We start from the raw sequence: 115,343 nt of genomic DNA on the forward strand, positions 1-115,343 counted from the left end.
TCCAGGTGCCGATGTGTGCCTGATACCCCCGGCTCGGAGGCCGGGGACCTGGTCCGTACCTGATACGGCGGGCCGGGAGCCGGCTCTGTGGAAGACCTCCGACGATCACCAGGAGCCATTTAATGGCACGCGTTTCCGGTGTTGACATCCCGCGCGACAAGCGCGTGGAAGTCGCCCTCACCTACGTGTTCGGCATCGGCCGGACCCTCTCGCAAGAGACGCTGGCTGCGACCGGCATCAACCCCGACACCCGCGTCCGCGACCTGAGCGAAGAGCAGCTCGTCGCGATCCGCGAGTACGTGGACGCCAACATCAAGACCGAGGGTGACCTCCGTCGCGAGGTCCAGGCCGACATCCGCCGCAAGGTCGAGATCGGCTGCTACCAGGGTCTGCGCCACCGCCGTGGCCTGCCCGTCCGCGGTCAGCGCACCAGCACGAACGCCCGCACCCGCAAGGGCCCGCGTCGCGCCATCGCCGGCAAGAAGAAGCCGGGCAAGAAGTAGTCCGCAGCGGACTTCGCTTCACCAGCGGTCTTCGCTGTAGGACCGACCACCTCCCCGTAGGAGTTTGTAGATGCCCCCCAAGGGTCGTCAGGGCGCTGCCAAGAAGGTGCGCCGCAAGGAAAAGAAGAATGTCGCGCACGGCCAGGCGCACATCAAGAGCACGTTCAACAACACGATCGTGTCCATCACGGACCCGGCCGGCAACGTGATCTCGTGGGCCTCCGCCGGGCACGTCGGCTTCAAGGGCTCCCGCAAGTCCACGCCGTTCGCCGCGCAGATGGCCGCCGAGTCGGCCGCCCGTCGCGCGCAGGAGCACGGCATGCGCAAGGTCGACGTCTTCGTCAAGGGCCCGGGCGCCGGTCGTGAGACCGCGATCCGTTCCCTCCAGGCCACTGGCCTCGAGGTCGGCTCCATCCAGGACGTCACGCCCACCCCGCACAACGGGTGCCGTCCGCCCAAGCGCCGCCGCGTCTGACGCAGGCTGCTTGGTCTGAGGTTTTCGGGCGGTACGGCTCTGTAAAAGGGTCGTATCGCCCGTACCCTTGTAACAGCAACACATGGGGCTCCGCCCCGGGCAAGGGCGTCAAATAGTGGGCGCCCATGACTGAAGGACTCATCACATGCTGATCGCTCAGCGTCCCTCGTTGACCGAAGAGGTCGTCGACGAGTTCCGCTCCCGGTTCGTCATCGAGCCGCTGGAGCCGGGCTTCGGCTACACCCTCGGCAACTCCCTCCGCCGTACGCTCCTCTCCTCGATCCCCGGTGCCGCTGTCACCAGCATCCGGATCGACGGTGTCCTGCACGAGTTCACCACCGTGCCGGGCGTCAAGGAGGACGTCACCGACCTGATCCTCAACATCAAGCAGCTGGTCGTCTCCTCGGAGCACGACGAGCCGGTCGTGATGTACCTGCGCAAGCAGGGCCCGGGTCTGGTCACCGCCGCCGACATCGCGCCTCCGGCCGGTGTCGAGGTGCACAACCCCGACCTCGTCCTCGCCACGCTCAACGGCAAGGGCAAGCTGGAGATGGAGCTGACGGTCGAGCGTGGCCGTGGTTACGTCTCCGCCGTCCAGAACAAGCAGGTCGGTCAGGAGATCGGGCGTATCCCGGTCGACTCGATCTACTCGCCGGTTCTCAAGGTCACGTACAAGGTCGAGGCGACTCGTGTCGAGCAGCGCACCGACTTCGACAAGCTGATCGTCGACGTCGAGACGAAGCAGGCGATGCGTCCGCGTGACGCGATGGCCTCCGCCGGTAAGACGCTGGTCGAGCTGTTCGGGCTCGCCCGTGAGCTGAACATCGACGCCGAGGGCATCGACATGGGGCCGTCCCCCACGGACGCCGCTCTCGCCGCGGATCTGGCGCTGCCGATCGAGGAGCTTGAGCTCACCGTTCGGTCGTACAACTGCCTCAAGCGTGAGGGCATCCACTCTGTGGGTGAGCTGGTTGCGCGCTCCGAGGCCGACCTCCTGGACATTCGTAACTTCGGTGCGAAGTCCATCGACGAGGTCAAGGCCAAGCTCGCGGGTATGGGGCTTGCGCTGAAGGACTCGCCTCCCGGGTTCGACCCGACCGCCGCGGCGGACGCGTTCGGCGCGGACGACGACGCGGATGCCGGGTTCGTGGAGACCGAGCAGTACTAAGAGCTCGGGCCTTCTGGTCCGTACTTGGGTGCGGGTGCGCTGTGCTTGATCGCGCAGTTCCCCGCGCCCCTGACTCCGAGCTTCGCTCGGATCTCTGACAGGCGACCGTCTGCTCAGATACTGACCCCGGTACCTCGTACGGCCGGGGCAGACACCTCAGGAGAATGAAATGCCCAAGCCCACCAAGGGTGCTCGTCTCGGTGGTTCCGCCGCGCACGAGAAGCTGCTGCTCGCGAACCTCGCGAAGAGCCTTTTCGAGCACGGTCGGATCACCACGACCGAGGCGAAGGCGCGTCGGCTGCGGCCGTACGCCGAGCGGCTGGTGACCAAGGCGAAGAAGGGTGACCTTCACAACCGTCGCCAGGTGCTTCAGGTCATCACGGACAAGAGCATCGTGCACACGCTCTTCACCGAGATCGGCCCGCGCTACGAGAACCGTCCCGGTGGTTACACCCGTATCACCAAGATCGGTAACCGTCGTGGCGACAACGCGCCCATGGCTGTCATCGAGCTGGTCGAGGCGCTGACGGTCGCGCAGCAGGCGACGGGTGAGGCCGAGGCCGCGACGAAGCGTGCGGTCAAGGAAGCCGACGAGGCGGCTGCGACCAAGGTCGAGGAGACCGAGGTTGTTGCTGAGGCGCCGGCCGAGGAGTCGAAGGACGCGTAAGCGTCTGCCGGGGACTGTTGTCGGGCGGCTGCGGCTTCGTCGTGGTTGTTCGCGCAGTTCCCCGCGCCCCTAGGTAAGTCAGGTGGGCCTGTTCCTATTAGGAGCAGGCCCGCTTTTGTTTGGCTGAGAGGAACTTTCCGTGAGTGATGACGTGCAGCCTGGATTCGTACGGGTTCGGCTCGACCTTTCCTACGACGGCACCGATTTCCATGGGTGGGCCAAGCAAGCCGGGGGGAAGCGGACTGTTCAGGGGGAGGTCGAGGATGCGCTCAGGACTGTTACGCGGTCGGGGGAGACCTCGTACGACCTCACCGTCGCCGGGCGGACCGATGCCGGGGTGCATGCTCGGGGGCAGGTCGCGCATGTGGATCTGCCGGAGGCGGTGTGGGGGGAGCATCGGGAGAAGTTGCTCAAGCGGCTCGCCGGGCGGCTGCCGAAGGATGTGCGGGTGTGGGGGGTCGCTGAGGCCGCGCCCGGGTTCAATGCGCGGTTCGCCGCGTTGTGGCGGCGGTATGTGTATCGGGTGGGGGATCAGGCCGGTGGGGTCGATCCGTTGCTGCGGAGTCATGTGCTGTGGCACGACTGGCCGTTGGATGTCGCCGTGATGGATGCCGCCGCCAAGTCGCTTGTCGGGGAGCATGACTTCGCCGCCTATGCCAAGAAGCGGGAGGGGGCTTCCACCGTGCGGGAGATCTTTGATTTCGGGGTGCGGCGGCGGGAGGACGGGGTTGTGGAGGTCGAGGTGCGGGCCGACGCGTTCTGTCACAACCAGGTGCGGTCGATGGTGGGGGCGTTGCTGTTCGTGGGGGACGGGCATCGGGACGGGGGGTGGCCTCGGCGGGTGCTGGACGCCGGGGTGCGTGACAGCGCCGTACATGTCGTGCGGCCGAACGGGCTGACGTTGGAGGAAGTCGCGTACCCGGCGGACGAGTTGCTGGCGGAGCGGCAGGTGCAGGCGCGCCGGGTGCGGGGGGTGGTGCACGTCAGCCGGCGAGGAGCTTCCTGAAGGCCGGTTCGAGGAACGGGGTGAGGGACTCGGCGTAGGTGCCGGTCATGTGGCTGTAGTCGAAGTAGACGACGCGGCCCCCGATGACGGCGGGGCAGTGGCCGTCGGCGCAGAACGCCGGAGTCGTGTCGATGACCTCGGCGCCGTGGGCCTCGGCGGCCTCGCGTTCCATGGCGCGCAGGGCGGGGTGGTCGAGGGCCTGTGAGGTGCTGGGGGTGCAGGAGGCGAGGGCGTCGGACTTCTCGGCGAGGCAGTCGGGGACGCTGAAGCCGGGGTAGGGGGTGTCGGTGAGGTAGACGAGGCGGGCGCCGGTGGCGCGGAGGGCGGCGAAGGTCCGGTCGGCGCCCGCGCGGGTGGCGGTGGGCTGGACGCGGTCGGCGACGACGATGACGTCCGGCCTCGTCTCCTTGAGGTGGGCCAGCGCGGACTTTCGCCAGCTCGCGCACTCGGTGTAGGCGCGGCCGAGGTCGTCACGGGTGATGTCGTACGCCTCGGGGGAGCAGCCGCCCTTGGCGAGGGTGATCACCTTGGCGTCGAGGTTCCGGCCGAGCCGGTCGAAGGCGTTGCCCCACTGCCAGGCGTGGGAGTCGCCGAGGACGGCGATGGTCTTCGCGCCGTCGGGGGAGCCCATGGCGCAGTCGTCCCGCATGACGAACGCGGTGACGTCGAGGTTGTCGATGCAGCCGTGCCGGGTCTGGTCGTCGGGGGCGTCGAGCAGGACGCTCTCGCTGACCTTCGGGGCGTTCCTGGCGGCGACGGCCTGGGCGACGGAGGCGGGGCCCTGATAGCCGGTCGCGGGGGTGTTCGCGGTCGTCGCGGTGGCCAGGTTGAGCGGGACCACGTGCAGGGCGAGGGCCATCACGCCGGCGGTGGAGGCGGTGAAGGCGCTGCCGGTGAGGACGCCCCGCCAGGGCCGGACGACGAGGTTGACGTTGTCGCGGAACTTCTTCTCGACGGCGTAGTGGGTGGCGACGGCGAGGAGGAAGGACAGGACGGCGACCCGGTAGCGGTCGGAGGTGGTGAACTCCCAGCCGATGATGTGCGGCCACAGGATCAGCAGCGGCCAGTGCCACAGATACCAGCCGTAGCTGACCTTGCCGATGAAGTCGAGGACCGGGTTGTCGAGGAGCTTCTCGGCGCCGAGGGCCGGGTTCGCGCAGCCGCCCGCGATGATCAGGGCCGCGCCGAGGACGGGGCCCGCGACCGCGTAGCCCGGCAGCGGGGTGTGCTCGGTGATGAGCAGGCCGGTGACGACGACCGTGCCGAGGCCGAGCCAGGAGACGGCCGCCGCGAGGCCCCGGGGGGTGCGGGAGAGGAAGGGTGCCCACAGGGCGACCAGGACGCCGAGGGCCAGCTCCCAGATCCGGGTGTGGGTGCCGAAGTAGGCGAGGGGCTGGTTCGGCGTCGTCGTGGTGTAGCCGAGCCAGAACGAGCCGCCGACCACCGCGAGGAGGAACACGCCGACCAGGACCCGGTTGCGCAGGACGAGCCGGCTCAGCCAGGCCGCGGTCACCAGCAGCAGCGGGGCCACCAGATAGAACTGCTCCTCGATGCCGAGCGACCAGAAGTGCTGGTACGGCGACTGGGAGCCGTCGTTCGCGAAGTAGTCGGTGCCGTTCTCGGCGAGCCGCCAGTTGATGAGGGAGACGGACGCGGCGAGGCCGTCGTCCATGTACGCGCGGAACTTGAAGGGGCTCGCGTACAGCCACGACAGCACGCCCACGGCGACGATCACGAACGCGGCCCCCGGCGCCAGCCTGCGGAAGCGCCGCGCCCAGAACTTCGTCAGCGACACCCTCCCCGTCCGGTCGATCTCCGCGAGGAGCTGGCTGCCGATGAGGAAGCCGCTGAGGACGAAGCTGACGTCCACGCCGCCGTGGATGTCGAGGATGCCGCAGTGCATCGAGACGACCATGAGGATCGCGACGGCGCGCAGGCCCTGGATGTCGGGGCGGTACTTGCGCAGGCGGTCAGGGGCCGAGCGGTGGCGGGTCACTGTTCTCCCGTGACTCGGTGGGCCGTGAGGCAGGCGGTGGCGGTGCCGGTGACGCGGACGCCGCCGGCGGGGATGCGGATACCGCAGGCCAGACGGAGCTGCGGGGGAAGTTCGTTGTGCGCGCCGATGTGGGAGTGGCAGCCCACGACGGTCTCGCGGAGGGTCGACCCGGCGCCGATGACGGAGTCGTGGTCGACGACCGACTCGTGGATGCCCACGCCGGGCTCGACGGTGACCCGCTCGCCCACGATCGAGCGGTGGACGACGCTGCCGGCGCCGATCACCGCGTACGGACCGACCGTCGAACCGCCGGTGACCTGGGCCGACGCGTGGACCGTCGCCGTCGGGTGGACCAGCGCCTCGGCCGGGGGGCCGACGAGCGGCGAGGTCGCCGTGCCGGTGATGAGGTCGGCGGAGCCGTGGACGAAGGCCAGCGGCGTGCCGAGGTCGCGCCAGTAGTCGTCCGTGGTGTGGCCGTACACCAGGCCGCCCCCGGCGACGAGGGCCGGGAACGTCTCCTGCTCGACGGAGACCTCACGGTCGTCCGGGATCGCGTCCAGCACCGACCGCCGGAAGACGTAGCACCCGGCGTTGATCTGGTCCGTCACGCACTCCGCGGCCGTCTTCGGCTTCTCCAGGAACGCGCGGACCCGGCCGCCCTCGGCGGTCGGGACCAGCCCGAACGCGCGGGGGTCCGCGACCCGGGTGAGGTGCAGCGTCACGTCCGCGCCGCGCGCCTCGTGGCGGCGTACGACGTCCCGGAGGTCGACGCCGGACAGGATGTCGCCGTTCAGGATCAGCACCGGGTCGTCGGGGCCGCCGCGCAGGAGCTTGCCCGCGTTGCGGATCGCGCCGCCCGTGCCGAGGGGGACCTCCTCGACGGCGTACGAGATCTCCAGGCCCGCGAAGTCGCGGAACTCGTCCTGGAAGAGGGCGGCGAGGTAGGAGGTGGCGAAGACCAGGTGGTCGACGCCCGCGTCCATCAGCTTGGCGACCTGGTGGCGGATGAAGGAGGTGCCGGCGACGCCGAGGAGGGGTTTCGGGGTGTGGTTCGTGAGGGGGCGCAGGCGGGTTCCCTTGCCGCCCACGAGGATGATGGCTTCTCGCATGGGGTGACTGCCTCGCTGGTCAGTTGGCGGGGGTTCCCGGGCCGGCGTAGGCCGAGGAGAAACAGGTCTTGATCGCGCGTTCGGTGAGGGGGCGGCCCGCGAAGTCCAGCCGGGAGGCGTGCCTGTCGTCCGGCGGGGTGTTCGGGTCGTCGTCGAAGTGGATCGACCACCAGTAGACGCCGCTCATCCGGCGCTCCCGGACGACCTGGCAGACGGCCGTGTACCAGGTCGCCTGGACCTCCGGGTTCACCGCCCGACGCGCGTAGAAGTCGCCGGGCGCGTGGTAGGCGCCGTCCATCGCGCCGATGCCCGCCTCGGCGACGGTGATCTTCGGGAGGGGGCCGGTGGACTTGCGGTCGAGCCAGGTGTTCCAGCCGTCGACGAGGGTCCGCACGGACGCCGTGTCGGGGACCTTGACCGGGAAGTAGGCGTCCACGCCGAGGTGGCTCACCGGCATGTCGATGCGGCCGGAGACGTAGTTGTCCCAGTTCGCGTCGTACGAGATCTCGCCCTTGTACGTCTTCTCGGCGGCCGTGACGAGCTTCTCCCAGCCCGGCTTGCCCTCCATGGAGTTCAGCTCGGTCGCGACGACGAAGGTGTTCGCCTTCTCCGCCTGGGCGACCGCGAGGTAGGGGGCGAGGAACTTCCCGTACGAGGTGAACCAGGCGGAGTTCGAGGCGGGGGTGATGTTGCCGCGCCAGTCGTCCGTCCTGATCAGGGCCCGCTCGTCCATGACGGGGCGGACCGTCGTACGGAAGCCCGCCTTCTGGAAGACGTGCAGGACCGTGCGGAGGCGTTCGGGGGAGGGGGTCTTGGCCTCGGCGGTCAGGGTGTTCGAGGTGGGGCTCTTCGTGAAGAAGGGGAAGGAGATCGAGACCGAGTTCGCGCCCAGGCCGACCAGGTATTTCGCCTGCTTCTCGGCCTGTTTCTCGATGAAGTCGGAGGAACGTTTCTGCGGTTCCTCCTCCCAGTAGATCTGCACGCCCCACTGAGGCATGCCGGGCTTCCAGGGCTCGGTGACCCGGAGGGTGGTGGGCGCGGGGGCGGCGGCCTTGGGGGACGCCGGGGAGGGCGAGCTGTCCGACGACGTGTCCAGGACCAGCTTCGGCAGGGCCGAACCGCCCTCCCAGCGGACCGGGTGGTCGCCGAGGAGGAACGGGGTGCCCAGGACGACGCTGAGGACCGTCACCGGGAAGATGGCGAGCAGGGGCAGGCGTGAGCGCATGATGTTCGGTTCCCGGGGGTCGTCAGGCAGGTTTGGCGATCACGACGAACTTGTTCTCCTCGCGCCTGGCGAACTTGATGAAGCCGCGCAGGCCACCGAGCCCCTCCAGCACCGAGAACACGGGGATCAGGGCGACCACGGCGATCGGCTCCCACCACTTGCGCCGCCCGCTGAGCGAGGCCAGCGCGTTCAGCCGCAGCCCCTCCCAGTAGGTCCAGATCACGTAGGCGAAGTTCAGGGCCCACAGCAGGACGACCGACTGGGTCACCGGCGAGGTGTTCATGTCGTTGACCAGCCAGCCGATCAGCAGGACCGCGCCGATGTGCTGGAGCGGGCCGAGAATCCAGGTCGCCACGCACACCGACAGGAACCAGCGGTAGCGCAGCGGCACCTTCCGGTTGACGCAGAGCGCGACCAGACCCCAGGCCCAGCGCTCGCGCTGCTTCACGAAGTCCTTGGCGTTCGCCGGGGAGGCTCCGTAGCAGCGGCCGTTGAACCAGTCGCTGCGGCCGGGGTAGCGGCGGCAGAAGGTCAGCGCGAGCCGGGCGTCCTCGACGATCTCCTTGGGCCCGAAGTCCCAGCCGATCTCCGCCTCGATCGAGGCCCGCAGCACCAGCAGCTCGCCGTGCACCCCGGCGGCCGGGGTCCCCATCCCGGTCAGCGCCCGGAACCGGGCGATGTCGTCGGCGGGGCGGACGGCGTCGGCGAGCCAGGTGAAGAGCGACACGGCGTTCTCGCGCGGGTAGGTCAGGATGCCCTGCGCCATGTGCTTCGCCTCGTCGGGGTGGGCGCGGCGCTGGCGGTTGACGAACTGGGCGAGGGCGGTCGCGGTGTCGGGGCCGACACCGGTGTCGTCGTCCATGTGCAGGACCCAGACGTAGTCCAGGGCCTCGCCCTCGGCGATGCGCAGCTCGTGGGCGTAGTGGTTGGCGCGGGCCTTGAAGCGGGTGCCGTTCGCCGGGACGTAGTCCTTCGGGACGGTGATCACCCGGATCAGGGGGTGGGAGGCGGCGAGCCGGTCGATCCTCTCGGCGGCCTCGCAGCCCTCCTCGGTGAGGATGTCGACGCGCAGGTAGGGGAACCAGTCGGGGAGGTGCTCGACGTACGACAGGACCGAGCGCTCCAGCGCCGGGTAGGTGTCGTGGCGGCCGATCGTCGGGCACAGGGCGATCAGGAAGTCCTGGTCGGCCGGGGCCGGCGGGGTCATCCGATCGCTGAGGCGGACCCGGCGGCGGATCAGCAGGGCGCCCTGGACGCCGACGAGGACACCGGCGACGGGCAGCGACCAGACGACGGTGAGTATCCAGCTCATCACCGAGTGGCTGGTCTGGTAGCTCCACAGGCCGAAGACGGCCAGCAACACGAACGGGATCAGGAACGGCAGGACGCCCGGCTTCCAGTCGGCCGTCCGCCTCGCGAGCTTCGCGCCGTGGCGGGAGAACGACGGGTCGCCCTCGACCAGAGTCGATGTCATGACAGGTACTCAGGCTTCCCGTGAGACAAGCGGTTGTTTTCAGCCGCTTCCCCCCACGGGATTCGGCCAGACAGCCGCACGATACTCGCACAGGTATTTCACATGTGAAAATTTCATGAGCACGATTCTGTGAACGGAAACGCGAAAGCCGCCGTGGCCAAGGGAGTTGGCCACGGCGGCTCGGAATGAGGATTTACGATGCTTCGGCCGCCGCCGACGCCTGGGTCTCGCCACGGCGGTTGATCTGCTGGAACGCGAACTCCGCGAGGGCGTCGCCCGCCGTGAAGACGGCCGTGTCGGTCTTCGTGACGTTCTTGCCGTCGGTGAAGCCCGAGACCGTGAAGTAGGCGTACCGGCCGTAGGAGTTGGTCGTCGAACGGCAGATCGCGCCGTTGCAGAAGGAATTGATGCCGTTGCCGGTCAGCGGCTTCACGAAGCTCTTGTCGTCCGCGTCCTTCTTCGCCTTCAGCGCCTGCGCCTCGGTGTCGAAGACGGCCACGCCGACCGTCGTCGCGATGCCGTCCTTGACGTACGTCACACGCATCAGACGGGTGCAGCCGTTGTCCTTGAGGACCTTCGGCAGGGTGCCCTGGGAGGCGGTGTCGCAGGCGGTCGCGTCCGAGGACGGGCCCTTGCGGTACAGGCTGCCGTCGAGGGTGACCTGGGTGCCCGGGAAGAGGAGGTGCGGGCCGTTGGGCGCCGTGTCCTTCGCCTTGTCCGAGATGAACTCCTTCGGGTTCAGCGGCGGCGGGGCCGTCGTCGGCGCGAAGGAGGGGGCGCTGGAGGCGCTCGGCAGCGCGCCCGCGGGCAGCGAGGAGGTCGGCTTGTTCGCCGCCGTGCTCCCGCCGTTCGCCGAGACCACGGCCATCGCCACGGCCGTGCCCACGGCCAGCGTCGCCGCCGCGCCGCCGCCGATCAGGAAGATCCGCTTGCGCTTGTTACGGCTCTCCGACGCCTCCGCGAGCGCGGCCCAGTCGGGGCCGGTGCCGCTGCCGCCGCCGATGCCGCTCTCGCCGTTCCACGGCTGCTGGGAGTTCGGTTTCCACGGGTCCCACTGGGACTGGGGTCCCCCTTGCCCATAGCTCATGCGCCGCATCCTAGACGGGGCGACACACCGGTGGGGCGGCCTCGGCAAGCTTTGAAACCCGCTCGCCCGCAGATGTCGTGTTTGGGTGTGAGGCAGTTCCCAGCGGGCCGTCGCCGGTCGCCCGGGGAGGATCGTTTTGACCCGTCCGTGGGGCGGCGGGTACTCTGCCTAGTCGTTGTGTATCGGCTTCCTGGTGTCTATGTGGGAGGCCCTTACCTAGGTTCCCTGGAGCAGTTACCAGTGGGCGGCATACGGGCCTCGGTCCCGGCATATTTGCCGTCCCCAGCTGCACGATCGCTTCAGTGATGCCATGTGTCAGCACCCATCTCTGAAGAAGAAGGCTGAGAAGTGCGTACGTACAGCCCCAAGCCCGGCGATGTGACTCGCCAGTGGCACGTCATCGACGCTCAGGACGTTGTCCTGGGCCGTCTCGCCAGCACCGCCGCCTCCATCCTGCGCGGCAAGCACAAGCCGATCTACGCGCCCCACGTCGACACCGGTGACTTCGTCATCATCATCAACGCCGACAAGGTGCACCTCTCCGGCAACAAGCGGACCCAGAAGATGGCGTACCGCCACAGCGGTTACCCGGGTGGTCTGCGCTCCGTCCGCTACGACGAGCTGCTGGACAAGAACCCGGAGAAGGCCATCGAGAAGGCCGTCAAGGGGATGCTCCCGAAGAACACGCTGGGCCGTCAGATGCTCTCGAAGCTGAAGGTCTACAAGGGTGACCAGCACCCGCACGGCGCGCAGCAGCCGCAGCCGTTCGAGATCACCCAGGTCGCGCAGTAATCCCGGCCGCCTGACCTTTCACGTTCAAGAGAATCTGAGGAAACACCGTGGCTGAGACCACTGCCGAGCAGCCGCTCGACGACAACGACGTCGACATCGAGAACGTCGACATCGAGAGCTACACCACCGAGTCCGAGGTTCCGCTGGAGGGTGAGTACACCTCCGAGTCCCTCGCCGGCCGCTTCGGCGACCCCCAGCCGGCCGCCGGTCTGGGCCGTCGCAAGAACGCCATCGCCCGTGTCCGGATCGTCCCGGGCACCGGCAAGTGGAAGATCAACGGTCGCACCCTTGAGGACTACTTCCCCAACAAGGTGCACCAGCAGGAAGTCAACGAGCCCTTCAAGGTCCTTGAGCTCGAAGGCCGTTACGACGTCATCGCCCGTATCGCCGGTGGCGGTGTCTCCGGCCAGGCCGGTGCGCTGCGTCTCGGTGTCGCCCGTGCGCTGAACGAGGCCGACGTCGACAACAACCGCGGTGCGCTCAAGAAGGCGGGCTTCCTCCGCCGCGACGACCGCGCCGTCGAGCGCAAGAAGGCCGGTCTCAAGAAGGCCCGCAAGGCCCCGCAGTACAGCAAGCGCTAAAGCTCCGCTGGGGGCGCCGAATTCGTCTGCCGGTCCGTTGTGGCTGGTCGCGCTCGCGCGGCGGAAGCCGCAGATCGAATACAGTCCCGCGCCCCTGGAGGGTGGCAGCTTCGCTGCCTACCCTTCGCGCTTGTCCGAATGCCCCGGCGGCACGCCCGTGCTGTCGGGGCATTCGTTTATCGCTGCCTTGGGCGTATAACGGCACAAGACGCTCATAGGCTCATGTGATCGGATGATCTCCGTAAGTGACGCTTCCTCAGGAGGACAAGTGGGACGACTCTTCGGCACCGACGGCGTGCGTGGGGTGGCCAACGCGGATCTGACGGCCGAGATGGCGCTCGGTCTGTCGGTCGCGGCCGCTCATGTGCTCGCCGAGGCGGGTACGTTCGAGGGGCATCGGCCCACCGCCGTCGTCGGGCGGGACCCGCGGGCGTCCGGGGAGTTCCTTGAGGCCGCGGTCGTCGCGGGGCTCGCGAGTGCCGGGGTCGACGTGCTGAAGGTGGGCGTCCTGCCGACGCCCGCCGTGGCCTACCTCACGGGCGTTCTCGGCGCCGACCTCGGGGTCATGCTCTCCGCCAGCCACAACGCCATGCCCGACAACGGGGTCAAGTTCTTCGCCCGCGGCGGCCACAAGCTCGCGGACGATCTTGAGGACCGGATCGAGGCGGTGTACGAGTCCCACCGGCACGGGGAGCCCTGGGAGCGGCCCACCGGTGACGGGGTCGGGCGGGTGCGGTCGTACGACGAGGGGTTCGACCGGTACGTCGCCCATCTGATCGGCGTGCTGCCCAACCGGCTCGACGGGCTGAAGATCGTGCTGGACGAGGCGCACGGGGCCGCTGCGCGGGTGTCGCCGGAGGCGTTCTCGCGGGCCGGGGCCGAGGTCGTGACCATCGGTGCCGAGCCGGATGGGCTCAACATCAACGACGGGTACGGGTCGACGCACCTGTCCAAGATCAAGGCGGCGGTGCTCGCGCACGGGGCCGATTTCGGGATCGCGCACGACGGGGACGCGGACCGGTGCCTGGCCGTCGATCACACCGGGGAGGAGATCGACGGGGACCAGATTCTCGCCGTCCTCGCGCTGGACATGCGGGAGCGGGGCGTGCTGCGGGCCGACACCGTTGTCGCGACCGTCATGTCCAACCTGGGCTTCAAGCTGGCGCTGGAGCGGGAGGGGCTGTCCCTCGTGCAGACCGCCGTGGGGGACCGGTACGTGCTGGAGTCCATGAAGGAGCACGGGTACGCGCTCGGGGGGGAGCAGTCCGGGCACGTCATCATCCTCGACCACGCGACGACCGGGGACGGGACGCTCACCGGGCTCATGCTCGCCGCTCGCGTCGTCTCCAGCGGCAAGTCCCTGCGGGACCTCGCGGGTGTCATGCAGCGTCTGCCGCAGGTCCTGATCAACGTGCCCGACGTCGACCGGTCCCGGGTCTCCACCTCCGCGGAGCTGGCCGCCGCCGTCACCGAGGCGGAACGCGAACTGGGGGCCACGGGGAGGGTCCTCCTCCGCCCCTCCGGCACGGAACCGCTGGTCCGGGTGATGGTCGAGGCAGCGGATCAGGGGCAGGCCCAGTCTGTGGCGTCGCGGTTGGCCGACGCCGTGAAGTCCGCGCTGGGCTAAGCGCCGGGCGGTTCGGGGTGGGGGGGGTCTGCCGTGTTCGGGCCGCGGGCACGTCGTGGCTTGTCGCGCAGTTCCCCGCGCCCCTGAAGGACTGGGTGCTGTGTGGCTTTCGGCTGCGGGTTGTCGCGCTCGCGCGGTGGTAGCCGCCGCATATCGAGTACGGTCCCGCGTCCCTGAAGGACGGGGTGCTGCGCGGTTTTCGGCTGCGGGTTGTCGCGCCTGCGCGGTGGTAGCTGCATATCGAGTGCGGTCCCGCGTCCCTGAGGAGATGGGGTGCTGCGCGGCTTTTGGATGTGGGTTGTTGCGTCCGCACTTAACCACCGGGCAGTACCAAGTTTTTCAGGGGCGCGGGGAACTGCGCGAACGGCCACGGCGTGCCCGCAGGGGACTACTTTCCTGTGCTCACCCTTTGTCTTCTCCACAGCCACTTCTGTGCCAGCAGTGTTGCGACGCCGGCCAGGACGATGCCCAGGAGGTTGAGGAGGAGTTGGAGGGTGGAGCCCCAGGTTTGGCTGAGGTCGCCGTAGATGAGGGCTACTGCGGCGTTCGCGGCTGCGGGGACTGTGGTGACCGAGATGGCTACGCCGACCAGGGCGCCGGATTTCGCCGAGGTGAGGGAGAGGGTGCCGGCGGCTCCTGCGAGGAGGGCGACCACGAAGGAGAAGGCGTCCGGAGCGTAGACGAAGGCCGTGTTGGGGCGGGTGCCTTCGAGGTCGGACCGGTGGAAGAGGCCGGCCGCGTTCATGAGCCAGCTGAAGGCGACCGTCAGGATCATGGCCACGGCGAAGCCGACGAGGAGTGCGGTCAGGGCCCGGAGGGCCAGGCGGGGGACCTTGCGGACGATCGAGGTGGAGAGGGCGGCCAGCGGGCCGAACTCCGGGCCCACCGCCATCGCGCCCACGATCAGGATCGCGTTGTCGAGGACGACCCCGCAGGCCGCGATCATCGTCGCCAGCGTGAGGAAGGCGACGTAGGTCAGGGAGAGGGTCGACTCCTCGTGGGTCGCGTCGGTGAGGTGTTCCCACAGGACCGCGTCCGCGCCCTCGCCGGGGGCTTCGGCTTCCGCCTTGTCCGCGCGCAGGGACAGGGACAGGTCGATGTTCTCCACCGCGATCGAGCCCGTGCGGTCCAGGCCGAGCGCCTGGAGCGCCGTGAGGAGTTCGTCGCCGGCCTCGCGGGCGACGTCGCACATGACGACGTCGCCGGAGGGGTTGCGGGCGGCGCCGGGGAGGACGACGAGGTGGGTCGTGCCGACCGTCTTCTCGATGAGGCGGACGGCGTCCTCGGTCGTGTCCGGCGGGGTGATCAGGCGCAGGTGCAGCATGCGGGGCTTTCAGAGTTTGCGCAGATGGAGGCGTTGGACCTTGTGGTCGGGGCCCTTGCGGACGATCAGGGTCGCACGGCCCCGGGTGGGGGCGATGTTCTCCAGGAGGTTCGGCTTGTTGATCGTGCGCCACAGGGTGCGGGCGTAGTCGAGGGCCTCGGACTCCGACACCTGCGTGTACTTGCGGAAGTAGGAGTCCGGGTCCTGGAAGGCCGTCGCCCGGAGCTTGCGGAACCGGTTCAGGTACCAGCGCTCGATGTCGTCCGCGCCGGCGTCGACGTACACACTGAAGTCGAAGTAGTCCGCGAGACCGACCCGTGTACGGCCGTCCGTGCCGGGCAGGGCCGGCTGGAGGACGTTGAGGCCCTCGACGATGAGGATGTCGGGGCGGCGGACGCTGAGCTTCTCACCGGGGACGATGTCGTAGATGAGGTGGGAGTAGACGGGGGCCGTCACCTCGTCCTTGCCCGCCTTGATGTCCGCGACGAAACGGGTCAGCGCGCGGCGGTCGTACGACTCGGGGAAGCCCTTGCGGGACATCAGGCCCCGGGCCTCCAGCTCGCGGGTCGGCAGCAGGAAGCCGTCCGTCGTCACCAGCTCCACCCGGGGGTGCTCCGGCCAGCGGGACAGGAGGGCCTGGAGGAGCCGGGCGACCGTGGACTTGCCGACGGCGACCGAACCGGCGACCCCTATGACGAACGGCGTCCCGGACTGTGAGCCCCGTTCGCCGAGGAACGTGTTGAGGGCGCCGCGCAGGCCGTCCGTGGCGCCGACGTAGAGGTTGAGCAGGCGGGAGAGCGGGAGGTAGACGTCCCGCACCTCGTCCAGGTCGATGACGTCGCCGAGACCGCGCAGCTTCTCGACCTCCTCCGCCGTCAGGGGGAGGGGGGTCTTGTCGCGCAGGGCGCTCCACTCGGCGCGGGTGAGGTCGACGTAGGGAGTCGCCTCCGGCCTGTGCCGGTGGGCGCTCCGGGGGATCGGGGAGACCGGAGAGATCACAGTCCATTGTTAACGGAGTTTGAACGCGGCGGTTGGTGGGGTCCGTCACTCCGGTCCGTCACTCCGGTCCGCCACCCCGGTCCGGCACCCCGGGGTTTCCGGCGTACAACCCTTCCTGTGTGTCGGCTGTCCAACGGGTCACCTTCGGGCCTTATGGGAGATGAGGGGGCGCGTTATGCGTGGCGGGTCGGGAGTGGTGAGAGGGTGCGCGGTGGCGGCCGTGGCGTTGCTGGTGGGGGCCGCGGGGGTGACGGCGGCCGGTGCGCAGACGGCGTCGCCCTCGCCGTCCGTGTCGCCGCCCGCGCGGGCCGCCGTCGCGCCCGTGGACGTGCGGATGGCGATCGGTTTCCCGCCGGGGGACGTCGCTCCGGGGAGCCGGGTCTTCCTCACGGTGAAGGCGGCGATCGTCGGCGGGGCGCCGGAGAAGCTGACGGCGGTCGTCAAGGTGCCGGCCGGGATGCAGTACGTCTCCACCATGCTGGACCCGAACGAGACCAAGGAGTGCGCGAGCTCCGCGGACAAGCGGACCGTGACCTGTACGTCGCAGTACACGCCGGCGCGGGAGCTGTCGTACCGGTTGCAGATGATCGTCGACGAATCCCTGAAGCCGGGCACCGACCTCCCGCTCACCGCCACCGCGAGCACCGGTGACGAGCCGGACGCGACCCCGGCGGACAACACGGCCTCGACGGTCCTCCAGGTGCGTACCGGCGCCGACTTCGGCGTGAAGTGGTACACGCCGAAGACGTCCGTGAAGCCGGGGGAGTCGGTCACGACGAAGCTGGTCGTCACCAACCACTCCGACCGGACCTCGCGGGGGCCCGGGGGTGTCCTGATGAGGACCCTCACCAACGGCGTCTGGCCCTACGAGTACCCCGGCGATCCGTGCTGGGCCGAGAGCAACCAGTGGGTCTGCGAGTGGGAGGCGTTCGCCCCGGGGGAGAGCCGCACGTACGTCATGAAGTGGCGCGTCCCGAAGGAGTTCACCGCCGGGATGACGCTGCGGGCGTCGGCCGGGACCCTCTTCAGTGACCGCGACGACCCGGTTCCCGGCAACGACAAGGACGTGCTGGTCCTCAAGGTCGTCAAGGGGTCCGGCGGCACCGGGCCGACGCCGACGCCTACGCCTACGTCGACCGCGACGCCGACTCCGACGCCCACCGTCTCCGACTCCGCCTCGGCCTCCGCTCCCGCCCCCGTGCCGTCCGTGAACGGCGGTGGCGGGAACCTCGCGGCCACCGGTGCCGGGGTCGGGACCGAGGTGCTGGGTACGGCCGTGGGGCTGATCGTCCTCGGGGGCGGGATGTTCGTTCTCGTGCGGGCGCGGAGGCGGTTGCGGTGAGCGCCGGGTGGAGAGGCCGGGGGGTCGCGGTGGCCGCCGGGGTGGCCGCGTTGTCCCTGGTCGTGGGGCCGGTGGCGTGGGCTGAGCCGTCGGGTTCCCCCTCGCCCTCGCTCTCGCCGGCGCCGTCCGCCCCGGTGTCCGGGTCGCCCTCGTCGGCGCCGTCGGGACCGTCGTCCGAGTCCCCTTCGCCTTCTCCCTCCGCCTCCGTGCCGAAGGGCGGTGCCAAAGCGCGTGCCGGGATCGACGCGACGACCCGGATGTGGCCCGATCTCGGGACCGTCCGGGCCGGGGAGTCGTTCGGGATCTGGGCGATCGCGGAGAACATCTACGAGACGACGCCGACGCTCGCGCTGAAGTTCGTGCTGCCCGAAGGGGTGAAGTACGTCGGGAACCTGTCCGGCCAGACCAACGCGACGTGCGAGCCCGCCGGGGAGCGGACGCTGACCTGTCTCGCGGACGACGGGAACACGAAGCAGGTCATGGCGAAGATCGAGGTCAAGGCCGATGACGATCTGCCGCCGATGACGGACCTGACGTTCACCTCCGTCGCCGACATCGGGGACAGCGTCGACACCAACCCCGCGAACAACAGGACCGACTCGACGGTCACGGTCATGGTGAAGGCCGATGTCGGGGTGGAGTGGCGGATGGAGCCGGCCGGGCCGGTGGCCGCCGGGACGGCCGTCCGGACCGTGTTCACCGTGACCAACCACGGGCCCGGGTACTCCCGGAGCGGGACCGTGAAGTTCTACCCGGGGTTCGACTACTGGCCGGCCCAGATGCCGCCGTACCCGCCCTGCTGGGTCGATCCCGGGGTGATCGTCTGCGACTTCATCGGGGACATGGCTCCGGGGCAGACGCTGACGTACGCCTTCACCTGGAAGTTCCCCGCGAAGGCGGCGGGGACGACGTACCGGGTGCTGGGTGAGCTGTACACGCCCAGCCGGCATGACCCCGTCTCGGCCAACGACAAGGCCGAGGCGGTGTTCAGGATCGTCAAGGGGAGCGGGACGACGCCGTCCCCGACTCCGACACCTTCGTCCGGAGCCACGCCTTCCTCCTCGCCGACTCCTGTGCCCACGCCGTCCGGCGGCGGGCTCGCGGAGACCGGGGCCGGGGGAGTGGGGGCGGTGCTGTGGGGGGCGGTCGGTGCGGTGGTGCTGGGCGGGGGGCTCTTCGGGGCTGTGTGGGCCAGGGCGCGACGACGCGCGCTGGACGAGTGACGGATCAGGAGGGGCAGTAGATGTCCGTACGTGGGGGACGTGTCGCTGTGGCGGCGGGGGCGTCGGCGCTGGCGTTGTTCGCGGGGCCGGTGGCTTGGGCCGTGGGGGAGCCGGGGGGTGGGGAGGTGGCTGCGGCTGCGCCTGCGGCGGGGGCGGATACGGGGTCTGTGGTGGGGGCCGGGGACGGGGCGGGGGATGGGAACGCGCCCGCGCCTGCGCCGGATGCCGGGACTGATCCCGCGCCGGAGCCGGGGGCCGATCCTGCGCCGGGCGGTGGGTCTGATCCCGCGCCGGGCGGTGGGTCCGCGCCTGCGCCGGGTGGTGGGGCCGATCCCGTGCCGGGTGGTGGGTCCGTGCCCGCGCCCGGCGCCGAGCCGGGGGCGAAGCCCGTGCCCGTGCCCGTGCCCGTGCCCGGGAAGGGGAAGGGGACCGAGGCCGATCCCGAGCCGCTCGATGTCGAGGCGCGGTTGTATCCCGACTCGGACATCATCGCGCCCGGACGGCCGTTGCGGATCTGGGCGATCGCCGGTGTCGAGTCGGGGAGTCTGCCGAAGGCCGGCGCCACGCTGGCGCTGCCGCCCGGTGTCACGTTCGTCAAGAACATCGACGACGCGACCAACGGGCTCTGCAAGCCGGTCGCCGGCGGCCGGAGCCTCGACTGCCAGCCGAACGGCGGGGCCGGGGCGGTGTCCGCGTACGTCGAGCTCAAGGTCGGCGCGGATGTGCCGGTGGGCACGGAGCTGACGTTCACCAACACCGTGGACATCGGGGACGCCGTCGACAGCAAGCCGGAGAACAACGTCAAGTCGGTGAAGGTCACCGTCCGGACGCCCGCCGACCTCGGGATCGAGTGGACGACGGTGCCGAAGGGGCCGGTGAAGGTCGGCGAGGAGGTGGTGGCCGAGGCGACCGTCACCAACCACGGCCCCGGGGCCGCGCCGCTGGACGCGGTCAGCTTCTGGATGGACTTCGATTACTGGCCCGTCAAGACGCCCGGATATCCGCCGTGCTGGGCCGACCCGGGGGTCGTGATCTGTGACGTCTTCCGGGAGCTGGCTCCTGGCGAGACGCTGAAGTTCGCCTTCACCTGGAAGTTCCCGAAGAAGGCGGCGGGCAAGGAGCACCGGGTGCCGGCCGGCCTCTACTCGGCCAGCCCGCTGGACTCGAACCCGGCGAACGACAGGTCCGAGCTGGTCTTCAAGATCCAGAAGGCGACGACGTCCAGCCCGAGCCCGAGCCCCACGCCGACGGGCACACCCACCCCGAACCCCACCCCCTCCTCGGCCCCCTCACCGGCCGGCGGCGGCGGTGAACTCGCCGAGACGGGCGCGGGGTTGCCGGTGGCGGGGCTGTCGGCGGGCGCGGGGGCACTGGTCGTGGCCGGGGGCGCGCTCGTCGTACGACACCGCCGACGCCACTCCGTGTGACGGCACCCGCTTCCGCCTCATGGCGCGCACCCCGGCCGGCTCGTTGTCGGTCGGGGTGCGGTCGTGGTGCCGCCGGGGTTCGGCTGGGGCGGCCCGGGGGCGGTCGTGGTTCGGGCGAGGCCGGCCCGGTTGCGGCCGAGGTGCGGTCGGGGTGTGGTCGGGTCACCCCCTTCGGTAGACGCCCTCCGCCGGGAGGCGTAGTGCCGATCTGATTTCCGAATTCGGGCACGCTGGAGCCTGTTTCGGCGCCCGGACGGGCTTAGGCTGCCGCGCATGTGCGGAATCGTGGGATACGTGGGGTCTCAGTCGGCGCTGGACGTCGTGATGGCCGGGCTGAAGCGGCTGGAGTACCGGGGCTACGACTCGGCCGGGGTCGCGGTGCTCGCGGACGGCGGGCTCGCCGCCGCCAAGCGGGCCGGGAAGCTCGTCAACCTGGAGAAGGAACTGGTGCAGCGGCCGTTGCCGGCCGGCGGCACGGGGATCGGGCACACGCGCTGGGCCACGCACGGCGGCCCCACCGACGCGAACGCCCACCCGCACCTCGACAACGCCGGCCGCGTCGCCGTCGTCCACAACGGGATCATCGAGAACTTCGCCCTGCTGCGCGCCGAACTCGCCGAGCGCGGGCACACGTTGGGCTCCGAGACGGACACCGAGGTCGTCGCGCACCTGCTCGCCGAGGAGTTCTCGGTCTGCGCGGACCTCGCGGAGTCGATGCGGGCGGTCTGCCGCCGCCTGGAGGGCGCGTTCACGCTGGTCGCCGCGCACGCGGACGAGCCGGACGTCGTCGTCGGCGCCCGGCGCAACTCCCCGCTGGTCGTCGGGGTCGGCGAGGGGGAGGCGTTCCTCGCGTCGGACGTCGCCGCGTTCATCGCCCACACCCGCTCCGCGATCGAGCTGGGCCAGGACCAGGTCGTCGAGCTGCGCCGGGACGGGGTCACCGTCACCGGCTTCGACGGCGCCCCGGCGGACGTCCGCGCGTACCACGTCGACTGGGACGCCTCGGCGGCCGAGAAGGGCGGGTACGACTACTTCATGCTCAAGGAGATCGCCGAGCAGCCGAAGGCGGTCGCCGACACGCTGCTCGGCCGCATCGACGCGGCGGGGTCGTTGGTGCTCGACGAAGTCCGCATCTCCGCCGCCGAGTTGAGGGAGGTCGACAAGGTCGTCATCGTCGCCTGCGGGACCGCCTTCCACGCCGGGCTCATCGCGAAGTACGCGATCGAGCACTGGACGCGGATGCCGTGCGAGGTGGAGCTGGCGAGCGAGTTCCGCTACCGGGACCCGATCCTCGACGGGCGGTCGCTGGTCATCGCGATCTCCCAGTCCGGGGAGACCATGGACACGCTGATGGCGCTGCGGCACGCGCGGGAGCAGGGCTCCAAGGTGCTGGCCATCTGCAACACCAACGGCTCGACGATCCCCCGCGAGTCGGACGCCGTGCTGTACACCCACGCCGGGCCCGAGGTCGCCGTCGCCTCCACCAAGGCGTTCCTCACCCAGCTCGTCGCCTGCTACCTCGTCGCCCTCTACCTCGGGCAGGTGCGCGGGACGAAGTGGGGGGACGAGGTCCGGGCCGTCGTCCGGGATCTCGCGCAGATCTCCGGGGAGGTCGAGCGGGTACTGGAGACGATGGAGCCGGTGCGGGCGCTGGCCCGGTCGCTGGCCGACAAGAACACCGTCCTCTTCCTCGGACGGCACGTCGGCTATCCGGTCGCGCTGGAGGGGGCGCTCAAGCTCAAGGAGCTCGCCTACATGCACGCCGAGGGCTTCGCCGCCGGCGAGCTGAAGCACGGGCCCATCGCCCTCATCGAGGAGGACCTGCCCGTCGTCGTGGTCGTCCCCTCGCCCCGGGGCCGGTCCGTCCTCCACGACAAGATCGTCTCCAACATCCAGGAGATCCGGGCGCGGGGGGCCCGGACGATCGTCATCGCGGAGGAGGGCGACGACACCGTCGTCCCCTACGCCGACCACCTCATCCGCATCCCCGCCACCCCGACCCTCTTGCAGCCGCTGGTCGCGACAGTCCCGTTGCAGGTGTTCGCCTGCGAGCTGGCGACGGCCCGAGGCAACGAGGTGGACCAGCCTCGGAACCTGGCGAAGTCGGTGACGGTGGAGTAGCGACGTCCGCGCTCCATATTTGGTGGAGCCCGTACCGGTGGGCACGGCAGAGTGGACTGGTGAGCGAACTGTGGGCACGCACCTTGACCTGGGCGGAAGTCGATCCTTCGCGGCACCCGTTCGAGCTGGACGAGGACGCGGCGAAGACTCTGGCCGGTCTTGTCGCACCCTTGCTGCCCGGCCCCGAGGCCATCGAGGAGCTCTGGTGGCGCTCGATGGACCCCGTCACCGAACTCCTGGTGAACCGGTACGGCCGGTGGGCCTGCGGCTGGAACTGGTCGGCGGGTGAGGGCGACATCGACGGCGGGGTCGTCGACGTGTGGTGCTGTGCCAGAGACTCCGTGACGACGCCGGACGCGACCGCCCCCTTGGCCGTCGCGGCCCTGCTCGAATGGCGCGACTGGATCGAGGATCTGGCGGAGCGCTTCTCCGTCCTGACGCCGCCGTCGTACTCGGCGGGGTCTCTGTCCGCTGTGGACCCCTGGCACTGGGAGCGCGCGTGCACACGGCTCGTGACCGTTGTGGCCGACAGGACGCGGGCCGAGAGCGGCTGGTACGGACACTGCGAGCAGGTTCTCCGATGGTTCCTCGCCTACAACGGCATCGACGAGGAACGCGGCCGGGAGATCGTGGAGAACGCGGTCGGCGGTCTGTTCGGCAGCTGGATCGCACCGGACGTCGTACTGATCGACAAGGCGAGTTCGCGGTTCGCCCGGACCATGGACGGGAACCGGTGACGTCCGGCCCCGGCCGCCGTCCGGACGCCCTCGCCGACTGGCTGCGTGTCCGCACACAGATCTCCTGGCCGCAGTGGAACGGCACTCACCCCGAGGCGGGAGCACCGGCGTACGACGGCTTCCGGGACTTCTTCACCACCACACGCGGCAGCCGCGACGCCGAAGGGACTGAGCGGGTCCTGGCCGCCCTGGACCTGGCGCTCGCCGACGCGGCACAGGGCGGGCGGCTGGACTTCGCCCTCCTGGCAGGCTGGCAGCGGAGAGTCCTGGACCGGGCTTCCGTCCCTTTCCGCACCGTGCCGGCCTTCGCGAAGGCCGGGCGGGAACGCTACGGCCTGACACCCGGCACTCCGGCGTGTTTCGAACGCTGTCTCTCCGAGAGCGCCCAGCCTGACCTGCCCCTCCCCTCCCGAGCCGCCCGGGTCTACCTCGACATCCTGTTCTTCCATCCGTTCGAGGACGGCAATGCCCGCGCGGCCATGCTGGCACTGGCCTTCGTCCTCGCCCGCGAAGGTGTCCCGCTCGACCAGGTGCACCCCCTGCAAGCGACCCGCTGGGCCGACGACGCCGACGGCGCGGCCGATCTGGCCGTGCTGCTCGGCATCCTGATCACCGCGGCGGAGCGCCGCCGGTGGCACGGGCCGTCCGTCGGCGACTGATCGGGTCGGGCGGGGCGGAACGGTCTACGCGGGGTGTTCGCCCACGCTCCGCCACGCCCTCGGCAGTGCCTCCGCCACCCCGTACGCCGTCGCAGGGGCGCCCTCCGCTGCGAAGCGGCCTGCCAGGCCGTGGAGGTAGGCGCCCAGGCCGGCTGCGTCGAGGGGGGTGAGGCCGGAGGCGAGGAGGGAGCCGGTGAGGCCGGAGAGGACGTCGCCGCTGCCGGCGGTGGCGAGCCAGGGGGTGCCGGTGGGGTTGACGCGTACGGGGTCTGTCGAGTTGGCGATGAGGGTGGTGGAGCCCTTCAGGAGGACCGTTGCCGCGTAGCGGGACGCCAACTCCCGTACCGCTTGCAGGCGTTCGGACTCCACCTGGGCGCGGGAGACGCCCAGGAGGGCCGCCGCCTCGCCCGCGTGCGGGGTGAGGAGGGTGGGAGCCGTGCGGCGGCGGACGGCCTCCGGGTCGGCCAGGCGCAGGCCGTCCGCGTCGATCAGGACGGGGACGTCGTCCAGGGCCAGGACCTCCGCCACCGGGCCCGCGTCGTCGCCCGCGCCCGGGCCCACCACCCAGGACTGGACCCGGCCCGCCGCCCGCGGGCCGCCGTCCGAGACGAGGGTCTCCGGGAAGCGGGCGAGGACCGCGTCGCCGGCGGGGCCGACGTACCGGACGGCCCCCGCGCCGCCCCGCAGCGCGCCGGCCACGGCGAGGACGGCTGCGCCGGGGTAGCGGGCCGAGCCGGCGGCGATGCCGACAACTCCCCTGCGGTACTTGTCGCTTGACGCGCCGGGGGCGGGGAGCAGTGCCGCCACGTCCGCGTGCTGGAGGGCCTGGGCCTCGGGGGGTTCCGGGAGGGTCAGGCCGATGTCCACGAGGCGGACGACACCGGCGTGTTCCCTCGCCGGGTCGATCAGGAGGGCCGGTTTGTGGGTGCCGAACGTGACCGTCAGGTCGGCGTGCACGGCCGGGCCGTGGACCTCGCCGGTGTCCGCGTCTACCCCGCTGGGGAGGTCCACGGCGACGATGGGGGCGCCGTGTTGTTCCGCGAGGCGGACGACTCGGGCCGCGTCCTCTCTGAGGCCGCCTCTGCCGCCGATTCCTACGATGCCGTCGAGCACCAAGTCGGCGTGCTGGAGGGCCTGTTCGGCCCTGGTGGGGTCCGTGGTCCGGCCGCCGGCCCGGGTGAGGGCGGTCAGGGCCTCCCTGTGGACGCGGGTCGGGGAGAGGAGCACCGCCGTGACGCCGGCACCTCGTCTCGCCAGCCTCGCGCCCGCGTACAGGGCGTCGCCGCCGTTGTCTCCGCTGCCGATGAGGAGGACGACCCTTCTGCCGTACACCTTCCCCAGCAACTCCGCACAGGCCGCGGCCAGTCCGGCCGCCGCACGTTGCATCAGGGCGCCTTCGGGGAGGGTGGCCATGAGGGTGGCTTCGGCTTGGCGGACGGTGGTTACGCGGTGGGCGGTACGCATGGGTTAAGTCTGCAACGGGGGAGGGGGGTGGTGCCGGGAAGGGGCTGGTCGCGTCCACATGTCCCGTCACCTGTGGTGGACACACCAACACCGTTGGGCGAACGGCCAGCGGGAGGACCAACTGAGAGAGTCTGGCATGCAAAAGGCGTGGCAACTCCGAGAGTGCGCATTCTGAGCTGACGAGTGCTCATTTGCCCGCGTTCTCTGATAAGACTGCTGCACATCACGCTTATCGGTACGCAGCCGGACCGGAGTGACCCACGGGGGGTGGGTCCGTGAGGCTGTCGGCCTGCCGGCCACGAACTGAGTACCGGGGACGCAAGGGGGCTGGGCGATGCATTCCGTTTCTGAGTTCCGACAGTGGCTGGTGGTGAGGCCGCAGTTGGTGTTGCGGATGATGCGCCATGTGGAGAAGGTTCACAGCCCGGTTTTTCTGAACTACCCCGGTGCGCCCGCCCCCGCCGCCCGTCGGCGGCAGGCGGGCGCACGGCTCTGGATCAGCCGGGTGCCGGAGGAAATTCTGCGCCTCCTGAGCCACTGCGGCCTGAGTGTCGGCTGTTCACAACTCGTGGAGCTGGGCCAGGAGGAATTCCTCGAGGACCCGGATCTGGATCAACTCGTCCGGATGCTGGAGATGCTGCCGCCCGAACTCGCGCAACTGGTCCTGTACGGGTTGACGTGTGCGACGCACTTGCCCACTCACCGGTTCACGGAGAGCCATGGTGAGGAACTCCGGAGGGCGGTGGCCCTGGAGGGGGAACCGGCGGCGGCCGACATCTGGGAGCGCCCCTCGTGCGCCCCGGCAATGTGGGGCAGCGAGAAGACGGAGGGCGCGGCGGTCGGCGTGGACGCCGACTCCACGGCGGAGGCTCAGGCGCCGACCCCTGACGTCCTGTCGCTGCGAACCACCAGGCTTCGCGAGGAAGCCGCCGAACTCGTGGACCGGCTGGAGATGGTCGGCTCTGCGATCAGAGACGGACGGCAGCCTGCCGGATACGAGTCCGTGCTGAGCGCCGTGACGTCCTGGGTGCGGGAACGGCAGTGCCTTGCCGAGGCTTTCGCGGAGGCGGTGCCAGGAGTGGCCGACGACTCGGAGCCCTCCGACCCCTGGGGTCCGGACGCCGGCTGGGGCGAGGCCGCGGCGGTGACCGAGCGGCTTCGTGAGGAAGAATACGAACGGGAACGGATCGCCGAGGAGATCGCCGAGGTCGTGCAGGCACGCGACGAGGCGGTTGGCCTGCTCGAACAGGCTGTCAGCGATCTGATGCGGCAGAACCTCGTCTACCAGGTCGAGCAGTTCGAGCAGAAGCTCCGTGAACTCCGAGGTGAACCGGAGACCGGCACTACAGTGTCCGAGGCGGAGAGCGACTTTGCGGCGAGCGCCGGTACGGACCGTGTCCCCCCGGATCACGGAGAGAGTGGCGCGACGGACCCCGGCCCGGCCACCGATGACGAGATCCCCGTCCCAGAGGGCGAAACCGCTCCTCACGGCGCGAACGACGAGGTACGCGGACAAGACGACACGCCTGCGTCTCAGAACGCGGGGACCGAGGACTCACCCGGCAGCGTGAACACCCCGAAGCCGGTTGAGGCAGCGACGACGGTCGTCCTCCCCGGCCCCGAGGCCGTCGACCGACCCGAGGCGGCACCTCAGGACGTCGGCGCTGCCCGAGTCCGGCGGGAGCCCACCTCCTCGGACCGAGGCGAACACCAGGACGACGGGACTCGAGTCGGTGACAACCGCCGTGAGGTCACCGTCCCCGCCACCTTCCTCCCCTCCGCGCCGCCCCGCACCCAGCCAGACGCCGGCGAGGCGAACCCCGCGTCGGCCGACGGTTGGGCCGGAGTCGAGGCCACCTTGGAAGCCCTGGTGACCGACGGCCGACTGGCTGAGGCGTACTGGGTGAGCCGTGCCGCGCGAGTGTCGGAATACCGCACGCGAGCCCTCGCCTTCGCGGACGCCGCGTTCCACGATTCGCCCGCATCGGCCTCCGACCTCCAGGTGAAGGCCGAGGAGTACCTGGACGCCGTCACGCGAGGCCGTCCCTTGGAGGAGGACCGCGACGCCCACTTCATGGTGGTGACGGCAGCTGTCCGCAGCGGTATCTCGGCCCACTGGGCGAGCAGCGCCCTCACCGGCGACCACACGTCCGTCCCTGGCCTTCCGGACCCTTGGGCAAAAGCTCTCGAAGGCTTGGTGCTCGCCGTCCGCAAGGGCGCGGAGATCACTCCGGGAGGTCTGCGCGTCGGCGCCGCAGCCGCCGAGGCCAACCGGTTCGAGAAGATCGCCGAGCAGGCCCGCCAGCTCGCGGTAGACCTGCCACAGCGGAAGATCCGTTACCAGCGGGCTACGGTCGTCCTACAGACGCTGGCCGGGCCCGACGGGGTACTCGGCGCGACCCTGCATGCCATCGAGGAGTGGGCCGACAAGGGCGGCAAGTCCGGGGCGGAGAAACTGTCCAGGCTGATGGATGAGCACTTCCGGCGCATCGATGCCGCGGATCGACTGATCGACGACACCGACAGGGTCAAGCGCACCACCAAGCAGGCCAAGAACGACATCCACTCCGGTGCCCGCCTCCAGCTCCGCGCGCACATCAAGAGTGTCCAGGATCTCCTGATCGCGGCCCTGCGCGCCGCCGAGGCACCGACGGCTTCGGGCAGCGGCGCCATCGGCCCCGAATTGCCGGCGGCCCTTGAGGCCGCCAGGGCGGCGGGGCGGCCCCCGGGAGTGGGCGGCGCGCTGTTCGACCTGCTGGTGCGCTGGCTCGACCGCTCCTACACACCCGGGCCCAGGGACGAGGACGTCCGGTTCCCGCCGCCCGCGGACGCGCTGCTGACGCTGCCGGGCCTGCCCTGGCACTCGGAGCACGGCAGGTACCTGCCCAACGTCGCCGCCCCGGAGGCGTTCGCCGTGCTCGCGGACATACTGCGCCCGCACGACCCGGCGGGCGCCTTCGCCTGGCACCGCGCCCACGGTGACCTGCACCTCGCCGAGCGGCTGCTGAACCGGATCTCCGCGGGTGAGGTGCCCGGCGTCGAACTCACGGCAGTCCAGTTCACCGAGCAGCGGCAGGCGCTCTCCGATGCGGCCGGCCAGTGGCAGGACCGGTGCACCAAGGAGCACCGCAGCGCCCAACTGGCACTGGCCCGGGTCCGCGCTCAGAATCTGCTGACTCACGAGGTGGAGCGCCAGTTCACCGGCCGTCTGCTGGACCTGGAGGGCGAGGTCCATGGCGGAAGTTTCGGGGAGCGTCTGCGCGCCGTCGAACAGGTCGCCGAGGACCTGCACCGCTTGGAACGGGAGCGCGGCGACGACCTGCGCCACCAACTCGGGCAGGTGCGGCTGACGGAGCAGGACGCGAGCCGGATTCGGGACCTCCTAGACCGCGGTGAGACGGTCGCGGCGGAGGAACTCCTGACGTTCGCCCGGCAGGGCCGGCCCCTGCCGGAAGCGGCCGAGCCGGCCGGAGAGGTCCTCTCCCGTTTCCTGACGGGCGTCGGCCACCCCGAGGCACCCCGGCCCGACTCGTCCGGCGGCAGCGCCCGCTGGTGGGCGGACCACTACGCCTCGGGTGAGGCACTGGTGCGTAACGCCGTCTCCGGCCTCGACGCCTGGGATCTGCTGGGGCAGTCCAGGGAAGCCGGGAAGGTCGGCAAGGCGGTGGTCAGCGTGTTGCGGCTGCTGGGTCTGAGCGCTTCCCCGCCGAATGTGGAAGAGGCCAAGTGGGGCGTCACCCGGCTGAGCGTGCGGGCCGACATCACGGAGAGCACGCCCGGTTACGTCGCCGCCCTCGGTTCGTACGCCCGCCGCACCTACAAAGTCGTCGTCATCACCGACGAGTTGCGGGGTGAGGGCCCACTACGCCACCTGCCGGCATCGGCCATCGAAGCCAACATCATTCTGTACACGCAGCCGCTGGGCGTCGAAGGCCGTTGCGCCCTCGCCCGGGAGTCGCGGGGCCGGAGCCACCAGGCGCTGGTCGTCGACCCGGCCGTGGTCGGCTGGGTGGCCGCGCACGCGCCGCGTTCCTTCCGCGCCGTCCAGCAGGTGACCCTGCCGTGGACGGGCTACACCCCGTACACCCCGCATGTCGCGGGCCTGGTGCCGCCCGAGGTGTTCAAGGGCCGCACCGACGAGATGCGCGCCGTCCTCGATCCGCAAGGGCCGATCTTCCTCTTCGGGGGACGCCAGCTCGGCAAGTCGTCCCTGCTCAGGCAGGCCGTCGAGGTGTTCCAGAAAGACGACGGGGACAATCGGGTCGCGGTGTACATCGATCTGATGAGGGGCGATATCGGGCACGCGGAGCCGCCGGAGGGCATCTGGCGGATGCTGCTGACCGAGCTGAAGAGGCGAGGCGTGATCAGCGAGAGCGTCGCCGATCGCGCACCGGGCAATGTGATCGCGAACGAGGTCCAGCAATGGATCGAGGAGCGGCCCGAGCGCCGTCTGCTGCTGCTCGCCGACGAGGCCGACGCCTTTCTCACGGCGGACGCCCAAGCCGTCTACACCGGCGGCGGTCAGTCCACGTTCCCCACGGTGAAGCGACTTCAGCGGCTGATGGAGGACACCGGGCGCGACTTCAAGGTCGTGTTCGCCGGTCTCCATCAGGTCCAGCGCTTCAACCGGCTGATCAACGTGGTCACCGCACACGGTGGCCGTGATGTGCCGGTCGGCCCGCTGAAGCCGCAGGACGCGGTGGAGTTGGTGGAGGAGCCCATGGCGGCGGTGGGCCTCACCTTCGAGGCCCGTGACCTCGTCTGGCACATTCTCGGCCTGACCAACTACCAGGCCAACCTGTTGCAGATCTTCTGCGACCGTCTGGTCGCCTACATGCAGCAGCGCTCCATGCCCGCCGACGGCCGACACGCTCCGATCACCTGGGAGGACGTCCAGCAGGTGGCGGGCATGGAGGAGGTCCGAGGGCTGATCGCGGAGCGCCTTCGCTACACGATCAACCTGGAGGACCGCTACCGCGTCCTTGCCCTTCTGATCGCTCTGCGCAGCTTGGAACAGGGGCACGGGCACGGGTACCGGCCCGCCGAGCTGCTTGAGCGTGCCCACGAGCGCTGGCCGGACGGATTCCCGCTCAACTCCGAGCGGCAGCTGACCATTTACCTGGAAGAGATGGTCAACCTGGGCCTGCTGATCAGGCTTCCCGGGGACGAACGCGTCTATGCCATGCGCAGCCCCAACGTGGTCAACATGCTCGGCACTCAGGCCGAGTTGGAGAACGAGCTGCGCGACACCCAGTTCGACCTGCCCTATGACTACAACCCGAGCGTCGCCCGTCGTTCTCTGGGGACCGACCGGCGGAACCAGGTGCAGCGCATGAGTCCGTTGACCGACGGGCAGCTGAGCGACATCCTTACCCATCCGAACCGCACCACGCTGGTGCCCTCCACCTCGGCACTCAGCGCCGACCTGGTGCAGCGCGGCATCCAGCTCCACATCGACGGCCACGGCCTGGCCGTCGTGAGTATCGGACCGGACGACGACCTGACCGAGTTCATCACGGCCAACTCTCGCCGCAAGAGCGGCTCACGGTTGCTCTTCGTCGACCTAAGAGGCCAGGACACGGCCCGGCTGCAGGAGGCCACGGACCGGCTCCTGGACCACACCCGAATCACCCAGCCCCGCTCCGACAACTCGTCGTCCGTGCCCCGCCGTCACGCCGTCGTCCTGTGTGACCCGGACGCCGCCGCAGGGGTGGTGTCAGTCGCTGGGCTGGTGCGCCCTGAACGATGGACGGTGGACAGTGTGCGTGCTTGGTCCGAGTCGCCCTTCGGTTCCCCGCGTGAGAGGCGCAGCCTGATCGAGGTGACCGGCGGCTGGCCGACGCTGGTGGAACTGGCTATGCACAAGGTCCGTTCCGGCATGCGTCAGCAGGAGGTGTTCGACGAACTGCGTGCCGAGATGGCCGTACCGGAGCGTGCCAAGGCCCACCTGGAACTGGCGGGGCTGAACTCCGACGACGTCGGCAGGCTCGCCGCCTGGGCGCAGTTCTACACCGAGGAGGAGCACCGCGCCGGGCTCGCCGTCGCCGCCGCGGGCGATCTTCAGGCCGCCTTCCACGAGGCACGTCTGTACGCCGAGAGCGACGCCGAGGACACGCTGCCCGCGGTGGAGCGGTTCCTGGTTCGCCTCGACCTTCTCGGCGTCCTCGACGTCATGGACAAGGGCGAGACCCTCGACCAGGTCACCTTCCGGTCGATCAAGGCGATCGGCGGCGACCTGTGACTGCCGGTCTGCGGGGCGGAAACGAGCTGGGCGGGGCGTACGGCCCACAGGCGGCGCAGGCGCGGGAGAGCCGGGCCGCTGTCCTCGTCCCGCTCGTTTCCGAGCGAGACCTGGTACGTCTTCCCGGCCCGCGCTGTCACCTGGACCGGTTGGAGAGGGACTTGAGAGCCGGCCGCAGCTGCGTCTGGTACCTCCCGGACCCGATGGTCGACTCCGGCCGGGCGGAACTGTTCCTGAGGGAACTGTACGACCGGTTCGAGGAACGCATACCGGTGCCGGGCACGACCCCCTCGCTCGCTGACAGTGTCGATGACCATGGAGGCGCCGACGCTATTCCGCCCCAGTCCGCCGCCGTGCCTGCACCGGACACGGCAGTCGCAGAGACGAACAGTCATTTCGCGCTTTGGCACGATGACGACGGCTTCGACGCCGCAGACCCTTATGGAGCGATGCTGGGTTCGCTGGTCGCCGCCCCGGCCGGACCCCTCCCTCCCTCGGATCATCGCGGCCAAGCCCTGGGTGGCGCGACGCTCACCTCGATGTCGCTCGGCGAACGCTTGGCCAAGGAACTCGGTGTCACCGGCGACCCGTTGAACGAGCTGATCAGGCGGGCGGACCGGCTCCGGCACGACTTTCCCGGCGATGAGGGTCCGGAGGGCGATGCCCTACCAGGCGCACCACCGCTGATCGTGGTGCGTGGCTGGGACGAGGACGCACCCGAGGAGACGGGCCGACTGGTCCGTACCGCCCATGCCACTTTCCGAGACGCGGGCTTCGAGGTGGGACACCGCCCCCGCTTCCTCGTCGCCGCCCGCATGAGCGACCTGCCCAGCAACGCCTTCGGTGTCGGCCCGAGCCACGACTACGTCACCCTGCATTGGTGGTGGCGGGTGTGGACCCGCCTCGACAGCGAGGTCCTGCTCGCGTGGCGGCCTCGCCCGAACGCGGGGGCCGCTGAGGCACTGCTCCACCGAGTGACCGACGCTGTCGTCGCCGAGGTCTGCGGCCCTGACATCGACAGCGCACTTGCCCTCCGGGAAATCTGGAAGGGCGGCGATCTGGACTCCCTGCGCCGCGCGCTGGCCGACATTCTCCCCGGCGAGGCGACAGCCCTGGACCGGACCTGGACCCGTCGCATATCCACTGCCCACGCCTCTGCACCCTCAGCAGAGCTACGCGACGCTTGGTCGACGGGCACCGTCGACAGCTGGGACGGCCATGTCCGTCCTGTCCTCGGGCACCACCTTCTCGACCCTGACTCCACGGAGCTGCGTACCCTCGTCTGTCACGCCCAGAACCGCGTCCTGCTGCCCTTGGTGAACGAGGCCCGGGTCGCCTTCATCGAACTGGTACCCGCGCTCCTGCGCAAAGGGATCGACCTCGACTACTTCCGCGAGCAGGCTCGCTCCCAGTACCAGGTGAACAAGCAACTTCCCGCCGCCCCACTGGTCGAGCTGGAGGTGGCCGACCTCCAGCGCGCCTCCCGCCTCCTGGCCCTCACCAGCGAGCAGCGAAGCCGTCTGGACATCCTCTGCGATGCCCGCAACTTCCTCTCCCATCTCAAGCCACTGGCCCATCGACAGCTCACGGACGTGGCTCAGGCGCTGATCAGGGACTGGGTCGCGGACGACGCGGAGTGAGAGATCTCCGGGAGATTCCACCCGGACACAGATCTGCGGCGTGCCTTGATGTGGTTCCTTTCCGCTCGATAATCCCTTGCGCTCCCACCCCAACCCCCCGCTACCATCCCCTTGATGACTACTCCTTCTCGTATGAGATTGGGGGCCCCGTCCGCTCAAGGTGAGTGCTGATGGCAGCTCACCTCGCGGATGGCACCCTCTTCTGGTCGCGTGTGCGGCGTTATGCCGTGCCGCCTTTGATGATCACTTCTGCTACGGCTCGCCGGGACGTCGGGGACTGGGCCGGGGCCTGTGCTGCGGCGCGGGTGGAGGTGGACCTCGATCTGGGGGCCGCCAAGCAGGCGTACGGCGCGGGGCTGGTGAGCCGGCTCCGAGTGGACCTGCGGCACCTCGCGCCGGATCTGTTGCGCTGGCACATGCCCAGGGTGATGCCGGACGGGCTGTTGCGGCCCGCGTTGACCGTTCCGTTGGTCCGGTACGACACCGATGCGCGGCCCCTGTGGCTCGTCGTGCGTACCCCTCCCGCCTGGGCGGACGCCGGTCAGCGGATGAGCCTCGCGCTCTGGGACGGCGGGCTCGCCGAGGACGCGGGCGCTCGTCGGCATCCGCATCCCCACCCCAGTCGGCGTTTCCGGCTCGATCTGCACCGGCATCTGTGGGATGCCCGCAGGGCGGGGGAGTTGGCGGGGCGGGCGGCTGCCGACGACCAGCACGCGACCCGGCGCTGGCCCGTCGAGGCGGCGCTCCTGCTGGCGGCGGAGCGGTTGCCGCCGGGGCCGGTGGAGGTGCGGACCGGCGCCGGGGGCCGGGTCGTGCTGGACACGCGGGAGTCGGCGGCGGAAGGGGCGGTGCGCTCGCCGGCGTCGTCCGGCTCGCCTTTCGGGGACGAACCGTCACCGTACGAACCCTCGCCGTACGAACCGGCGTTGTACGAACCGGCTTTGCTCGAACCGGCGTTGCGCGAACCAGCCTCGTACGGACCGGCGTTCGGTTTCGTGCAAGTCCCCGTCCCTTCCGTCGGCTTGGCCTCCTCGCCGCGTGCCGTCCCGCTCCCCCTCCTCCCCGACGCCTCCACCTGGGCCCTTCCCGACCTCGTGCTCCTGCGTGAAGGGGCCGTCGAGGCAGGGGAGTTGCATCCGCTCGTCGCCGAGGCGCTGGTGCCGGGGTACTCCCGTGCCGTCGAACCGGCGGCCGATCGGGCGCACCGCTTCGTCGACTGCCGGGGCGAGCGGCATCGGATCGCGCTGGTCGACGGCGTGCTCTCGCCGCTCGACCACGCGCCCGAACAGCTGCGCAGGGAAGAGCTGTTGGCGGCGCTCACCGGAACTCCCTTGCCCTGCCTGCGAGTCATCGACGAGGCGCATCGCCGGCCGGACTGCCTGACCGGTGTGCGGGAGCGGCTGGAGCACGGGGACGTGGCCGGCGCGCTCGCCGTCGTCGAGGAACTCCTCGGCTCCGAGGCGGTGTTGCGGGACGGACCGCTCAAGGACGCGCTGGCGGAGGCGGCCGAGCGGAAGGTCGCGTACGGGGTGTACCGGGCCGGGCTGAGCGAGGGGGCGCCGGAGCGGACGGGGGAGCGCTGGACCGGGCGGCGGACGCGGGCCCGGCGGTACTCGCGGCGGCCGGTGCCGAAGCGGTAACGGGCCCTTCCGTCGTAGTCCCCTTTTCCCATCCCCTCTTTCCCCTCTTTCACGAATGGTGATCACCCATGCCTGAAAACACTCAACTCTCCCTGGCCGACGACCTGTTGGCCCTCCTCTCCGACACCACCACCGAACCCCGCGCCGATATGCAACTGGAGGCGCTCACGCTCGCTGTCGCCGCCGATCTGCCCGTCCTGCTGTGGGGCGAGCCGGGGATCGGGAAGACGGCGGCGCTCACGCAGCTCGCGGAGTCGCTGGACCTGCCGTTGACGACCGTCATCGCGAGCGTGCACGAGCCGTCCGACTTCGCGGGGCTGCCCGTCGTCGGGGACGACCCCGCCGTACAGGGCGTGCCGATGGCTCCGCCGGACTGGGCGGTGCGGCTGGTGCGGGCCGGGAAGGGGCTGCTGTTCCTGGACGAGCTGTCGACGGCGCCGCCCGCCGTGCAGGCCGCGCTGCTGAGGCTCGTGCTGGAGCGGCGGGTGGGGGCGCTGCGGCTGCCGCCCGGCGTGCGGATCGTGGCCGCCGCCAACCCCCGTGCCTCGGCGGCGGACGGCTGGGAGCTGAGCGCGCCGCTCGCCAACCGCTTCGTCCATCTCCAGTGGGCGCACGACCACGAGGTCGTCGTACGCGGGCTCGGCGGGGTGTGGCCGCGGGCCACGCTGCCCCGGCTCGATCCCGAGCGGCTCGCCGGGGCCGTGGAGTACGCGCGGCGGGCGGTGTGCGGGCTGCTGGAGGTGCGGCCGAAGCTGGTGCATCAGATGCCGAGCGCCGAGACGCGGCGGGGCGGGGCCTGGCCGTCGCCGCGGAGCTGGGACATGGCGCTGCGGCTGATCGCGTTCGCGTCGGCGGCGGGCTCGTCGCGGGAGGTGCTGTCGTTCCTGGTCCGGGGGACCGTCGGGGACGGGCCCGGCCTCGAACTCCTCGCCTGCGTCGACCGGATGGACCTGCCCGACCCCGAGTCGGTCCTCGCGGACCCCGCCGGGGCCGAGCTGCCCGTCCGCGGCGACCTCCGGCAGGCCGTCCTGGACGCCGTCGTCGAGGCGGTCCGGGCGCGTCCGAGCCGGGCCCGCTGGGACTCCGCCTGGTCCGTCCTCGTCCGCGCGCTGGAGACGGGGGCGCCGGACCTGGTCGTCGTCCCGGCGAGCACGCTGGCCTCGCTGCGGCAGGAGGAGTGGGAGGTGCCGGCCGAGATCGAGCGGCTCGCGGGGGTGGTGGCGCTGTCACGGGGGGCGGATCGGGCGGCGGCCGTGGTGCGGGAGAAGGAGACTGCGGGGGTGGGGCGTTGAGGGGGGTCGGGGCTGAGGGGAGCGGAGTGGATGTGGATGTGGATGTGACGGCCGATGCGAAGGGCATCCAGGCACCCGTCTCGCCTCGCACGCCCGCCCCCTCCCACCCCCTCGACACCGACAAGCTCTACACCGCCCGCCTCCAGGCCGCCCGCGCCCGCCCCTACCTCGCCTCCGCGCTCTTCGCCCTGGACGTCGTCGAGTCGGCGAGCGTGCCGACGATGGCCGTGGACGCGTACTGGCGGTGTTACGTGTCGCCGGGGTTCGTGGCGCGGACGCCGGTGGAGGAGCTGGCCGGGGTGTGGGTGCACGAGGTGTCCCACCTGCTCAGGGACCATCACGGGCGCGGCGACCGGGTCGCGCGGGAGCGGGGGCTCGACGGCGTCGGGGACCGGTTGCGGATGAACATCGCGGCGGACATGGAGATCAACGACGACATCTACGGGGACGGGCTGGAGCGGCCGGCCGGGGCGGTCCTGCCGGAGCTGCTGAGGCTGCCGGAGGGGCGCCTCATGGAGGAGTACCTGCGTGACTTCCAACTGGGCCCCCACCTGGGCGACTTCGTCTGGCTGGACTGCGGCAGCGGCGCCGACGGGCGGGCGCGCGGCTGGGACCTCGGTCCCGGTGGCGCCGCCGGCCTCACGGAGCAGCAGCGGGACGCCGTACGGTTCCGGGTCGCCGAGGCGATCAAGGGGGCGCCGGGGAGCGCGCCGGACGGGTGGAAGCGGTGGGCCGAGAAGGCGTTCCACCCGCCGCAGCCGTGGCTGCGACTCCTCGGCGCGGCCCTGCGTTCGGCCGTCTCCGGCGCGGGCGCGGGCCAGGACTACAGCTACGGCCGTCCCGCGCGCCGTTCCGCCGCCCTCCCCGGCCTCGTCCTGCCCAGCCTCCGCCGGCGCCCGCCCCGGGTCGCCGTCGTCATCGACACGTCCGGGTCGGTCAGCGACGCGGAACTCGGCAGTGCGCTCCTGGAGGTCGCCGCGATCACCCGCGCGGTCGGTGGACGCCGTGACCTCGTCACCGTCGTCTCCTGCGACGCCGCCGCGCGCATCGCCGAGCCCGTCTGCCGCGCCGAGGACATCCCCCTCATCGGAGGCGGCGGCACCGACCTCCGCGCCGGCTTCACCACCGCCCTGCGCACCCGCCCCGACGTCCTCGTCGCCCTCACCGACGGCCAGACCCCCTGGCCACCCCAGCCCCCCTGCCGCACGATCATCGGCCTCTTCCCCCGCACGAACCGAAGCCACTGGCGCGAGACGGACCCGACGTACGTTCCGGAACGGCCGCCGGGGTGGGCGAAGGTGGTGGAGATCGGGTGAGGGGGTGCCGAGCGACGACGTCAGCCCGCGCGTTCCCGGCAGAGTTCACCGTGTGGGAACGGAGAACGCGATGAGCGCGATGTACCCGGAGTACGCGCAGTGGCTGCGCCAGGTGCGCCGCTTGCTGAAGCTCCCCAAGGCTGCCAAGTTGCTGTTCGACCAGGGGCGTCTGTATGTGTCGCCGGTGACGGTGACGGTGACGGTGACGGAGGCGCACAGCGCGGCGAACGATGCGATCCGGTCGCAGCTGGCGGAGCAGCTCGGAGGAGGGTCCGGGCTTCACGTGACCCGGGACAAGGGCGTGCTCCCGGAGCTGGACGGCTACACCCCCGAACCCGACGTGCTGGTGGTCGACGCGGGTGTGCTCGGGCCGGGAGACGCCTTCGTCGAGCAGAAGCACGTGCACTTCGTCGCCGAGAGCGTGTCCCGCTCGACCGTCGGGCAGGACTACGGACGGAAGCTGAACCAGTACGCCGCTCGCGGGATTCCGACGTATCTCATCGTGGACGTACTGGTCGGCGAGTGTGTCCTCTACCAGGCCCCGAAGGGCGACGAGTACACCTCGGCCGTGCCCTACCGCTTCGGTGAGCGGGTCGAGTTCACCCTCGCCGGGGTCGAGGTGTCGGTGCGGACCGACTTCAAGACGATCCGCTGACACACCCGGGGGCGTCACCCCTGCGCATTCCCCCGATACAACGCCACCGTCCCCACCGCCAACGGCACCCACATCACCCACACCGTCACGATGACGTCCGCCGTGGTCGTGCTGTCGGCGGAGATGACGGCGGACAGCAGACCCCAGACGGCGGCGAGGAAGCCGACGAGCCAGAGGGCGACGGTCTGGGTGCGGGAGCGGGTTCTCGGCACGGGGGTGTGCCGGGGCTGGGGGGTGGGGATGTGGGAAGGGTCGCGGGGCGGGAGGTGGACGACGAGGTGGGAGGGGACGGCGGCGTCGACGGCGGCGATGCGGTCGGGGGTGACGGCGCGGTAGAGGGTGGGTTCGATCGTGACCGAGAAGCCGTCGTGGCCCGTGAGGGAGCGGGAGCCGTCGGGGCGGGTGGTCATCGCCGCGCATGCCGCGTAGTGGACGGTGACCGGGCCGCCGGGGGTGGACAGGGAGACGCCGTCCGGGGCGATCGTCAGCGTGACGTCCGGTTCGGAGAGGTGGCGGTGCTGCGTGCCCCCCGTCGGCGTCGTCGTCGAGTACTGCGGCGCCGGCGTGAAGCCCGCCCAGTCGACGCCCCTGCCCGGGACTTGGATCAGTGCGTTGGCCCACGTCTCCTGGGCGACCTCGTGGACGTCCGCGAGGGTGACCGCGGCGAGTTCCGCCCGGCGCTCCTCCACCGAGCGGACGGGGTGCCCGAGCAGCAGGCTGAGGGCGTTGCCGGGCAGGAGGCCGGCGCCGGGGTCGTCGTACTGTTTCACCAACCGCCCCCTGGACGAGTCCAGCTCCTGCGCGGTGATCGTGCCCGCGCGCAGCCGGGCGAGGGTGTCGACGAACCCGCCGACCACCGCGTCCTGCTTCTTCGGGAGGGCGTCGGCGTACGCGGTGATCGTGGCGTACGACGCGTCGCGCGGCGAGTAGTCCGCGTCCGCCTGGTAGGAGTAGCCGCCCTCCTGGCGCAGATCGTGGAAGAGGGCCCGCCCGAAGAGGTCGGCGAAGACCATCGCGGCGGCGGAGCGGCGGACGACGGCGGAGAGGACGACGTTCCCGTCGTCGCCGCGGATGTACGCGGGCGTCACCGGCAGCGCGCTGGTCGCGGGCGGCGCCGGGATGCGCGTACCCGGCGGGAGGGTGAGGTCGAGACCGGCGGGGACGTGGTCGCCGGTGATCCAGAGCACCGCGTTGTCGCGGGTGAACCGGGTCTGGGCCCAGTAGCGGACGGCGTCCGGCGTGAGACTCCAGGTCCCCAGCTCGGTGTAGCTCGTCAGCCCGTACCCCTGCGCCCCGTACCGCCACAGCGGCAGCTGCGAGGAGCCGCCCCGGCCCGCCGCCTCCGTCCGCAGGATCTCCTTCTCCGTCTCCAGCCGCTCCAGCGGGAGTTCGCGCAGCGACGCGCACACGCTGTTGAGGTAGGTGACGACCTCCTGCTCGGTGCCGGTGACGTGGAAGAGGGTGTATGTGGTGGCGGTCGCGCCGTTGTAGTGCAGGTCGGAGAGGCCGAGCCGGTGCAGGGCGAGGTGCTCGACGAGGTGGGTGAGGCCGGCGGTGGCGAGCGTCTCGTCCGCGCGTCCCACGCGGAACATGAGCCCGGCGGTGATCTCGCTGCCCGGTCCGGGCGCGTAGAGGGTGGGGACGCCCTGGGTGACGGCGGTGTTCATCGGGCGGTCGCCTCTCGCGCGGACTTGCGGTACTTGTGGAACGCGGCCTTCGGATCGGACAGGTACGACCACGGGAACTCGCTGGCCCGGTCGCCGAGTTCGGCGAAGTGCGGGGCCGCGTCGGCGTGGTGGCCGCCGAGGGAGAAGGCGAGGGCGAAGGTGCTGTGCGCGGGGACGGCGGACAGGTCGGGGCGGTACGCCGGGTGCCGTACGGAGATGGCGGCGGCGTTGCGCAGGTCGTGGAGGACACCGGGGCTGCGCAGGTAGGGGGCGCCCTGGCCGTCCAGCGACAGCCAGTGCTCGATGTGCGCGTCGGCGACGAGGACGCCGGTCATCGCGCCGTCCGGTGCCTCGCGGGTCGCCTCGGCGGCGAAGCCGTGCGCCGCCTCCCAGCTGCCGCCCCACTTCGGGCAGAGCTGCTGGAGGAGGGCCGCCTGGGCGCCGTACACGTGCGGGTGGTGGGCGCGGAGGCGGTCGTAGCGGCGGCGGGCCTCGGTGTGGCCGAGCTCCAGGCCGCGGGCCAGGGTGATCCGTACGTACCACGCGGGGGCGTAGGCGGGCTGTTCGGCGCAGACCTGGATCAACAGCTGTTCCCCCCTGCGCAGCCAGGCGTGGAACTGCTCGAACTGCTCCCGTGAGACGTCCTTCGCGAAGGCGGCGCTGCGGATGCCCCAGCCGATGATCGCGTACCGCTTCGCGAGGATCGTCCTCGGGAGGGGGTCGGCGGGGAAGTCCCGCGCGGCCCGCTCCAGCAACTGCTCGGAGCCGTCGGTCTCCGCGACCGCGTTCATCCCGATGATCAGGTCGTCCACGGACCCGAGCCGCCCCAGGAGACCCCGCAGGGCCGCCCAGTCCCCCGCCCGCGCGGCGTCCCGCACCGGGATCAGCTCGGGCACGTTCTCGTACACGTCAAAACTCGGCCCCACGCCGCTCACTGTCAGTCCCCACCCTGGCTGGATTCGCACGCTTGTTTCAGGACGCCGCAGGTTAACAGGGGGATGGGGTGAGGGTTTACGGAGCGGGGGCTGACGTGAGGCACCCCCTAAAGTGCTCGGCATGAGCATCATCGGCGTCGGTATCGACGTGGCCGAGATCGAACGGTTCGCGGCATCCCTCGAACGAACCCCCGCCCTCGCCGCCCGCCTCTTCCTCGACAGCGAACTCCTCCTCCCCAACGGCGAACGCCGCGGCCCCGCCTCCCTCGCGGCCCGCTTCGCGGCGAAGGAGGCACTGGCCAAGGCCCTAGGCGCCCCCGGGGGGCTCCTCTGGACCGACGCGGAGATCTACGTCGAGGAGAGCGGGCAGCCCCGGCTGCGGGTACGGGGGAGTGTGGCCGCCCGCGCCGAGGTGCTGGGGGTGAGGCGGTGGCATGTGTCGCTGAGCCATGACGCGGGGGTGGCTTCGGCGGTGGTGATCGCGGAGGGGTAGAGGGGGTGCCGGGCTCGTCCCCGATTTTCCTGGAGACCAGGCAACTCGGGGACGAGCGGGGGCGCTTCAGGCGCGGGCAAGGGCGACTAGGCCCGCGAAGGCGGTCGGGGTGAGCATGAGGGTGGGGCCGGTGGGGTTCTTGCTGTCGCGGAGGGGGACGAGGGGGTGGGTGGCGGCGTAGGCGGGGGCCCACTCGACGCAGTTGCCGCCCTCGCCGTCGCTGTAGGTGGACTTGATCCAGGTGAGGCCGCGAAGGTCGAGGGTGTTGCTCATTGGGCGTGCTCCTTCATGATCGAGCGAATCAGGGCCAGAGAGCGTGACTCGGGTTCTGCCATCGCGCGAAGCCGGTTGTAGGTCTCCGACCACTTCTGCACGTCGGAGACGGAGTCGTTGATGAGCCCCCTACCGGCGGCTTCCGAGTACAGGACCGCCGACCCGTCTTCCTGGGTAAGCAGGATAAAGGGCTGACCGGCTGCGGGAGTTCCTGCTGAGAAGGGGAGCACCTGGAGCGTGACGTGGGGCTTCTCCGCCATTGCCAGGAGATGCTGCAACTGGTTGACCATGATGCTTCGGCTCCCCACCACCGTGCGCAGCACGGCCTCGTTGAGGATGACCCACAGCAACGGCGGGTTGGCTCGCTCCAGGGCCTCGCGGCGGAGCATCCGCAGCTCCACGCGCGCCCTGATCTGATCGTCGGTCTCGCGAGGCCACGCTGTTCGGTAGATCGCCTCGGCGTACTCCGGTGTCTGGAGCATCCCCATGATGAAACTGGGGCTGTACTCCTCGATGATGTCGGCGTTCTTCTCCATCTGTACGTACGGCACGAACCACCCGGGGTGCCCGCGCTCACTGATCCGCGCCAACAACCGCTCGAAGTACCCCGACGTGTTGAAGAACTTGTCGCACGCCTTCGCGAACAGCACGGACGCCATCGCCTTGCCGTTCTTCACCTTCGACACGTACGGCGCCCCATACCCCGTCGCCGCCGCCAACTCGTTCTGTGTCGCCCCCTTGTGGATGAGGGCCGCCTCGATCTCCCGGCCGAACCACGCGAGCCCGTCCACGGGCTCCGGCTCCTCGCTCACGTGTTCAACTTCCTTGGCCAAAGGACCCTAGCCATGGCAGCTTGTTACGCCGCCCTCATCGTCACCGAAGAAATGTGGGAAGCCGCCCTCGAATACCCCAACGGCTTTCCCGGCGACAATAACGCCCCCGACTGGATCGCCTGCGAACTCGACCAGCACCCCCACGGCGACCACTTCGCCACCCTCCGCGACCTCACCAAGGCCGACGACGGCGCCGTCTGGGCCGTCTGGCCCGCCCCGGAGCACGCCGAGATCCACCACCTCGTCCACTGCCCCTCCACCAGCCCGAAGAAGCAGGACGCCTGCTGGCTGCCGACGGGGCATCGGGGCGGGCACACCTGGGAGCGGTTCGAGTAGGGGCGGGGTTACACCGTCTACGTGGTTCCGGGTGACCCCACCGCGTGCCCTACACGCCCCCCACCCCCGAAAGCGTTACGTCTGATCGCATGATGAGCAGACGTACCCCCCTCGCCCTGACGCTGGCGGGCGCCGTGTTGTGGTCCGGAGGGATGGCCAGTGCGGCCCCCGCCCCGGAGGAGGAGCTGGTGCCCGGTGTGCGGCAGACCGCGCTGGTCGATACGCCGGATCAGGTGCTGGCGCCGAGGACGTACGGACCGAGCGCGGAGGAGGACGCCGTCGAGCCGAAGGACGCTCCGAGGGGCGCGTACGCGCTCGTCGAGTACGTGCCGCTGGGGGAGGCTGTCGCGAGGGTGGGGTGTACGAAGAAGGCCGGGCCTTATCAGCGGCAGGTCGAGCGGTGGCTGAAGGTGAAGGTGGACGGGAAGCAGTCGGCGAAGGACTGTCAGGCCATCAGGGCGTTCCAGAAGAAGCAGAAGATCAAGCCGGCGATCGGTTTCGCGGGGCCGGTGACGTGGAAGCGGATGCAGTTTCTGTCCGCCAAGAAGAATCCGAACGCCGCGAAGAAATGCCCCGTCAGGAAATACCGCGTCGCGTGCGTCGATCTCGCCCGGCAGCTCACCTGGGTGCAGAAAGGGAACAAGGTTGTGTTCGGCCCGGTGTCCATGAGGAGTGGGGGTAAAGCTCATCCGACCCGGACCGGGTGGTTCAAGGTTTATTGGCGGCACAAGAATCACGTCTCCACGCTCTACAACACGCCGATGCCGTATGCGCAGTTCTTCAGCGGCGGGCAGGCTTTTCACGCCGTGTACGGGAGTATCCACACGGTCGGCGGGTCGATGGGCTGCGTGAATCTGACCGTGCCCGACGCACGGAAGCTGTGGGGGGTCCTGAAGAAGGGCGACCGGGTGTACGTCTGGGGCAAGAGGCGGCTCTGAGAGACTGGGGGAGATGAGAGAGACGGAACGGGCGCGGGCCAGGGCGGTGATCGACCTGGCGGCGCTGCGGGCGAACGTGCGCGCGCTGCGGGCGAAGGCGCCGGGCGCGGCCTTCATGGCCGTGGTCAAGGCCGACGGGTACGGCCACGGCGCGCTCCCGTGCGCCCGCGCGGCGGTCGAGGCCGGTGCGACATGGGTCGGGACGGCGACGCCGGAGGAGGCGCTGGCGCTCGTCCGGGACGCCGGGCTGCCCGACGACGTCCGCGTCATGTGCTGGCTGTGGACGCCGGGCGGGCCCTGGCGGGAGGCCGTCGAGGCCGGGATCGACGTGTCCGTGAGCGCGCTGTGGGCGCTCGCCGAGGTCGTCGAGGCCGCCAGGGCCGTACGGAAGACCGCCCGCGTGCAGCTCAAGGCCGACACCGGGCTCGGGCGGGGCGGCAGCCAGCCCGCCGACTGGGCCGAACTGGTCGCGGCGGCGTACGACGCCGAGCGCGACGGCGTCGTACGCGTCACCGGTGTGTGGTCGCACCTCGCCTGTGCGGACGAACCCGGGCACCCTTCGACAGCCCTCCAGCTGGACCGGTTCCGCGAGATGACCGCGTACGCGCACGCACAGGGCCTGCGCCCCGAGGTGCGGCACATCGCCAACTCGCCCGCCACCCTCACCCTCCCCGAGGCCCACTACGACCTCGTCCGGCCGGGCATCGCGATGTACGGCCTGTCGCCGAGCCCGGAGCTGGGCGCGCCCGCCGATCTGGGCCTGCGCCCGGTGATGACGCTGACCACGCCGGTCGCCCTCGTCAAGCACGTACCCGGCGGGCACGGCGTCAGCTACGGACACCACTACGTCACCCCCGGCGAGACGACCCTCGCGCTGGTCCCCCTCGGCTACGGCGACGGCGTACCCCGGCACGCGTCCGGCGCCGGGCCGGTGCTGGTCGGCGGGAAGTGGCGGACGGCCGCCGGGCGGATCGCGATGGACCAGTTCGTCGTCGATCTGGGCGGCGACGACGTCGAGGCCGGCGCGGAGGCGGTCCTGTTCGGGCCGGGTGACCGCGGGGAACCCACCGCCGAGGACTGGGCGCAGGCCGCGGGGACCATCGGGTACGAGATCGTCACCCGCATCTCCGCGCGTGTTCCCCGCGTCTATGTCGGTGGGTAGTCACTCGGTGGAGAGGAGCGGTACGTGAGCGAGAGCGGTGTGGAGGCGATCGTCTCCGCCACGGGGGACGCCGCGGGCAACTGGCGCCGGGCGACCGGCATCGCGGGCGCCGCGATAGGGGTGATCGCGGCGGGCGCGGCGGCCGGTGTCGCCCTGGAGCGGATGACCGTCGGGCGCGGCATGCGCAAGAAGGCCCGCCTCGCCCTGGACTCGGCGGGCCCGTACGGCGCCCTGCGCGGCACCCCCGGCAGGGCGTACGCCGACGACGGCACCGAGCTGTACTACGAGGTGGACGACGTCGAGCCCGAGGGCGGCTCCGCTCCCCGGCGCAGGCGGCTGTTCGGCCGCAAGGCGCCGGCTCCCGTCACGGTCGTCTTCAGCCACGGCTACTGCCTCACCCAGGACTCCTGGCACTTCCAGCGGGCGGCGCTGCGGGGCGTCGTCCGCACGGTCCACTGGGACCAGCGCAGCCACGGCCGCTCGGGGCACGGCGTCGCGCAGCTCCAGGACGGCGTGCCGGTCAGCATCGACCAGCTCGGGCGGGACCTGAAGGCCGTCGTCGACGCGGCCGTCCCCGAGGGACCCGTAGTACTCGTGGGGCACTCCATGGGCGGGATGACGGTGATGGCGCTCGCCGCGCAGTTCCCGGAGTTCGTGCGCGAGCGGGTCGTCGCGACGGCCTTCGTCGGGACGTCCTCCGGGCGGCTCGGGGAGGTCAACTACGGGCTGCCGGCCGCCGGGGTCAACGCGGTGCGGCGGGTGCTGCCGGGGGTGCTCAAGGTGCTCGGGCAGCAGGCCACGCTCGTCGAGAAGGGCCGCCGGGCCACGGCCGAGCTGTTCGCCGGGATCATCAAGCGGTACTCGTTCTCCTCGCGGGACGTCGACCCGGCGGTCGCCCGGTTCGCCGAGCGGATGATCGAGGGGACGACCATCGACGTCGTCGCCGAGTTCTACCCGGCGTTCACGGAACACGACAAGACCGAGGCGCTCGCCTTCTTCCGGGACATGCCGGTGCTGGTGCTCGCCGGGGTCGGGGATCTGGTGACGCCGAGCGAGCACAGCGAGGCCATCGCGGACCTGCTGCCGGACGCGGAACTGGTGCTCGTCCCCGACGCCGGGCATCTCGTGATGCTGGAGCACCCCGAGGCGGTGACCGACCGGCTCGCCGACCTGCTGACGCGCGTGGGGGCGTTCCCGGCGGGCGCTACCGTTGGCGGCTATGGAAGCAGCAGCACCGCACAGCCTGGCTGAGCTGACCGTCACGTCCCCCGAGCAGATGCGCGAGCTGGGCCTGCGGCTCGCCTCGCTCCTGTGCGCCGGGGACCTCGTCATGCTCAACGGTGAACTCGGCGCCGGGAAGACGACGCTCACGCGCGGTCTCGGGGAGGGGCTCGGCGTCCGGGGTGCCGTGACCTCGCCGACGTTCGTCATCGCCCGCGTCCACCCGTCCCTCGTGGCCGGGCCGCCGCTCGTCCACGTCGACGCGTACCGCCTGGGCGGCGGGCTCGACGAGATGGAGGACCTCGACCTCGACGTCTCCCTGCCGGAGTCCGTCGTCGTCGTCGAGTGGGGGGAGGGGAAGGTGGAGGAGCTGGCCGACGACCGGCTGTGGATCGGCATCGAGCGGGCCGTCGGCGACACGACCGACGAGGTCCGGCACGTGTCGCTGCGCGGGCTGGGGGCGCGGTGGGCCGGGGTCGATCTGGGGGGTGTGCTGCGCGTGTGAACGTTCCGACGCGATGTCGGCAAAATGTTGCGCCTGCGGGATCGGGCGTGGTCATATGGTATCCAGCCCGTGGTTAGGTCTACCTAACCAGCCCGCTGGAGGCGCCCATGTCCCCCCTGTCCCCTCGCCCCGTACCCGCCGTATTGATGAGAGAGCTGCTCGCGGCGTGCGCGGCGGCGGAGGCGGTGTCGTTGCCGCCGAGGGGGCCGGAGCGGGAAGAAGACGAGGGCGGGATGGTGGAGGAGGCGGCGTAGCCGCCTTTCTAGGGGCGCGGGGCTGTATCTGATTTGCGGCTACCGCCGCGTGGGCGCGACCAGCCACAACGGCGCCGCAGATGTCATACGGCCCATTGATTAGCGAATCACCATTACTTTGCGACCTACTGTCGCGAAATCCCACATCGCGTCCCCATCAGCCCGCGTCTCCCTGATCCCCCCGGTCCGCACCATCGTGTCGGCCTCAGGCAGAGCCCCGCTCACGGCCGCGCTGAACCCGATCGCCATCCCCTCCGCCGTCTCCGCGAACCGCACCACGTGCTCGATACGCGTCCCGTCCGTCGCCGTCACGGCCCCCGCCCGGGAGGACACGACGTACGGCCCCGGCTTCGGATCGAGCCCCCCGGGATACACCCGGAACGTCCGCGCGACCTTGCCCTTCTCGTCGACCAGCCAGACCCGGTCGTCGTCGACGGAGTACACGACCCGCTGCCCGACCCCGGAGTTCCCCGGCAGCGCGTCGGGATGCCGCACATCGCGCGGCGCCTTGGACGCGGCGGCCGGCACCGGCCTGCTGAGATCCCCCGGCGAGTTCGCCGACGCCTGCCACGCCAGCACCCCCACGGTCGTGAGCGCCGCCGCCGTGAGCCCGGCCACGAACCCCGCGCTACTGCTTGCCACCTGCGACCACCTCTGTACGTAAACGTCCGTTTTCGCACTGGACGCTAGCAGCAGGGGCCGTACCCCACCCCCGCGCGCCGTAGGCTGTTCGCGTGCTCTTGCTCGCTCTGGATACCGCCACCCCCGCCGTCACGGTCGCCCTGCACGACGGTGACCGAGTCGTCGCCGCGTCGAGTCAGGTGGACGCCCGCCGGCACGGCGAACTGCTGCTGCCGACCGTGGACCGTGTGCTCGCCGAGGCGGGGGTGAGACTGGACGCCGTGACGGGGATCGTCGTAGGGACCGGGCCGGGGCCGTACACGGGCCTCAGGGTCGGGCTGATGACGGCGGACACGTTCGGGCTCGCGCTGGGCGTGCCCGTGCACGGCGTCTGCACGCTGGACGGCCTCGCGTACGCGGCGGAGGCGGAGGGGCCGTTCCTGGTCGCCACCGACGCGCGGCGCAAGGAGGTGTACTGGGCGCGGTACGACGACACGCGGACGAGGGTGAGCGGACCGGCGGTCGACAAGCCCGCCGACCTCGCCGAGACCGTCCGGGACGTCCCGGCGTTCGGCGCGGGCGCGCTGCTGTACCCGGACCACTTCCGCGTCGTCCCCGGACCGGAACACGTCTCCGCCGCCGACCTCGCCGCACTGGCCGCCGAACGGCTTGCGGCGGGCGCCGAGCTGGACGAGCCGCGCCCGCTGTACCTGCGGCGGCCGGACGCCCAGGTGCCGAAGAACTACAAGGTGGTCACGCCGAAGTGACTGAACCTGTGAAGACGGCGCTGCCCGCGATGCGGGAGATGCGCTGGTGGGACATCGATCCCGTACTGGAGCTGGAGCGGGGGCTGTTCCCCGAGGACGCGTGGTCGCGCGGCATGTTCTGGTCCGAACTGGCGCACGCGCGCGGGCCGGAGGCCAACCGGCGTTACCTGGTGGCGAGTCACGCGGACGGCCGGATCGTCGGCTACGCCGGACTCGCCTCGGCCGGTGACCTCGCCGACGTCCAGACCATCGCCGTCGCCCGCGACCACTGGGGCACCGGCCTCGGCGGCCGGCTCCTCACCGAACTCCTGCGCGCGGCCACGGAGTTCGAGTGCCCCGAGGTCATGCTGGAGTGCCGCATCGACAACATCCGCGCCCAGAAGCTGTACGAGCGCTACGGCTTCGAGCCGATCGGCTTCCGGCGCGGCTACTACCAGCCGGGGAACGTCGACGCGCTGGTGATGCGCCGCACCGACCCCGAGACATCCGCGACTCCCGTACGAGGAACCGAGAACGATGGCTGACGAACCCCTGGTCCTGGGGATCGAGACCTCCTGCGACGAGACCGGTGTCGGGATCGTCCGGGGTACCACCCTGCTCGCGGACGCGGTCGCCTCGTCCGTCGACGAACACGCCCGCTTCGGCGGCGTCGTCCCCGAAGTCGCCTCACGCGCCCACCTGGAGGCGATGGTCCCGACGATCCAGCGCGCCCTGAAGGACGCGGGGGTCACCGCGAAGGACCTGGACGGCATCGCCGTCACGGCCGGTCCGGGCCTCGCGGGCGCGCTGCTGGTCGGCGTCTCGGCCGCCAAGGCGTACGCGTACGCGCTCGGCAAGCCGCTGTACGGCGTCAACCACCTCGCCTCGCACATCTGCGTCGACCAGCTCGAACACGGCCCGCTGCCCGAGCCGACGATGGCGCTCCTCGTCTCCGGCGGGCACTCCTCGCTGCTGCTCTCCAGCGACATCACCTCCGACGTCCGGCCGATGGGCGCGACGATCGACGACGCGGCGGGCGAGGCGTTCGACAAGATCGCGCGCGTGCTGAACCTCGGCTTCCCGGGGGGGCCGGTCATCGACCGGTACGCCCGAGAGGGCGACCCCAACGCCATCGCTTTCCCACGGGGGTTGACCGGTTCGCGGGACCCCGCGTACGACTTCTCCTTCTCCGGGCTGAAGACGGCCGTGGCCCGCTGGATCGAGGCGCGGCGGGCGGCGGGGGAGGAGGTGCCGGTGCGGGACGTGTCGGCGTCCTTCCAGGAGGCGGTCGTCGACGTGCTCACGCGCAAGGCGGTGCGGGCATGCAAGGACCAGGGCGTCGACCACCTGATGATCGGCGGCGGGGTCGCCGCCAACTCCCGGCTGCGGGCGCTCGCCCAGGAGCGGTGCGAGGCGGCGGGCATCCGACTCCGGGTGCCCCGGCCGAAGTTGTGCACGGACAACGGGGCGATGGTGGCCGCGCTGGGCGCGGAGATGGTCGCACGCAACCGGACGCCCTCGGACTGGGATCTGTCGGCGGACTCGTCGTTGCCGGTGACCGATCCGCATGTGCCGGGGCACAGCCATGACCACGTTCACGAGGTCAGCAAGGACAACCTGTACACATGACAGTCGCGTTGATGTGGGAGGCCAAGGCGGCGGCGGGCCGGGGCGAGGAACTCCTCGCCTGGGCCCGCCGCCAGCCCCTCGCGACGCCTCCCCTCCGTCGGGAGACGTTGCGAGGCCCCGAGGGCCGGGTGCTGGTCATCACGTGGTGGGACGCGGAGTACGACGCACCGCTGCCCGAACTCCCGGAACCCGAGGGTGATTTGATCGCCCGTGCAGTGCACCGGTGGCGCTTCGAGAGCGTCGGCTAGTCGACCTCGGTCTCGCAGCGCAGCCGCCGGTCCACCCCCAACTCCCTCACCTCCCCGGTGAGTTCGAGCTGAGCCGTGTACCGGATGTCCGTGCTGGACGCCCCCAGCCTCAGCTCCAGCGCGCCCGGTTCGACGATCCTGCGCCCGCCGCGATCCGTGAACGCCGACAGGTCGGCGTGGAAGGCGAACGTCACGCGCCTGGCCTCTCCCGGCTCCAACTCCAGCCGCCGGTACCCGATCAGCCGGACGTCCGGCCGCGTCACCGAGGCCACCGGATCGTGCAGATACAGCTGGACGACCTCCGCCCCGGCCCGGTCCCCGGTGTTGCGGACGGTCACCGACACGTCGTGGGAACCGTCGGTGGAGATCGACACGGGCGCCTCCCCTGCGTCGCTCTCCCACCCGAACTCCGTGTACGAGCGCCCATGTCCGAACGGGTACAAGGGAGTCGGGTCGAGGTTGCTCACCTCGCCCTTGAGGCCCAGCGGCGGCTGGAGGTAGGTCCAGGGCTGGCCGCCGGTCACGCGCGGCACGCTCACCGGGAGCCGCCCGGACGGGTTGACGCGGCCCGACAGGACCCCCGCGACCGCCGGACCGCCCTCCTCGCCGGGGAAGAACGCCTCGACGACCGCCCCGAGCCGCCCGTGCCAGCGGCCCAGCGCGTAGGGGCGACCGGCGAGCATGACGAGCACGACGGGCACCCCGGTCGCCACCAGCGCGTCCAGCAACTCGGCCTGGACACCGGGGAGTCGGAGGTCCTCGGCGTCGCAGCCCTCGCCGGAGGTGCCCCGGCCGAAGAGCCCGGCCCGGTCGCCGAGGACGGCGACACAGACGTCCGCCTCGGACGCGCGCGCCACGGCCTCGTCGAAGCCGCCCGTGTCGGGGGTGTCGACCCCGCAGCCCTCCGCGAACGTCACCTTGGCGTCCGGGAGTTCGGCGCGCAGCGCCTGGAGGACGGTCGGGATCTCGATGCCGTCGGCCACGCCCGGGTGGTGCGGGAGGACGTGGGAGGGGAAGGAGTAGCAGCCGAGCATGGCCAGCGTCTCCGCCGCGCGCGGGCCGACGACCGCGATCCGGGTGTCGGGGGCGAGCGGCAGGATGCCGTCCGGGTTGTCGAGCAACACGACCGACTCTTCGGCGAGTTGACGGGCCACCGCCCGGTTCTGCGCCGAGTCCAGCTCGACCGGTTCGGCGTGCGTCGGAGTCCAGTCCTCGTCCAGGAGGCCCAGTCCGCACTTCTGGAGGAGGACCCGACGGACAGCGTTGTCGACCAACTCCTCGGGGACAGCGCCTTCCTGAACGGCCGTCAGGAGCGGTTTGCCGTAGCACTTCAGCGTCGGCAGCTCGATGTCGATGCCGGCGGCCAGCGCGGCGTGGGCTGCCTCGGCGGGGGTGCCGGCGACCCGGTGCAGGGTCTCCAGGAAGCCGACCGCGAAGTAGTCGGAGACGACCGTGCCGGTGAACCCCCAGGTCTCGCGCAGGAGTTGGGTGAGCAGCTCGGGGTCGGCGGAGGCCGGGACGCCGTCGCGCTCGGTGTAGGAGGGCATGACCGAGCGGGCGCCGCCCTCGCGGATCGCCATCTCGAAGGGCGGCAGGGTGACGTCCGCGAACTCGCGGGTGCCCGCGCGCACGGGGGCCAGGTTGCGGGCGCCCGCCGAGGAGGCGTACCCGGCGAAGTGCTTGAGGGTGGCGATCACCCCTGCCGACTCCAGTCCGCGCACATAGGCGGTGCCGACCGTGGCGACCAGGTAGGGGTCCTCGCCGATCGTCTCCTCGACGCGCCCCCAGCGAGCGTCGCGGACGACGTCCAGGACGGGGGCGAGGCCCTGGTGGACGCCGACCGAGCGCAGGTCGTGGCCGATGCGGGCGGCCATCCGCTCGACGAGGTCCGGGTCGAAGGAGGCGCCCCAGGAGAGCGGGACGGGATAGGCGGTGGCCCGCCAGGCGGTGAACCCGGCGAGGCACTCCTCGTGGGCGAGCGCGGGGATGCCGAAGCGGTTGGCGGCGACCAGCCGGCGCTGGGCCTCGGCGAGGGCGCGGGCGCCGGCCGTCGGGTCGACGGGGGCGGTGCCGAAGGGGCGCGTGAGCTGGCCGAGGCCGTGCGAGACCAGCTCGTCCCAGTCGTAGTCGGCGGTCATGTCGGACTGGTGCGGGGCGACCCCGCCGTCCTCCGTGTCGGCGCCCACCCAGACGCCGTACAGCTGGGCGGTCTTCTCCTGGAGGGTCATCCGGGAGAGCAGGTCGTCGACTCGGGCGGCGGCGGGCAGGGAGGGGTCGCGCCAAGGGGCGGGGCCCGGCTTCCGTTCGGAGGCGGTGGTCATGAAACTCCTGTCAGAGGTCGGTGAGCCACCAGAGCGGTACGAATGTTTCGAGCTGTATTCCGAATGTTCCGGGAACCTATGGCGCCTCACGGGGTTCGTCAAGAGGGCATGCGGCGATACGATCGCCGCCATGACACCCTCGGACCCCGCTGAAACGCGGCCACAGACCGCGACGCTCGCGGAGATCGCCCGCGAGGCCGGCGTCTCCGCGCCGACTGTTTCGAAGGTCCTCAACGGCCGGGCCGACGTCGCGCCCGGCACCCGGACCCGCGTCGAGGAGCTGCTGCGCGCCCACGGCTACCGGCGCAGGCGGGCCGAGGCGACCCGCTCCCCCCTCATCGACCTGGTCTTCCACGAGCTGGAGAGCGCCTGGGCGCTTGAGGTCATCCGGGGTGTGGAGAACGTCGCGCGCGACGCGGGCCTCAGCGTCGTCCTCAGCGAGAGCGCGGGCCGCCTCACCCCCGGCCGGACCTGGGCCGACCAGGTCGCCGCGCGCCGTCCGCACGGCGTGATCCTCGTCCTGTCCGGCCTCGACGAGTCCCAGCGCGCGCTGCTGACCAGCCGTTCCGTGCCGTTCGTCGTCATGGACCCGGCGGGCGACCCGGGCGCGGACGTCCCCTCGATCGGCGCCACCAACTGGCAGGGCGGCCTCGCCGCCACCCGCCACCTGGTCGAACTCGGCCACCGCAGGATCGGCGCGATCACCGGCCCGCCCCAGATGATGTGCAGCCGCGCGCGGATCGACGGCTACCGGGCCGCCCTGGAGACCGCCGGGCTGCCCGTCGAGTCCGACCTCATCCGTACGGGCGACTTCCACCACGACACCGGCTACCGCGTCGGCCGCGAACTGCTCGCCCGCCCCGACCGGCCCACCGCCGTCTTCGCCGGCAACGACCTCCAGGCGCTCGGCCTCTACGAGGCGGCCCGCGAACTGGGGCTGCGCATCCCCGAGGACCTGAGCGTCGTCGGCTTCGACGATCTGCCGGTCGCCCGCTGGGTGGGGCCGCCGCTGACGACCGTCCGGCAGCCGCTCACCGAGATGGCCGAGGCCGCCGCCCGGCTCGTGCTGGAGCTCGGGCGGTCCGACACGGGGCCGGCGGAGGGGCCGGCGGCGACCCGGGTGGAGCTGGCGACGAGTCTGGTGGTGCGCTCCAGCACGGGGGTGCCGCCGCTGGCCGGAAGCTGATGTATTGACGGGTATGGCGGGTGCCCTCACACTCCTCCGAAGTCAATCGGTTGCACAACCGAAACTTTCGGAGGCACCCGCAATGAGATCCTCCCCCCGATCACGACTGTCCGCCCTGCTCGCCGGAGCGGTCACCGTCGGCGCCCTGCTCACCGCCACGGCCACCCCCGCCCAGGCCGCCGACACCCCGCTGCGCGACCTCGGCACGGCCAAGGGCAAGGTCATCGGTACGGCGGTGACCGGCTCCAAACTCACCGGCACCTACGGCGACCTGGCCGGCGCGCAGTTCTCCTCCCTGACCCCCGGCAACGCCATGAAGTGGGGCTCGGTCGAGCCGACCCAGGGCACCTTCAACTGGGCCGAGGCCGACCAGATCGTCAACTTCGCCGAGGCGCACGGCCAGCAGGTGCGCGGCCACACCCTCGTCTGGCACAGCCAGAACCCGAGCTGGCTCACCAACGGCACCTGGACGCCCGCCCAGTTGACCACGCTCCTCCAGAACCACATCAACACCGAGGTCGGCCGCTACAAGGGCCGGATCGCCGCCTGGGACGTCGTCAACGAACCCTTCAACGAGGACGGCACCTACCGCTCGACCCTCTGGTACAACGGCCTCGGCGTCGACTACATCGCGAACGCGCTGACCTGGGCGCGGGCCGCCGACCCGAACGCCAAGCTGTACATCAACGACTACAACGTCGAGGGCGTCAACGCGAAGTCCAACGCCCTCTACAACCTGGTCAGTTCACTGAAGCAGCGCGGCGTGCCGATCGACGGGGTCGGCCTCCAGGCGCATCTGATCCTCGGTCAGGTCCCGGCCACGTTCCAGCAGAACATCCAGCGCTTCGCCGACCTCGGGCTCGACGTCGCGATCACCGAGCTGGACATCCGGATGAACTTGCCTTCCGACGCCACCAAGTTGGCCCAGCAGAAGGCCGACTACAAGGCGGTGACGGCCGCCTGCGTCGCCGTCGCGCGGTGCGTGAACCTCACGGTGTGGGGGTTCACCGACTCCGACTCGTGGGTCGAGTCGACGTTCCCCGGACAGGGGGCGGCCACCCCGTACGACGCCAACTACCAGCCCAAGCCCGCCTATTACGGGATCTCCGAGGCGCTCGGGGGCGGGACGACGACTCCGCCGACGGGGGCCTGCAAGGCGACGTACAGCGTCACCAGCCAGTGGAACACCGGGTTCACCGGGAACGTGGTGATCTCCTGCTCGGGGGCGGCCCTGTCGTCGTGGCGGGCGACCTGGACGTTCGGGGCGGGGCAGACGGTGACGCAGGCGTGGAACGCGACGTGCACGCAGTCGGGGGCGGCGGTGTCGTGCGCCAACGCGACGTACAACGGGACCGTGCCGGACGGGGGTTCGGTGTCGTTCGGGTTCAACGGGGCGTGGAGCGGGAGCAATCCGCTACCGACAGTGACGGTGTCGTGAGATTTTCTGAAGAAAACAGCCCCGAAGCCCCTCTCCTAACGGCGTCTTCACATTCCGGACTTATGTTCGTGGTGTGACGCGAAACGAGGAGCAGAACGAGGAACAAGGCGACGCGGGCAGACGGGTGGGCCGGCGGTCGAGGGTCCTGAAGATCGTCGGCCTCACCCTGGCGGGGGTCCTGGTGCTGGGCGTGGCGGCCGGCGGCTGGGCGTACTGGCATCTCGACTCCAACATCAAGAGCGTCGACATCGACCAGGCGCTCGGCGACGACCGGCCCGCGCGGGCGATGGTCACCCCGTCGCCGTCCGCCTCTCCCCTGCCCACCGGCTCCCTCAACATCCTCGTCCTCGGCTCGGACTCGCGAACGGGCAAGGAGAACAAGGCACTCGGCGGCGGCCCCGAGGGCGGCGCGCGCTCCGACACGGCGATGGTCGTCCACCTCGACGCGGGCCGCACCGCCGCGACGGTCGTCAGCATCCCCCGCGACACGCTGGTCACCCGCCCGTCCTGTCCCCTCGACTCCGGCGGCACCAGCAAGGTCGCCCACAACGTCATGTTCAACACCGCGTACGAGATCGGCGGGCCCGTCTGCGCCGTCAAGACCGTCGAGCAGCTGACCGACGTCCGCATGGACCACTACATCGAGGTCGACTTCGCCGGGTTCGCCAAGCTCGTCGACGCGCTCGGGGGTGTCACCGTCACGACCGCCGAGGACATCCACGACACCGACAGCCACCTCGAACTCGCGGCCGGCACCCACCACTTGGACGGCAAGACCGCCCTCGCGTTCGCCCGCACCCGGCACGGCATAGGCGACGGCAGCGACCTGGGGCGGATAGGTCTCCAGCAGACGCTGGTGAAGGCGCTGCTCGCCCAGATCTCCGAGCTGAACCTGCTGAGCAGCCCGACGAAGCTGTACGAGGTCGCCGACGCGGTCACCGGCAGCCTGACCACCGACACCGGGCTGAGTTCGCTGTCCGACCTGATCGAGCTGGGGCAGAGCGTGCGGGGGCTGTCGGTGTCCGGGCTGACGACCGTGATGATGCCGGTGGTCCTCGCCCCGTCGGACCCGAACCGGGTGATCGCGAAGGAGCCGGCGGCGGGGGAGCTGTGGGAGTCGCTGAAATAATTCTGGGATTTTCCGGCGAGCCTGTCGATGTGGGGGAGCCTCGTTCGACGTACGTGTGAGAGGCGGGGAACAGCCCCGCTCACCGGACCTCCCGGGGTCCCGTACACGAGGAGTCACCATGCCGCGTTACCTGTCGCTCGTGAAGATCGACGAAGCGTCCGCGCCCGCCGAGGGGCCCAGCGAGGAGCTGATGCAGCGGATGGGGGAGCTGATCGAGGAGGTCACCAAGGCGGGGGTCATGCTCGACACGGCCGGACTGCTGCCGAGCGCGCAGGGGACGCGCGTGCGCTGGGAGGGCGGGAAGATCTCCGTCACGGACGGGCCGTTCACTGAGGCCAAGGAGGTCGTCGGGGGGTACGCGATCATGCAGTGCAAGGACCGCGCGGAGGCGCTGCACTGGGCGGAGCGGTTCCTGCGGGTGCACGAGGAGATCTGGACGGTGACGTGCGAGGTGCGGGAGATCGCGGAGGGCTGAGGCTCGCCGGCGCCGTACCCGTAGTACCCGTAGTACCCGTTCGTCCGGCGGATGTCGGTGCCGGGGTGTTCGATGGTGAGCTGTGGAACGACAGCTCACCAACGCCTCCCTCACGGCCGCCTCCCGCACCGCCGTCGAGACCGTTTTCCGGATCGAGTCGCCGAGGGTCGTCGCGACCGTCACCCGGCTGGTGCGGGACGTCGGGATCGCGGAGGAACTGGCGCAGGACGCGCTGGTCGCGGCGCTGGAACAGTGGCCGCGTGACGGGGTCCCCGACAACCCAGGCGCCTGGCTGACCGCGACAGCCAGGCGCCGGGCGGTGGACCTGATCCGCCGCCGCGAGGTGTACGCCCGCAAGCTCGCGGAGATCGGCCGGGACCTGACGGAGACGGCGCCGCCGCCCCCGGACGAGCCCGACGACTTCGACGACGACGTCCTGCGGCTCGTCTTCATGACCTGCCACCCCGTCCTCACCCCCGACGCCCGCACCGCCCTCACCCTGCGCCTCCTCGGCGGCCTCACGACGGCCGAGATCGCGCGGGCCTACCTCGCCCCCGAACCGACCGTCGCCCAGCGCGTCGTCCGCGCGAAACGCGCCCTCGCGGCGGCGAACGTCCCCTTCGAAGTCCCCTACGGCCCCGACCGCGCGGTCCGCCTCGCCTCCGTCCTCGACGTCATCTACCTGATCTTCAACGAGGGTTACGCCGCGACCGCCGGCGACGACTGGCTGCGCCCCGCCCTCTGCGAGGACGCCCTCCGCCTGGCCCGGCAACTCGCGGCCCTCATGCCGAAGGAGCCCGAAGTCCACGCCCTGGCCGCCCTGTTGGAGTTCCAGGCGGCCCGCACCCCGGCCCGCACCACCCCCGACGGCACCCCCGTCCTCCTCTGCGACCAGAACCGCCGCCGCTGGAACCGCGCCCTCATCGCCCGAGGCATCCACGCCCTCTCCCGCGCGAACTCGGCGACGACCGGACCACCCGGCCGCTACACCCTCCAGGCGACGATCGCGGCCTGCCACACCCACGCGTACACCTACGACGAGACGGACTGGCCCACGATCGTGCTCCTCTACGACGCCCTCGCCGCCCGATTCCCCTCCCCTGTCGTCGAGTTGAACCGCGCGGTCGCCGTCTCGATGACGGACGGCCCCACCGCCGCCCTGTCCTTGGTCGACACCCTCGCCGCCGAACCCGCCCTGCGGGACTACCACTTGCTCCCCAGCGTCCGAGGCGACCTCCTCCACCGCCTGGGCCGCACGGCGGAGGCCCGCGCCGAGTTCGCCCGCGCCGCCGAGCTGGCGGCCAACACCCGGGAGCGCGAACTCCTCCTGCGGCGGGCCGAAACCCCGTAACCCGCCCTCCGCGCAAGGGGTTTCAACGGCCGCCCCCGCTGTCACAATCGTCCGAATGAGGGGGAATCTCGCGCTCGACAGCGCGTCCGTCGTCACCGCCCTGGGCGGAATCCTCGTGGCCCTGATCGCGGCCGGCGTCGCGTTGTGGCAGGTGCAGCGCGCACAACGGCTGGAACGGGAGCGGGTCCGCTGGGAGGCGGACGCCCAGATGCGGCTGAAGGAGCGGGAGTGGGCGCATGAGCGGCAGTTGACGGAGAGGGAGCGGCGCAGGGCGGAGCGGGAGGCCGAGCAGGAGCGGGAGCGCGCGGCCCAACAGGTCGCCGCCCGCCGCTCCACCCTGGAGTCCGGCGCCGCGGCCTACTGCGGGCGGCTGGTGCAGGAACTGTCCACGCTGAAGATCCTCGACATGTCCCGCCCGCTGCGGCTGGAGCGGCTGTACGTGCAGGTGGGGGTGCAGGAGCAGCAGCCGTTGCGCTTTCTGTCGGCGGACGAGCTGGAGCGTCAGGCCCGCCGCCCGGACGTGGAGCGCCGCTCCTGGCGCTCGGAGGCGGAACGCGCCGAGGCCAGAGCCGCCGCCGACACCCAGGCCGCCGTCCACACGTACGCGCCCGTCGACGCCCTCCAGCGGTACCGGCGGATCGTGGTCGTGGGCGATCCCGGTGCCGGGAAGACGACGATGATGCGTCATCTGGCACTGCGGATGGCGACCCGCTCCGAACACGAGTCGCTGCCCGAACTCCCGGCCTACGTCGAACTGTTCAGGTTCGTCGAGAGCGGCCACGAGTCCCTGCTCGACCACCTCGCGGAGCACTGGGCCGACCAGTACGGCTTCGAGGACGCCCGCGACTACATCGTCCAGAAGCTCACCGACGGCACGGCGGCCCTGCTGCTCGACGGCCTGGACGAGGTGCTCGGCGGGGAGAGCGCGCAGGAGGCGGAGAACGCCTACCGCAGGGTCACCGCCGAACTCACCCGGCTGGCGACGCGGTTCCCGCGCGCGCTGATCGCCACGACCTGCCGCCGCCAGGGCTGGCGCGGCGGACTCCCGCAGTTCCAGGTCCTGGAGGCGCTGGACTTCGAGTGGCCGCAGATCGAGGCGTTCGTGGCGAACTGGTTCGGCGCGACCGACCGCCGCCGCGTCGGTCTGGTCCGCGCCCTCTCCGCGAACGGCCGGCTCCAGACCCTCGCCGCGAACCCCCTGTTGCTCAGCCTCATCGCCATCGTCTACGAACGCGACCTCGAACTCCCCGAACGCCGGGCCGCGTTGTACCAGCGCTGTGTGGAGGTCCTGCTGCGCGAGTGGGACGCGCACCGCAAGATCTCCCGGTACAGCCGGTTCACCACCGACCGCAAACAGGACCTGCTGAAGGAGATCGCCCGCCACTACCACCAGCGCGGTCTGCGCTACTTCCCCGAGGACGACCTGCTCGGCCAGATCGCCCGCTTCCTGCCGACCATCGACCTCGCCCCCGAGGACAGCCGCGCCATCCTCGACGAGATCGCCGCCCAGTACGGCCTGCTCAAACCACAGGCCCACGGCTGGTACGGCTTCCTGCACCTCACCCTCCAGGAGCACTTCACCGCCGCCGCCCTGCTGGAGCGCGGCGCGGACGGGATTCGGCAGGCGGTTCAGGCGCGTTACGACCCGTGGTGGGAGGAGGTGATCCTGCTGCTCGCGGGCTCCCTGCCGGACGCCTCGCTGCTGCTGTCGGGGCTGCTGCAACTGTCGCCCGACCGGCCGCGCACCGACGACGCCGGACTGCTCGTCCTGCCCGACGACGACCTGTTCAACACCGACCTGTTGCTGGCGGCGCGCTGTCTGACGGGCAGCCCGAGGGTGGCCGACGTGGCGCTGCGGCGCGAGATCGTGGCCACCGTCTGGCAGTTGCTGGGCGGCTCCGGATACCTGGACGAGAGGCGCAAGGCCGCCGACGCGCTGGTCGGGGTGGCCCGCTCGGACGAACAGCTCGACGAGGTCATCACGTACATCTGCGACGACCAGCGCGGGAGCGAGGCCCGGCTGGCGCTGATCCAGGCGCTGGAGGCGCACGGCGGACGGCGGGTGGGGGAGCGGCTGCTGGGGGCGTTCTCGCTGGGCGGGGTCGACTCCGTGTACTACCTGAGGGAGGCGCTGATCAGCGCGCTGGGCACGCTGCGGGTGGAGGCCGCGGTCCCGGTGCTGCGCGCGGAGCTGGAGCGGAGGCTGACGCACCTGACTGACGGCTCCCGGCGCGGCACCTGGCTGTCGGCCAAGGGCATCGGCCTCGTCGTACGGGCGTTGGGCCAGGCGGGGGCGCCGGCCGATGTCTTCCTGCGGACACTGGAACAGTGGGTGGGCCGCGAGTGGTTCGAGGTCGTCGCGGCGGCCGTGCGGGACGCGCTGAAGAACACCCGCGAGTCGGGCACGGTCGACCGGCTGCTCGGCATCCTCCAGCGCCCGCTGGACGACGAGGAGGTGGCCCGGGCGTACCTGGACGCCGCGGGAGAGGGCGGGGTGCGGGCGCTGCTGGACCGGTTCCGGTCCATGGGCAGCGGCACCGCGCTGCTGACCGCCGTGCGCGACCATGTCGCGGAGGGGCCAGGCCGGGCCCCGCACGACGAACTGCTCGCCCTGGTCCGGGACCCCACGGTGACGATCCTGGCCCGCTGTCTGGCACTGGAGTGCCTGGACGAGAGCCCGGGCGACCCCGCCGAACTCGCCGGCTTCGTCCGCCATCCCGACGCCAGCCTGCGGGTCGCCGCCTCGGCCACCCTGGCCGCGTGGGGGGTGCCGACGGGGCTGGACGTCATCCGTACCGCGATTGTGGAGGGCGATGTGGTCCTGCTGGACCGCTGGACGGTCCAGGAGGAGTCGGACGAGTCCGTCTCCGCCCCGCACCGGCTGGTCTCCCTGCTGGTGCCGTACGGAGTGACCGGCATGGTGGAGGCGCTGCGGACCAGGGCGGCGCTGCCGGGTGACGACGGGGTGAAGGCGCGTGACTGGCTGTACGCCTTCTCGCCGGAGGAGGAGGTCGACGACTGCCTGTGGCGGCTCGGCAGCGGTGAACACCTCGCCTCGTACGAGATCCCGAACGAGATCCCGCCCTCGCGTTCACTGACGGTGTTCCGCTACTTCCAGAGCACCCCGAGCGCTGGTTTCGGCACGCTGCGAGGGGACTACGAGAAGCTTCTGACCGCCGCCGCGGCTGCCGCCGACGGTGTCGAGTCGGTGGCGTGGCTCATCCGCTTCCTGCCCGGCGGCGATCTCGCCGGCATGCACTTCCCCCAAGCCCACCACCACGCCTACGAAGCCGCCCGCCGCGCCCGCGTCCGCGTCCTGCGGGACGGCACGCTGCAACCCCTCTCCCTCACACAGGCCGCCCCACCAGCATCACCGGCGCCCCCGCCACCCGCGTGAGGAAGACCGTCGCCGAGTTCGGCCCCTGGAGTTTGACCTTCTTGCGGAGTTCCTCGGGCTCGACGGCGGACCCGCGTTTCTTCACGGTGAGGACCCCGACCTCCCGCTCCCGCAGCAGCGCCCGCAACTTCTTGACGTTGAAGGGGAGTTGATCGGTGATCTCGTAGGCGGAGGCGTACGGGGTCGGCCGGAGCTCGTCGGAGGTGACGTACGCGATGGTCTCGTCGACGAGACCGGCGTGCGCGAGGCGCCGGGCGACGTCGGCGACGAGATGCGCGCGGATGACGGCGCCGTCGGGCTCGTACAGATAACGGCCCACGGGTCGTACGGGCGGGTTCGGCAGACCGGCGCCCAGGAGGGTGTCCCCCGCGGGTAGCAGGGTGGCCCGTACCGCTCCGGGGGTAGTACCGAACCACACCACGGCCTCCTTGACGTCACCCCCGTCGGAGATCCACTCCGCCTCGGCGTCCTCGGGGATCGCCTCGTGGGGGACGCCGGGGGCGATCTTGAGGGCGGCGAGGGGGGACTTGCGGGCCGCGCCGATCGCCCAGGAGAGGGGCGGGGAGTACGCCTCGGGGTCGAAGATCCGCCCGCGCCCGCCCCGCCGCGCCGGGTCGACGAACACCGCGTCGTACGAGGACGTGTCGACGTCGGCCACGTCCGCCTCGCGCACCTCGATCAGCTCCGCGAGCCCCAGCGCCTCGGCGTTGGCGCGGGCCACGGCCGCGGTGAGCGGGTCCCGGTCCACCGCGAGCACCCTGATCCCGGCCCGCGCCAGCGCGATCGCGTCGCCGCCGATCCCGCAGCACAGGTCGGCGAGGCTCGTGACGCCCAGCTCCCTGAACCGCCGGGCCCGGTACGACGCGACGCTCGCCCGCGTCGACTGCTCGACCCCGTTCGGCGTGAAGAACATCCGCCCGGCGTCCGCCTCCCCGAACTTCACCACCGCCCGCGCCCGCAGCCGCGCCTGTCCGAGCGCCGCCGACACCAGGTCGGCGGGGTACTCCTTGCGGAGCCGGGTGGCGACGGCCAGCTCGTCGCTCGGCTGCGTGCCGCGCACCGCTTCGAGGAGGGCGCGGCCCTGGGGGGTGAGGAGGGGGGTCAGGTCGTTCACGGGGTCAATTGTGTACGGGGGTGGCTCTCGGGAGGTACGCCACCCGATGGATCACCGCGCCCTCGCCGAGGTGTCGGCGCCGCTCGGCCCACCTCGGCTGTGAAGATCCCCGACCATGGGATCAGTGCGACAAAATGACAAGAACAGGCCATCCGGGATGACCGGCGTCCGGGTCGGGGTCGCCGTGCTCGCGGTCGCCACGCTCGCCTCCGGCTGCGCGCAGGGGGAGCGGCCGGCGGGGGAGAGCCGGCCGGCGGCCGGTCAGGAGGCGGCGGGGCGGCCGGCGCAGGCCCGGCCCCCGATGTCGTCCGCCGAGCGGCTGCGCGCGGAGCAGACGGCACGGGTCGCGGCGGCGCGGAAGTGGGGGCTGAAGCGGGTGCCGCTGACGGCGCCGCCCGCGCCCGCGAAGAAGCCGGTGATCACGACGCGGGACGGCTTCGAGGTCGACGACCACGAGGAGCTGGGCCTGCCGCCGGTGTTCACGACCGTCCCGACCAAGGAGAAGGTCGTCTTCCTCACCATCGACGACGGCGCCGAGAAGGACCCGGCGTTCCTGCGGATGATGAGCGAGCTGAAGATCCCGTACACCGCGTTCCTCTCCGACTACCTGGTCAAGGAGGACTACGGGTACTTCAAGAAGATGCAGGACGCCGGTGTCGTCCTCAACAACCACACCCTCCACCACCCCTACCTCCCAGGTCTGTCGTACCAGCGGCAGAAGCGGGAGATCTGCGGGATGCAGGACGTCATCCAGAAGCACTACGGCAAGCGGCCCCTGCTCTTCCGGCCCCCGTTCGGGAACTACAACGGCGACACCCTGCGCGCCGCGAAGGCGTGCGGGGTGAAGTACGCCCCACTCTGGGACGAGGAGGTCTTCGTCGACCACTGGGAGTACCGCGAGTGGGACCGCGACCTCCACCCCGGCGACATCGTCCTGAGCCACTTCCGGGGCCGGGACGACTGGAAGGGCACGATGCCCGACATGGTCCGCCGGTTCCTGAACATGGTCACCGAGAAGGGGTACGCCGTGGGACGCCTGGAGGACTACCTGTGAGAGTGCGGGGGCTGGTGGCGGGCGTCCTGCTCGTGGCCCTGACCTGCGTCAGCGGCTGCGCGCAGTCCGTCGACCCGATCGAACGGCTCGGCAAGAAGGCGGCGGAGCGGGTGCACGGGGCCCGTCCGGGGGCGGCCCGTTCGGGAGCGGCCCGTTCGGGAGTGGCCGCCGAGCAGCCGGCGTACCGCCGCTGGGGGCTGCCGAGACCGCTGGCTCCCGCGCCGGGGAGGGGGGCCGCGGGTACTACGGGTCGTACGGGGTCCCCCGGAGGTACTACGGGCAGCCCCGTCACCCCGGGCAGCCCCGGAAGTACTACGGGTACCACGCCCCCCGCCCCCTCCCCCCTCCCCCCGGTCCTCGACCACATCCCCACCCCCGACCCCGTCGTCTTCCTCACCTACGACGACGGCGCCGAACGCGACCCCCGGTTCATCGACATGGTCCGCGAACTCCGCCTCCCGGTCAGCATGTTCCTCACGGACAGCGTCGTCGGCCCCGGCTACGGCCACTTCGCCCGCCTTCAGTCCGTCGGCGCCAACCTCCAGAACCACACCCTCCACCACGCCGCCCTGCGCGGCCTCCCCTACGTGGGACAGCGCGCGGAGATCTGCGGCCAGCAGGACAAACTCAGGTCCCGCTTCGGCCTGCGCCCCCGCCTCTTCCGCCCGCCCTACGGCACGTACGACACGACGACCCTGCGCGCGGCGGCCGACTGCGGCATCTCCACCGTCGTCCTCTGGCGCGCCGCCATGACCCCCCGGGGACTCGCCTACACGCACGGCTCCCACCGCCTCCTCCCGGGCGACATCGTCGCGATGGACTCCGACGAGGCGGGCGGCCCGACCCTCAGGGAGCGGACCGTACGGGTACTACGGGAGGCCCAGGAGCGAGGGCTCACCGTGGGGAGACTTGAGGACTACCGGTAGGGAAAAACTCGGTCACCACGGCATCGGCGTTAGCAGTCCGCTTGACCGAGTGCTAATCGCGGTCATAGTCTCAGGTCTGGCACTCCCCACTGGAGAGTGCCAACAACGCGACGGGCAGGTCCGGCACCCGCGACGACGGATCGACCTGGTCGCCACCTCAGACAGTTAACCCCGTGAGATCTCCGAAGGGGGAGGTCGGATCGTGACGACCGCCAGCTCCAAGGTTGCCATCAAGCCGCTCGAGGACCGCATCGTGGTCCAGCCGCTCGACGCCGAGCAGACCACGGCCTCCGGCCTGGTCATTCCGGACACCGCGAAGGAGAAGCCCCAGGAGGGCGCCGTCCTCGCCGTGGGCCCGGGCCGGTTCGAGAACGGCGAGCGCCTGCCGCTCGACGTCAAGGTCGGCGACATCGTCCTGTACAGCAAGTACGGCGGCACCGAGGTCAAGTACAGCGGCGAGGAATACCTCGTCCTCTCGGCTCGCGACGTGCTCGCGATCATCGAGAAGTAAGACACCTCAGTTTTTCCAGCTGCGCCCCTGGCCCCGCGATCCCTTGATGGAGCCGGGTGCCGGGGGCGCGGCGTTTTTTGTATCCGCAGATTTTTCGAGAGGGCACCCGCTGTCATGGCGAAGATCCTGAAGTTCGACGAGGACGCCCGTCGCGCCCTTGAGCGCGGCGTCAACAAGCTGGCCGACACGGTCAAGGTGACGATCGGCCCCAAGGGCCGCAACGTCGTCATCGACAAGAAGTTCGGCGCCCCGACCATCACCAACGACGGCGTGACCATCGCCCGTGAGGTCGAGCTCGACGACCCGTACGAGAACCTCGGCGCCCAGCTGGTGAAGGAGGTGGCGACCAAGACCAACGACATCGCGGGTGACGGCACCACCACCGCCACCGTGCTCGCCCAGGCGCTGGTCCGCGAGGGCCTGAAGAACGTCGCCGCGGGTGCCTCCCCGGCGCTGCTCAAGAAGGGCATCGACGCGGCCGTCGCCGCCGTCTCCGAGGACCTCCTCGCCACCGCCCGTCCGATCGAGGACAAGGCGGATATCGCCGCCGTCGCCGCGCTCTCCGCGCAGGACTCGCAGGTCGGCGAGCTCATCGCCGAGGCGATGGACAAGGTCGGCAAGGACGGTGTCATCACCGTCGAGGAGTCCAACACCTTCGGTCTGGAGCTGGACTTCACCGAGGGCATGGCCTTCGACAAGGGCTACCTGTCGCCGTACTTCGTGACGGACCAGGAGCGCATGGAGGCCGTCCTGGAGGACCCCTACATCCTCATCAACCAGGGCAAGATCTCCTCCATCCAGGAGCTGCTGCCGCTGCTGGAGAAGGTCATCCAGTCCGGTGGCTCCAAGCCGCTGCTGATCATCGCCGAGGACGTCGAGGGCGAGGCGCTCTCCACCCTCGTCGTCAACAAGATCCGCGGCACGTTCAACGCCGTCGCCGTGAAGGCCCCCGGCTTCGGTGACCGCCGCAAGGCGATGCTCCAGGACCTCGCGATCCTGACCGGCGCGACCGTCATCTCCGAGGAGGTCGGGCTCAAGCTGGAGCAGGCCGACCTCGACGTCCTCGGCACCGCCCGCCGCGTCACCGTCACGAAGGACGACACCACCGTCGTCGACGGCGCCGGCGACTCCGCCGACGTCACGGGCCGCGTCGCCCAGATCAAGGCCGAGATCGAGAACACGGACTCCGACTGGGACCGCGAGAAGCTCCAGGAGCGCCTCGCGAAGCTGGCCGGCGGCGTGTGCGTGATCAAGGTCGGCGCCGCCACCGAGGTGGAGCTGAAGGAGAAGAAGCACCGTCTGGAGGACGCCATCTCCGCGACCCGCGCCGCGGTCGAGGAGGGCATCGTCTCCGGTGGTGGCTCCGCGCTCGTCCACGCCGCGAAGGTCCTGGAGGACGGCCTCGGCAAGACCGGCGACGAGGCGACCGGTGTCGCCGTCGTCCGCAAGGCCGTCGTCGAGCCGCTGCGCTGGATCGCCGAGAACGCCGGCCTGGAGGGTTACGTCATCACCTCCAAGGTCGCCGAGCTCGACAAGGGCCAGGGCTTCAACGCCGCGACCGGCGAGTACGGCGACCTGGTCAAGGCCGGCGTCATCGACCCGGTCAAGGTCACCCGCTCCGCCCTGGAGAACGCCGCGTCCATCGCCTCCCTCCTCCTCACGACCGAGACCCTGGTCGTCGAGAAGAAGGAAGAGGAGGAGCCGGCCGCCGCGGGTCACTCCCACGGTCACTCGCACTGACCTCACGCGCCCCGCGCGTCCGGAACCCGGTCCCCTTTCCGAGGGGGGCCGGGTTCCGGCCTTTTCCCGCTCACTGCGGCCCGTACTTGCGCCCCGTCTTCGAGGAGACCCCGCCGAGCAGCCCCCGGGGCGTCACCTTCACGATCCCCATCAGCGCCTTGTACCGGGGGTCCGGGATGGAGACCGTCTTGCCGCGGGCGAGGTCCTGGAGCGCCGCGGTGACCAATTTGTTCGCGTCGAGCCACATCCAGCCGGGGATGTTGTCGGTGCCCATGCCCGCGCGCTCGTGGAACTCGGTGCGCACGAAGCCGGGGCACAGGGCCATCAGCCGGACGCCGCTGCCCTCCAGATCCTTCGCCGCGCCCTGCGTGAACTGGACGACCCACGCCTTGGAGGCGCCGTACGTCCCGCGCGGGAGGAAGGCGGCGACCGAGGCGACGTTCACCACGCCGCCGCGTCTGCGCTCGCGCATCGCCTCGGTGGCGGCGGAGGTGAGCCGCAGGACGGCCTCGCAGTGCACCTTCAGCATTTTCAGCTCGTCCGCCATGGAGACGTCGAGATAACGGCCCTTGTTGCCGAAACCGGCGTTGTTCACCAACAGGTCGACGGGGTTCTTGCGGTCGCCCAGCCGGACGGCGACCGACTCGATACCGGCGTCCTCGGAGAGATCGGCGGTGAGCACCTCCGCCTCGATGCCGTGCCGGTCGTGCAATTCCGTCGCCTGTTCGCGCAGCCGTTTCGTGTCGCGCGCCACCAGCACCAGGTTGTGCCCGTCAGCCGCGAGCCGCCGCGCGAACGCGGCACCGATCCCCGCGGTCGATCCTGTGATCAGAGCCGTTGTCATGGCTGAAGCGTAGGCGGCCGAAAGGTGTGCGTCCGTATTCCCCATGGGCTCTCCCAATGGTGAAGAACCCGACGGCAACGGCTTGGTGACACTCCTTCCGCCACTCTGGACAAAGTAATTCTGACGTCATTTCAGCCCCCGTATTTCGCCACGTATTTCAGGGCCTGCTCCCTCTCTCCCGGATGCAGCGCCTCGCCCGCCGCCAGCAGCCGGGGCAGCAGATTCCGCTCGATGGTCACCGCGCGGAACGCGACCGCGACCGTCACGTCGTGGTCCGGGCGGTGGACGATCTCCAGGGGGTCGCCCGCACGGACCTCGCCCGGTTCGATCACCCGCAGGTACGCGCCCGGCGCCCCCTCGCGCGTGAACCGCTTGACCCACTGCTTCTCGCCCAGGTGGCCCTGGAACGTCAGACAGGGAACCCGGCCGCTGGTGACCTCCAGGAGGAGATCCGCGCCGATCCGCCAGCGCTCCCCGATCAGCGCCTCCGACACGTCCACCCCCTCCGTCGTGAGGTTCTCCCCGAAGGCCCCGGGCGCCAGCGGCCGGTCCAGGGCGCGCTCCCAGGCGTCGAGATCCTCCCGCGCGAACGCGTACACCGCCTGGTCGTCCCCGCCGTGGTGGCGCAGGTCGGCGATCTCGTCCCCGGCGAGGCCGCTGCCGCCCGTCCCCTTCGGGCCCGGCGCCGACACCCGCACCGGCCCCGCCACCGGACGCTTGTCGATGCCGGTCAGCCCCTGCGGGTGATCGGTGTACGGCACGGGCGTCAGGCGCCCCACATTCACGGACAGAACCTTCATGCGTCCACGGTAGGCGGCCGGACCTCAAAGAGTCGACATACTTCTGGCTGTCATACCCAAGAGCCACTTATGGCCAGGGCTATGCTCGCCCCCGTGATAGAGGCCCGCCATCTGCGTGTTCTGCGCGCCGTCGCCACCACCGGCTCCTTCTCGGCCGCCGGCCGCGCCCTCGGCTGCACCCAGCCGGCGGTCAGCCAGCAGATGAAGGCGCTGGAGAGCGCCGTCGGCACCCCGCTGCTCGTGCGGGGCGGGCGCGAGATGCGCCTCACCGAGGCGGGCGAGGCCCTCGTGCGGCACGCCGCCGGCATCCTCGCCGGGCTGACGGCCGCCGAGGAGGAGGTCGCCGCGATCGCGGGGCTGCGGGCCGGCCGGGTCCGCCTGGTCTCCTTCCCCAGCGCCGGTTCCACGCTGGTCCCCACCGCGCTGGCCGCCCTGCGCGCCGCCCACCCCGGCACCCGCGTCTTCCTGGAGGAGGCCGAACCCCCGCGCTCGGTCGCCCTCCTGCGCGACGGCGACTGCGACGTCGCCCTGGCCTTCCGGTACGAGAACCCCGGCAAGCCCGGAGACCCCGAGAGCCTTGTGGGCGCGGCGGCCGACGCCGAGGAGTGGGCCGACCTCGTCGTACGGCCCCTGCTGACCGACCGGCTCGTCGCGCTCGTACCCGAACGGCACGCGCTCGCGCGCGGGGCGGCCGTGGGTGTCGGCGACCTCGCGCACGAGCCGTGGATCGCGGGGTGTCCGCGCTGTCGCCGCCAGTTGGTACGGGCGTGCGAGAGCGCCGGGTTCACTCCGCGCATCGACTTCGCGACCGACGACCATCCGTCCGTCGTCGGTCTGGTCGCCGCGGGTCTCGGGGTCGCCGTGCTGCCCCAGTTGGCCCTGACGTCCGTTCGGCCGCGTGGCGTACGCGCGCTCGTGCTGGAGCCGGCCGTCCGGCGCGAGGTCGTCGCCCTCACGCTGCCCGACCTCGCCCGGGTGCCCGCGGTGGCGGCGACTCTGGACGAGCTGGAGCGGGCCGTCGTACGACGGTGAGACGGGGCACGCGCGCGTGCCCCGTGGCCCTCCGTGTGTTCCTCCGATCAGGAGAAACGTTCCTTCATGTGTTCGACACGGCGGCCGTCTCGACCGCCGCCGTGACGAGGCGGGTGCGTGCCCGCCCCATCAGTTCCTCGCGCTCGTCCTCGGTCAGCCCGCCCCACACGCCGTACGGCTCACGCACCGCCAGTGCGTGCGCCGCGCACTGCGCGCGGACCGGGCACCTCATGCAGACCTCCTTGGCCGAGTTCTCACGAGCACTCCTGGCTGCCCCGCGCTCGCCTTCCGGGTGGAAGAAGAGCGAGCTGTCGACCCCGCGGCAGGCAGCGAGGAGCTGCCAGTCCCACAGGTCCGCGTTCGGTCCGGGAAGGCGGGAGAAATCTGCCATTGCGTGACCCCTTGTAGCCGTGCTGAGCGGATACGGTGCCTATGGACCGTACAACTACGATCTAAGGAGATGAAAATATGACTCATTGCGAATCTAGCCTCAGACACCACCGGAAGGGAAGAAAAGGGTCCAAATGGGGCGCCGGTTGTGATGAAACGGCGAGGGTCCGTTGTGCCTGTCTGCACCGCGCGAGCACCCTCACGTAGAGTGCCGAAGAGGCTACGCAGCCCCGTAACTCTTTCGAGTGACCGTCGTTGAGAGTGGCGGAGGCGGTTGGAAACACAAAAGCTCGGGCGGATGTCCGAGCCGGTCGACCGCACAGGTGAACACGTACCAGCCTGGAGGCACAAGGTGACGCGCATCAGCTGCGGAGGGCGGCCATGACTTCCGTCCTCGTCTGCGACGACTCCCCGCTCGCCCGAGAGGCGCTGCGCCGCGCGGTCGCGACCGTACCCGGCGTCGAGCGCGTGACCACCGCGGCCAACGGCGAGGAAGTCCTCCGCCGCTGGGGCGCGGACCGCTCGGACCTGATCCTGATGGACGTACGCATGCCCGGACTGGGCGGCGTCGAGACCGTACGGCGGCTGCTGTCCGCCGACCCCGGTGCGCGCATCATCATGCTCACCGTCGCCGAGGACCTGGACGGCGTGGCCCTCGCGGTCGCCGCCGGGGCCCGCGGCTACCTGCACAAGGACGCGTCCCGCGCGGAACTGCGCGCGACCGTCACCCAGGCGCTCGCCGACCCGACGTGGCGACTCGCCCCCCGAAGGCTCCGTTCGGCCGAGATGGGCGCCGCGCCCACGCTCACCGCGCGCGAGATCCAGGTGCTCGAAGGGATGAGCCACGGCCGCTCCAACGCGGAGATCGGCCGCGAGCTGTTCCTCTCCGAGGACACGGTCAAGACGCACGCGCGCCGGCTCTTCAAGAAGCTCGGCGCGTCCGACCGGGCGCACGCCGTGGCCCTCGGGTTCCGGTGGGGGCTCGTTCGCTGAGCGGTGCCCCGGGAGGTCCGGCGGTACCCCGCGCGGCGGTGTCCCAGGAGTCATCTTGGACACATTTCGGATGTGCTTCCGGTGCCTGTCGTCTCCTCACTCTCCGCTGGTGGGTGGGGTGGTGGGAGCCGGCGGACACCGGCTGTGCGGACCGGTCCTCCGGAGGGGCGCTGCTCGTTTCGGCGGGGATGCCGCATGCTTGAGGTGTGGAGTTCCTCGGGGACGAGTCGGCCGAGCGGGAGGGGAGGGCGCGGGGGATGAGTTCCGGCGCACCTGCTCATAACGCTTCGGTGCACAACGAAGGACACGGCGCCACGGACGAGACGGCCGGAGTGCACCATGGACCGATGCGTGAAGACGAGGCGGTCCGTGCCCAGGGAACGATCGGGTCCCTCGTCCATCGCGCGGTGGACGGCGACGAGCAGGCCACTCACGACCTGCTCGCCCACGTCCACCCGCTGGCCCTGCGCTACTGCCGCACCCGCCTGTCGCGTCTCCCCGGGGACGCGCGGCACTTCGTGGAGGACCTCGCGCAGGAGGTCTGCGTAGCCGTCCTCCTCGCCCTGCCGCGCTACCGGGACACCGGGCGCCCCTTCGAGGCGTTCGTCTTCGCCATCGCCGCCCACAAGGTCGCCGACCTCCAGCGCGCCGCGATGCGCCACCCCGGCTCCACGGCCGTCCCCTCCGACGAGATGCCGGAGCGGCCGGACGACTCCCTCGGCCCCGAGGAGCGCGCCCTGCTCAGCAGCGACGCCGCCTGGGCCAAGAAACTCCTCGCCAACCTCCCGGAGAACCAGCGGGAGCTGCTCCTGCTGCGCATCGCCGTGGGCCTGACGGCCGAGGAGACCGGACAGATGCTCGGCATGTCGCCGGGCGCCGTCCGGGTGGCCCAGCACCGCGCGCTGAGCAGGCTGCGGGCGCTGGCCGAGCAGTGACGTAAGAGGCGCCCGCCAGGATCGCGCCCCTTACCGAGAGCACCTTGGTTGAACAGGTCGCCCGTCAGTTCCGTACGAACATACGAAGCCCGAGGTCACCTCGTACCGTGGAATTTGCGGCCCCTGCTTCCCGTTAGCATGGACATCCGCACCGATCAAGGCCATTTGGGGAAGGTGTCATGACTGCCAACGTCGACGGAGTGCCCGACAAGTTCGCGACTCTCGGGTTGACCTACGACGACGTGCTGCTGCTGCCGGGAGCCTCCGAGGTCCTCCCGAACGCGGTTGACACCTCGTCCCGCATCTCCCGCAACGTCCGGGTGAACATCCCCCTGCTGTCGGCCGCCATGGACAAGGTCACCGAGTCCCGCATGGCGATCGCCATGGCCCGCCTCGGCGGCGTCGGCGTGCTGCACCGCAACCTGTCCGTCGAGGACCAGGTCAACCAGGTCGACCTCGTGAAGCGCTCCGAGTCCGGCATGGTCTCCGACCCGATCACGGTCCACCCGGAGGCGACCCTCGCCGAGGCCGACGCCCTGTGCGCCAAGTTCCGCATCAGCGGCGTCCCGGTCACCGACCCCTCCGGCAAGCTCCTGGGCATCGTCACCAACCGCGACATGGCCTTCGAGAGCGACCGCGCCCGCCAGGTCCGCGAGGTCATGACCCCGATGCCGCTGGTCACCGGCCACGTCGGGATCTCCGGCGGCGACGCGATGGAGCTGCTGCGCCGCCACAAGATCGAGAAGCTTCCCCTGGTCGACGACGCGGGCGTCCTCAAGGGCCTCATCACCGTCAAGGACTTCGTCAAGGCGGAGAAGTACCCGAACGCCGCCAAGGACTCCGACGGCCGCCTCCTCGTCGGTGCCGCCGTGGGCGCCAGCCCCGAGGCCCTGGAGCGCGCCCAGGCGCTCGCCGAGGCCGGCGTGGACTTCCTGGTCGTCGACACCTCCCACGGTCACAACAGCAACGCCCTCAGCTGGATGGCGAAGATCAAGTCCAGCGTCGGTGTCGACGTCATCGGCGGGAACGTCGCCACCCGCGACGGCGCCCAGGCCCTCATCGACGCCGGTGTCGACGGCATCAAGGTCGGCGTCGGCCCCGGTTCGATCTGCACCACGCGCGTGGTCGCCGGTATCGGCGTCCCGCAGGTCACCGCCATCTACGAGGCGTCCCTCGCCGCCCGCGCGGCCGGCATCCCGCTGATCGGCGACGGCGGCCTCCAGTACTCCGGCGACATCGGCAAGGCGCTCGCCGCCGGTGCCGACACCGTCATGCTGGGCTCCCTGCTCGCGGGCTGCGAGGAGTCGCCCGGCGAGCTCCAGTTCATCAACGGCAAGCAGTTCAAGTCGTACCGCGGCATGGGCTCACTCGGCGCGATGCAGTCCCGGGGCCAGGGCAAGTCGTACTCGAAGGACCGGTACTTCCAGGCCGAGGTCGCCGCCGACGACAAGCTCGTCCCCGAGGGCATCGAGGGCCAGGTGCCCTACCGGGGCCCGCTCTCCAGCGTCCTGCACCAGCTCGTCGGCGGCCTGCGCCAGACCATGGGCTACGTGGGCGCCGCCACCATCGACGAGATGGAGTCCAAGGGCCGCTTCGTCCGCATCACCTCGGCCGGTCTGAAGGAGTCGCACCCGCACGACATCCAGATGACCGTCGAGGCGCCGAACTACAGCCGCAAGTGACGTCCACGCGCGCGTGAGGCCCGACGAAGGCGGTCCCGGGAACTCCGGGGCCGCCTTTGTCATACCCGTCGGGGATACTGGGAGGCGCTGCAACGCAACAGGGAAAGGCCACAGACGTGACTGAGATCGAGATCGGGCGCGGCAAGCGCGGGCGGCGGGCGTACGCCTTCGACGACATCGCCGTCGTCCCGAGCCGCCGTACGCGGGACCCGAAGGAGGTCTCGATCGCCTGGCAGATCGACGCCTACCGCTTCGAGCTGCCCTTCCTGGCCGCCCCCATGGACTCGGTCGTCTCCCCGGCCACCGCGATCCGCATCGGCGAACTGGGCGGCCTCGGCGTCCTCAACCTCGAAGGGCTCTGGACGCGGTACGACGACCCGCAACCGCTGCTCGACGAGATCGCCGAGCTGCCCTCCGAGCAGGCGACGCGCCGCCTCCAGGAGGTCTACGCCGCGCCGATCAAGGAGGAGCTGATCGGCCGCCGCATCAAGGAGGTGCGCGACGCGGGCGTGGTCACCGCCGCCGCGCTCTCCCCGCAGCGCACGGCCCAGTTCTCCAAGGCCGTCGTCGACGCGGGCGTCGACATCTTCGTCATCCGGGGGACCACGGTCTCCGCGGAGCACGTCTCCGGGGCGCACGAACCGCTCAACCTCAAGCAGTTCATCTACGAACTCGACGTCCCGGTGATCGTCGGCGGCTGCGCGACGTACACGGCCGCGCTGCACCTCATGCGGACGGGCGCGGCGGGCGTCCTCGTCGGCTTCGGGGGGGGTGCCGCGCACACCACGCGCAACGTCCTGGGCATCCGGGTGCCGATGGCGACGGCCGTCGCGGACGTCGCCGCCGCGCGCCGGGACTACATGGACGAGTCCGGCGGACGGTACGTCCACGTCATCGCCGACGGCGGGGTCGGCTGGTCCGGTGACCTCCCCAAGGCGGTCGCCTGCGGCGCCGATGCCGTCATGATGGGCTCCCCCCTGGCCCGTGCCACCGACGCGCCCGGCAAGGGGCACCACTGGGGCATGGAGGCCGTCAACGAGGAGCTGCCGCGCGGCAAGAAGGTCGACCTCGGGACCGTCGGCACGATCGAGGAGGTCCTCACCGGGCCGTCCCACACGCCCGACGGCTCCATGAACTTCTTCGGCGCGCTGCGCCGGGCCATGGCGACGACCGGGTACAGCGAGCTGAAGGAATTCCAGCGGGTCGAGGTCGTGGTCGCGGACTCGCAGGACCGGCGGTAGCCGGTCGCACGACGCCTGAAGGGGCCGGTCGCCGCAGGTGCGGTGATCGGCCCCTTTTCGTTTTTCTTGAGGCTTTTGGTGGGGGCGCGCGAGGTGAAGTGGGGGGCGTGCGGTGGTGAACGGGGTTTAACGGAAGGTTTCTGCTGATCACCGGGCGATAGCGTCCTTCTCGTGGCGCTCCCAGGTCTCTGGTAGCGCCCCCTTCCAAGGATTTGATCCGGACCCCGTCCCCTCGGGGCCCGGCCCGATTCCAGACGAGCCGTTCACCGGGCTACTGGGCGGCATCGTGGAAGGGGGCGTCCATGGGACGCCATCGCAAGCCCACCCGCTGGGACAAGGTCCGTCTTCGGATGGTCCAGTTCAAGAGGAGGTGGATCTTGCGGCTGTTTGGATGGTGAGTGGCCGCCCCCAAGAGAGCTAGGGGCGGAACACCCATGAACCATCCGGGAGCCTGCCGCAGTAGCCCCTGCGGTGGGCTCCCACCTTTTCAGACGTGATGGTGAATGGCCGTCCCTGCGAGACCCAGGGGCGGACACCCCGTAGCCCATCCATGAGTCCGCCCCAGTGCCTGCTGCGGCCGACTCCGCCTGCCCCCAAGGTACTGGCCCCTGCCTGCCGTGCGCCACCAACCCCGGAAGTGCGCTCCCCTCGCGCGCCCCCTTTCACAACCGATGCGCCGCCCCCGTCGGGGTCGCCCCCCGGGTGTCCAGCAGGAGCTGTGCCTTTACCGACAGGCCCTGGAGGTCGTACGTGCGGTGTTGTTGGAGGAGGATCGTCAGGTCGGCGTCGGCGGCGGCCTCGTAGAGGGAGTCGGCGCGGGGGACGGGGCGGTCGAGGACGTTCCAGGAGGGGACGTGGGGGTCGTGGTAGCTGATGGAGGCGCCGAGTTCCATCAGGCGGACGGCGATCTCGTGGGCGGGGGTGTTCTGGCGGTCGGCCAGGTCGGCTTTGTAGGTGACGCCCAGGAGGAGGACGCGGGCGCCGCGTGCGGACTTGCCGTGTTCGTTCAGGAGGGCTGCCGCGCGCTGGACGACGTACCGGGGCATGCGGGTGTTGACCTGCTGGGCCAGTTCGACCATGCGCAGGGGGCCGCCGGGGTGGTCGAGGGGGACGGAGTGGCCGCCGACGCCGGGGCCGGGGCGGAACGCCTGGAAGCCGAACGGCTTGGTCTCGGCGCACCGGATGACGTCCCAGAGGTCGACACCCAGACGGTGGCAGAGGATCGCCATCTCGTTGACGAGCGCGATGTTGACGTGCCGGAAGTTGGTCTCCAGGAGCTGCACGGTCTCCGCCTCCCGCAGCCCCCGCGCGCGGACGACCTTGTCGGTGAGCCGGCCGTAGAACGCGGCGGCGGACTCCGTGCACGCGGGCGTGAGGCCCCCGATGACCTTCGGCGTGTTGGCCGGGGTGAAGGCGCGGTTGCCGGGGTCGACGCGGCTGGGAGAGTGCGCGAGGTGGAAGTCGCGCCCCGCGCGCAGACCCGAGGACTCCTCCAGCAGGGGCCGCAGGAAGTCCTCGGTCGTCCCGGGGTGCACCGGTGATTCGAGGATGACGGTGGTGTGCGGGCGCAGGTGCCCGGCGAGGGTGCGCGCGGCCGACTCCACCGCGCCGAGGTCGAGTCCGCCGTCCGCGTCGCGCGGGGTGGGCGCGCAGATCACCGCCGTACGGACGCGGCCGAGTTCCGCGGGGTCGGTGACGATGCGGAAGCCCCCGGCGAGCATCCGGCGCAGTTCGGCGGGGGTGAGGGAGCCGGGTTCGGGGCCGGTGCGGTAGCCGATCGTGGGGATGCCTGCGGCGACCGCGGCCTGGGCCAGGGGGAGGCCGAGGGGGCCGAGTCCGATGACGGCGAGATCTGCGGGCATGGCGTGGGCCGTCCTTCCCAGTCACCGAGAACGGTGGGGTTAACCGATGCGGGGCGGGTGCGCAAGCCCTGTGGACTGGACGGGCGAGTGCCATGTCAGACTAAGAGTAAATATGACCGTTATGGTGGATTGGTCCAGCGTGTTGTCCACAGGTGGGGCACGAGTGGTGGCCGAACTCTGGCGAGCCGGTCAGACTTTGAGCCAGGGCAGGGTGGTCGACGGCGGGAGGCGACGGTGAGGACAGCGACACTGGGACCGGTACAGCGTGCCGAGTCCCTGGCGGAGATGGCCGAGCGTGAACTGGACGTGCTGGTCGTCGGGGCCGGAGTGGTCGGCGCGGGGACGGCTCTCGACGCCGTCACCCGGGGCCTGTCGACCGGCCTGGTCGAGGCCCGGGACTGGGCGTCCGGCACCTCCAGCCGCTCCAGCAAGCTCATCCACGGCGGCCTGCGCTACCTGGAGATGCTCGACTTCGCCCTCGTCCGCGAGGCGCTGAAGGAGCGCGGCCTCCTCCTGGAGCGCCTCGCCCCGCACCTGGTCAAACCGGTGCCGTTCCTCTACCCGCTCCAGCACAAGGGCTGGGAGCGCCTCTACGCCGGTTCCGGCGTCGCCCTCTACGACGCGATGTCGATGGCCCGGGGCCACGGCCGGGGCCTGCCCAGGCACCGCCACCTGAGCCACCGTCATGCCCTGCGCGTCGCCCCCGCCCTGCGCAAGGACGCCCTCGTCGGCGCCCTCCAGTACTACGACGCCCAGATGGACGACGCCCGCTTCGTCGCCACCCTCGTACGCACCGCCGCCTCGTACGGCGCGAAGGTCGCCAACCGCGCGCGGGTGACCGGGTTCCTGCGCGAGGGCGAACGCGTCGTCGGCGCGCGCGTGCAGGACGTCGAGGCGGGCGGGGAGTACGAGATCCGGGCCCGGCAGATCGTCAACGCGACCGGGGTGTGGACGGACGACACGCAGGCGATGGTCGGCTCGCGCGGCCAGTTCCACGTCCGGGCCTCCAAGGGCATCCACCTCGTCGTCCCCAGAGACCGCATCAACTCCTCGACCGGGCTGATCCTGCGCACCGAGAAGTCCGTGCTCTTCGTCATCCCCTGGGGGCGGCACTGGATCGTCGGGACGACCGACACCGACTGGGACCTCGACAAGGCGCACCCCGCCGCGTCCAGCGCCGACATCGACTACCTCCTGGAACACGTGAACGCGGTCCTCGCGACGCCCCTCACCCGGGACGACGTCGAAGGGGTGTACGCCGGACTGCGGCCCCTGCTGGCCGGCGAGTCGGACGCGACCAGCAAACTCTCCCGCGAGCACACCGTCGCCCACCCGGTGCCGGGGCTCGTCGTCGTCGCGGGCGGCAAGTACACGACGTACCGGGTGATGGCCAAGGACGCGGTCGACGAGGCCGTCCACGCGCTGGACCAGCGGGTCGCCGCCTGTGTCACCGAGGACGTGCCGCTGCTCGGCGCCGAGGGGTACCGAGCGCTGTGGAACGGGCGGGCGCGGCTCGCCGCGAAGGCCGGGCTGCACGTCGTGCGCATCGAGCATCTGCTGAACCGGTTCGGCGCGCTGGCGCAGGAGGTGCTGGACCTGATCGCCGAGGACTCCTCGCTGGGCGAGCCGCTCCAGGGGGCCGACGACTATCTGCGGGCCGAGGTCGTCTACGCCGCCTCGCACGAAGGGGCCCGGCACCTCGACGACGTGCTGACCCGGCGGACCCGGATCTCCATCGAGACCTTCGACCGGGGCACCCGCTGCGCCCGCGAGGCCGCCGAGCTGATGGCGCCGGTCCTCGGGTGGGACGAGGGGCAGGTCGAGCGGGAGGTCCAGCACTACGAGAAGCGGGTGGAGGCCGAGCGGGAGTCGCAGCGGCAGCCGGACGACCTGACGGCGGACGCGGCGCGACTGGGGGCGCCGGACATCGTTCCCTTGTGAGGGGGCTCAGGGCGGGGGGCAGGGCGCGGGGCTCAGGGCGCCGCGGACGACATCACTCGGACGAGTGACCCCTCGCCGGGATCTTTGCCCGAAGCCCCGCCGTTTCACTGGTAACGCGGACAGAACTCGGCGGAGAGCAGGGCCGGTTCGAGGGCGGGGTCGGTCAGCGTCGTGGTGTTCACGCGGAAGGTGAGGGTGTGCCGGCCGTCGACGGTGGTCGCGGTGCGCACGTAACTGCCGGAGATCCGGCCGTCGTGCCCCCACACGGTGACACCGCAGGGCAGCCTCGTGGGGAACAGGCCCATGCCGTACGAGCCGTGTGCGGCGCGGGTGTCCAGCATCTCGCGCAGCAGGCGCGGGGGCAGGAGGGCTCCCCCGAGGAGCGCCGAGTAGAAGCGGTCGAGGTCGGCGAGCGTGGTCACCAGCTCGCCGGACGCCCCGGCGACGCGAGGGTCGAGATCGGTGACGTCGGAACCGTCGCTCGCGTAGGCGCGGCCGTGAGGTGAGGGAAGAGCCGTAAGAGAGCCAGGGAAGGAGGTGCCCGCCAGACGGAGGGGAGCGATGATGCGGCGCTCGGCCTCGGCCGCGTAGGAGTGGCCGGTGACCCGGTCGACGACCAGGCCGAGCAGGACGTAGTTGGTGTTGGAGTAGGCGTAGCGGCCTCGGTCGGCCGGAGGGTGGGTGAGGGCCAGACGAACGGCTTCGAGAGCGGTGAGGGGGACGGTCCCCCCGGTGTCCCGGGTGAAGTCGTACAGCCCGCTGGTGTGGGTGAGCAGGGAGCGCAGGGTCAGCGCGCGGCCGTCGTTGCCGGCTCCCCGCACCAGGCCCGGGAGGTACCGCTCCACCGGGGCTGAGAGTGACAGCCGGTGTTCCGCGGCCAGTTGGAGCACCACGGTCGCGACGAAGGTCTTCGTGACGCTGCCGGCCCGGAAGCGGTCGTCGCGGGAGATCCCGGTCCCGGCGGACGCGTACCGGCTCCCGTCGGTGTCGCGGGCCAGGAGGGCGGCGGCCGGCGCCTTCCCCCGGGAGACCAGCAGGGGCAGCAGGGCCTGCGAGGGCGGGTTCACGGTCGCGCGGGACCCGGCCGTCGCGAGTTCCAGCAGCAGGAGGGCGACGGCCACGACCAGCAGGCTCCGGGGCGGTGGCATCGCGGGGTCCTCCTCAGGTGGTGGGGGTCATGATGCAGGCCGTAGATGGGTGTGAGGTGAGACGGACATGGGGGAGGCGTGCGGTTGGCGTGACGGTCGTCGTCAACTGGCCCTCGGCGGCGGTCGGTTCGGCCGGTTCGGGGGGTCGTGCGGTGAATGTCGGGGCGGGTTCGGCGGGTTGACGGGGACGGGTGGCGTGGAAGGGAGGTGAGGATGGCCGAAGTGCGGTGTACCTATTGGCCGGAATGTGAAGAGGAGGGGTGCGAGGAGAGGGGGGTCCGGGCGTCGGGCGCTTGGCGGGTAGGGGACAATGAAGGCTCTGTCAGGGCGGGTTGCATGAGGGGACGCATGTCGGAGGCGGAGCGGGCGGGGACATCTCGTCAGGACAAGAGCGCACGTCTCCTCGCCGGGCGGTACCGGCTGGGAGGCGTACTCGGCCGCGGCGGCATGGGGACGGTGTGGCGAGCGGAGGACGAGACGCTCGGGCGGACCGTCGCCGTCAAGGAGCTGAGGTTCCCGTCGAGCATCGACGATGAGGAGAAACGCCGGCTGATCACGCGGACGCTGCGCGAGGCGAAGGCCATCGCGAAGATCCGCAACAACAGCGCGGTGACCGTCTTCGACGTGGTCGACGAGGACGACCGGCCGTGGATCGTCATGGAGCTGGTCGAGGGCCGCTCGCTCGCGGAGGTCATCCGTGAGGACGGCCTGCTGAAGCCCCGGCGCGCGGCCGAGGTCGGGCTCGCGATCCTCGACGTGCTGCGGGCGGCGCACCGCGCGGGCATCCTGCACCGGGACGTGAAGCCGTCGAACGTGCTGATCGCCGAGGACGGCCGGGTCGTCCTCACCGACTTCGGGATCGCGCAGGTCGAGGGCGACCCGTCCATCACCTCCACCGGCATGCTCGTCGGTGCCCCCTCCTACATCGCCCCCGAGCGGGCGCGCGGCCACAAGCCCGGCCCCGCGGCGGACCTCTGGTCCCTCGGCGGCCTGCTGTACGCGTCGGTCGAGGGCGCCCCGCCCTACGACAAGGGCTCCGCGATCGCGACCCTCACGGCCGTGATGACCGAGCCGCTGGAGGAGCCGAAGCACGCCGGCCCCCTGCGTGACGTCATCTACGGGCTGCTCACGAAGGACCCCTTGCGGCGGCTCGACGACACCGGCGCGCGGGCGCTGCTGGAGAAGATCGTCTACGCGCCCGAACCCGAGACGACCCAGTCCATGGACCGGACCCAGGTCGTCCCCGTCCCGGCGGCCCCCGAGGCCCCCGCGCCGCCCGCCGAGAAGACGCGGCCCGAGCCGAAGGCGCCCGTCGCCGCCGGAGCCCCGGCCGCCGGGCGGACCGTCTCCGCGACCAGTGGCGGCCCGGTGCCGGCCAACGCCCAGACTGCGGGCCGCAGTTCCGGCTGGCCCGTCATGGAACCGCCGGACCTCCCCGCGCGGCCCGTCCAGCGGGCCCCGCTCACCGACGTCGTCCCGAAGCGGACGCTGGTGATCATCGCGGTCGTCGTCGTGCTCGCCGTGATCGGCACCGTCCTCGCGGTCACCCTCGGCGGCGACGGCACCTCCGACAGCTCCCGGGGCGACGGCGCCGGGCGGACCGTCGCGAGCGAGAGCGCGAGCGTCGGCACCAAGGAGGACGAGTCGGGCGGGACCCGTACCGACGGCGCGGCCGGACAGTCCGCCGCACCCGACGGGACCTCGCCGAGCGGGGGCACCGGAGCGCAGGTGACGCCCGCGACGGGCGGCGCGGTGTCGACGTACGAGGGCGGGCAGGGGTACTCGATCGGGCTGCCCGCCGGATGGGCGTTCCAGACCGCGAGCTCGGCGGGGGACCGGTTCACCGGGCCCGGCGGGCAGAAGCTGCTCGTCGCCTGGACCAGCACGCCGAAGGACGATCCGGTCGCGGACTGGAAGAGCCAGGAGCGGTCCATGCGGCGCGCGCAGTACCAGAAGGTCCGAATAGAGGCGGTGAGCTACCGCGGCTGGAACACGGCCGACTGGGAGTTCACCTACACGGAGAGTGGTACCTCGTACCGGACGATCGACCGGGGCTTCGTCGTCAGCGGCACCCAGGGGTACGCGCTCATGTACACGGCGAAGGCCGAGGACTGGGCCGGTGAGCTGCGGAAGTCCACGTGGGCGGCGCTGACGGAGAGCTTCGAGCCCAAGAAGTGAGACGGACGCTTCCGGGCGGGGCGGGCGGGGGATGGACCGGGATATGTGGCAACCACTCTCTGTGGGTTGCCTCCGGCACGTATCGTGAGTGCTCGCGGACCGTACGCATCCGGGTAGAGGTGCACAACGGACCGCGACGCGAACGGAATTGACAGACCGGGCGGCCGGGGGAGGCACGATGGACGACTACGCGGGTCGGGTGCTCGCCGACCGTTACCGGCTGCCCCTGCCGTTCTCCGAGACGAACGACCTCCACGAGACGCGGGCCTTCGACACCTACAGCGGCCAGGAGGTCCTGGTCCGGCAGGTGCCGCTGCCCGAGGTCGTCGAGGCCGAGGTGCTCGACGCGGAGGGGCTGCCCGCCGGGTTCACGGCCCGGGAGAGCACGTCCGCCAGCACCCGCAGGCCCGCCGACCCCGTCGTACGCCGCGCCCTGGAGGCCGCCCAGGCCGCCGCGCGGATTCCCGACCACCCCCGGCTCGACCAGGTCTTCGACGTGTTCGCCGAGGGCGGCTCGCTGTGGATAGTGAGCGAACTGGTGGGCGCGCGCACGCTGGGCGACCTGCTCGCCGAGAAGCCGCTGACGCCGTACCGGGCGGCCGAGGTCGCCTCCGACGTGCTGATGGCGCTGCGCGTGCTGCACGCGCACGGCTGGGTGCACCGGAACATCACCGCGCGGACCGTCCTCGTCTGCGACGACGGGCGGATCGTCCTCACCGGCCTCGCGGTCGGCGCGGCCGAGGAGGCGCTGTGCGGGAACGATCCGGTGCCCGCCGAGGACGGCCCGCTGCCCAGGGCCGCCGGCGGCCCGCCTCCCGGTGACGCCGGCGCCGACCCCGAGGCCGCGCGCCGGGCCGCGATAGAGGCGCGCTCCGCCGGACGGCTGCCGGGCGGCGAGAGCGGCAACGGCACACCGGTGCCCCCCTCCGGCGGCGAGGTCGCCCGGCGCGCCCCGCTGGAGACCGGGGACGACATCCGCGCCGCGCGCGCCGGGGCGATCGCCGCCTACCGCGCGGGCGCGCGCGCCGCCGCCCGCGTCCAGGAGGCCCAGCAGAACGGCCGCACCGCCCTGCCCGGCGCCCGCACCGAGAACCCGCCCGGCCCTCCCGGGCAGATCGCCGACCCGTACGGGGTGCGCGAGAACCGGGGAGCCGGCGCCTACGGCACCCGCGAGACCCCGGGCGTCGCGGACCCCCACGGCGTGCCGGCGCCCCAGGGCCTCGCCGGACCCCAGGGAGCCCCCGGCCCGTACGGCACTCCCGGTCCGTACGGCGCCCCCGGCCCGTACGGGGCACAGCCCCCCCACCCCGCCCTCCCCGAAACCCCCGTCACCCCCACCCGATGGAGTGACCTCGCGGCGGGAACCCCGGCGCCGGTCCCGGCCGTTGGACAGGCAGACACCGCCCGTCCCGCGTACGACATCCCGCAACAGACCCGGCCGACCCCGCCCACCGCCCTCGCCGCCGAGCGCGCCCGGCAGGCGCGGATGGCGGTCGTGGGCCCCGTCACGGAGCGCTGGGCCCCCGAGCAGGCCGGCCCGGTGCACGAGAACTGGCAGCTGGCCGCCCCCATCGGCCCCGCCACCGACCTGTGGGCGCTCGGCGCGCTCCTCTTCCGGGCGGTCCAGGGACACGCGCCCTACCCGGAGGACTCGACCGCCGAACTCGTGCAGATGGTGTGCGGCGAACCCCCGGCGTTCGCCGAGGAGTGCGGACCGCTCAGGCCGGTCGTGGAGTCCCTGCTGCGCCAGGACCCGACCGAGCGGCCCGACTTCGAGGAGCTGCGCGGCTGGCTGCGGTCGCTGGTGCGCTCGGCGCCCGAGGCGGAGGCCGGCGCGTACGTCGTCGCCGCGCCGCCCGCCGACCCGCGCCGGCTGCCGATCATCCGCCGCAAGGGCGAGCTGGTGCGCAGGCGCCGGGCCCGCGCCGCCGCAGGCGGGGCGCACGCCCGGCACAAGCGGGAGCGCGGCGAGCCGGAGCGCTCGCCCCGCAGCCTGGGGCGGACGCTGCTGGTGATCGTCCTGCTCCTGCTGGCCGGGGCGATCGCGTACGCCGTGCTCTTCATGCCCAAGGCCGGCGACGAGGGGGCCGCGCGCGGTCCCGGGACGTCCACGGGCGCCACCGAGGCCGCCGGGGCGACCGCCTCCCCGCCGCCCGCGAGCAGCGAGCCGCGCCCCGACCAGTCGACGCCGGGGACCGACGAGACCACGGCGGGCACGTCCACGCAGGCCGGGTCCGGCGCCGACGTCGCTGATGGGTTCACGCTGCGTACCGACGACGCCGGGTTCTCCGTCGCCGTCGCCAACGGGTGGGACCGCTCGCCTAAGAACGGGCGCGGGCAGATCGTCTACTCCCACGGCGACTTCGAGCTGATCGTCGTACCCGGCCGGGACAGCGCGGCGGCGAACGGGAGCGATCCGATGGCCTACCAGCGGGACAAGGAGAGCGAGCTGGAGCCCTACCGGGCGTCCAGCTGGGCGACCGCGTCCGGGCTGCGGAACATCCAGGTCGGGCAGCAGAAGATGGCCGAGGGGCAGTTCACCTGGACGGACGACGACGGACGGGAGCTGTTCGTGCGCAACCGGGCGATCCTCATCGCGGGGCGGTACCACGTCGTCCAGGTACGGGGGCCGGAGGCGGAGCGGGACGAGGTGACGAGGCTGTACGAGCAGGCGGCGGAGAGCTACCGGTACACCGGCTGAGCGCCGGTACGCGCCGTGCGGGGGCTCCGGTACGCACGGTGAGCGGACCCCGGTACGGACCATGAGGGGGCCGGTTCCCTCCGCACGCCCGAAGCGACAACCGTCACAGTGCTGTCTCCATGGGCCCCCTTTGGTTCCACGGAGGTCGGCCGGTCTTTACGCTGAGCCTGTCAAGAGCATTGCGGGGCAACGTGAATCAGATGCAGGGCCTGCTCCTCGCGGGCCGCTACCGGCTCGTCGACTCCATCGGGAGCGGCGGCATGGGCCGTGTGTGGCGTGCGCACGACGAGCTGCTGCACCGGGCCGTCGCCATCAAGGAGCTGACCGCCGCCCTCTACGTCGCGGAGGCCGACCAGGCGGTCCTGCTGGCCCGGACGCGGGCCGAGGCGCGGGCCGCGGCGCGGATCAACCACTCCGCCGTCGTCACCGTCCACGACGTCCTCGAACACGACGGCCGGCCCTGGATCGTCATGGAGCTGGTCGTGGGGCGCTCGCTCGCCGACGCGGTCAAGGAGGACGGGCGGGTCGAGCCCGCCGAGGCCGCGCGGATCGGACTGTGGGTGCTGCGGGCGCTGCGCGCCGCGCACTCCGCGGGCGTGCTGCACCGCGACGTCAAGCCTGGCAACGTTCTCCTGTCCGACGACGGCCGGGTGCTGCTCACCGACTTCGGCATCGCGCAGATCGAGGGCGACACGACGATCACCCGTACGGGGGAGGTCGTCGGCTCGGTGGACTACCTCGCGCCCGAGCGGGTACGGGGCAACGACCCCGGGCCCTCCTCCGACCTGTGGGCGCTCGGCGCCACCCTCTACACCGCCGTCGAGGGGCGCTCGCCCTTCCGGCGGACCTCCCCGCTGACGACCATGCAGGCGGTCGTCCAGGAGGAGGCCGCCGAACCGCGCAACGCCGGGGCCCTCGGGCCCGTCATCACCGCGCTCCTGCGCAAGGAGCCCGCCACCCGCCCCGACACCGCCGAGGCCGAGCAACTGCTCGCGGAGGCGGCGGAGGGGCGGCGGCCCGACGGGGCGCAGGCGTACGTGCCGACGCAGTACGGGGGCCCGGGCGGGTACGGGACCGGCGGGCGGGGGTTCGACTCGGGGTCGGGCGCCGGGCTCGGGGGGACCGGCAGGGGCGCCGGAGGCACTGGCGGAGGTTCCGGCGGGGCGGTCGTCGGCGGGAGCAACGGGACCGACGGGACGGGGAGCGGCGCGGGGTTCGGTACGGGGTTCGCCACGGGCGGTGACGGCTTCGGGTCCGGGTCCGGCGCGGTGTACGGGACCGGCGGCGCGGCTGCCGGCGGGTACGGGGCGGAGGGCGGTTCGGGGAGCGGGTCGCTCCCCGGCGGGTTCGGGGCGACGGGAACTCCGTACGCGGGCGGGGCGTTGGACAGTGCGACGGGGACGCCGTCGTACGGGACCGGCCCGCAGGCGCACGCCGCGGGGCAGCCCCCCGTGGCCACCGGCCCGGCCACGGACGGCGTCGGACAGGCCCCGCCGCCCAGGCGCAGGCGGCGGCGGACGCTCGTCCTGGTCGTCGTGCTCGCCGCGCTGGTCGGCGGAGGGACGGCGGTGGCCTTCCAGAAGTGGGACGAGGGACGGCAGACGGAGCACTCCGCGTCCGACCCCTCGCCGAGCCCGTCCGCGATCGAGGGGACCGTGCCCGACTCCTGGGTCGAGGTGAACGACCCGCTCGGCTTCGGGCTCTCCCTGCCGAAGGGCTGGAAGCGGCAGGTCTTCCAGGACGACGGCGACCTCAAGCAGATCGACTACACGCCGGACGGCGGCAAGCACTTCGTCCGCATCGCGATGGACGTCTCCCCCGACTACGCCGACCCGCACGCCCACCAGCTCGACCTGGAGAAGCAGCTCCAGCGGCTCGTCGACTACCAGCGCGTCAAGCTGGAGGAGAACCTGTACCGGGACCGCAAGGGCTCGGAATGGGAGTACACCTGGACGGCCCTCGCCAAGGACACCCCGTACCCCGGGCCGCGCCGGGCGGTGGAGGAGACGTACGTCGCCCACGACGGGACGGAGTACGCGATCTACATGTCGTCCCCGGCGGGCGACTGGGCGACCGCCGCCCAGCAGTTCACGTCGGTGCTGAAGAGCTGGCGGGAGGCCGACCGGTCGTAGCCCCGGTCCGGGCCCGAACTGCCTTGCCCCGGGCCCGCGTCGACAACCGGGTGCCCCGCACGGTAGTCATGTGGCATGAACGACGACCGGGGTGCCGGGGACGACGGGGACGGCTGGATAGTCGGCGGGCGCTACCGCCTGCTCGGGCGGATCGGGGGTGACCGGGCGGGCACCGTGTGGCGGGCCCGCGACGAGACCTCCGGGAGACAGGTCGCCCTCAAGGAACCCCGGTTGCCGGGGGAGCCGGGTGGCGAGGAGTACCGGCGGGCCGCCCACCGCCTCTACCGCGAGGCCCGCGCCGCCGCCCGCGTCGAGCACCCCGGGGCGATCGTCATCCATGACGTCGTCGCCGAGGGCGAGGACCAAGTCCCCTGGGTCGTCAGGGAGTTGGTCGAGGGGGAGTCGCTCGGGGACGTGCTCGCGCGGGGACCGGTCGGCGTGGCCGAGGCCGCCCGGGTGGGCGTCGCCGTGCTGGGCGCGCTGCGGGCCGCCCACGCGGTGGGGATCGTCCACCGGGACGTACGGCCGGGGCACGTGCTGGTCGGGGACGCGGGGCGGGTCGTGCTGACCGACTTCGGGATCGCGCACGGGTACGGCGCCGAAACGGCCGTCGAGGAGTTGGAGTTCGCCGCGCCGGAGTGGCTCTCGGGGGAGCACGCCGGGCCGGAGTCGGATCTGTGGTCGCTGGGGGTGCTGCTGTACGCCGCCGTCGAAGGGGGGTCGCCGTTTCGGCGGGGGACCGCCGGGGAGACGGTCGCGGCGGTGCTCGCGGGGGAGGCGCCGGTCGCGGAGGGGGCGGGTGAACTGGGGCCGCTGCTCGGGGGGTTGCTCGTCCGGGAGCCTGGGGGGCGGATGGGGGCGGACGAGGTGGAGAGGGTGCTGAGAGCGGTTTCTGGGAGTTGTGCCGGGGCCGGGGCCGGGGCCGGGGCTGAGGTCGAGGCGGGGGCGGGGGCGAGGGACGCCGAGGCCGGGCGACTCGACGCCGAGGCGGGCGAACACGTCGGCCCGGCCGGGAAGCTCGGTGCCGAGGCCGGGAAGCTCGATGCCGAGGTCGCGAAAGAGGCGCGGGAGGAAGCGGGCGGGGAGACGCGGGACGGCGTCCAGGCGGGCGGTTTCGACGCCCAGGCGCCCGAGCGCCGGCGCCCCTTCCCGCTCGGCTGGCTCTTCGGCTGACGGCCGGGGCCGGGGGCAACGCCCTGATCAGCGGGTTCGTTGCCAGTGAACGCTGGCGCGGTGTGCGGGTGCGGTGAATCCGCGTTACCGACGGGTACCCAAAGGTGCGGCGGCGGCATACCCTGCGCGTCATGACGGACTCGCAGGCTCAGAGCAGCGCCCCGCACCGCACCAACCCCGTCGCCCCGGCCCCGGCCGGGGTGCGCACCGCCGCCGACGTGGTCACCCCCGAACTGGTCGCACAGCTCACGAAGGGTGTCGTGGGCTCCGGGCGGACCGCCAACCACACCCCGTTCACCGGGGAGAAGCTGGCCGACCTGCCCGAGTCGACCCCGCAGGACGTGGCGCTCGCCTTCGAGCGGGCCCGCGCCGCGCAGGCCGTCTGGGCGCGCACCCCGGTCCGGGAGCGGGCGGCGGTCCTGCTGCGCTTCCACGACCTGGTCCTGGAACGCCAGGCCGAGGTGCTCGACCTGATCCAGCTGGAGACCGGCAAGGCCCGCCTGCACGCGCACGAAGAGGTCCAGGCCGTCGCCGTCGCCGCTCGGCACTACGGGCGTAAGGGTCCGTCGTACCTGAGAGCCAAGGGGCATACGGGGGCCATCCCCACCCTGACCAAGGTCACCGAGCTGCGTCATCCCCGAGGGGTGGTCGGGCAGATAGCCCCCTGGAACTACCCGCTGGAGCTCTCCGTCGGCGACGCGATCCCCGCGTTCGTCGCGGGCAACGCGGTCGTGATGAAGCCGGACACCGAGACGTGCCTCACCGCGCTGTGGGCACGGGACCTGCTGATCGAGGCGGGGCTGCCCGCCGAGGTCTTCCAGGTCGTGCTCGGCGACGGGCCGGTCGTCGGACCCGAGGTCGTCCGGCACGCCGACTACGTCTCCTTCACCGGCTCCACCCGCACCGGCCGCGAGGTCGCGCAGGGCGCCGCCGCCCGGCTGGTCGGCGTCTCGCTCGAACTCGGCGGCAAGAACGCCATGCTGGTCCTGAAGGACGCGGACGTCGAGAAGGCCGCCGCCGGCGCCGTCCGCGCCTGTTTCTCCTCCGCCGGCCAACTCTGCATCTCCATCGAGCGGTTGTACGTCCACGAGTCGATCGCCGACGTCTTCCTCGACCGGTTCGCGGCCCGCACCCGGGCGATGCGGCTCGGCAACTCCCTCGCCTACGGCGCCGAGATGGGCTCGCTCGTCGGGCAGCGCCAGCTCGACACCGTGCGGCGGCACGTGGAGGAGGCCGTCGCCAAGGGCGCCACCGTCGTCACGGGCGGGGCCGCGCGCCCCGACATCGGCCCGTACTTCTACGAGCCGACCATCCTCGACGGCGTCGAGACACCGATGGCCGTGTGCGGCGAGGAGACCTTCGGCCCGGTCGTCTCGATCTACCGCTTCACCGACGAGGACGAGGCGATCGAGTCCGCCAACTCCACGGCGTACGGCCTGAATTCCTCCGTCTGGAGCAAGGACGGCCGGCGCGGCCGGGCCGTCGCCGCGCGGCTGCGGACCGGGACCGTCAACGTCAACGAGGGGTACGCGCCCGCCTACGGCAGCGTCCAGTCCCCGATGGGCGGCATGAAGGACTCCGGGCTCGGCCGGCGCCACGGCTCCGAGGGCATCCTCAAGTACACCGAGGCCCAGACGGTCGCGCACCAGCGGCTGTTGCCGATGGCCCCCTCGCTCGGCATGGACGACGAGAAGTACGCGCGCTTCATGAGCCGGAGCCTGCGAGTGATGAAAGCGTTCCGGTTCCGCTAGGAGGCCCGTATGTCCGACAACCCCCAAGACCCGTACGACTACGACGTGTTGGTCGTCGGCTCCGGCTTCGGCGGCTCCGTCACCGCGCTGCGCCTCACCGAGAAGGGTTACCGCGTAGGCGTGCTGGAGGCCGGACGCCGGTTCGCCCGCGATCTGCTGCCCAAGAACTCCTGGGACCTCAGGAACTACCTCTGGGCGCCGAGGCTGGGCCTCTACGGCATCCAGCGCATCCATCTCCTGGGCAACGTCATGGTGTTGGCCGGTGCCGGGGTCGGCGGCGGCTCCCTCAACTACGCCAACACCCTCTACGTACCGCCGAAAGCCTTCTTCGAGGACCCCCAGTGGAAGGAGATCACCGACTGGGAAGCGGAGTTGACGCCGTACTACGACCAGGCCCGGCGGATGCTGGGGGTGCGGCTCAACCCGACGGTCACCCCCTCCGACGTCCATCTCAGGGCCGCCGCGCAGAGCATGGGCGTCGGCGACACCTTCCACATGGCGCCGGTCGGCGTCTTCTTCGGGGACGGCGACGACGCCGACGGGCAGGCGCCGAAGGCGAGGCCGGGCGAGGAGGTCGCCGACCCCTACTTCGGCGGCGCCGGGCCCAAGCGGCGGGCCTGCACGGAGTGCGGGGAGTGCATGACCGGCTGCCGGCACGGGGCCAAGAACACCCTCAACGAGAACTACCTCCACCTCGCCGAGAAGGCCGGGGCGGCGGTGCACGCGATGACCACCGTCGTCTCCGTCACCGACGACTCGCGCGGCGGGTACGCGGTCGCGACGCTGCCCACCGACAACCGGCGCAAGGGCAAGGGGCGGATCTTCACCGCCCGCCGGGTCGTCCTCGCGGCCGGTACCTACGGCACCCAGACGCTGCTGCACAAGATGAAGGCGAACGGCCAACTCCCGCACCTCTCCGAACGGCTGGGAGAGCTGACCCGGACCAACTCCGAGGCCCTCGTCGGCGCGCAGACCGATGACCGGCGCTACCGGAAGGCCACCGGACGCACCCTCGACTTCACGCGCGGGGTCGCCATCACGTCGTCCGTGCACCCGGACGCGAACACGCACATCGAGCCGGTGCGGTACGGCAAGGGGTCCAACGCGATGGGCGGCCTGTCCATCGTCCAAGTCCCTTACGCGGAAGGGTCGTCGAGGGTCGCCGGCTGGCTCGCGCACATCGCCCGGCACCCCATGCTGCTGCTGCGCTCGCTCTCCAACCGGAAGTGGTCGGAGCGGACCATCATCGGGCTCGTCATGCAGTCGCTGGACAACTCGCTCACGACCTACCTGAAGCCGTCCGGCGTCGGGCGGGGCCTGTTGACGGCCCGTCAGGGGCACGGGGCGCCCAACCCCCAGCAGATCAAGGCCGCTTCACAGGCCGCGTCCGCGATCGCCGCCGACATCAACGGCTTCGCCGGGTCCAACGTCGGTGAACTGATGGGGACTCCGCTCACCGCGCACTTCCTCGGGGGGTGCCCGATCGGGGACTCCCGGGAGAGCGGCGTCATCGACCCCTACCACCGGTTGTACGGGTACCCCGGGATCTCCGTCGTCGACGGGGCCGCCGTCTCCGCGAACCTCGGGGTGAACCCGTCGCTGACGATCACCGCGCAGGCCGAGCGGGCGATGGCGTACTGGCCGAACAAGGGCGAGCCCGACCCGCGTCCGGTCCAGGGAGCGTCGTACGAACGGATCGCGGCCGTCGAGCCGAAGTCGCCCGCCGTGCCCGAGGACGCGTTCGGGGCGCTCCGGCTGCCGTTCCTCGGGATGCCGGCGATGCCCGGACGGGAGCCCGGGCCCCGGCCCGAGCGGAGCTGAGAAGAACGGAAGGACCTGCGCCCCCCTCCGAGCGCAGGTCCCTCCGTCGTTTCCGTACGCCTCACGGCCTACGCGCTTGCGTACGCCTTACGCGTGGCTGCCGTCCGTCTTGCGGCGGCGGACCAGGAAGACCGCGCCCGCGCCCGCGACCACGGCGGCACCGCCGACGAGGCCGATCATCGGCAGCGCGGAGCCGGCGCCGGTCTCGGCGAGGGTGCCGGTGGCGTCGACGTCACTGAGGTTGACCGGCTTGGCGCCGCCCGTCTGGGGCTTGGCGTCGTTCGGCTTGCCGGCGTTGGAACCCGCGGCGAGGACCTCGAACTCGTAGTACCAGATGTTCGGGTCGTCCGAGAGCCAGCAGCCCTCGGAGTCCGAGTACATCGCGATGCCGCCGGTGATGCCGAAGGCCGCGGGCACGCTGCCGTTGACGCTGAAGCGCACCTTGTACGAGATCGACTGGCCGCCCGCGAGATCGATCGCGGAGAGCGTCGCGCCGTCGCCCGAGGCGTCCGCCAGGGTCTTCCAGGTGTTCGTGGACTTCTGGAGGATCTGGAGCGTGACCTTGTTGGAGTAGTCCTTCTCGTCGCTGAACGCGGCGATGCCCAGCATGGGCTTGATGTTCTTGATCGTCTGGTCGCCGATGTTGGAGACCTTGAACGTGATGTTCTTCCAGCCGCTGCCGGCGACGACCTTCGAGGGCACGCCGATCAGACCGCTGGTCAGGTTCTCGTCGATGCCGACCGAGGCGTTCTCGTCCTCCGGGTCGAGGGTCTCGCAGTAGTCGACGTCGGCCGGAGCCGTCGGCGTGGTGGTGACCGGCGTGCTCGGGGTCGGCGTACCCGTCGTCTCGCCCTTGTCGCCCTCGTCACCCTTGCCGTTGTCCCCGGTGGTGTCGTCCGCACCGGGCTCGGTCTTCTCGGTGTCGTCGGAACCCGCGGCGGGCTGGCCGGCGTCGGTGCCGGAACCGGCGTCGGTGCCCGACCCCGTGTCGGTGCCGGAACCGCTGTCCGACCCCGCGGCGGAGTCGTCGGCCGGGGCCGAGGGAGAGGTGGAGCCGCTCGGCGACGGCGAAGCGCTGTCCTCGGCGAACGCGGCGGGCGCGGAGAGCAGGGCGAGGGGGGACAGGGCGGCCGTCGCGGCGGCCACGGCTATGGCGCGGCGGAGCTTCATGGAAGAAGACCTCTTGATGTCAGGCACGGCACGCCCGGTTGGCGTGACATGTCGGCGGGAGACCTTCCGCGTTGGGGGGCGCGGGTGTGGCCCGTGTTACGCATGGTTTGATCCGTGACGGATGGGAAAGGTTGTACGGTTTCTCACGCGATTTTTATGTGTCTCACATCACGCGCACAGCCGTATGGGGGCGCATCGTTTTTTTCAGACTTTGGGGGGAAGGCCGCCGTGCCCGAGATATCTGACGACGACTGGGAGAAGTTCCTTCGCGAGAGCGGGGAGGGGGGCTCCGGGGACGCGCCGAAGGAGCCGTCCGCGCGGGCCCGGATGGTGGCCGCTCGGCTGCGCGAGCAGGAGGCGAAGGGGCAGCTCCCGGAGGGCTGGCGGACCGGCCCGGCCTGGCGCGACACGGAGGAGCGGGCGCGCAGACGGCGCCGGCTGTGGACGTTCGTCGGCGTCCCTGTCGCCGCCGCGCTGGCCTTCGTCGCGATGAAGCCGTCCGTCATCCCCGGCGACCCCTTCGGTACGGGCTCGGACGGCACCGACGTCGCCGCGACCCCGCTGCCGCCCGAGACGGCCGCCCCGAGCGGCGCCCCCGGCGAGGTCGACCCGGACGCCCCCACGCAGGCCCGCCCCTTCGCGGGCTCGCCCGCGCTCCAGTGGGCGGACGGGGCGGCGGGGATCGTGGCGCCGGCGGCGACGGCGGTGAAGGGGTTCTCGAAGGCGCAGGTCCAGGACTACCTGGCCCTGACAAGGACCTTCCTGGTCGACGCCAACCTCGACCCCGCCGTTCTGAAGGGCGGGAGCCCGAACGCCGTGCTGAACCAGATCGACCCGATCCAGACGGACGTACGCGACCTCATGCGCACCGCGCTGCGCAAGGCCGACAAGGAGCACGACCCGTTGTTGCTGTTCAGCCGGTTCGACCCCGCCGAGGTGCGGATCGCCGGGAACGTCGTCAAGACGCGTGGGCGCATGACCTTCGGCCCCGGGAAGAACGGCTCGGTCGCCGTTCACACCGACTACACCTTCGTCTATCCCGTCGTCCGCGCGTCCACGCCCACGGCCGACGGGGATGCGGAGGCCACCCGGACCATCGTCCGGCGCGTCATCGACTTCGAGATGTCCGATCCGGTGCGCTACCAGGTGACCCCGGGGAAGCTCTTCATCACCGCATACCGGATGACCAGCGGAAACTCCACGTGCGGCCGGTTCGACGGATATCTGCGGCCGGAGTTCCTGGCGGATCGCTCGACGGGGCCGACGCCCACGGGCCCCGAGGAGGACCCGTACGACCGAAGCAAGGAGTTCACCGAGGGCGCGGCCGAGGGGCCCTGCGGGACCCTGTCTCGGATCTGAACTGCCGTACGGAAAAGGGCGAAGGGCCCCGCGGGACGGAGCCGCGGGGCCCTTCTTCGTCAGCACCGGCGTCAGGGCAGCGCCGGTGCCTCCCGGGAACGGCGCCGGGGGGTGCGCCGCTGTGGGTGGTGCGTGGGCCGGCCCGTCCGCTGCCGATCTGCACTGGTCTGGACCTTTGGCAGTCGACGTTCCGGTGTACCCGCCTCGCCGTGCACAGCGATGCGGTGATTCGTGGGGGGACGTGGAGCTTGTACGCATCGTGCTGGATGAACGGCGCCGCCGCAACCGTTTGACCCGGCCCTTGTAGATTTTTGCAGTTTCCGCCGGTCGGCCTCGGGCGTCCCCGAGGCCGACCGTTTCTCTTGGATGACCGGGCTGCTGTCCCCTGCCGTCCGGTCATCACTCTGGAGCGAGGTCCCACGACGCACGGCACGATCCGTACGTCTCATCGCTCCAACGAGCCACGCGTGGTTCTTCCGGGCCCGCGCCTGGCTGGCACGGACACCGGTACCAACGACGGCCGCCGGGGGCGGTCACGCGCCGTACGGGTGAGGGAAGGCCCGAACTCATCTGCGAGGAAGGCGAGATGCCGGGGGTGGGGCGGTGCCTCAGATGCGGCCCCGGCACAGTTCGAGCAGCGTCATCGCCAGCGTCGTCCCCGGCTTGCCGAGGGCCTCGCTGTAGTGGGCGAGGATCTCCATCTCGCGGGAGAGGTTCACGCGCCGGCCGCCGGAGGCGATGCGGGCGTCCTGGACGACGGCGGAGACGGCGACGCGTTCCTGGACGAGGCCGATGATGCGGTCGTCGAGGGCGTCGATGCGGTCACGGGCGCCGTGGATGATGTCGGCGGCCTCGGCGGTCTTCGCGCCGGTGGTGTCGAGGGCGGTCATGCGGGGCTCCTTGAGGTGGTGTGCGCCCCGGACCGGCAAGCCCCGGAAGAACGCCAGACGCCCCGGGCCTTGTCGGCCCGGGGCGCCTGGGAAGTCGCTCGGCTTTACGCTCAAGCACGACCATGGCAGCCGGCGGGCCGGGTGCCATAGGTAAAGAGGAAGGTCGTGGTCGAGAACATGGGCCCAGTATGCCACGCCCCCGCCTCCGGCCCACCGCCCCTGCCGCTGCCCCGTGGTCCCGTGCGTCCGCCGCTGCCCCGGCGTCCCGTGGTCCCGCGCGTCCGCCCGCGGCCCCCGCACGGCTCCCGTCCTCCCCGCCGCCCCTGTGGCCGGTCCCCGCACCCGCCCCCGGCATCTCATACCGGCCCTTCCGCACCCGCCCCTCGCGCCCGCCCCGGCCCCCCCACATCCGCCCCTGCCGCTGCCCCGACCTCCCGCACCGGCCCTTCCGCACCCGCCCCCCCGCCCCGGCCTCCCGCCCCGGCCCCCCCCCACACCCGCCCCTCGCGCCCGCCCCCAGCCCTCCCACCCCCGCCGCCCTTCCGCAGCCCCCGAGCCCGCGCCCCCGGCCCCCTCCTCCCGCCCCGGTAGAATCGGACCCACACACCCTGACCCACCGCCGGAAGGCCCCCGTGTCATCAGCGACCCCAGCCGCCCCCGACACCGTTCTGGTCGTCGACTTCGGCGCGCAGTACGCCCAGCTCATCGCCCGTAGGGTCCGCGAGGCCAGGGTGTACAGCGAGATCGTGCCCAGCACCATGCCGGTCGCGGAGATGCTCGCGAAGAACCCGGCGGCGATCATCCTGTCCGGCGGACCGTCGTCCGTGTACGAGGAGGGCGCCCCGCAGATCGACGGCGCGCTCTTCGCGGCCGGTGTCCCCGTCTTCGGCATGTGCTACGGCTTCCAGCTGATGGCGCGCTCCCTCGGCGGCACCGTCGACAACACCGGCGCCCGCGAGTACGGCCGCACCGACCTGCACGTCTCGAAGGTGTCGTCCACCCTCTTCGAGGGCACCCCGGCCGAGCAGGCCGTCTGGATGTCGCACGGCGACGCGTGCTCGGCGGCGCCCGAGGGCTTCGCGGTGACCGCGTCCACCGACGTCGTCCCCGTCGCCGCCTTCGAGAACGACGAGAAGAAGCTCTACGGCGTCCAGTACCACCCCGAGGTCATGCACTCCACGCACGGCCAGCAGGTCCTGGAGCACTTCCTCTACCGGGGAGCCGGCCTCAAGCCGGACTGGACCACTGGCAATGTCATCGAGGAGCAGGTCACGGCGATCCGTGAGCTCGTCGGCGACAAGCGCGCCATCTGCGGCCTCTCCGGCGGCGTCGACTCCGCGGTCGCCGCGGCCCTCGTCGTCCGCGCCATCGGCTCCCAGCTGACCTGCGTCTACGTCGACCACGGCCTGATGCGCAAGGGCGAGACCGAGCAGGTCGAGAAGGAGTTCGTGGCCGCGACCGGCGCCAAGCTGGTCGTCGTCGACGCCGAGCAGCGGTTCCTGGACGCGCTCAAGGGGGTCTCCGACCCCGAGGAGAAGCGGAAGATCATCGGCCGCGAGTTCATTCGCGTCTTCGAGCAGGCGCAGGCCGACATCATCGCGGACGAGGGCCCGGCGGTGGAGTTCCTCGTGCAGGGCACGCTCTACCCGGACGTGGTCGAGTCCGGTGGCGGCACCGGCACCGCGAACATCAAGTCGCACCACAACGTCGGCGGACTCCCGGAGGACCTGGAGTTCAAGCTGATCGAACCGCTGCGCAAGCTGTTCAAGGACGAGGTCCGCATGGTCGGCCAGGAGCTGGGCCTGCCCGAGGAGATCGTCCAGCGCCAGCCGTTCCCCGGCCCCGGCCTCGGCATCCGCATCGTCGGCGAGGTCACGAAGGACCGCCTCGACCTGCTGCGCGAGGCCGACGCGATCGCCCGCGAGGAGCTGACCGCCGCCGGCCTCGACCGCGAGATCTGGCAGTGCCCGGTGGTCCTCCTCGCGGACGTCCGCTCGGTCGGCGTCCAGGGCGACGGCCGCACCTACGGCCACCCCATCGTCCTGCGCCCGGTCTCCTCCGAGGACGCGATGACGGCCGACTGGTCCCGCCTCCCGTACGACGTCCTCGCCCGCATCTCGACGCGGATCACGAACGAGGTCCCGGACGTCAACCGCGTTGTCCTGGACGTCACTTCGAAGCCCCCGGGCACCATCGAGTGGGAGTAGAGCCCCTGTTGAGGGGCTCCGGCGCCGAGGGGGCTCAGGTGCGCTTGATCACGCGCACCGGCCCGCCCGGCCGCCAGACCTCGACGACCAGGTAGGTCTCGTCCTCGACGAACGTCCTGGTGACGTCGGTCAGTTCGACGCGGAAGAGGTGGAACGGCTCCGGCGGTTCCACCTCTTTCACGTACGACGCCTTCAGCGGGCCGTGCTCTTCGATCGCGCGCCCGCTGACGCGTACGTCGCCCCCGCCCATCCCCGTGCCCTCGCCGGGGTTGGCCTGGAGGGCGAACCGCGGATCGCGTTTCAGGTCGAGGACCTTGAGGGAGCCCGGCATCATGCCGAGCCACAACTCGCCTTCGTGGAAGCGGACTTCGATTCCGCTGGTGCGCGGGGAACCGTCGCGCCGGAGTGTGGCGAGGACATGGTGGGTGTGCTGGGCGAACCTTTCCTCGACGGTCGTCGCGAGGACGGGTTCGGCGGTGCGGAACGCGGCCCAGTCCACGGGTGCGGGGTTAGTCGTCATAGGCCGAGTCTTACGCCGTATCCCGACATCTTCTGTCGGGTGTGCCGTGTGTTTCTGTGACGGAAATCGTCATCTTTGCATAACGGCCCTGCCTTTCTGCGCTGACCGGCGGTAACTTCCGGCTCTGTAGCGAAAACCATTGCTGGAGGACCGATGTCCGGGCCCACGCCGCCTGCCCCCCTGCCCACCGACCGGCTCCGGTTCGCGATGCCGCCGATGCACGAATCGCTGGAGGACGAACGGCGCCACCGGAAGGAACGGCTCGCCGGCGCCGTACGGATCTTCGGGCGGCAGGGGTTCGAGGACGGGGTGTCGGGGCACATCACCGCGCGGGACCCGGAGTTCAGCGACTGTTTCTGGGTGAACCCGTTCGGGATGCCGTTCCGGCACGTGACGGTGAGCGATCTGGTGCTGGCCAACTCCGAGGGGCAGGTCGTCGAGGGGAGTTACCACGTCAACCAGGCCGCCTTCACCGTGCACGCGCAGGTGCACGCGGCGCGGCCCGACGTCGTCGCCGTCGCGCACTGTCACTCCGTGTACGGGCGGGCGCTCGCCGCGCTCGGGGAGCTGCTCGATCCGATCACCCAGGAGAGCTGCGCCTTCTTCGAGGACCACGCGCTGTACGACGCGTTCACCGGGGTGAGCGTCGACGCGGAGGAGGGGCGGCGGATCGCTGCCGCGCTGGGGTCGCGGAAAGCGCTTGTGCTGCGTAATCACGGGTTGTTGACCGTGGGGGATTCCGTGGATGCCGCCGCTTGGTGGTTTCTCTCCATGGAACGGTCGAGTCAGGTGCAGTTGACCGCGCGGGCGGCGGGGCGGCCGGTGTTGGTGGAGCGGCGGCAAGCGGTTGCTACACGGGAGCAGTCGGGGGGTGATCTGGTGGCGTGGATCAATTATCAGCCGCTGTGGCAGGACATCAGCAGGAGCGAGCCTGATTTGTTGAGCTAGGTATTTCGGAGGGCCCGACCGATTGGGGGGGGGCTGGGCGTTTGAGGGGGCTGGGCGTTTGCGTGTGGGCGCCGGCGTTTCAGAATCCGCGCAGGATCACCGACTTCGTCCGCGTGAACTCCTCGTCCGTGAGCACCCCCGTGCGGTGGAGCTCGCCCAACTCCCGCAGGCGGCGCAGGAGTACGTCGTGGTGGTCGGCCGACTGGGCGGGCGGGGCCGGGAGTTCCTCGCGCGTCGGGCGGGTGGAGGGGTGCGGGAGGCGGGCGGTGACGGCCGTCGCGACCAGCGCCGTCAGCAGGTCCCGGCGGGTGTTCCCCCACAGGTCCAGGGTGTACGGGTCTTTCTCCGGCGGGAGTTTCGAGAAGACGGTGTCCCGGGTGACGAACCTCAGGAACCCGTCGTCGTAACCGGAGTTGGGCATCCACTCGACCCGCAGCAGGTCCCCGACGGCGATCACCCGGGGGCCCGTCGCGCGCTTCACCCGGTCCGAGGTGTCCGCCCAGTCGATGCGGACGCGGCTGCCGTCGAAGGAGACCGTGCCGTCCGAGGAGCGGACCGACACCGGGACCGGCGGGCCGGGCAGCAGGTACGCCCCCGTCGGGTCCTTCGGGATCTGGTCCAGGAGCAGGGCGTTGCGGATCTCCTCGGCGACGAACTCGGCGGTGCCGCTGCTGTCCTGATCGACCGTCAGACGGTAGGGGTCGGCCGGGTCGGGGAGCCGGCCGCCGGTCGCCTGGAGCAGCGGGTCGGCGCCCTCGCGCAGCCGGACGCGTAACCTGCCCCGCCTGCGCTCCGGTTCGTAGACGACGCCGGCGACCGCCTCCAGTGGGATCGCGACCTCCCCGTACGTCTGCCGGAACAGCGGGACGCTGCGGTGCAGGCCCGGGGTGATCCTGACCGTCGTACCGTCGAAGGCCCAGGTCCCGTCGCGCTGGATGATCTCGGCCATAAGGGAATTGTCGCAGGGGGGTCAACAGGGGCCGGGGCGCGTCCGTTCGGGATCGGACGTATGCAATGTGCGGTCGTTTCGCGGTGGTTCGGGGTGGTCGGGGCGGCCACTTCGGTGTCGGTCGATATCGGTCGTCGGGCCGGTCGGCGGACAAGGCTCCGGGTAGGGCACAATTCGCTCTCGTCGCACGGGAGTTGTCTGGTCGCGGGAAGGCGGTCGTCGGGCGTGGCGGTGCGGGAGACGGGGCAGGTGGCCGGGGTCGGCGCCGGGGGCGTGCACGCGGGCGGGTGCACGTGCGGCGGGTGTCCGCACGGGGCCCGGGAGGGGCATCGGCGGGCCGTCGCCGCGTTCCTGGTGAAACGGGACGCCTTCGCCGCCGGGGAGGGGGTGCCGGCGGCCGTCGCGCACTCCGCGTTCGCCTCCCGGCAGTGGGTGTCCGAGGAGCTGACCCAGTCCGCCGGGGACGTCGCCGAGCGGGGGCGGGCCGAGGGGGAGGCGTGGCTCGCTGGGCTGTGGCGGTGGACCGTCGTCCCGGTGTGGCTGGGGGTCGTCGTGCTGCTGCTCGTGCAGGCGCTGACCGCCGTCGGCGCCGGGTGGAGCACCGCCCGTACGGCCGGGCTGCTCGCCGCCGTCGTCGTGGGGTGCGCGCTCAGCGCCGCGTCCTGGTTCCACCGGGGGCGGGGCGGGGCGCTCGCGCCGGTCGTCGGCGAGGACAACCGGATCTCCACCTCCCGTGTCGTCGCCGGGAGTTGGGTGCTCGTCGTCGCGTACTCCGTGCTCGTCCTCGTCGGGGAGCTGACCGCCGCCTCCGGTTCCGCCGAGCGGGACGCGCTGCTCGACGGGCTCGAACTCGCCCGGGGCGCCGGGGTGGTGACCGTGCTCGCCGTGGTCTGCGGGATCGCCGTGCTCGTCCGGCGGGTCGTCGGGGTGCGGGTGCTGGGGCAGCGGCTCCAGAAGGTGCGGGCGCACCGGCCGCGCGCCGCCGACCTGCTGACCGACGACTCCGGTCGGGGCGCGTTCGCCGACATCCAGTACGTCGTGATCAGCGGCGTCGCCCTCGTCTTCACCCTCGTCCGGCTCGCCCGGCGGCCCGACCAACTCCCCGATCTGCCCTGGGGGCTGGCGCTGGTCGTGCTGGTCTCGGCGGGGACCTACCTGGCCGGGAAGTACGCCGAGGGCGGGCGGCCGGTGATCCTCTCCGTGGTGCGCTCGCGGGAGGCCGGCGATCTCGACGGGCCGATCCGGGGCGGGGACGACATCGAGATCCGGGGGGCCGGGTTCGTCCCGCCGGGGGCGCAAGGCGCCGACCGGCTGGCCCGGATGGTCGTCCGGGTCGGGGCCGTGCACGTGCAGGTGCCGCTGGTGCCGGTCGCCGGGGGGTTCAGCAACCCGACGGACGCGGTGCTGACGGTGCCCGTGCCGGTGGAGGTGGAGCCGGGGAAGGTGGAGGTGCAGGTGGTGACGGCCGCGGGCGTGGAGACGGGGCGGTACGAGATCGAGGTGGCGGAGTAGGGGCGTCGCGTCGGCCGGGAGGGGCGTGCCTGGGCCGTGTCCGGGCCTCGGTGGGTGGGCGGGGGAGCGTTGGCTGTCGCTTTGCTGTCAGTCATGTCGGGTGGTGAGCGGGACGCATCTCCCGTCCGTATGGTCGGGTGAGGGGTTCACACTGGGGTGGACGAGAGGTGGCGGACTGCTATGGCTCACGGGATGCGTACGGACACCCATCCTTCCGCGGTCGGCGGGGGGCAGAACTGGCGTGACGTCGCGACGCGGTACGCGCTCGTGCCGTTGCGGGTGTTCCTCGGGGTGACCTTCATCTACGCCGGGCTGGACAAGCTGACCGACAGCGCGTTCATGAAGGACTCGGGCGCCGGGTCCCTCGGGGACACGATGCGGGCCGTGCGGGACTCCTCGGCGATCCCGGCGCTGGTGGACCTGGCGCTGAAGAGCCCCGTCGGGTTCGGGTACGCGATCGCCCTCGGTGAACTGGCCGTCGGGATCGGGGCGTTGCTGGGGCTGCTGACCCGGATCGCCGCGCTCGGCGGGCTGCTGATCTCGCTGAGCCTGTGGCTGACGGTGAGCTGGGCGTCCGACCCCTACTACTACGGCAACGACCTGCCCTACATGATGGCGTGGCTGCCGTTCGTGCTGGCGGGGGCGTCGGTGGCGTCCGTGGACGCGGTGCTGCGGGAGCGGCGGCGCAAGGACGGGGGGCTCGGGGCGCTGTAGCTTCCGGGCGCTGTCGTGTCCGGGTGAGCCCGGGTGGGTGAGGGTGTGGGGGCGGGTTCCGTTCGGGGCCGGCCCCCTTTCGTGTGTCCCGGGGGCCGGTGGGTTCCCGGGTCAGGGCTCCTTTCTGTCCCAGGGCGTGTACGGGGGTGTGGGCTCGGGGGTCGGGGGGCGGTCCTGGGGCTGTGCTGAGGCGGCGGCGGTGGCGGTGGCGGTGGTGGCGGAGCCGTCCGCGCCGGTTCGGCGGGCCCGGCGTCTGCGGACCGTGCGGGCCGTCGCTCCCGCCGCGCCGGCCAGGGTGAGGCCGAAGAGGAGGAGGGGGACGACCGCGAACCACGGGGTCTCCCAGAGGCCGCCCGCGTCGCCCGCGTAGACCGCGCCGGTCAGGGCGAAGAAGAGGCCCGCGACGAGGCGGCCGGGGCGGAACTCATGACGCGGCACGGGACACCTCCGCCTGGCCGACGCCCACGTGGACGGAGAGGTCGAGGGTGCCCGCCGGGGTCGTGCCCGCGGCGGGGGTGAGGGTGACTTCCTTGTGGCGTCCCGGCTGCACGTCCACGTCCTTCTCGTTGTCGCCCGGCAGTCGGATGTCGCCCAGGCCCACGTCGACACTCAGGCGCACGGTGACGCCCTTGGGGACGATCACGCGCAGCTTGCCCATCCCCACGCTGATCTCCGTACCGGCGCCGGTGGTCTTCGTGAGGTCCAGGGCCGAGAGGTCCAGGGTGCCCTGGCCCGTGCCCAGGTCGTACGAGGGCAGGAGCTGGGCCGAGGTGGCGGGCTTCCACGTCGTGTCGAGCCAGTGGGTCGTGATGTCCTTCGGGACGGCGGTCGTCGCCGCGAGGAGGCCCGCGGTGACCAGGGCGAGGAAGATCGATCCCGCGCCCGTGCGGCCCAGGAGGGAGCTGACGGCGATGCCGAGGCCGAGGACGATCAGGCCCGCCGCGAGACCGGCCTGGAGGCTCGTGCCCAGCGGGTGGTCGTCCCAGGTGAGGCGGGTGGCCAGGGCGCCCGCGCCGAGGGAGAGGAAGAAGAGCCAGCCGCCGATCCAGCGGGGGAGCTGGGCGGCGGGGTGGCGCCGGGGGTGGAGGTGGTGCGGGTTGCGGTGCTGGGGGTTGTGGTGCTGGTGGTGCGGGTTGTGGTGGCGGTGGCCCGAGAGGTCGACCGTCGTGAACGAGCCGAGGTCGGGGGCGCCGGAGTCGCCCGGGCCCCACAGATAGCCCGTCCCCCCGACGTGCGTGCCGTCCTTGACGATCGGGTCCCGCCACCAGGACGGGAACGTCGCCGTGATCGGCGGGGCCTTCGGCTCCGGCGGGGCGTCGGCCGCGGCCTGCGCGGTCAGGGGGGCGGTCTCGGAGGTGTCGCGGTTGCGGGACCAGTACCCGGCGCCCGCGAGGAGCAGCGAGAGGACCGCGGCGAACGTGAGGACGTCGCCGTTCCTCAGCATCGACAGGAAGATCCCGCAGCCGACCAGGGCGAACAGCACGGCGGCCAGGGCCTGCCCGTCGACCCGGCCGGTGAGGAGCCTGCGCACCTCGTTCTCCCCGTCGTCCTCGTAGGGGACGAAGAGCCAGGCGAAGCCGTAGAAGATGAGGCCGATGCCGCCCGTCGCGGAGAGGACGGCCAGCGTGATGCGGAAGATCACCGGGTCCATGTCGCACTGCCTGCCCAGGCCCGCGCACACGCCCGCGATCATCTTGTGGTCGCGGTCCCGGCGGAAGCGGAGGCCGTCCCGCGCGGCCGGCTCGGGCTGCTCCGCCGTCGCCGTCGCTCCCGCGGACCTCCTTGCGCGCAGGCCGTCGTCCGCTTCGGAGGGGCCCCTCGGCTCGTCCGACGCGGAGTCCGCGGCGTGCTCGTGATCTGCCATGCCTCCATGGTGGCGGGTCGAGGACCCTCGCGGGAGCCGGGACGACCCTGGTCCGACCCTGATATCGGCCCTGAGGGGAGACCAGGGGACCGTTCGACTCCTGAGGGTGCCGGGATCAGGGGAGTCTCGGGGGCGAACCCTGATGTCAGGGCCGCCCGGCCGTGGAACCATCGTCGACATGCCGGAAGCCGCAGCAGCACCCCTCGTCGAACCGCGGCCTCCGCGCAAGCTCTACCGCAGCAGCGACGGTCGCTGGCTGGGCGGAGTGGCGCGGGGGCTCGCCGGACATCTCGGGCTGCCCGTGATCTGGGTCCGGCTCGTGTTCGTCGGCCTGTTCATGGGCGAGGGCCTCGGCGCCCTGCTCTACGCGGCGTTCTGGTTCTTCGTCCCGCTCGGCGTCGGCGGCGTCGCCGGCCAGCGCCCGCCCTCCCTGGTGTCCACGGAGACCGCGCCCGACGGCCGCCGCAGGCTCGTCGCCCGCAAACCCGACCGGGGCCAGCTCCTCGCCCTGTGCCTCATGGTCGTCCTGGCCATGGTGTTCGTCAGCAGTGTCGACGTCGGCACCGGCGCCCGCGTGTACTTCCTGCCGATCGTCCTGGTCGGCGCCGGGGTCGCCCTCGTCTGGCGGCAGGCCGACAACGCCCGCCGGGCCCGCTGGGTCGAGGTCGGCCGCCGCCGGCGCACGCTGACGCTGGTGCGCACGCTCGGCGGCATCCTCCTCGTCACCGCCGGCGTCTCCGGCGTCTTCGTCCTCCAGGGCTCCGCCGCCCACCTCGGCTCGGTCCTCCAGGCGGCCCTCGCCGTCCTCGTGGGGATCACCCTGCTCGCCGGCCCGTACCTCGTCCGGATGACGCAGGACCTCTCCGAGGAGCGCCTCATGCGCATCCGCGCCCAGGAGCGCGCCGAGGTCGCGGCCCACGTCCACGACTCGGTGCTGCACACCCTGACGCTGATCCAGCGCAACGCGGAGAACGCCCCGGAGGTCCGCAGGCTCGCCCGCGCCCAGGAGCGCGATCTGCGCACCTGGCTCTACAACCCCGAGGGCACCGGCAAGGACGAGGAGGACGAACCGACCACGGTCGCCGACGCCGTCCGGCGCAGCGCCGCCGAGGTGGAGGACAAGCACGGGGTGCCGATCGAGGTGGTCGTCGTCGGCGACTGCGAGCTGGACGAGAGGACGTCCGCGCAGATGCAGGCCGCGCGCGAGGCGATGGTCAACGCCGCCAAGTACGGTGGCGAGGGAGGGGCCGTCCAGGTCTACGCCGAGGTCGAGGAGAGGACGGTCTTCGTGTCCGTCCGGGACCGCGGCCCCGGTTTCGACCCCGACTCGATACCCGCCGACCGCATGGGCGTCAGAGAATCGATCATCGGGCGCATGGAGCGCAACGGCGGTACGGCACGGCTGCGGGCGGTGCCCGGCGGCGGTACGGAAGTCGAGCTGGAGATGGAGAGGGTGGAGAAGACGTGATGAGCGAGCCGACCGAAGAGACCGGGGCCACCGGGGCGGCGGGAGCCGAGGAGGCACCCCAGAGCGGCGGGGAGCGGCGGGTGCGCGTCGTCCTCGTCGACGACCACCGGATGTTCCGGACGGGGGTCCAGGCGGAGATCGGGCGTACGGACGAGACGGGCGTGGAGGTCGTCGGGGAGGCGGCGGACGTCGACCAGGCGGTCACCGTCATCACGGCGACCCGCCCCGAGGTGGTCCTCCTCGACGTGCACCTCCCCGGGGGCGGCGGCGTCGAAGTCCTGCGCCGGTGCGCCGACATGGCGAGCGACCCCGAGAGGCCGGTGCGGTTCCTCGCGCTGTCCGTGTCGGACGCCGCGGAGGACGTCATCGGGGTCATCCGGGGCGGCGCGCGGGGGTACGTCACGAAGACGATCACCGGGACCGACCTGGTGGCCTCGATCTTCCGGGTCCAGGAGGGCGACGCGGTCTTCTCCCCGAGGCTGGCCGGCTTCGTCCTGGACGCCTTCGCCTCCACCGACGCACCCCCGGTCGACGAGGACCTCGACCGCCTCACCCAGCGCGAGCGGGAGGTGCTGCGGCTCATCGCGCGCGGGTACGCGTACAAGGAGATCGCCAAGCAGCTGTACATCTCCGTCAAGACCGTCGAGTCCCATGTCTCGGCGGTCCTGCGGAAGTTGCAGCTCTCGAACCGGCACGAGCTGACGCGGTGGGCGACGGCGCGCCGGCTGGTCTGAGGGGGCGCCGCGGCGTCCGTCGGCGGCACCGCTCCCCTCACGACACCCGTGTCGCCCCCGCGAACGGCATTTCGTCGATGGGGGCGATGCGGACGGGCGCGGAGGGGTTGGGGGCGTGGATCATCTTGCCGCCGCCGATGTAGAGGCCGACGTGGCTGATGCCGGAGTAGAAGAAGACGAGGTCGCCGGGGAGCAGCTCGGAGCGGGAGACGCGCCGGCCGGCGCCGATCTGGGCGTAGGTCGTGCGCGGCAGGGAGAGCCCGGCGGAGCGGTAGGCGGCCTGGATCAGACCGGAGCAGTCGAAGGCGTCGGGACCGGTCGCGCCCCACACGTAGGGGCTGCCGAGCTTGGAGTAGGCGTAGGCGACGGCGGCGCCCGCGCGGGAGTCGGGGGCCTGGACGTCGCCGGGGCCCGGCAGGGCGGCGCGGGTGCCCCGGGAGGCGCGCGGGGCCGGGGCACCGGCCGGTGAGGTGTCGCCGGTGACCTCTTGCCGTTCCCGCTCCGAGAGCCCGGCGAGCAGACGGCGGGCCGCGCCGAGCTTGCCGGTGACGGTCTCCTTGTGGCGGCGCAGTTCGGCCCGGCGGGCGGCGAGGGAGTCGAGTTCGACGCGCGCGGCGCCGCGCAGCCGCTCGACCTCGGCGAGCCGGCGTCGTACGCGGGAGACGGCGGCGGACTGGCGGGCGTCCGCGCGTTCGGCGAAGGCGGCGCCGTCGAGGTAGTGGTCGGGGTCGGAGGAGAGGGCGAGCTGGACGGTGGGGTCGAGGGCGCCGTCGCGGTACTGCGCGGCGGCGAGCGAACCCAGCCTGTCGCGCTCGGAGTTGAGCTCGGCCTCCTGCCGGGCCGCCTCGTCCCGCAGGGAGTTCAGCCGCCGCTCGGCGGTCCGCGCCTTCTCCTGGGCGCCGTTGTACTGCTCGGTGGCCACCTCGGCCTCCCGGTACAGCTTGTCCACCTTCGCCTTCACCTGGGCCGCCGTCGGCTCCGGCGCGGCCTGTCCGGTCCCGTCGAAGGCCGTCGCGGTCGCCGCGCCCGCGAGGGCGAGGGTCGCCGCGGTGCGGGCGGTGTGCGCGACTCCCGTGCGCTGACGGGGCTTGCGGTGCGCTGCCACGTTGGACCTGCACGTCCTTTCCGTACGACCGCCCCGTGCGCCCGGGGGCCCGTCGGAGTGGGGAGAGCGGGACGGGAGGCGCGTCCGGCGGCGCCCCGCACAGGGGGAGCGCGACGCCGCCGGACCTTCTCGGCGGTGGTGTCCGACTGCCGCCCCTGGCCTGGGCGGCGGTGGGGAGCCGGGCACCTGGGGCAGGACGCTAGGCCGCGCTGTGACGTTTGGGTAACGCGATGTGCGGAAGTGATTCCAGAGAGTTGTCCGGTGACCGTATGTGCATACCGATCCCGCCTTCGAGGGCGGGGCGAGTCGCCGTGTTGACCGAACCGGGGATTTCGGCCCGCCGGGCGGGGGCGGCTGCTACGCGGGGCGCTGCTACGAGAGGCGGCTGCTACGAGGGGGCGGCCGACGGGACGCGGCCGGCCGCTGATTAGGCTCCGGCCTCATGGACGTACTCATCCATTTCTTCGTCGGCCTGCACATCATCGGGATCGCCGCGCTGCTCGGCGGGTTCCTCACGCAGATGAAGGCGATGGGGCAGGGCACCGCCCGCTTCGTCCCCGGCATGCTGCACGGGGCCGCGACGATGCTGGTCACCGGTGTGATCCTGGTCGGGCTCAACCAGGCGGACGACCAGCACGTCGACAACATCAAGATCGGTGTCAAGCTGGCGCTGCTGGTCGTCGTCCTGGGACTGACCTACGTGAAGCGGGACGACGAGACGGTCGAGAAGCCCCTCTTCGCCACGGTCGGCCTGCTGACCGTCGTCAACATCTTCATCGCGGTGCTCTGGACCTGAGCCGGCGGCCCGCGCCCCGCCGTGGCCCGGCGCCGCGAAGGCGCCGGTGACACGTGCTGTCAGGCCGGGCGCACCACGCTGTGGATCTCCGACGTGCCCGCGAAGTGGATCGACTCCTCGCAGACGTACGCGCCGGGGCGCGGCGCGTGGATCATCAGGCCGTCGCCGGTGTAGATGCCGACGTGGGTGATGTCGTCGTGGAAGAAGACGAGATCGCCCGGTCTGGCGTCCGGCAGGCGGATCGGTTTGCCCGCCGTGACCTGGCCGAACGCGGTGCGCGGCAGACCGACCCCGGCGGACTTCCAGGCGGTCTGGGTGAGCCCGGGGCCGTCGAAGGAGCCGGGGCCCGCCGCGCCGAGGACGACCGGTTTGCCGAGCTGCTCCCGGGCGAACGCGAGGGCTCTCTCCGCCTCGGCGGAGACCGGCGCGGCCTCCTGCTGCCGGGGGGCCGCCTTCGGCTGGTTCGCGGTGTGGAAGGACAGCAGCGCCTGCGCCTTGCTCAGCTTGCCCTGGACGATCGACTTCGCGCCCTTGAGGCCGCCCTCGGGATCGCCGTCGGGATCGTCGGCGGGCAGGGCCTGCGGCGCGCTCGCGGGCGCGGCGAGGAGCGGCGCGGCCTCGGGGAACTCCGGCGGCGCCGAGGGAAGCGGCACGACGGCGTCGTAGCTGTCCGGGATGCGGTCCGAGCTGCGCGGGGCCTGCTCGTGGGTGTCCGGGGCGGCCGTGAAGTCGTGGGCGACCGACGGCGGGAAGGACGGGAGCGGCGGCAGGGCGGGGGGCGGCGGGAGCAGGGGCTCCTGCGTGCGGTAGCGGGCCGCGGTGTCGAGGAAGGTCTTGGCGCGCTTGGTCTCCTTCTCCTTGGCGGCCGTGTCCTTCTTCGAGCCCGTCTGGCTGCTGTAGAAGGCGTCGAGTTTGGCCTCGACGTCCTCCAGGGCGGGTCTGCCGTCGGCGGCGTCCGGGACGGCTTCGGCGGGCTGCGTGAACATCGCCATGGACGTGACGGCGGCCGTGGCCAGGGCGGGGGCGCTGACGCCTGACGCGCGCATGCCCGTCCAGCGGAGCCTGCGTTGATGCGACGCCAAGGAGGCGACTCCTTCCTTGTACCGCCTGCCGGGCTAGCGGTGGGGGTCCCCCAGGCTCTGGCTCTGGAGGAGGGTTCGGGCGGTGGTCGTGCCGCGGAAGGTTGCCCTACGGCCTTCCCCGGCGGAGGTCGGCCGATTCACCCTGGGTTCTCGGTGGGTCCCCGGCTCCGGCTGCCTCGCGCACCGGGGCGGGCCGGACTCGGCGTGGGCCGCGCGGCCCGGCGACGTTCGCCGGTGGGGGACGGGCGGCCCTGACCGGAACGGTAGCCAATTCGTGTGGCTTCTGTGAAGGTTGGCGGGCGATATGCCCGGTACGTTTTTGTGACCTGTGCCGAAGTCCCCGCAGGTCATCACCGGTTGTGATAGGGGCGATCCGGAAGGTGAGCGTGGGGATTCCCGGGGACCCGGCCCTGGTTGTCAGTGGCGGCCTCTAGACTCGGAGAGCGATGAGCAGCCTCTTTGACGACAGCTTCCTGGCGGACCTCCAGGCCCCGCGCGGGCACGCCGAGGAACCCCCTCCGCCGCCCGAGGACGACCAGGCCCCGGAGCAGATCCCGGCCGACCTGTTCGACGGAAAGTTCGACCTGCCCCCGGCCCGGGACGCCCATTACCGCGACGGCGCCCCCCGCCCCGTCCTCGACCCGGCCGCCCTGGTCGACGGGTTGAACGACAACCAGCGCGAGGCGGTGATCCACGCCGGCTCACCCCTGCTCATCGTCGCCGGCGCCGGCTCCGGCAAGACCCGCGTCCTGACCCACCGCATCGCGTACCTCCTCGCCGCGCGCAACGTCCACCCGGGCCAGATCCTCGCGATCACCTTCACCAACAAGGCCGCCGGCGAGATGAAGGAGCGCGTCGAGCAGCTCGTCGGCCCGCGCGCGAACGCGATGTGGGTCATGACGTTCCACAGCGCGTGCGTGCGCATCCTGCGCCGCGAGTCCAAGAAGCTCGGCTTCACCTCGTCGTTCTCGATCTACGACGCGGCCGACTCCAAGCGGCTCATGGCCCTCGTCTGCCGCGATCTCGACCTCGACCCCAAGCGGTTCCCGCCCAAGTCCTTCAGCGCGAAGATCAGCAACCTCAAGAACGAGCTGATCGACGAGGAGGACTTCGCCGCCCAGGCGTCCGACGGCTTCGAGAAGACCCTCGCCCAGGCGTACGCGCTCTACCAGTCGCGCCTGCGCGAGGCCAACGCCCTCGACTTCGACGACCTGATCATGACGACCGTCAACCTGCTGCGCGCGTTCCCGGACGTCGCCGAGCACTACCGGCGCCGCTTCCGGCACGTGATGGTCGACGAGTACCAGGACACCAACCACGCCCAGTACGCCCTCGTACGGGAACTCGTGGGAACGACCCCCCTGGTGGGGGACGCCGCGGACGTCCCGCCCGCCGAACTCTGCGTCGTCGGCGACGCCGACCAGTCCATCTACGCCTTCCGCGGCGCGACGATCCGCAACATCCTCCAGTTCGAGGAGGACTACCCGAACGCGACGACGATCCTGCTGGAGCAGAACTACCGCTCCACGCAGACGATCCTCTCCGCCGCCAACGCGGTCATCGAGCGCAACGAGTCCCGCCGCCCCAAGAACCTGTGGACCAACGCCGGCGCGGGCGCCCGCATCACGGGCTACGTCGCCGACACCGAGCACGACGAGGCGCAGTTCGTCGCCGAGGAGATAGACCGCCTCACCGACGAGGGCGAGGCCAAGGCCGGGGACGTCGCGGTCTTCTACCGCACCAACGCCCAGTCCCGGGTCTTCGAGGAGATCTTCATCCGCGTCGGCCTGCCCTACAAGGTCGTCGGCGGCGTCCGCTTCTACGAGCGCAAGGAGGTCAGGGACGTCCTGGCCTACCTCCGCGTCCTCGCCAACCCCGAGGACTCCGTCCCCCTGCGCCGCATCCTCAACGTCCCCAAGCGGGGCATCGGCGAGCGCGCCGAGGCGATGATCGACGCCCTCTCCCAGCGCGAGAAGATCAGCTTCCCGCAGGCACTCAAGCGGGTCGACGAGGCGTACGGCATGGCCGCCCGCTCCGCCAACGCCGTCAAGCGGTTCAACGAACTCATGGACGACCTGCACACGGTCGTCGAGTCCGGCGCCGGCCCGGCGACGGTCCTGGAGGCCATACTCGAACGCACCGGCTACCTCGCCGAGTTGCAGAACTCCACCGACCCCCAGGACGAGACCCGCATCGAGAACCTCCAGGAACTCGCCTCCGTGGCCCTGGAGTTCGAGCAGGAGACCGTCGAGGGCGAGGAACCCCGCGGCCTCGCCGCCTTCCTGGAGCGCGTCGCCCTGGTGGCCGACTCCGACCAGATCCCCGACGAGGACGAGGACGGCTCCGGAGTCATCACGCTCATGACCCTGCACACCGCCAAGGGCCTGGAGTTCCCCGTCGTCTTCCTCACCGGCATGGAGGACGGCGTCTTCCCGCACATGCGCGCCCTCGGCCAGGTCAAGGAGCTGGAGGAGGAGCGCCGCCTCGCCTACGTCGGCATCACACGCGCGCGTGAACGGCTCTACCTCACGCGCTCCACGCTCCGCAGCGCCTGGGGGCAGCCCTCGTACAACCCGCCCTCCCGGTTCCTGGAGGAGATCCCGGCGACGCACGTCGACTGGAAGCGGACGGGCGCGCCCGCCGCGCCGCCGCCGAGCGTCGCGTCCTCGCTGTCCTCGTCCCGGACCTCCCGGTCCTCCGCCCAGGGCGGCTCCGGGTTCGCGACGCGCCGGGGGGCCGAGGAGAAGCCCGCGATCGCGCTGGCCGTCGGGGACCGCGTCACACACGACCAGTTCGGGCTCGGCACCGTCGTCGGGGTGGCGGGCGCGGGCGTCAAGGCGGAGGCGACGATCGACTTCGGCGAGGGGAAGCCGAAGCGGCTGCTGCTGCGGTACGCGCCGGTCGAGAAGCTCTGAGCGGACGTGAACGAGCCCTCACCAGGGACAGCGGTGAGGGCTCGTCGTTCGGTGCCGTTCGCTACGTCGGGTCCAGTCCGTGGCTGCGCAGCCAGGACAAGGGGTCGATCGACGAGCCGCCGGCCGGCCGGACCTCGAAGTGCAGGTGCGGGCCGGTGGAGTTGCCGGAGTTCCCGGAGTACGCGATCGGCTCGCCCGCCTTCACCGTCGTCCCCGACGCGACGCGGTAGCTGGAGAGGTGGCAGTACCAGGTCTCCGTGCCGTCCTTCGCCGTGAGGATGACCATGTTGCCGTAGGCGTTGTTCCACTGCGTACGGACGGTGCCGTCGGTCGCGGCCATCACGGTGGTGCCGTAGGCGACCGGGAAGTCGATGCCCGTGTGCATGGACATCCAGTTGATGCCGGACTGGCCGTAGTAGGCGCTCAGGCCGTGCTGCGCGACCGGGAGGGCGTACTTGGGGCGCAGCCGCTCCAGCCGGGCGGCCTCCGCGGCGGCCTTCTTCTTCTCGGCCTCCTGCTGCGCCTTGAGGTCGATGCGCTCCTGCGTACGGCTCGCGCGGTCGGCGAAGGCGTCGGCCTCCGCGCTCAGGCTCGCCAGCTGGCTGTCCAGCTTGGTGTTCGCGGCGGACGGCTTGACCGACTTCGTCTCCGCGGCGGCGGCGCTGGTCTCCTTCGCGTCGTCGCTGAACGTGCCGACGGAGGCGGCGGCGATGCCGGCCACGCTCATCACGCACGCGGAGGGGACGGCGACGGTCAGCAGCGCGGAGCGCTTCGCGGGGGGTTTGCGGCGGGCGGCGCGGGTCGCGGCGCGGCCACCGGGGCGGGGGGTGACGGGTGCCGGGTGGGCCGCGTCGACGTGCTCGGGCGTGGTCTCCTCCTGGCCGTCCAGGAGGATCACGGGCAGTTCGCCGGTCGCGGCGAGGGAGGCTGTAGGCAGGGAGGCCGTGGGCAGGGAGGCCGCCTCGAACGCGCCGGTCGGCTGCTGGTCGAAGGGGAGGTCCTGCTCGGGGAGTTCGTCGTACGTGTCGCCGGTTGTGTCGTGAACGTCCGGCGTGCTCGCGGAGTTCCACTCCGTCGCGTCGTACGCGCCCGTGTCGAACGCCTGGGTGCCCCATTCCCACTGCTGGGTCTGGTCGGCGGTACCGCCCGTCTGTTCAGGGGGGAGCCAGGTGCGGGTGTCCCACTGGCCGCTGCCGTCGGGGGCCGGGGACTGCGTCGGGATGGCCGACAGCTGCTGGTAGTCGGCCTGCCAGCCGGTCGTGTCGTACGCGCCCGTGTCGTAGGCGGCGTGGTGCTGGGCCGCGTACGGGTCGTAGTTCAGGGTCTGGTGAGCACCCGTCGGCCAGGCGCCGGTGTCGTAACCGCCGGTCGCGTAGGTGCCGGTGTCGTAGCCGCTGTAGGGCGAGGGGGTGGTGGCGGTGAAGTCGTCGTACGGGGCCTCCTGGGTGCCGTACGACGCCGAGTGCGCCGGGTCGGCTTCGGAGGCCGGGGCCGGGGTGGTCAGGGTCCCCGACGGGTGACGATCGTTCACCAACTTCTCTTTCGCCTCGACAACAGGGGCTGCCAGAGCAGTGCGGTGACTGTACCCGGCGGTACGCGGGCACGACAATCTTCGTCAGGTTTCGCCCTTGCGGGAAACGGGCATTCGGCCGTGTTTCGGGGGAGGGCGGGCGCGGGTTTGGGGATGTGTTCGAAGAGTGTTCGAGGTGGGAGGGGGTGGAGAGGGCGGGCGGAGGGGTGCCGGGCGGGGGCTCGGGTGGTGGCTCGGGGTGGTGGCTCGGGGTGGTGGCTCAGGCGACCGTCAAGCCGTTTCGCGGTGTGTCGGGGCGCGCGAGGTCCGTGTCCTGGGCGTCCGTGTCCAGGGCCTCCCGGACGCTCGCCGCGACCGCCGGGTGGACGGGGAGCGCGAGGTGGCCGATGCCGGTGACCCTGACGTTCTCCACGAGCAGGTCGGGGTGGTCGACCGACGCCGTCTCCGGTGGGTCCATCACCTGGTCGAGGTCGCTCCAGAAGCTCACGAAACGCGTACGGCAGCCCGGCGCGGGCCGCTTCAGCTCCTCCAGCAGCGCCGAGCCGGGGCGCATCTGGCGCACGATCGGGTGCGCGTTCGCCAGCGGGACGGCGCGGGTGCCGGCGTGCGGCGTGCCGAGCGTGACCAGCGTGCGGACGCGGGTGTCGCCGCCGAGGCGCTGCACGTAGTAACGGGCGATCAGGCCGCCGAGGCTGTGGCCCACGACATCCACCCGGGTACTGCCCGTGCGGGCGCAGATGTCCTCTATGTGACGGCCCAGCAGCTCCGCCGCCTTGCGGATGTCGCAGGTCAGGGGGGAGTAGTTGAGGGAGGTCAGCGGGCGGTCGCCGTGTTCGGCGAGGGCTCGGCGCAGGAGGACGAAGACCGAGCGGTTGTCGATGAAGCCGTGCAGGAGGACGACCGGGGGGCGGGGCGGGGTCGGGAGCCTCGGCGTGTCGTCGGCCGGCGGGGGCGCGGGCGGGCGCTCCTGGGTGATGCCGGTGGGGTAGAGGAGGAGGTGGCCGGCGAGGATCGCCAGCTCCAGGGCCGTCGCCTTCAACAGGGCTGTGGACAGGCTTGTCAGGCAGGCGGGGAGCAGGCGTTCGAGGGAGAGCAGGGGGGACTGGGGAGCGGCCGGCCTCGGGAGGCGGGCCGCCGGGTCCGGGGCCTGGTCCGGTACGGGGCGCGGCGCCGGGGCGACGGTCGGCGGCTGGGGTGCGGCCGAGGCCGGGTCCGGGGCCGGGGCCGGGGCTGAGGCAGGGGCCGGGAGTCGGCGGGCCGGTGGCGGGGATTGCTCCGAGGAGGCTGGGGGCTGTGCGGCGGTGAGGGCCTGAGGCGTGCGCGTCGGGGCCTGTGCGGCGTGTGTCATGGCCGACCTCCTGTCGGCGCACGGGAGGAACGGCTCCGTTCCCCCGTGTGCCCTCGGTGGGAGGCCGGGCGGAGGGAGTCGGTGCGGCGGTGGGGTGGGGAGGAGGGGTGGCCGGGCGGCTCGGGTGGTGTCGGTGCTGTGCCGGCGGTGGATGTGGGGTGCCGGTGGTCGGCTGTGCGTGAGTGGTGCGTGTACTGCTGCCCGTGACGCGGTGAGGCTCTTTGCCGGTGTGGCGACGAGGCTTCCCCGTGGTCGTGCCGTACCTGCTCTTCTCGTGCCCGTCGTGCCTGCGCCGACTCGCCGTACCGCCATGCCGCGTGGCCTCGGCGCGGCGGTACGGCGACCTCTTCGCGGCTCCCGTTGCGCTTGTTCCCCCGGCTGCCAGGGGAGTGATGCGCGGTGAACGTGTCCCACTGTGTGATGTGCCCCTCGATCTTCGCCGTGAAACGGCTGGTCGCGGGAAGCTGTAGGAAACGTTCGTTCACCGGGCGCGCCGGTCCGGGGCCGGGGTGTCCGCGCCGGGCGGTGCCGGAGTCGGTGCCGGTGGGGCGGCTTCTTCTCGGTGGCGCGGTTCCTTCAGGGAGGCGGTGATGGGTGTGGCGGCCGGGCCGATCCGTGTCGTGGTGGCCGAGGTGGGGGAGGACGGGGCCGGGCGTGAGGGTGAGGCCGTCGCGCGGGCGTTGCGCGATGCCGGGGTGGAGGTCGTCCACGCCGGGTTTCGGCAGACTCCCGGGCATGTCGTCCGTACCGCGCTCCAGGAGGACGCGGACGCGGTCGGGCTTTTCGGGGCGCGCGGTGCCTTTCTTACCGCAGTCGTCGACCTCCTTCGGGAAGAGGATGCCTCGGACGTCGTCGTCTTCGGCGGGGGCGGGGTCACCGAGGCGGAGATTCCGGGGCTCAGGGAGAAGGGGGTCGCGGAGATCTTCGTGACCGGGGCCGGGCCTCGGGCCGTCGTGGAGTGGGTGCGGGGGAATGTGCGCGGGGCTGCGTACGGGAGTTGACGGGGCGCCGAGGTCCTTCGGGGCGGGTCGGTGTTCCGTGGCTGACCGGGAGGGGGCTGATCGGCCGGCCGTCGTCCTCGGGCGCGGTGACCGGCGCCCCGCTCTTCCCCGCACACCCTCTCCCCTCACGCCCCCTCCAGTTCCCGCAGCATCTCGCCCCGCAGCCGCAGGGTCGCCGCCAGTCGCTGGAACGCCTCCGCCCAGTAACTCCCGGCGCCCGGCGCGGTGTTCTCGGACTTCTCCGGGACGGCGAGGAGGGCGTCGAGGCGGGCCGCCTCCTCGGGGGCCAGGCAGCGTTCGGCGAGGCCCATGA

At 71.6% G+C, this 115,343-nt stretch carries 92 protein-coding genes and 1 pseudogene (1 of these 93 running past the window's edge); 62 read left to right on the forward strand and 31 right to left on the reverse strand.

All coding sequences use genetic code 11. The features are described 5' to 3' along the window. Positions 1-122: 122 nt before the first annotated feature. The 5 genes from rpsM to truA all read left to right on the forward strand — a co-directional run bounded on the left by rpsM (position 123) and on the right by truA (position 3,819). Complete coding sequence (gene rpsM, locus ABZX85_RS18930; protein WP_355869376.1) at positions 123-503, forward strand: 30S ribosomal protein S13; 381 nt, start codon at positions 123-125, stop codon at positions 501-503. A 70-nt stretch (positions 504-573) separates the two neighbouring features. Beyond that, positions 574-978 carry a 30S ribosomal protein S11 gene (gene rpsK, locus ABZX85_RS18935; protein ID WP_010354218.1) on the forward strand — a complete coding sequence of 135 codons (405 nt, stop codon included), beginning with the start codon at positions 574-576 and terminating at the stop codon, positions 976-978. A 145-nt stretch (positions 979-1,123) separates the two neighbouring features. After that, complete coding sequence (locus ABZX85_RS18940; protein ID WP_003966937.1) at positions 1,124-2,146, forward strand: DNA-directed RNA polymerase subunit alpha; 1,023 nt, start codon at positions 1,124-1,126, stop codon at positions 2,144-2,146. Positions 2,147-2,315: 169 nt separating this feature from the next. Continuing rightward, on the forward strand, positions 2,316-2,813 hold the full coding sequence (gene rplQ, locus ABZX85_RS18945; protein ID WP_355869379.1) for a 50S ribosomal protein L17: 498 nt from the start codon (positions 2,316-2,318) through the stop codon (positions 2,811-2,813). A 139-nt stretch (positions 2,814-2,952) separates the two neighbouring features. Further along, the gene (truA, locus tag ABZX85_RS18950; RefSeq protein WP_355869382.1) at positions 2,953-3,819 is read left to right on the forward strand and encodes a tRNA pseudouridine(38-40) synthase TruA; all 867 of its coding nucleotides are present in this window, start codon (positions 2,953-2,955) and stop codon (positions 3,817-3,819) included. On the opposite strand, the gene ABZX85_RS18955 is transcribed toward truA, so the two are convergent. The 5 genes from ABZX85_RS18955 to ABZX85_RS18975 all read right to left on the reverse strand — a co-directional run bounded on the left by ABZX85_RS18955 (position 3,797) and on the right by ABZX85_RS18975 (position 10,710). Beyond that, positions 3,797-5,815 carry an acyltransferase family protein gene (locus ABZX85_RS18955; protein WP_355869385.1) on the reverse strand — a complete coding sequence of 673 codons (2,019 nt, stop codon included), beginning with the start codon at positions 5,813-5,815 and terminating at the stop codon, positions 3,797-3,799. The two genes, truA and ABZX85_RS18955, sit on opposite strands and share 23 nt — an antisense overlap. Continuing rightward, positions 5,812-6,924 carry an NDP-sugar synthase gene (locus ABZX85_RS18960; RefSeq protein WP_355869388.1) on the reverse strand — a complete coding sequence of 371 codons (1,113 nt, stop codon included), beginning with the start codon at positions 6,922-6,924 and terminating at the stop codon, positions 5,812-5,814. The genes ABZX85_RS18955 and ABZX85_RS18960 overlap by 4 nt, the downstream gene beginning before the upstream one ends. A gap of 19 nt (positions 6,925-6,943) precedes the next feature. Next, positions 6,944-8,149 (reverse strand): hypothetical protein, encoded by a 1,206-nt coding sequence (locus ABZX85_RS18965; RefSeq protein WP_355869391.1) that lies wholly within the window; start codon positions 8,147-8,149, stop codon positions 6,944-6,946. A gap of 22 nt (positions 8,150-8,171) precedes the next feature. Next, complete coding sequence (locus tag ABZX85_RS18970; protein WP_355869394.1) at positions 8,172-9,623, reverse strand: glycosyltransferase family 2 protein; 1,452 nt, start codon at positions 9,621-9,623, stop codon at positions 8,172-8,174. 193 nt (positions 9,624-9,816) lie between these two features. After that, on the reverse strand, positions 9,817-10,710 hold the full coding sequence (locus ABZX85_RS18975) for a hypothetical protein (protein ID WP_355869397.1): 894 nt from the start codon (positions 10,708-10,710) through the stop codon (positions 9,817-9,819). A gap of 348 nt (positions 10,711-11,058) precedes the next feature. Here ABZX85_RS18975 and rplM point away from each other — a divergent pair, with 348 nt between their 5' ends. The 3 genes from rplM to glmM all read left to right on the forward strand — a co-directional run bounded on the left by rplM (position 11,059) and on the right by glmM (position 13,710). Then, the gene (gene rplM / locus ABZX85_RS18980; RefSeq protein ID WP_055632362.1) at positions 11,059-11,502 is read left to right on the forward strand and encodes a 50S ribosomal protein L13; all 444 of its coding nucleotides are present in this window, start codon (positions 11,059-11,061) and stop codon (positions 11,500-11,502) included. A gap of 47 nt (positions 11,503-11,549) precedes the next feature. After that, positions 11,550-12,083 carry a 30S ribosomal protein S9 gene (rpsI, locus tag ABZX85_RS18985; protein WP_355869400.1) on the forward strand — a complete coding sequence of 178 codons (534 nt, stop codon included), beginning with the start codon at positions 11,550-11,552 and terminating at the stop codon, positions 12,081-12,083. Positions 12,084-12,351: 268 nt separating this feature from the next. After that, positions 12,352-13,710 (forward strand): phosphoglucosamine mutase, encoded by a 1,359-nt coding sequence (glmM, locus tag ABZX85_RS18990; protein WP_355869403.1) that lies wholly within the window; start codon positions 12,352-12,354, stop codon positions 13,708-13,710. A gap of 388 nt (positions 13,711-14,098) precedes the next feature. On the opposite strand, the gene ABZX85_RS18995 is transcribed toward glmM, so the two are convergent. Then, a complete protein-coding gene (locus ABZX85_RS18995; protein ID WP_355869406.1) occupies positions 14,099-15,034 on the reverse strand; it encodes a DUF389 domain-containing protein in 936 nt (311 codons plus the stop codon). Between the two features lie 9 nt (positions 15,035-15,043). Beyond that, positions 15,044-16,033, reverse strand: a complete 990-nt coding sequence (coaA, locus tag ABZX85_RS19000) for a type I pantothenate kinase (RefSeq protein ID WP_355869409.1) — start codon at positions 16,031-16,033, stop codon at positions 15,044-15,046. Between the two features lie 220 nt (positions 16,034-16,253). Between coaA and ABZX85_RS19005 the strand changes: the two genes are divergently transcribed. From ABZX85_RS19005 to ABZX85_RS19030, 6 genes are all read left to right on the forward strand, one after another. Then, entirely contained in the window at positions 16,254-17,375 is a 1,122-nt protein-coding gene (locus tag ABZX85_RS19005; RefSeq protein WP_355869412.1) for a hypothetical protein, read from the forward strand. Positions 17,376-17,581: 206 nt separating this feature from the next. Continuing rightward, complete coding sequence (locus ABZX85_RS19010) at positions 17,582-18,598, forward strand: hypothetical protein (RefSeq protein WP_355869415.1); 1,017 nt, start codon at positions 17,582-17,584, stop codon at positions 18,596-18,598. 353 nt (positions 18,599-18,951) lie between these two features. After that, complete coding sequence (locus ABZX85_RS19015; protein WP_355869418.1) at positions 18,952-20,025, forward strand: hypothetical protein; 1,074 nt, start codon at positions 18,952-18,954, stop codon at positions 20,023-20,025. Between the two features lie 273 nt (positions 20,026-20,298). Continuing rightward, entirely contained in the window at positions 20,299-22,146 is a 1,848-nt protein-coding gene (gene glmS, locus ABZX85_RS19020) for a glutamine--fructose-6-phosphate transaminase (isomerizing) (RefSeq protein WP_355869421.1), read from the forward strand. Between the two features lie 59 nt (positions 22,147-22,205). Next, the gene (locus ABZX85_RS19025; protein WP_355869424.1) at positions 22,206-22,883 is read left to right on the forward strand and encodes a hypothetical protein; all 678 of its coding nucleotides are present in this window, start codon (positions 22,206-22,208) and stop codon (positions 22,881-22,883) included. Next, positions 22,880-23,542 carry a Fic family protein gene (locus tag ABZX85_RS19030; RefSeq protein WP_355869427.1) on the forward strand — a complete coding sequence of 221 codons (663 nt, stop codon included), beginning with the start codon at positions 22,880-22,882 and terminating at the stop codon, positions 23,540-23,542. The genes ABZX85_RS19025 and ABZX85_RS19030 overlap by 4 nt, the downstream gene beginning before the upstream one ends. A 24-nt stretch (positions 23,543-23,566) precedes the next feature. Here ABZX85_RS19030 and ABZX85_RS19035 read toward each other — a convergent pair whose 3' ends face one another. Next, on the reverse strand, positions 23,567-25,006 hold the full coding sequence (locus ABZX85_RS19035) for an NAD(P)H-hydrate dehydratase (protein ID WP_355869430.1): 1,440 nt from the start codon (positions 25,004-25,006) through the stop codon (positions 23,567-23,569). 334 nt (positions 25,007-25,340) lie between these two features. Between ABZX85_RS19035 and ABZX85_RS19040 the strand changes: the two genes are divergently transcribed. The 6 genes from ABZX85_RS19040 (at position 25,341) to ABZX85_RS19065 (ending at position 37,790) form a co-directional block, all read left to right on the forward strand. Then, complete coding sequence (locus ABZX85_RS19040; RefSeq protein WP_355869433.1) at positions 25,341-31,247, forward strand: hypothetical protein; 5,907 nt, start codon at positions 25,341-25,343, stop codon at positions 31,245-31,247. A 203-nt stretch (positions 31,248-31,450) separates the two neighbouring features. Further along, on the forward strand, positions 31,451-32,887 hold the full coding sequence (locus ABZX85_RS19045; RefSeq protein ID WP_355869436.1) for a hypothetical protein: 1,437 nt from the start codon (positions 31,451-31,453) through the stop codon (positions 32,885-32,887). Positions 32,888-33,057: 170 nt separating this feature from the next. Next, positions 33,058-34,527, forward strand: coding sequence for a hypothetical protein (locus tag ABZX85_RS19050; protein WP_355869439.1), 1,470 nt, complete (start codon positions 33,058-33,060; stop codon positions 34,525-34,527). A 68-nt stretch (positions 34,528-34,595) separates the two neighbouring features. Further along, positions 34,596-35,819 (forward strand): MoxR family ATPase, encoded by a 1,224-nt coding sequence (locus ABZX85_RS19055; protein ID WP_355869442.1) that lies wholly within the window; start codon positions 34,596-34,598, stop codon positions 35,817-35,819. 65 nt (positions 35,820-35,884) lie between these two features. Beyond that, positions 35,885-37,135, forward strand: coding sequence for a VWA-like domain-containing protein (locus tag ABZX85_RS19060; RefSeq protein ID WP_355869965.1), 1,251 nt, complete (start codon positions 35,885-35,887; stop codon positions 37,133-37,135). 70 nt (positions 37,136-37,205) lie between these two features. Then, on the forward strand, positions 37,206-37,790 hold the full coding sequence (locus ABZX85_RS19065) for a Uma2 family endonuclease (protein ID WP_355869445.1): 585 nt from the start codon (positions 37,206-37,208) through the stop codon (positions 37,788-37,790). A 14-nt stretch (positions 37,791-37,804) separates the two neighbouring features. Here ABZX85_RS19065 and ABZX85_RS19070 read toward each other — a convergent pair whose 3' ends face one another. After that, a complete protein-coding gene (locus ABZX85_RS19070; protein ID WP_355869449.1) occupies positions 37,805-39,457 on the reverse strand; it encodes an insulinase family protein in 1,653 nt (550 codons plus the stop codon). Further along, a complete protein-coding gene (locus ABZX85_RS19075) occupies positions 39,454-40,383 on the reverse strand; it encodes a hypothetical protein (protein WP_355869451.1) in 930 nt (309 codons plus the stop codon). The genes ABZX85_RS19070 and ABZX85_RS19075 overlap by 4 nt, the downstream gene beginning before the upstream one ends. A 130-nt stretch (positions 40,384-40,513) precedes the next feature. On the opposite strand from ABZX85_RS19075, the gene ABZX85_RS19080 reads away from it, so the two are divergent. After that, positions 40,514-40,885 carry a holo-ACP synthase gene (locus tag ABZX85_RS19080; protein ID WP_355869453.1) on the forward strand — a complete coding sequence of 124 codons (372 nt, stop codon included), beginning with the start codon at positions 40,514-40,516 and terminating at the stop codon, positions 40,883-40,885. 66 nt (positions 40,886-40,951) lie between these two features. Here the strand turns inward: ABZX85_RS19080 and ABZX85_RS19085 are convergent, their stop codons facing one another. Beyond that, complete coding sequence (locus ABZX85_RS19085; RefSeq protein ID WP_355869456.1) at positions 40,952-41,158, reverse strand: DUF397 domain-containing protein; 207 nt, start codon at positions 41,156-41,158, stop codon at positions 40,952-40,954. After that, positions 41,155-41,970: a helix-turn-helix transcriptional regulator gene (locus ABZX85_RS19090; protein WP_355869459.1), complete on the reverse strand. Its 816-nt coding sequence runs from the start codon at positions 41,968-41,970 to the stop codon at positions 41,155-41,157. Before ABZX85_RS19090 ends, ABZX85_RS19085 begins: the two co-directional genes overlap by 4 nt. 33 nt (positions 41,971-42,003) lie before the next feature. Between ABZX85_RS19090 and ABZX85_RS19095 the strand changes: the two genes are divergently transcribed. The 5 genes from ABZX85_RS19095 to tsaE all read left to right on the forward strand — a co-directional run bounded on the left by ABZX85_RS19095 (position 42,004) and on the right by tsaE (position 46,153). Next, a complete protein-coding gene (locus tag ABZX85_RS19095; RefSeq protein WP_355869462.1) occupies positions 42,004-42,327 on the forward strand; it encodes a hypothetical protein in 324 nt (107 codons plus the stop codon). A gap of 152 nt (positions 42,328-42,479) precedes the next feature. Continuing rightward, complete coding sequence (locus tag ABZX85_RS19100; protein WP_355869968.1) at positions 42,480-43,265, forward strand: L,D-transpeptidase family protein; 786 nt, start codon at positions 42,480-42,482, stop codon at positions 43,263-43,265. 13 nt (positions 43,266-43,278) lie between these two features. After that, positions 43,279-44,427 (forward strand): alanine racemase, encoded by a 1,149-nt coding sequence (alr, locus tag ABZX85_RS19105; RefSeq protein WP_355869465.1) that lies wholly within the window; start codon positions 43,279-43,281, stop codon positions 44,425-44,427. A 24-nt stretch (positions 44,428-44,451) separates the two neighbouring features. Continuing rightward, positions 44,452-45,678 (forward strand): alpha/beta hydrolase, encoded by a 1,227-nt coding sequence (locus tag ABZX85_RS19110; protein WP_355869468.1) that lies wholly within the window; start codon positions 44,452-44,454, stop codon positions 45,676-45,678. Beyond that, positions 45,647-46,153: a tRNA (adenosine(37)-N6)-threonylcarbamoyltransferase complex ATPase subunit type 1 TsaE gene (gene tsaE / locus ABZX85_RS19115; RefSeq protein ID WP_355869471.1), complete on the forward strand. Its 507-nt coding sequence runs from the start codon at positions 45,647-45,649 to the stop codon at positions 46,151-46,153. The genes ABZX85_RS19110 and tsaE overlap by 32 nt, the downstream gene beginning before the upstream one ends. A gap of 353 nt (positions 46,154-46,506) precedes the next feature. Here tsaE and ABZX85_RS19120 read toward each other — a convergent pair whose 3' ends face one another. Beyond that, a complete protein-coding gene (locus tag ABZX85_RS19120) occupies positions 46,507-47,049 on the reverse strand; it encodes a hypothetical protein (RefSeq protein WP_355869477.1) in 543 nt (180 codons plus the stop codon). A gap of 92 nt (positions 47,050-47,141) precedes the next feature. On the opposite strand from ABZX85_RS19120, the gene tsaB reads away from it, so the two are divergent. Genes tsaB through ABZX85_RS19140 form a run of 4 tightly spaced genes read left to right on the forward strand, consistent with a single transcriptional unit; the run spans position 47,142 to position 49,651 of the window. Then, on the forward strand, positions 47,142-47,795 hold the full coding sequence (gene tsaB / locus ABZX85_RS19125; protein ID WP_355869480.1) for a tRNA (adenosine(37)-N6)-threonylcarbamoyltransferase complex dimerization subunit type 1 TsaB: 654 nt from the start codon (positions 47,142-47,144) through the stop codon (positions 47,793-47,795). Beyond that, positions 47,792-48,319 (forward strand): ribosomal protein S18-alanine N-acetyltransferase, encoded by a 528-nt coding sequence (gene rimI / locus ABZX85_RS19130; protein WP_355869483.1) that lies wholly within the window; start codon positions 47,792-47,794, stop codon positions 48,317-48,319. The genes tsaB and rimI overlap by 4 nt, the downstream gene beginning before the upstream one ends. Continuing rightward, positions 48,312-49,403 (forward strand): tRNA (adenosine(37)-N6)-threonylcarbamoyltransferase complex transferase subunit TsaD, encoded by a 1,092-nt coding sequence (gene tsaD, locus ABZX85_RS19135; protein WP_355869485.1) that lies wholly within the window; start codon positions 48,312-48,314, stop codon positions 49,401-49,403. Before rimI ends, tsaD begins: the two co-directional genes overlap by 8 nt. Further along, positions 49,400-49,651: a hypothetical protein gene (locus tag ABZX85_RS19140; protein WP_355869488.1), complete on the forward strand. Its 252-nt coding sequence runs from the start codon at positions 49,400-49,402 to the stop codon at positions 49,649-49,651. The genes tsaD and ABZX85_RS19140 overlap by 4 nt, the downstream gene beginning before the upstream one ends. Here ABZX85_RS19140 and ABZX85_RS19145 read toward each other — a convergent pair. Next, positions 49,648-51,972: a glycoside hydrolase family 3 N-terminal domain-containing protein gene (locus ABZX85_RS19145; RefSeq protein ID WP_355869491.1), complete on the reverse strand. Its 2,325-nt coding sequence runs from the start codon at positions 51,970-51,972 to the stop codon at positions 49,648-49,650. The genes ABZX85_RS19140 and ABZX85_RS19145 overlap by 4 nt on opposite strands. A gap of 130 nt (positions 51,973-52,102) precedes the next feature. Here ABZX85_RS19145 and ABZX85_RS19150 point away from each other — a divergent pair, with 130 nt between their 5' ends. The 6 genes from ABZX85_RS19150 (at position 52,103) to ABZX85_RS19175 (ending at position 60,948) form a co-directional block, all read left to right on the forward strand. Beyond that, positions 52,103-53,158, forward strand: coding sequence for a LacI family DNA-binding transcriptional regulator (locus ABZX85_RS19150; protein WP_355869494.1), 1,056 nt, complete (start codon positions 52,103-52,105; stop codon positions 53,156-53,158). A gap of 82 nt (positions 53,159-53,240) precedes the next feature. Next, a complete protein-coding gene (locus ABZX85_RS19155) occupies positions 53,241-54,596 on the forward strand; it encodes an endo-1,4-beta-xylanase (RefSeq protein WP_355869497.1) in 1,356 nt (451 codons plus the stop codon). Between the two features lie 73 nt (positions 54,597-54,669). After that, positions 54,670-55,725 (forward strand): LCP family protein, encoded by a 1,056-nt coding sequence (locus tag ABZX85_RS19160; protein ID WP_355869500.1) that lies wholly within the window; start codon positions 54,670-54,672, stop codon positions 55,723-55,725. A 118-nt stretch (positions 55,726-55,843) separates the two neighbouring features. Then, positions 55,844-56,200 carry a YciI family protein gene (locus ABZX85_RS19165; protein WP_355869503.1) on the forward strand — a complete coding sequence of 119 codons (357 nt, stop codon included), beginning with the start codon at positions 55,844-55,846 and terminating at the stop codon, positions 56,198-56,200. A gap of 82 nt (positions 56,201-56,282) precedes the next feature. Continuing rightward, entirely contained in the window at positions 56,283-57,551 is a 1,269-nt protein-coding gene (locus tag ABZX85_RS19170) for a sigma-70 family RNA polymerase sigma factor (protein WP_355869506.1), read from the forward strand. Positions 57,552-57,606: 55 nt separating this feature from the next. Beyond that, on the forward strand, positions 57,607-60,948 hold the full coding sequence (locus tag ABZX85_RS19175; RefSeq protein WP_355869509.1) for an NACHT domain-containing protein: 3,342 nt from the start codon (positions 57,607-57,609) through the stop codon (positions 60,946-60,948). Here the strand turns inward: ABZX85_RS19175 and ABZX85_RS19180 are convergent. Next, on the reverse strand, positions 60,899-62,062 hold the full coding sequence (locus ABZX85_RS19180) for a class I SAM-dependent methyltransferase (RefSeq protein ID WP_355869512.1): 1,164 nt from the start codon (positions 62,060-62,062) through the stop codon (positions 60,899-60,901). The genes ABZX85_RS19175 and ABZX85_RS19180 overlap by 50 nt on opposite strands. 157 nt (positions 62,063-62,219) lie before the next feature. Here ABZX85_RS19180 and ABZX85_RS19185 point away from each other — a divergent pair, with 157 nt between their 5' ends. From ABZX85_RS19185 to groL, 4 genes are all read left to right on the forward strand, one after another. Next, positions 62,220-63,116, forward strand: a complete 897-nt coding sequence (locus ABZX85_RS19185; protein WP_355869515.1) for a polysaccharide deacetylase family protein — start codon at positions 62,220-62,222, stop codon at positions 63,114-63,116. Further along, the gene (locus ABZX85_RS19190) at positions 63,113-64,042 is read left to right on the forward strand and encodes a polysaccharide deacetylase family protein (RefSeq protein WP_355869518.1); all 930 of its coding nucleotides are present in this window, start codon (positions 63,113-63,115) and stop codon (positions 64,040-64,042) included. The genes ABZX85_RS19185 and ABZX85_RS19190 overlap by 4 nt, the downstream gene beginning before the upstream one ends. Before the next feature lie 202 nt (positions 64,043-64,244). Beyond that, positions 64,245-64,553 (forward strand): co-chaperone GroES, encoded by a 309-nt coding sequence (gene groES / locus ABZX85_RS19195; protein ID WP_010351749.1) that lies wholly within the window; start codon positions 64,245-64,247, stop codon positions 64,551-64,553. A 114-nt stretch (positions 64,554-64,667) separates the two neighbouring features. Continuing rightward, positions 64,668-66,293 carry a chaperonin GroEL gene (groL, locus tag ABZX85_RS19200; protein WP_355869521.1) on the forward strand — a complete coding sequence of 542 codons (1,626 nt, stop codon included), beginning with the start codon at positions 64,668-64,670 and terminating at the stop codon, positions 66,291-66,293. Positions 66,294-66,363: 70 nt separating this feature from the next. Here groL and ABZX85_RS19205 read toward each other — a convergent pair whose 3' ends face one another. Next, positions 66,364-67,137, reverse strand: coding sequence for an SDR family oxidoreductase (locus ABZX85_RS19205; RefSeq protein ID WP_355869524.1), 774 nt, complete (start codon positions 67,135-67,137; stop codon positions 66,364-66,366). Between the two features lie 131 nt (positions 67,138-67,268). Further along, complete coding sequence (locus ABZX85_RS19210) at positions 67,269-67,937, reverse strand: MOSC domain-containing protein (RefSeq protein WP_355869527.1); 669 nt, start codon at positions 67,935-67,937, stop codon at positions 67,269-67,271. A gap of 93 nt (positions 67,938-68,030) precedes the next feature. On the opposite strand from ABZX85_RS19210, the gene ABZX85_RS19215 reads away from it, so the two are divergent. Beyond that, positions 68,031-68,969 (forward strand): LysR family transcriptional regulator, encoded by a 939-nt coding sequence (locus ABZX85_RS19215; protein ID WP_355869971.1) that lies wholly within the window; start codon positions 68,031-68,033, stop codon positions 68,967-68,969. A gap of 64 nt (positions 68,970-69,033) precedes the next feature. Here ABZX85_RS19215 and ABZX85_RS19220 read toward each other — a convergent pair whose 3' ends face one another. Next, positions 69,034-69,360, reverse strand: coding sequence for a WhiB family transcriptional regulator (locus ABZX85_RS19220; protein ID WP_355869530.1), 327 nt, complete (start codon positions 69,358-69,360; stop codon positions 69,034-69,036). 380 nt (positions 69,361-69,740) lie between these two features. Between ABZX85_RS19220 and ABZX85_RS19225 the strand changes: the two genes are divergently transcribed. The 4 genes from ABZX85_RS19225 to ABZX85_RS19240 all read left to right on the forward strand — a co-directional run bounded on the left by ABZX85_RS19225 (position 69,741) and on the right by ABZX85_RS19240 (position 74,210). Further along, the gene (locus ABZX85_RS19225; protein ID WP_003948568.1) at positions 69,741-70,352 is read left to right on the forward strand and encodes a response regulator transcription factor; all 612 of its coding nucleotides are present in this window, start codon (positions 69,741-69,743) and stop codon (positions 70,350-70,352) included. 347 nt (positions 70,353-70,699) lie between these two features. Continuing rightward, positions 70,700-71,287, forward strand: coding sequence for a sigma-70 family RNA polymerase sigma factor (locus ABZX85_RS19230; RefSeq protein WP_355869533.1), 588 nt, complete (start codon positions 70,700-70,702; stop codon positions 71,285-71,287). Positions 71,288-71,466: 179 nt separating this feature from the next. Next, positions 71,467-72,969 (forward strand): IMP dehydrogenase, encoded by a 1,503-nt coding sequence (guaB, locus tag ABZX85_RS19235; RefSeq protein WP_355869536.1) that lies wholly within the window; start codon positions 71,467-71,469, stop codon positions 72,967-72,969. 116 nt (positions 72,970-73,085) lie between these two features. After that, the gene (locus ABZX85_RS19240; RefSeq protein ID WP_355869539.1) at positions 73,086-74,210 is read left to right on the forward strand and encodes a GuaB3 family IMP dehydrogenase-related protein; all 1,125 of its coding nucleotides are present in this window, start codon (positions 73,086-73,088) and stop codon (positions 74,208-74,210) included. Positions 74,211-74,872: 662 nt separating this feature from the next. On the opposite strand, the gene ABZX85_RS19245 is transcribed toward ABZX85_RS19240, so the two are convergent. Beyond that, positions 74,873-76,072: a nucleotide sugar dehydrogenase gene (locus tag ABZX85_RS19245; protein ID WP_355869542.1), complete on the reverse strand. Its 1,200-nt coding sequence runs from the start codon at positions 76,070-76,072 to the stop codon at positions 74,873-74,875. Between the two features lie 234 nt (positions 76,073-76,306). Here ABZX85_RS19245 and ABZX85_RS19250 point away from each other — a divergent pair, with 234 nt between their 5' ends. Further along, positions 76,307-78,013 (forward strand): glycerol-3-phosphate dehydrogenase/oxidase, encoded by a 1,707-nt coding sequence (locus tag ABZX85_RS19250; protein WP_355869545.1) that lies wholly within the window; start codon positions 76,307-76,309, stop codon positions 78,011-78,013. 104 nt (positions 78,014-78,117) lie between these two features. Here the strand turns inward: ABZX85_RS19250 and ABZX85_RS19255 are convergent, their stop codons facing one another. Then, the gene (locus tag ABZX85_RS19255; protein ID WP_355869548.1) at positions 78,118-79,161 is read right to left on the reverse strand and encodes a serine hydrolase domain-containing protein; all 1,044 of its coding nucleotides are present in this window, start codon (positions 79,159-79,161) and stop codon (positions 78,118-78,120) included. Positions 79,162-79,509: 348 nt separating this feature from the next. Here ABZX85_RS19255 and ABZX85_RS19260 point away from each other — a divergent pair, with 348 nt between their 5' ends. The 6 genes from ABZX85_RS19260 to ABZX85_RS19285 all read left to right on the forward strand — a co-directional run bounded on the left by ABZX85_RS19260 (position 79,510) and on the right by ABZX85_RS19285 (position 90,917). Further along, on the forward strand, positions 79,510-81,339 hold the full coding sequence (locus ABZX85_RS19260) for a serine/threonine-protein kinase (protein ID WP_355869551.1): 1,830 nt from the start codon (positions 79,510-79,512) through the stop codon (positions 81,337-81,339). 178 nt (positions 81,340-81,517) lie between these two features. Then, the gene (locus ABZX85_RS19265; RefSeq protein WP_355869554.1) at positions 81,518-84,040 is read left to right on the forward strand and encodes a protein kinase; all 2,523 of its coding nucleotides are present in this window, start codon (positions 81,518-81,520) and stop codon (positions 84,038-84,040) included. Between the two features lie 200 nt (positions 84,041-84,240). Continuing rightward, on the forward strand, positions 84,241-86,172 hold the full coding sequence (locus tag ABZX85_RS19270; protein WP_355869556.1) for a serine/threonine-protein kinase: 1,932 nt from the start codon (positions 84,241-84,243) through the stop codon (positions 86,170-86,172). Between the two features lie 75 nt (positions 86,173-86,247). Next, complete coding sequence (locus ABZX85_RS19275; protein ID WP_355869559.1) at positions 86,248-87,345, forward strand: serine/threonine-protein kinase; 1,098 nt, start codon at positions 86,248-86,250, stop codon at positions 87,343-87,345. Between the two features lie 131 nt (positions 87,346-87,476). Beyond that, the gene (locus ABZX85_RS19280) at positions 87,477-89,096 is read left to right on the forward strand and encodes a succinic semialdehyde dehydrogenase (RefSeq protein WP_355869561.1); all 1,620 of its coding nucleotides are present in this window, start codon (positions 87,477-87,479) and stop codon (positions 89,094-89,096) included. Between the two features lie 9 nt (positions 89,097-89,105). Continuing rightward, positions 89,106-90,917, forward strand: a complete 1,812-nt coding sequence (locus ABZX85_RS19285) for a GMC family oxidoreductase (protein WP_355869564.1) — start codon at positions 89,106-89,108, stop codon at positions 90,915-90,917. 87 nt (positions 90,918-91,004) lie between these two features. On the opposite strand, the gene ABZX85_RS19290 is transcribed toward ABZX85_RS19285, so the two are convergent. Continuing rightward, positions 91,005-92,087, reverse strand: coding sequence for an LPXTG cell wall anchor domain-containing protein (locus tag ABZX85_RS19290; RefSeq protein WP_355869567.1), 1,083 nt, complete (start codon positions 92,085-92,087; stop codon positions 91,005-91,007). A gap of 228 nt (positions 92,088-92,315) precedes the next feature. On the opposite strand from ABZX85_RS19290, the gene ABZX85_RS19295 reads away from it, so the two are divergent. Continuing rightward, positions 92,316-93,446 (forward strand): hypothetical protein, encoded by a 1,131-nt coding sequence (locus ABZX85_RS19295; protein WP_355869570.1) that lies wholly within the window; start codon positions 92,316-92,318, stop codon positions 93,444-93,446. A gap of 608 nt (positions 93,447-94,054) precedes the next feature. On the opposite strand, the gene ABZX85_RS19300 is transcribed toward ABZX85_RS19295, so the two are convergent. Beyond that, entirely contained in the window at positions 94,055-94,336 is a 282-nt protein-coding gene (locus tag ABZX85_RS19300; RefSeq protein ID WP_355869573.1) for a chorismate mutase, read from the reverse strand. A gap of 632 nt (positions 94,337-94,968) precedes the next feature. Between ABZX85_RS19300 and guaA the strand changes: the two genes are divergently transcribed. Next, positions 94,969-96,543, forward strand: coding sequence for a glutamine-hydrolyzing GMP synthase (guaA, locus tag ABZX85_RS19305; RefSeq protein WP_355869576.1), 1,575 nt, complete (start codon positions 94,969-94,971; stop codon positions 96,541-96,543). 34 nt (positions 96,544-96,577) lie between these two features. On the opposite strand, the gene ABZX85_RS19310 is transcribed toward guaA, so the two are convergent. Further along, positions 96,578-97,063 (reverse strand): pyridoxamine 5'-phosphate oxidase family protein, encoded by a 486-nt coding sequence (locus ABZX85_RS19310; RefSeq protein ID WP_355869578.1) that lies wholly within the window; start codon positions 97,061-97,063, stop codon positions 96,578-96,580. A gap of 153 nt (positions 97,064-97,216) precedes the next feature. Between ABZX85_RS19310 and ABZX85_RS19315 the strand changes: the two genes are divergently transcribed. Beyond that, positions 97,217-98,011 (forward strand): class II aldolase/adducin family protein, encoded by a 795-nt coding sequence (locus ABZX85_RS19315; protein ID WP_355869581.1) that lies wholly within the window; start codon positions 97,217-97,219, stop codon positions 98,009-98,011. Between the two features lie 79 nt (positions 98,012-98,090). Here ABZX85_RS19315 and ABZX85_RS19320 read toward each other — a convergent pair whose 3' ends face one another. Next, the gene (locus ABZX85_RS19320; protein WP_355869584.1) at positions 98,091-98,960 is read right to left on the reverse strand and encodes a DUF4429 domain-containing protein; all 870 of its coding nucleotides are present in this window, start codon (positions 98,958-98,960) and stop codon (positions 98,091-98,093) included. A 225-nt stretch (positions 98,961-99,185) separates the two neighbouring features. Between ABZX85_RS19320 and ABZX85_RS19325 the strand changes: the two genes are divergently transcribed. Together ABZX85_RS19325 and ABZX85_RS19330 are read left to right on the forward strand one after the other, a co-directional pair. Continuing rightward, positions 99,186-100,472, forward strand: a complete 1,287-nt coding sequence (locus ABZX85_RS19325; protein ID WP_355869587.1) for a hypothetical protein — start codon at positions 99,186-99,188, stop codon at positions 100,470-100,472. 180 nt (positions 100,473-100,652) lie between these two features. After that, the gene (locus tag ABZX85_RS19330; RefSeq protein WP_355869590.1) at positions 100,653-101,186 is read left to right on the forward strand and encodes a DoxX family protein; all 534 of its coding nucleotides are present in this window, start codon (positions 100,653-100,655) and stop codon (positions 101,184-101,186) included. Between the two features lie 240 nt (positions 101,187-101,426). On the opposite strand, the pseudogene ABZX85_RS19335 reads toward ABZX85_RS19330, so the two are convergent. Together ABZX85_RS19335 and ABZX85_RS19340 are read right to left on the reverse strand one after the other, a co-directional pair. After that, positions 101,427-101,624 (reverse strand): annotated as a pseudogene (locus ABZX85_RS19335) (hypothetical protein); the annotation flags it as partial. Further along, entirely contained in the window at positions 101,611-103,050 is a 1,440-nt protein-coding gene (locus tag ABZX85_RS19340) for a PspC domain-containing protein (protein ID WP_355869593.1), read from the reverse strand. The pseudogene ABZX85_RS19335 and the gene ABZX85_RS19340, both read right to left, overlap by 14 nt. 178 nt (positions 103,051-103,228) lie before the next feature. On the opposite strand from ABZX85_RS19340, the gene ABZX85_RS19345 reads away from it, so the two are divergent. Together ABZX85_RS19345 and ABZX85_RS19350 are read left to right on the forward strand one after the other, a co-directional pair. Next, positions 103,229-104,518 carry a PspC domain-containing protein gene (locus ABZX85_RS19345; RefSeq protein WP_355869596.1) on the forward strand — a complete coding sequence of 430 codons (1,290 nt, stop codon included), beginning with the start codon at positions 103,229-103,231 and terminating at the stop codon, positions 104,516-104,518. Then, complete coding sequence (locus tag ABZX85_RS19350; RefSeq protein ID WP_355869599.1) at positions 104,518-105,252, forward strand: response regulator transcription factor; 735 nt, start codon at positions 104,518-104,520, stop codon at positions 105,250-105,252. Before ABZX85_RS19345 ends, ABZX85_RS19350 begins: the two co-directional genes overlap by 1 nt. 37 nt (positions 105,253-105,289) lie before the next feature. On the opposite strand, the gene ABZX85_RS19355 is transcribed toward ABZX85_RS19350, so the two are convergent. Beyond that, entirely contained in the window at positions 105,290-106,357 is a 1,068-nt protein-coding gene (locus ABZX85_RS19355; RefSeq protein ID WP_355869602.1) for an NlpC/P60 family protein, read from the reverse strand. A 442-nt stretch (positions 106,358-106,799) separates the two neighbouring features. Here ABZX85_RS19355 and ABZX85_RS19360 point away from each other — a divergent pair, with 442 nt between their 5' ends. Then, a complete protein-coding gene (locus ABZX85_RS19360) occupies positions 106,800-107,153 on the forward strand; it encodes a hypothetical protein (protein WP_355869605.1) in 354 nt (117 codons plus the stop codon). A 59-nt stretch (positions 107,154-107,212) separates the two neighbouring features. Here the strand turns inward: ABZX85_RS19360 and ABZX85_RS19365 are convergent, their stop codons facing one another. Continuing rightward, complete coding sequence (locus tag ABZX85_RS19365; protein ID WP_355869608.1) at positions 107,213-108,235, reverse strand: C40 family peptidase; 1,023 nt, start codon at positions 108,233-108,235, stop codon at positions 107,213-107,215. A 446-nt stretch (positions 108,236-108,681) separates the two neighbouring features. Here ABZX85_RS19365 and pcrA point away from each other — a divergent pair, with 446 nt between their 5' ends. Next, on the forward strand, positions 108,682-111,150 hold the full coding sequence (pcrA, locus tag ABZX85_RS19370) for a DNA helicase PcrA (protein ID WP_355869611.1): 2,469 nt from the start codon (positions 108,682-108,684) through the stop codon (positions 111,148-111,150). A gap of 61 nt (positions 111,151-111,211) precedes the next feature. On the opposite strand, the gene ABZX85_RS19375 is transcribed toward pcrA, so the two are convergent. Then, positions 111,212-112,681, reverse strand: a complete 1,470-nt coding sequence (locus ABZX85_RS19375; RefSeq protein ID WP_355869614.1) for a M23 family metallopeptidase — start codon at positions 112,679-112,681, stop codon at positions 111,212-111,214. A 259-nt stretch (positions 112,682-112,940) separates the two neighbouring features. Beyond that, positions 112,941-114,029 carry an alpha/beta fold hydrolase gene (locus ABZX85_RS19380; protein WP_355869617.1) on the reverse strand — a complete coding sequence of 363 codons (1,089 nt, stop codon included), beginning with the start codon at positions 114,027-114,029 and terminating at the stop codon, positions 112,941-112,943. 590 nt (positions 114,030-114,619) lie between these two features. Here ABZX85_RS19380 and ABZX85_RS19385 point away from each other — a divergent pair. Further along, positions 114,620-115,030 carry a cobalamin-dependent protein gene (locus ABZX85_RS19385; RefSeq protein ID WP_355869620.1) on the forward strand — a complete coding sequence of 137 codons (411 nt, stop codon included), beginning with the start codon at positions 114,620-114,622 and terminating at the stop codon, positions 115,028-115,030. A 125-nt stretch (positions 115,031-115,155) separates the two neighbouring features. On the opposite strand, the gene ABZX85_RS19390 is transcribed toward ABZX85_RS19385, so the two are convergent. Then, positions 115,156-115,343, reverse strand: partial view of a DUF5691 domain-containing protein gene (locus ABZX85_RS19390; RefSeq protein WP_355869623.1) — the 3' end only. Its footprint extends 1,444 nt past the window's final position; the window shows 188 of its 1,632 coding nt (coding positions 1,445-1,632); its start codon lies beyond the right edge, outside the window; its stop codon occupies positions 115,156-115,158.

Source organism: Streptomyces sp. NPDC004539 (genome assembly GCF_040610055.1).
GTDB lineage: Bacteria > Actinomycetota > Actinomycetes > Streptomycetales > Streptomycetaceae > Streptomyces.

Excerpts from the sequence above, each read along its gene's own strand:
- rpsM (WP_355869376.1), top strand. The coding sequence starts at position 123 with ATGGCACGCGTTTCCGGTGTTGACATCCCGCGCGACAAGCGCGTGGAA.
- rpsK (WP_010354218.1), top strand. The coding sequence starts at position 574 with ATGCCCCCCAAGGGTCGTCAGGGCGCTGCCAAGAAGGTGCGCCGCAAG.
- ABZX85_RS18940 (WP_003966937.1), top strand. The coding sequence starts at position 1,124 with ATGCTGATCGCTCAGCGTCCCTCGTTGACCGAAGAGGTCGTCGACGAG.
- rplQ (WP_355869379.1), top strand. The coding sequence starts at position 2,316 with ATGCCCAAGCCCACCAAGGGTGCTCGTCTCGGTGGTTCCGCCGCGCAC.
- ABZX85_RS18960 (WP_355869388.1), bottom strand. The coding sequence starts at position 6,924 with ATGCGAGAAGCCATCATCCTCGTGGGCGGCAAGGGAACCCGCCTGCGC.
- ABZX85_RS18965 (WP_355869391.1), bottom strand. The coding sequence starts at position 8,149 with ATGCGCTCACGCCTGCCCCTGCTCGCCATCTTCCCGGTGACGGTCCTC.
- ABZX85_RS18970 (WP_355869394.1), bottom strand. The coding sequence starts at position 9,623 with ATGACATCGACTCTGGTCGAGGGCGACCCGTCGTTCTCCCGCCACGGC.
- ABZX85_RS18975 (WP_355869397.1), bottom strand. The coding sequence starts at position 10,710 with ATGAGCTATGGGCAAGGGGGACCCCAGTCCCAGTGGGACCCGTGGAAA.
- ABZX85_RS18995 (WP_355869406.1), bottom strand. The coding sequence starts at position 15,034 with ATGCTGCACCTGCGCCTGATCACCCCGCCGGACACGACCGAGGACGCC.
- glmS (WP_355869421.1), top strand. The coding sequence starts at position 20,299 with ATGTGCGGAATCGTGGGATACGTGGGGTCTCAGTCGGCGCTGGACGTC.
- ABZX85_RS19035 (WP_355869430.1), bottom strand. The coding sequence starts at position 25,006 with ATGCGTACCGCCCACCGCGTAACCACCGTCCGCCAAGCCGAAGCCACC.
- ABZX85_RS19040 (WP_355869433.1), top strand. The coding sequence starts at position 25,341 with ATGCATTCCGTTTCTGAGTTCCGACAGTGGCTGGTGGTGAGGCCGCAG.
- ABZX85_RS19045 (WP_355869436.1), top strand. The coding sequence starts at position 31,451 with ATGGTCGACTCCGGCCGGGCGGAACTGTTCCTGAGGGAACTGTACGAC.
- ABZX85_RS19050 (WP_355869439.1), top strand. The coding sequence starts at position 33,058 with ATGGCAGCTCACCTCGCGGATGGCACCCTCTTCTGGTCGCGTGTGCGG.
- ABZX85_RS19055 (WP_355869442.1), top strand. The coding sequence starts at position 34,596 with ATGCCTGAAAACACTCAACTCTCCCTGGCCGACGACCTGTTGGCCCTC.
- ABZX85_RS19065 (WP_355869445.1), top strand. The coding sequence starts at position 37,206 with ATGAGCGCGATGTACCCGGAGTACGCGCAGTGGCTGCGCCAGGTGCGC.
- ABZX85_RS19070 (WP_355869449.1), bottom strand. The coding sequence starts at position 39,457 with ATGAACACCGCCGTCACCCAGGGCGTCCCCACCCTCTACGCGCCCGGA.
- ABZX85_RS19080 (WP_355869453.1), top strand. The coding sequence starts at position 40,514 with ATGAGCATCATCGGCGTCGGTATCGACGTGGCCGAGATCGAACGGTTC.
- ABZX85_RS19085 (WP_355869456.1), bottom strand. The coding sequence starts at position 41,158 with ATGAGCAACACCCTCGACCTTCGCGGCCTCACCTGGATCAAGTCCACC.
- ABZX85_RS19095 (WP_355869462.1), top strand. The coding sequence starts at position 42,004 with ATGGCAGCTTGTTACGCCGCCCTCATCGTCACCGAAGAAATGTGGGAA.
- ABZX85_RS19100 (WP_355869968.1), top strand. The coding sequence starts at position 42,480 with ATGGCCAGTGCGGCCCCCGCCCCGGAGGAGGAGCTGGTGCCCGGTGTG.
- alr (WP_355869465.1), top strand. The coding sequence starts at position 43,279 with ATGAGAGAGACGGAACGGGCGCGGGCCAGGGCGGTGATCGACCTGGCG.
- tsaE (WP_355869471.1), top strand. The coding sequence starts at position 45,647 with ATGGAAGCAGCAGCACCGCACAGCCTGGCTGAGCTGACCGTCACGTCC.
- tsaD (WP_355869485.1), top strand. The coding sequence starts at position 48,312 with ATGGCTGACGAACCCCTGGTCCTGGGGATCGAGACCTCCTGCGACGAG.
- ABZX85_RS19140 (WP_355869488.1), top strand. The coding sequence starts at position 49,400 with ATGACAGTCGCGTTGATGTGGGAGGCCAAGGCGGCGGCGGGCCGGGGC.
- ABZX85_RS19145 (WP_355869491.1), bottom strand. The coding sequence starts at position 51,972 with ATGACCACCGCCTCCGAACGGAAGCCGGGCCCCGCCCCTTGGCGCGAC.
- ABZX85_RS19150 (WP_355869494.1), top strand. The coding sequence starts at position 52,103 with ATGACACCCTCGGACCCCGCTGAAACGCGGCCACAGACCGCGACGCTC.
- ABZX85_RS19155 (WP_355869497.1), top strand. The coding sequence starts at position 53,241 with ATGAGATCCTCCCCCCGATCACGACTGTCCGCCCTGCTCGCCGGAGCG.
- ABZX85_RS19165 (WP_355869503.1), top strand. The coding sequence starts at position 55,844 with ATGCCGCGTTACCTGTCGCTCGTGAAGATCGACGAAGCGTCCGCGCCC.
- ABZX85_RS19175 (WP_355869509.1), top strand. The coding sequence starts at position 57,607 with ATGAGGGGGAATCTCGCGCTCGACAGCGCGTCCGTCGTCACCGCCCTG.
- ABZX85_RS19185 (WP_355869515.1), top strand. The coding sequence starts at position 62,220 with ATGACCGGCGTCCGGGTCGGGGTCGCCGTGCTCGCGGTCGCCACGCTC.
- groL (WP_355869521.1), top strand. The coding sequence starts at position 64,668 with ATGGCGAAGATCCTGAAGTTCGACGAGGACGCCCGTCGCGCCCTTGAG.
- ABZX85_RS19205 (WP_355869524.1), bottom strand. The coding sequence starts at position 67,137 with ATGACAACGGCTCTGATCACAGGATCGACCGCGGGGATCGGTGCCGCG.
- ABZX85_RS19210 (WP_355869527.1), bottom strand. The coding sequence starts at position 67,937 with ATGAAGGTTCTGTCCGTGAATGTGGGGCGCCTGACGCCCGTGCCGTAC.
- ABZX85_RS19220 (WP_355869530.1), bottom strand. The coding sequence starts at position 69,360 with ATGGCAGATTTCTCCCGCCTTCCCGGACCGAACGCGGACCTGTGGGAC.
- ABZX85_RS19225 (WP_003948568.1), top strand. The coding sequence starts at position 69,741 with ATGACTTCCGTCCTCGTCTGCGACGACTCCCCGCTCGCCCGAGAGGCG.
- ABZX85_RS19230 (WP_355869533.1), top strand. The coding sequence starts at position 70,700 with ATGCGTGAAGACGAGGCGGTCCGTGCCCAGGGAACGATCGGGTCCCTC.
- guaB (WP_355869536.1), top strand. The coding sequence starts at position 71,467 with ATGACTGCCAACGTCGACGGAGTGCCCGACAAGTTCGCGACTCTCGGG.
- ABZX85_RS19245 (WP_355869542.1), bottom strand. The coding sequence starts at position 76,072 with ATGCCCGCAGATCTCGCCGTCATCGGACTCGGCCCCCTCGGCCTCCCC.
- ABZX85_RS19255 (WP_355869548.1), bottom strand. The coding sequence starts at position 79,161 with ATGCCACCGCCCCGGAGCCTGCTGGTCGTGGCCGTCGCCCTCCTGCTG.
- ABZX85_RS19260 (WP_355869551.1), top strand. The coding sequence starts at position 79,510 with ATGTCGGAGGCGGAGCGGGCGGGGACATCTCGTCAGGACAAGAGCGCA.
- ABZX85_RS19265 (WP_355869554.1), top strand. The coding sequence starts at position 81,518 with ATGGACGACTACGCGGGTCGGGTGCTCGCCGACCGTTACCGGCTGCCC.
- ABZX85_RS19270 (WP_355869556.1), top strand. The coding sequence starts at position 84,241 with ATGCAGGGCCTGCTCCTCGCGGGCCGCTACCGGCTCGTCGACTCCATC.
- ABZX85_RS19275 (WP_355869559.1), top strand. The coding sequence starts at position 86,248 with ATGAACGACGACCGGGGTGCCGGGGACGACGGGGACGGCTGGATAGTC.
- ABZX85_RS19280 (WP_355869561.1), top strand. The coding sequence starts at position 87,477 with ATGACGGACTCGCAGGCTCAGAGCAGCGCCCCGCACCGCACCAACCCC.
- ABZX85_RS19285 (WP_355869564.1), top strand. The coding sequence starts at position 89,106 with ATGTCCGACAACCCCCAAGACCCGTACGACTACGACGTGTTGGTCGTC.
- ABZX85_RS19290 (WP_355869567.1), bottom strand. The coding sequence starts at position 92,087 with ATGAAGCTCCGCCGCGCCATAGCCGTGGCCGCCGCGACGGCCGCCCTG.
- ABZX85_RS19300 (WP_355869573.1), bottom strand. The coding sequence starts at position 94,336 with ATGACCGCCCTCGACACCACCGGCGCGAAGACCGCCGAGGCCGCCGAC.
- ABZX85_RS19310 (WP_355869578.1), bottom strand. The coding sequence starts at position 97,063 with ATGACGACTAACCCCGCACCCGTGGACTGGGCCGCGTTCCGCACCGCC.
- ABZX85_RS19315 (WP_355869581.1), top strand. The coding sequence starts at position 97,217 with ATGTCCGGGCCCACGCCGCCTGCCCCCCTGCCCACCGACCGGCTCCGG.
- ABZX85_RS19320 (WP_355869584.1), bottom strand. The coding sequence starts at position 98,960 with ATGGCCGAGATCATCCAGCGCGACGGGACCTGGGCCTTCGACGGTACG.
- ABZX85_RS19330 (WP_355869590.1), top strand. The coding sequence starts at position 100,653 with ATGGCTCACGGGATGCGTACGGACACCCATCCTTCCGCGGTCGGCGGG.
- ABZX85_RS19340 (WP_355869593.1), bottom strand. The coding sequence starts at position 103,050 with ATGGCAGATCACGAGCACGCCGCGGACTCCGCGTCGGACGAGCCGAGG.
- ABZX85_RS19345 (WP_355869596.1), top strand. The coding sequence starts at position 103,229 with ATGCCGGAAGCCGCAGCAGCACCCCTCGTCGAACCGCGGCCTCCGCGC.
- ABZX85_RS19350 (WP_355869599.1), top strand. The coding sequence starts at position 104,518 with ATGAGCGAGCCGACCGAAGAGACCGGGGCCACCGGGGCGGCGGGAGCC.
- ABZX85_RS19360 (WP_355869605.1), top strand. The coding sequence starts at position 106,800 with ATGGACGTACTCATCCATTTCTTCGTCGGCCTGCACATCATCGGGATC.
- pcrA (WP_355869611.1), top strand. The coding sequence starts at position 108,682 with ATGAGCAGCCTCTTTGACGACAGCTTCCTGGCGGACCTCCAGGCCCCG.
- ABZX85_RS19380 (WP_355869617.1), bottom strand. The coding sequence starts at position 114,029 with ATGACACACGCCGCACAGGCCCCGACGCGCACGCCTCAGGCCCTCACC.
- ABZX85_RS19385 (WP_355869620.1), top strand. The coding sequence starts at position 114,620 with ATGGGTGTGGCGGCCGGGCCGATCCGTGTCGTGGTGGCCGAGGTGGGG.